At 64.0% G+C, this 113,228-nt stretch carries 105 protein-coding genes and 2 pseudogenes (2 of these 107 running past the window's edge); 59 read left to right on the forward strand and 48 right to left on the reverse strand.

Annotated features, from left to right (window positions below; translation table 11 throughout):
* Together ABQJ48_RS00980 and ABQJ48_RS00985 are read left to right on the forward strand one after the other, a co-directional pair.
* Window positions 1-98: the end of a LysR family transcriptional regulator gene (locus tag ABQJ48_RS00980; RefSeq protein ID WP_367835361.1), read on the forward strand. 805 nt of this gene lie to the left of the window's left edge; the window shows 98 of its 903 coding nt (coding positions 806-903); its start codon lies off the left edge, out of view; the stop codon is at window positions 96-98.
* 178 nt (window positions 99-276) lie between these two features.
* Window positions 277-711 carry a universal stress protein gene (locus ABQJ48_RS00985; RefSeq protein ID WP_367835362.1) on the forward strand — a complete coding sequence of 145 codons (435 nt, stop codon included), beginning with the start codon at window positions 277-279 and terminating at the stop codon, window positions 709-711.
* Window positions 712-990: 279 nt separating this feature from the next.
* Here ABQJ48_RS00985 and aceA read toward each other — a convergent pair whose 3' ends face one another.
* The 3 genes from aceA to ABQJ48_RS01000 all read right to left on the reverse strand — a co-directional run bounded on the left by aceA (window position 991) and on the right by ABQJ48_RS01000 (window position 5,149).
* Window positions 991-2,295 (reverse strand): isocitrate lyase, encoded by a 1,305-nt coding sequence (gene aceA / locus ABQJ48_RS00990; RefSeq protein WP_367835954.1) that lies wholly within the window; start codon window positions 2,293-2,295, stop codon window positions 991-993.
* 457 nt (window positions 2,296-2,752) lie between these two features.
* Window positions 2,753-4,399 (reverse strand): DEAD/DEAH box helicase, encoded by a 1,647-nt coding sequence (locus ABQJ48_RS00995; protein WP_367835363.1) that lies wholly within the window; start codon window positions 4,397-4,399, stop codon window positions 2,753-2,755.
* Between the two features lie 480 nt (window positions 4,400-4,879).
* Entirely contained in the window at window positions 4,880-5,149 is a 270-nt protein-coding gene (locus ABQJ48_RS01000; RefSeq protein ID WP_367835364.1) for an acyl-CoA-binding protein, read from the reverse strand.
* A gap of 441 nt (window positions 5,150-5,590) precedes the next feature.
* Between ABQJ48_RS01000 and tsaB the strand changes: the two genes are divergently transcribed.
* The 4 genes from tsaB to ABQJ48_RS01020 all read left to right on the forward strand — a co-directional run bounded on the left by tsaB (window position 5,591) and on the right by ABQJ48_RS01020 (window position 9,411).
* On the forward strand, window positions 5,591-6,451 hold the full coding sequence (tsaB, locus tag ABQJ48_RS01005; RefSeq protein ID WP_367835365.1) for a tRNA (adenosine(37)-N6)-threonylcarbamoyltransferase complex dimerization subunit type 1 TsaB: 861 nt from the start codon (window positions 5,591-5,593) through the stop codon (window positions 6,449-6,451).
* Window positions 6,448-6,942, forward strand: coding sequence for a ribosomal protein S18-alanine N-acetyltransferase (rimI, locus tag ABQJ48_RS01010; protein WP_367835367.1), 495 nt, complete (start codon window positions 6,448-6,450; stop codon window positions 6,940-6,942). Before tsaB ends, rimI begins: the two co-directional genes overlap by 4 nt.
* Complete coding sequence (locus tag ABQJ48_RS01015) at window positions 6,929-8,185, forward strand: uracil-DNA glycosylase family protein (protein WP_367835368.1); 1,257 nt, start codon at window positions 6,929-6,931, stop codon at window positions 8,183-8,185. The genes rimI and ABQJ48_RS01015 overlap by 14 nt, the downstream gene beginning before the upstream one ends.
* A 245-nt stretch (window positions 8,186-8,430) precedes the next feature.
* Window positions 8,431-9,411, forward strand: coding sequence for a DUF1853 family protein (locus tag ABQJ48_RS01020; RefSeq protein ID WP_367835955.1), 981 nt, complete (start codon window positions 8,431-8,433; stop codon window positions 9,409-9,411).
* A 75-nt stretch (window positions 9,412-9,486) separates the two neighbouring features.
* On the opposite strand, the gene thiD is transcribed toward ABQJ48_RS01020, so the two are convergent.
* A complete protein-coding gene (gene thiD / locus ABQJ48_RS01025; protein WP_367835369.1) occupies window positions 9,487-10,293 on the reverse strand; it encodes a bifunctional hydroxymethylpyrimidine kinase/phosphomethylpyrimidine kinase in 807 nt (268 codons plus the stop codon).
* A gap of 56 nt (window positions 10,294-10,349) precedes the next feature.
* A complete protein-coding gene (lplT, locus tag ABQJ48_RS01030; protein WP_367835370.1) occupies window positions 10,350-11,657 on the reverse strand; it encodes a lysophospholipid transporter LplT in 1,308 nt (435 codons plus the stop codon).
* 218 nt (window positions 11,658-11,875) lie between these two features.
* On the opposite strand from lplT, the gene alr reads away from it, so the two are divergent.
* The 3 genes from alr (at window position 11,876) to ABQJ48_RS01045 (ending at window position 15,014) form a co-directional block, all read left to right on the forward strand.
* On the forward strand, window positions 11,876-12,946 hold the full coding sequence (alr, locus tag ABQJ48_RS01035; RefSeq protein WP_367835371.1) for an alanine racemase: 1,071 nt from the start codon (window positions 11,876-11,878) through the stop codon (window positions 12,944-12,946).
* Window positions 12,947-13,217: 271 nt separating this feature from the next.
* The gene (gene radA, locus ABQJ48_RS01040) at window positions 13,218-14,594 is read left to right on the forward strand and encodes a DNA repair protein RadA (RefSeq protein WP_367835372.1); all 1,377 of its coding nucleotides are present in this window, start codon (window positions 13,218-13,220) and stop codon (window positions 14,592-14,594) included.
* Window positions 14,595-14,735: 141 nt separating this feature from the next.
* Window positions 14,736-15,014, forward strand: a complete 279-nt coding sequence (locus ABQJ48_RS01045) for a DUF2866 domain-containing protein (protein WP_367835373.1) — start codon at window positions 14,736-14,738, stop codon at window positions 15,012-15,014.
* Window position 15,015: 1 nt separating this feature from the next.
* Here ABQJ48_RS01045 and ABQJ48_RS01050 read toward each other — a convergent pair whose 3' ends face one another.
* Both ABQJ48_RS01050 and ABQJ48_RS01055 read right to left on the reverse strand, forming a co-directional pair.
* Window positions 15,016-16,077 (reverse strand): CaiB/BaiF CoA transferase family protein, encoded by a 1,062-nt coding sequence (locus ABQJ48_RS01050; protein WP_367835956.1) that lies wholly within the window; start codon window positions 16,075-16,077, stop codon window positions 15,016-15,018.
* Between the two features lie 136 nt (window positions 16,078-16,213).
* Complete coding sequence (locus ABQJ48_RS01055) at window positions 16,214-18,154, reverse strand: ATP-binding cassette domain-containing protein (protein WP_367835374.1); 1,941 nt, start codon at window positions 18,152-18,154, stop codon at window positions 16,214-16,216.
* Window positions 18,155-18,289: 135 nt separating this feature from the next.
* Here ABQJ48_RS01055 and ABQJ48_RS01060 point away from each other — a divergent pair, with 135 nt between their 5' ends.
* Window positions 18,290-18,769 (forward strand): glutathione peroxidase, encoded by a 480-nt coding sequence (locus ABQJ48_RS01060; protein WP_367835376.1) that lies wholly within the window; start codon window positions 18,290-18,292, stop codon window positions 18,767-18,769.
* Between the two features lie 10 nt (window positions 18,770-18,779).
* Here ABQJ48_RS01060 and cls read toward each other — a convergent pair whose 3' ends face one another.
* From cls to dapC, 6 genes are all read right to left on the reverse strand, one after another.
* Window positions 18,780-20,243 carry a cardiolipin synthase gene (cls, locus tag ABQJ48_RS01065; protein WP_367835378.1) on the reverse strand — a complete coding sequence of 488 codons (1,464 nt, stop codon included), beginning with the start codon at window positions 20,241-20,243 and terminating at the stop codon, window positions 18,780-18,782.
* Window positions 20,244-20,541: 298 nt separating this feature from the next.
* Window positions 20,542-21,426 carry a 50S ribosomal protein L3 N(5)-glutamine methyltransferase gene (prmB, locus tag ABQJ48_RS01070; protein WP_367835380.1) on the reverse strand — a complete coding sequence of 295 codons (885 nt, stop codon included), beginning with the start codon at window positions 21,424-21,426 and terminating at the stop codon, window positions 20,542-20,544.
* A 16-nt stretch (window positions 21,427-21,442) separates the two neighbouring features.
* Window positions 21,443-22,582: a succinyl-diaminopimelate desuccinylase gene (dapE, locus tag ABQJ48_RS01075; RefSeq protein ID WP_367835381.1), complete on the reverse strand. Its 1,140-nt coding sequence runs from the start codon at window positions 22,580-22,582 to the stop codon at window positions 21,443-21,445.
* Window positions 22,583-22,794: 212 nt separating this feature from the next.
* Window positions 22,795-23,160 (reverse strand): ArsC family reductase, encoded by a 366-nt coding sequence (locus tag ABQJ48_RS01080; protein WP_367835382.1) that lies wholly within the window; start codon window positions 23,158-23,160, stop codon window positions 22,795-22,797.
* Window positions 23,160-23,987 (reverse strand): 2,3,4,5-tetrahydropyridine-2,6-dicarboxylate N-succinyltransferase, encoded by an 828-nt coding sequence (gene dapD, locus ABQJ48_RS01085; RefSeq protein WP_367835383.1) that lies wholly within the window; start codon window positions 23,985-23,987, stop codon window positions 23,160-23,162. Before dapD ends, ABQJ48_RS01080 begins: the two co-directional genes overlap by 1 nt.
* Before the next feature lie 86 nt (window positions 23,988-24,073).
* A complete protein-coding gene (gene dapC / locus ABQJ48_RS01090) occupies window positions 24,074-25,291 on the reverse strand; it encodes a succinyldiaminopimelate transaminase (protein ID WP_367835385.1) in 1,218 nt (405 codons plus the stop codon).
* Between the two features lie 130 nt (window positions 25,292-25,421).
* Between dapC and ABQJ48_RS01095 the strand changes: the two genes are divergently transcribed.
* The 6 genes from ABQJ48_RS01095 to def all read left to right on the forward strand — a co-directional run bounded on the left by ABQJ48_RS01095 (window position 25,422) and on the right by def (window position 35,099).
* A complete protein-coding gene (locus ABQJ48_RS01095; RefSeq protein ID WP_367835386.1) occupies window positions 25,422-25,721 on the forward strand; it encodes a hypothetical protein in 300 nt (99 codons plus the stop codon).
* Between the two features lie 387 nt (window positions 25,722-26,108).
* Window positions 26,109-27,149, forward strand: a complete 1,041-nt coding sequence (locus tag ABQJ48_RS01100) for a DMT family transporter (RefSeq protein ID WP_367835388.1) — start codon at window positions 26,109-26,111, stop codon at window positions 27,147-27,149.
* A 158-nt stretch (window positions 27,150-27,307) separates the two neighbouring features.
* On the forward strand, window positions 27,308-30,826 hold the full coding sequence (smc, locus tag ABQJ48_RS01105) for a chromosome segregation protein SMC (RefSeq protein ID WP_367835389.1): 3,519 nt from the start codon (window positions 27,308-27,310) through the stop codon (window positions 30,824-30,826).
* A 103-nt stretch (window positions 30,827-30,929) separates the two neighbouring features.
* Window positions 30,930-32,249, forward strand: a complete 1,320-nt coding sequence (locus ABQJ48_RS01110; protein WP_367835391.1) for a cell division protein ZipA C-terminal FtsZ-binding domain-containing protein — start codon at window positions 30,930-30,932, stop codon at window positions 32,247-32,249.
* Between the two features lie 247 nt (window positions 32,250-32,496).
* Window positions 32,497-34,569 (forward strand): NAD-dependent DNA ligase LigA, encoded by a 2,073-nt coding sequence (gene ligA, locus ABQJ48_RS01115; protein WP_367835393.1) that lies wholly within the window; start codon window positions 32,497-32,499, stop codon window positions 34,567-34,569.
* Window positions 34,566-35,099: a peptide deformylase gene (gene def / locus ABQJ48_RS01120; protein WP_367835394.1), complete on the forward strand. Its 534-nt coding sequence runs from the start codon at window positions 34,566-34,568 to the stop codon at window positions 35,097-35,099. The genes ligA and def overlap by 4 nt, the downstream gene beginning before the upstream one ends.
* A gap of 151 nt (window positions 35,100-35,250) precedes the next feature.
* Here def and ABQJ48_RS01125 read toward each other — a convergent pair whose 3' ends face one another.
* From ABQJ48_RS01125 to map, 4 genes are all read right to left on the reverse strand, one after another.
* Entirely contained in the window at window positions 35,251-36,327 is a 1,077-nt protein-coding gene (locus tag ABQJ48_RS01125) for a pseudouridine synthase (RefSeq protein ID WP_367835395.1), read from the reverse strand.
* Window positions 36,324-37,106, reverse strand: coding sequence for a hypothetical protein (locus ABQJ48_RS01130; protein WP_367835396.1), 783 nt, complete (start codon window positions 37,104-37,106; stop codon window positions 36,324-36,326). The genes ABQJ48_RS01125 and ABQJ48_RS01130 overlap by 4 nt, the downstream gene beginning before the upstream one ends.
* A 388-nt stretch (window positions 37,107-37,494) precedes the next feature.
* Entirely contained in the window at window positions 37,495-40,074 is a 2,580-nt protein-coding gene (locus tag ABQJ48_RS01135) for a [protein-PII] uridylyltransferase (protein WP_367835397.1), read from the reverse strand.
* A 28-nt stretch (window positions 40,075-40,102) separates the two neighbouring features.
* Window positions 40,103-40,912 (reverse strand): type I methionyl aminopeptidase, encoded by an 810-nt coding sequence (gene map / locus ABQJ48_RS01140; protein WP_367835398.1) that lies wholly within the window; start codon window positions 40,910-40,912, stop codon window positions 40,103-40,105.
* Window positions 40,913-41,475: 563 nt separating this feature from the next.
* On the opposite strand from map, the gene rpsB reads away from it, so the two are divergent.
* The 16 genes from rpsB to ABQJ48_RS01220 all read left to right on the forward strand — a co-directional run bounded on the left by rpsB (window position 41,476) and on the right by ABQJ48_RS01220 (window position 57,669).
* Window positions 41,476-42,228 carry a 30S ribosomal protein S2 gene (gene rpsB, locus ABQJ48_RS01145; protein WP_115780234.1) on the forward strand — a complete coding sequence of 251 codons (753 nt, stop codon included), beginning with the start codon at window positions 41,476-41,478 and terminating at the stop codon, window positions 42,226-42,228.
* Between the two features lie 193 nt (window positions 42,229-42,421).
* Window positions 42,422-43,303 (forward strand): translation elongation factor Ts, encoded by an 882-nt coding sequence (gene tsf, locus ABQJ48_RS01150; protein WP_367835399.1) that lies wholly within the window; start codon window positions 42,422-42,424, stop codon window positions 43,301-43,303.
* A 215-nt stretch (window positions 43,304-43,518) separates the two neighbouring features.
* The gene (pyrH, locus tag ABQJ48_RS01155; protein ID WP_367835400.1) at window positions 43,519-44,232 is read left to right on the forward strand and encodes a UMP kinase; all 714 of its coding nucleotides are present in this window, start codon (window positions 43,519-43,521) and stop codon (window positions 44,230-44,232) included.
* Window positions 44,233-44,329: 97 nt separating this feature from the next.
* The gene (gene frr, locus ABQJ48_RS01160) at window positions 44,330-44,890 is read left to right on the forward strand and encodes a ribosome recycling factor (protein ID WP_367835401.1); all 561 of its coding nucleotides are present in this window, start codon (window positions 44,330-44,332) and stop codon (window positions 44,888-44,890) included.
* 64 nt (window positions 44,891-44,954) lie between these two features.
* Window positions 44,955-45,737: a polyprenyl diphosphate synthase gene (uppS, locus tag ABQJ48_RS01165; RefSeq protein WP_367835402.1), complete on the forward strand. Its 783-nt coding sequence runs from the start codon at window positions 44,955-44,957 to the stop codon at window positions 45,735-45,737.
* On the forward strand, window positions 45,731-46,552 hold the full coding sequence (locus tag ABQJ48_RS01170) for a phosphatidate cytidylyltransferase (RefSeq protein ID WP_367835403.1): 822 nt from the start codon (window positions 45,731-45,733) through the stop codon (window positions 46,550-46,552). Before uppS ends, ABQJ48_RS01170 begins: the two co-directional genes overlap by 7 nt.
* Before the next feature lie 10 nt (window positions 46,553-46,562).
* A complete protein-coding gene (locus ABQJ48_RS01175; protein ID WP_367835404.1) occupies window positions 46,563-47,768 on the forward strand; it encodes a 1-deoxy-D-xylulose-5-phosphate reductoisomerase in 1,206 nt (401 codons plus the stop codon).
* A 7-nt stretch (window positions 47,769-47,775) separates the two neighbouring features.
* The gene (gene rseP / locus ABQJ48_RS01180) at window positions 47,776-49,170 is read left to right on the forward strand and encodes an RIP metalloprotease RseP (RefSeq protein ID WP_367835406.1); all 1,395 of its coding nucleotides are present in this window, start codon (window positions 47,776-47,778) and stop codon (window positions 49,168-49,170) included.
* A 67-nt stretch (window positions 49,171-49,237) separates the two neighbouring features.
* Window positions 49,238-51,541, forward strand: coding sequence for an outer membrane protein assembly factor BamA (bamA, locus tag ABQJ48_RS01185; RefSeq protein WP_367835408.1), 2,304 nt, complete (start codon window positions 49,238-49,240; stop codon window positions 51,539-51,541).
* A gap of 46 nt (window positions 51,542-51,587) precedes the next feature.
* Entirely contained in the window at window positions 51,588-52,109 is a 522-nt protein-coding gene (locus tag ABQJ48_RS01190) for an OmpH/Skp family outer membrane protein (protein ID WP_367835958.1), read from the forward strand.
* Between the two features lie 85 nt (window positions 52,110-52,194).
* Entirely contained in the window at window positions 52,195-53,331 is a 1,137-nt protein-coding gene (gene lpxD, locus ABQJ48_RS01195) for a UDP-3-O-(3-hydroxymyristoyl)glucosamine N-acyltransferase (protein WP_367835410.1), read from the forward strand.
* A 183-nt stretch (window positions 53,332-53,514) separates the two neighbouring features.
* Complete coding sequence (fabZ, locus tag ABQJ48_RS01200; protein ID WP_006048683.1) at window positions 53,515-53,979, forward strand: 3-hydroxyacyl-ACP dehydratase FabZ; 465 nt, start codon at window positions 53,515-53,517, stop codon at window positions 53,977-53,979.
* A gap of 109 nt (window positions 53,980-54,088) precedes the next feature.
* Window positions 54,089-54,877, forward strand: a complete 789-nt coding sequence (gene lpxA / locus ABQJ48_RS01205) for an acyl-ACP--UDP-N-acetylglucosamine O-acyltransferase (protein ID WP_367835412.1) — start codon at window positions 54,089-54,091, stop codon at window positions 54,875-54,877.
* A 3-nt stretch (window positions 54,878-54,880) separates the two neighbouring features.
* The gene (gene lpxB / locus ABQJ48_RS01210; RefSeq protein ID WP_367835414.1) at window positions 54,881-56,050 is read left to right on the forward strand and encodes a lipid-A-disaccharide synthase; all 1,170 of its coding nucleotides are present in this window, start codon (window positions 54,881-54,883) and stop codon (window positions 56,048-56,050) included.
* A complete protein-coding gene (gene rnhB, locus ABQJ48_RS01215; protein ID WP_367835415.1) occupies window positions 56,047-56,808 on the forward strand; it encodes a ribonuclease HII in 762 nt (253 codons plus the stop codon). Before lpxB ends, rnhB begins: the two co-directional genes overlap by 4 nt.
* A 75-nt stretch (window positions 56,809-56,883) precedes the next feature.
* On the forward strand, window positions 56,884-57,669 hold the full coding sequence (locus ABQJ48_RS01220; RefSeq protein WP_367835416.1) for a TrmH family RNA methyltransferase: 786 nt from the start codon (window positions 56,884-56,886) through the stop codon (window positions 57,667-57,669).
* A 124-nt stretch (window positions 57,670-57,793) separates the two neighbouring features.
* Here the strand turns inward: ABQJ48_RS01220 and ppsR are convergent, their stop codons facing one another.
* Window positions 57,794-58,609 carry a posphoenolpyruvate synthetase regulatory kinase/phosphorylase PpsR gene (gene ppsR / locus ABQJ48_RS01225; protein WP_367835417.1) on the reverse strand — a complete coding sequence of 272 codons (816 nt, stop codon included), beginning with the start codon at window positions 58,607-58,609 and terminating at the stop codon, window positions 57,794-57,796.
* Window positions 58,610-59,173: 564 nt separating this feature from the next.
* Between ppsR and ppsA the strand changes: the two genes are divergently transcribed.
* From ppsA to ABQJ48_RS01240, 3 genes are all read left to right on the forward strand, one after another.
* Window positions 59,174-61,579: a phosphoenolpyruvate synthase gene (gene ppsA / locus ABQJ48_RS01230; RefSeq protein WP_367835418.1), complete on the forward strand. Its 2,406-nt coding sequence runs from the start codon at window positions 59,174-59,176 to the stop codon at window positions 61,577-61,579.
* 155 nt (window positions 61,580-61,734) lie between these two features.
* Complete coding sequence (locus ABQJ48_RS01235) at window positions 61,735-62,163, forward strand: NfeD family protein (protein WP_367835419.1); 429 nt, start codon at window positions 61,735-61,737, stop codon at window positions 62,161-62,163.
* Between the two features lie 158 nt (window positions 62,164-62,321).
* Complete coding sequence (locus tag ABQJ48_RS01240) at window positions 62,322-63,254, forward strand: SPFH domain-containing protein (RefSeq protein WP_367835420.1); 933 nt, start codon at window positions 62,322-62,324, stop codon at window positions 63,252-63,254.
* 160 nt (window positions 63,255-63,414) lie between these two features.
* On the opposite strand, the gene smpB is transcribed toward ABQJ48_RS01240, so the two are convergent.
* The gene (gene smpB / locus ABQJ48_RS01245; protein ID WP_367835422.1) at window positions 63,415-63,861 is read right to left on the reverse strand and encodes an SsrA-binding protein SmpB; all 447 of its coding nucleotides are present in this window, start codon (window positions 63,859-63,861) and stop codon (window positions 63,415-63,417) included.
* 101 nt (window positions 63,862-63,962) lie between these two features.
* Here smpB and ABQJ48_RS01250 point away from each other — a divergent pair, with 101 nt between their 5' ends.
* Both ABQJ48_RS01250 and ABQJ48_RS01255 read left to right on the forward strand, forming a co-directional pair.
* Window positions 63,963-64,400, forward strand: coding sequence for a type II toxin-antitoxin system RatA family toxin (locus ABQJ48_RS01250; RefSeq protein WP_367835423.1), 438 nt, complete (start codon window positions 63,963-63,965; stop codon window positions 64,398-64,400).
* A complete protein-coding gene (locus ABQJ48_RS01255) occupies window positions 64,397-64,729 on the forward strand; it encodes an RnfH family protein (RefSeq protein WP_367835424.1) in 333 nt (110 codons plus the stop codon). The genes ABQJ48_RS01250 and ABQJ48_RS01255 overlap by 4 nt, the downstream gene beginning before the upstream one ends.
* A gap of 262 nt (window positions 64,730-64,991) precedes the next feature.
* On the opposite strand, the gene ABQJ48_RS01260 is transcribed toward ABQJ48_RS01255, so the two are convergent.
* Entirely contained in the window at window positions 64,992-65,969 is a 978-nt protein-coding gene (locus tag ABQJ48_RS01260) for a DMT family transporter (RefSeq protein WP_367835425.1), read from the reverse strand.
* Between the two features lie 401 nt (window positions 65,970-66,370).
* Between ABQJ48_RS01260 and guaB the strand changes: the two genes are divergently transcribed.
* From guaB to guaA, 3 genes are all read left to right on the forward strand, one after another.
* A complete protein-coding gene (guaB, locus tag ABQJ48_RS01265) occupies window positions 66,371-67,831 on the forward strand; it encodes an IMP dehydrogenase (protein WP_367835427.1) in 1,461 nt (486 codons plus the stop codon).
* Between the two features lie 6 nt (window positions 67,832-67,837).
* Window positions 67,838-68,599, forward strand: coding sequence for a hypothetical protein (locus ABQJ48_RS01270; protein WP_367835429.1), 762 nt, complete (start codon window positions 67,838-67,840; stop codon window positions 68,597-68,599).
* 203 nt (window positions 68,600-68,802) lie between these two features.
* Entirely contained in the window at window positions 68,803-70,386 is a 1,584-nt protein-coding gene (gene guaA / locus ABQJ48_RS01275) for a glutamine-hydrolyzing GMP synthase (protein ID WP_367835430.1), read from the forward strand.
* Between the two features lie 434 nt (window positions 70,387-70,820).
* Here guaA and ABQJ48_RS01280 read toward each other — a convergent pair whose 3' ends face one another.
* Complete coding sequence (locus ABQJ48_RS01280) at window positions 70,821-71,558, reverse strand: hypothetical protein (RefSeq protein WP_367835432.1); 738 nt, start codon at window positions 71,556-71,558, stop codon at window positions 70,821-70,823.
* Window positions 71,559-71,595: 37 nt separating this feature from the next.
* The gene (locus ABQJ48_RS01285) at window positions 71,596-71,877 is read right to left on the reverse strand and encodes a DUF3303 domain-containing protein (RefSeq protein ID WP_367835434.1); all 282 of its coding nucleotides are present in this window, start codon (window positions 71,875-71,877) and stop codon (window positions 71,596-71,598) included.
* 973 nt (window positions 71,878-72,850) lie between these two features.
* Between ABQJ48_RS01285 and ABQJ48_RS01290 the strand changes: the two are divergent.
* Window positions 72,851-73,081, forward strand: a pseudogene (locus ABQJ48_RS01290) (N-acetylglucosamine-6-phosphate deacetylase); the annotation flags it as partial.
* On the opposite strand, the gene ABQJ48_RS01295 reads toward ABQJ48_RS01290, so the two are convergent.
* The 12 genes and pseudogenes from ABQJ48_RS01295 to ABQJ48_RS01350 all read right to left on the reverse strand — a co-directional run bounded on the left by ABQJ48_RS01295 (window position 73,073) and on the right by ABQJ48_RS01350 (window position 82,081).
* The gene (locus ABQJ48_RS01295; RefSeq protein ID WP_367835959.1) at window positions 73,073-73,855 is read right to left on the reverse strand and encodes an SDR family oxidoreductase; all 783 of its coding nucleotides are present in this window, start codon (window positions 73,853-73,855) and stop codon (window positions 73,073-73,075) included. The pseudogene ABQJ48_RS01290 and the gene ABQJ48_RS01295 sit on opposite strands and share 9 nt — an antisense overlap.
* A 149-nt stretch (window positions 73,856-74,004) precedes the next feature.
* A pseudogene (locus tag ABQJ48_RS01300) lies at window positions 74,005-74,461 on the reverse strand (DUF3788 domain-containing protein).
* A gap of 116 nt (window positions 74,462-74,577) precedes the next feature.
* Window positions 74,578-75,078 carry a YkgB family protein gene (locus ABQJ48_RS01305; RefSeq protein WP_367835435.1) on the reverse strand — a complete coding sequence of 167 codons (501 nt, stop codon included), beginning with the start codon at window positions 75,076-75,078 and terminating at the stop codon, window positions 74,578-74,580.
* Window positions 75,079-75,285: 207 nt separating this feature from the next.
* On the reverse strand, window positions 75,286-75,735 hold the full coding sequence (locus ABQJ48_RS01310) for a GNAT family N-acetyltransferase (protein WP_367835437.1): 450 nt from the start codon (window positions 75,733-75,735) through the stop codon (window positions 75,286-75,288).
* 20 nt (window positions 75,736-75,755) lie between these two features.
* Window positions 75,756-76,226, reverse strand: coding sequence for a pyridoxamine 5'-phosphate oxidase family protein (locus ABQJ48_RS01315; protein ID WP_367835439.1), 471 nt, complete (start codon window positions 76,224-76,226; stop codon window positions 75,756-75,758).
* Window positions 76,227-76,296: 70 nt separating this feature from the next.
* Window positions 76,297-76,992 carry a glutathione S-transferase N-terminal domain-containing protein gene (locus ABQJ48_RS01320; protein ID WP_367835441.1) on the reverse strand — a complete coding sequence of 232 codons (696 nt, stop codon included), beginning with the start codon at window positions 76,990-76,992 and terminating at the stop codon, window positions 76,297-76,299.
* Window positions 76,993-77,115: 123 nt separating this feature from the next.
* Complete coding sequence (locus tag ABQJ48_RS01325; RefSeq protein ID WP_367835443.1) at window positions 77,116-77,661, reverse strand: carboxymuconolactone decarboxylase family protein; 546 nt, start codon at window positions 77,659-77,661, stop codon at window positions 77,116-77,118.
* A gap of 189 nt (window positions 77,662-77,850) precedes the next feature.
* Window positions 77,851-78,486: a nitroreductase family protein gene (locus ABQJ48_RS01330; protein WP_367835445.1), complete on the reverse strand. Its 636-nt coding sequence runs from the start codon at window positions 78,484-78,486 to the stop codon at window positions 77,851-77,853.
* A gap of 266 nt (window positions 78,487-78,752) precedes the next feature.
* A complete protein-coding gene (locus tag ABQJ48_RS01335; protein WP_367835447.1) occupies window positions 78,753-79,709 on the reverse strand; it encodes a cupin domain-containing protein in 957 nt (318 codons plus the stop codon).
* A 214-nt stretch (window positions 79,710-79,923) separates the two neighbouring features.
* Window positions 79,924-80,667 carry an SDR family NAD(P)-dependent oxidoreductase gene (locus ABQJ48_RS01340; protein WP_367835449.1) on the reverse strand — a complete coding sequence of 248 codons (744 nt, stop codon included), beginning with the start codon at window positions 80,665-80,667 and terminating at the stop codon, window positions 79,924-79,926.
* A 49-nt stretch (window positions 80,668-80,716) separates the two neighbouring features.
* Window positions 80,717-81,349: an FMN-dependent NADH-azoreductase gene (locus ABQJ48_RS01345; protein WP_367835451.1), complete on the reverse strand. Its 633-nt coding sequence runs from the start codon at window positions 81,347-81,349 to the stop codon at window positions 80,717-80,719.
* Between the two features lie 114 nt (window positions 81,350-81,463).
* Window positions 81,464-82,081 (reverse strand): nitroreductase family protein, encoded by a 618-nt coding sequence (locus ABQJ48_RS01350; RefSeq protein ID WP_367835452.1) that lies wholly within the window; start codon window positions 82,079-82,081, stop codon window positions 81,464-81,466.
* A 243-nt stretch (window positions 82,082-82,324) separates the two neighbouring features.
* Between ABQJ48_RS01350 and pdxR the strand changes: the two genes are divergently transcribed.
* Window positions 82,325-83,749 (forward strand): MocR-like pyridoxine biosynthesis transcription factor PdxR, encoded by a 1,425-nt coding sequence (gene pdxR / locus ABQJ48_RS01355; protein WP_367835453.1) that lies wholly within the window; start codon window positions 82,325-82,327, stop codon window positions 83,747-83,749.
* A gap of 111 nt (window positions 83,750-83,860) precedes the next feature.
* Here the strand turns inward: pdxR and ABQJ48_RS01360 are convergent, their stop codons facing one another.
* Window positions 83,861-84,760 carry a helix-turn-helix domain-containing protein gene (locus ABQJ48_RS01360; RefSeq protein ID WP_367835454.1) on the reverse strand — a complete coding sequence of 300 codons (900 nt, stop codon included), beginning with the start codon at window positions 84,758-84,760 and terminating at the stop codon, window positions 83,861-83,863.
* A gap of 93 nt (window positions 84,761-84,853) precedes the next feature.
* Here ABQJ48_RS01360 and ABQJ48_RS01365 point away from each other — a divergent pair, with 93 nt between their 5' ends.
* Window positions 84,854-86,098: a DUF1479 domain-containing protein gene (locus ABQJ48_RS01365; RefSeq protein WP_367835960.1), complete on the forward strand. Its 1,245-nt coding sequence runs from the start codon at window positions 84,854-84,856 to the stop codon at window positions 86,096-86,098.
* 139 nt (window positions 86,099-86,237) lie between these two features.
* On the opposite strand, the gene ABQJ48_RS01370 is transcribed toward ABQJ48_RS01365, so the two are convergent.
* Genes ABQJ48_RS01370 through ABQJ48_RS01380 form a run of 3 tightly spaced genes read right to left on the reverse strand, consistent with a single transcriptional unit; the run spans window position 86,238 to window position 88,909 of the window.
* Window positions 86,238-86,975: an ABC transporter ATP-binding protein gene (locus ABQJ48_RS01370; protein ID WP_367835456.1), complete on the reverse strand. Its 738-nt coding sequence runs from the start codon at window positions 86,973-86,975 to the stop codon at window positions 86,238-86,240.
* 29 nt (window positions 86,976-87,004) lie between these two features.
* Complete coding sequence (locus ABQJ48_RS01375; protein WP_367835457.1) at window positions 87,005-88,024, reverse strand: taurine ABC transporter substrate-binding protein; 1,020 nt, start codon at window positions 88,022-88,024, stop codon at window positions 87,005-87,007.
* A 30-nt stretch (window positions 88,025-88,054) separates the two neighbouring features.
* Complete coding sequence (locus tag ABQJ48_RS01380) at window positions 88,055-88,909, reverse strand: ABC transporter permease (RefSeq protein ID WP_367835458.1); 855 nt, start codon at window positions 88,907-88,909, stop codon at window positions 88,055-88,057.
* 934 nt (window positions 88,910-89,843) lie between these two features.
* On the opposite strand from ABQJ48_RS01380, the gene ABQJ48_RS01385 reads away from it, so the two are divergent.
* Window positions 89,844-90,119, forward strand: coding sequence for a DUF1488 family protein (locus ABQJ48_RS01385; protein WP_367835460.1), 276 nt, complete (start codon window positions 89,844-89,846; stop codon window positions 90,117-90,119).
* Window positions 90,120-90,207: 88 nt separating this feature from the next.
* On the forward strand, window positions 90,208-91,194 hold the full coding sequence (locus tag ABQJ48_RS01390) for a zinc-dependent alcohol dehydrogenase family protein (protein ID WP_367835461.1): 987 nt from the start codon (window positions 90,208-90,210) through the stop codon (window positions 91,192-91,194).
* Window positions 91,195-91,309: 115 nt separating this feature from the next.
* Here the strand turns inward: ABQJ48_RS01390 and chrA are convergent, their stop codons facing one another.
* From chrA to ABQJ48_RS01415, 5 genes are all read right to left on the reverse strand, one after another.
* The gene (chrA, locus tag ABQJ48_RS01395; protein ID WP_367835962.1) at window positions 91,310-92,527 is read right to left on the reverse strand and encodes a chromate efflux transporter; all 1,218 of its coding nucleotides are present in this window, start codon (window positions 92,525-92,527) and stop codon (window positions 91,310-91,312) included.
* Between the two features lie 410 nt (window positions 92,528-92,937).
* Window positions 92,938-94,020: a glycosyltransferase family 4 protein gene (locus tag ABQJ48_RS01400; protein WP_367835462.1), complete on the reverse strand. Its 1,083-nt coding sequence runs from the start codon at window positions 94,018-94,020 to the stop codon at window positions 92,938-92,940.
* A gap of 200 nt (window positions 94,021-94,220) precedes the next feature.
* Entirely contained in the window at window positions 94,221-94,409 is a 189-nt protein-coding gene (locus ABQJ48_RS01405) for a hypothetical protein (RefSeq protein ID WP_367835464.1), read from the reverse strand.
* A 102-nt stretch (window positions 94,410-94,511) separates the two neighbouring features.
* Complete coding sequence (locus tag ABQJ48_RS01410; protein WP_367835465.1) at window positions 94,512-94,730, reverse strand: hypothetical protein; 219 nt, start codon at window positions 94,728-94,730, stop codon at window positions 94,512-94,514.
* Window positions 94,731-95,020: 290 nt separating this feature from the next.
* Window positions 95,021-95,275, reverse strand: coding sequence for a hypothetical protein (locus tag ABQJ48_RS01415; RefSeq protein ID WP_367835466.1), 255 nt, complete (start codon window positions 95,273-95,275; stop codon window positions 95,021-95,023).
* Between the two features lie 512 nt (window positions 95,276-95,787).
* On the opposite strand from ABQJ48_RS01415, the gene ABQJ48_RS01420 reads away from it, so the two are divergent.
* The 12 genes from ABQJ48_RS01420 (at window position 95,788) to ABQJ48_RS01475 (ending at window position 105,941) form a co-directional block, all read left to right on the forward strand.
* The gene (locus ABQJ48_RS01420) at window positions 95,788-96,390 is read left to right on the forward strand and encodes a 2'-5' RNA ligase family protein (protein ID WP_367835467.1); all 603 of its coding nucleotides are present in this window, start codon (window positions 95,788-95,790) and stop codon (window positions 96,388-96,390) included.
* Between the two features lie 171 nt (window positions 96,391-96,561).
* A complete protein-coding gene (locus ABQJ48_RS01425; RefSeq protein WP_367835469.1) occupies window positions 96,562-96,963 on the forward strand; it encodes a DnaJ family domain-containing protein in 402 nt (133 codons plus the stop codon).
* Window positions 96,964-97,091: 128 nt separating this feature from the next.
* Window positions 97,092-97,760 (forward strand): tRNA adenosine(34) deaminase TadA, encoded by a 669-nt coding sequence (gene tadA / locus ABQJ48_RS01430; protein ID WP_473094091.1) that lies wholly within the window; start codon window positions 97,092-97,094, stop codon window positions 97,758-97,760.
* Window positions 97,757-98,683 (forward strand): muramoyltetrapeptide carboxypeptidase, encoded by a 927-nt coding sequence (gene ldcA, locus ABQJ48_RS01435; RefSeq protein ID WP_367835471.1) that lies wholly within the window; start codon window positions 97,757-97,759, stop codon window positions 98,681-98,683. Before tadA ends, ldcA begins: the two co-directional genes overlap by 4 nt.
* A 325-nt stretch (window positions 98,684-99,008) precedes the next feature.
* Window positions 99,009-99,725, forward strand: coding sequence for a GntR family transcriptional regulator (locus tag ABQJ48_RS01440; protein ID WP_367835473.1), 717 nt, complete (start codon window positions 99,009-99,011; stop codon window positions 99,723-99,725).
* Window positions 99,722-99,778 (forward strand): hypothetical protein, encoded by a 57-nt coding sequence (locus ABQJ48_RS01445; RefSeq protein ID WP_367835966.1) that lies wholly within the window; start codon window positions 99,722-99,724, stop codon window positions 99,776-99,778. Before ABQJ48_RS01440 ends, ABQJ48_RS01445 begins: the two co-directional genes overlap by 4 nt.
* Before the next feature lie 408 nt (window positions 99,779-100,186).
* Complete coding sequence (locus ABQJ48_RS01450; RefSeq protein WP_367835475.1) at window positions 100,187-101,668, forward strand: NCS1 family nucleobase:cation symporter-1; 1,482 nt, start codon at window positions 100,187-100,189, stop codon at window positions 101,666-101,668.
* Between the two features lie 26 nt (window positions 101,669-101,694).
* Window positions 101,695-102,570, forward strand: a complete 876-nt coding sequence (locus ABQJ48_RS01455) for an aspartate/glutamate racemase family protein (RefSeq protein ID WP_367835476.1) — start codon at window positions 101,695-101,697, stop codon at window positions 102,568-102,570.
* A 263-nt stretch (window positions 102,571-102,833) separates the two neighbouring features.
* Window positions 102,834-103,784 (forward strand): allantoinase PuuE, encoded by a 951-nt coding sequence (gene puuE, locus ABQJ48_RS01460; protein ID WP_367835968.1) that lies wholly within the window; start codon window positions 102,834-102,836, stop codon window positions 103,782-103,784.
* A complete protein-coding gene (gene uraD / locus ABQJ48_RS01465; RefSeq protein WP_367835477.1) occupies window positions 103,781-104,302 on the forward strand; it encodes a 2-oxo-4-hydroxy-4-carboxy-5-ureidoimidazoline decarboxylase in 522 nt (173 codons plus the stop codon). Before puuE ends, uraD begins: the two co-directional genes overlap by 4 nt.
* A gap of 116 nt (window positions 104,303-104,418) precedes the next feature.
* Complete coding sequence (gene alc / locus ABQJ48_RS01470) at window positions 104,419-105,432, forward strand: allantoicase (protein ID WP_367835478.1); 1,014 nt, start codon at window positions 104,419-104,421, stop codon at window positions 105,430-105,432.
* Window positions 105,429-105,941: an ureidoglycolate lyase gene (locus tag ABQJ48_RS01475; protein WP_367835480.1), complete on the forward strand. Its 513-nt coding sequence runs from the start codon at window positions 105,429-105,431 to the stop codon at window positions 105,939-105,941. Before alc ends, ABQJ48_RS01475 begins: the two co-directional genes overlap by 4 nt.
* Before the next feature lie 154 nt (window positions 105,942-106,095).
* On the opposite strand, the gene ABQJ48_RS01480 is transcribed toward ABQJ48_RS01475, so the two are convergent.
* From ABQJ48_RS01480 to uraH, 4 genes are all read right to left on the reverse strand, one after another.
* On the reverse strand, window positions 106,096-107,445 hold the full coding sequence (locus tag ABQJ48_RS01480; RefSeq protein ID WP_367835481.1) for a type II toxin-antitoxin system HipA family toxin: 1,350 nt from the start codon (window positions 107,443-107,445) through the stop codon (window positions 106,096-106,098).
* Entirely contained in the window at window positions 107,442-107,708 is a 267-nt protein-coding gene (locus tag ABQJ48_RS01485) for a helix-turn-helix domain-containing protein (protein WP_367835482.1), read from the reverse strand. The genes ABQJ48_RS01480 and ABQJ48_RS01485 overlap by 4 nt, the downstream gene beginning before the upstream one ends.
* Before the next feature lie 278 nt (window positions 107,709-107,986).
* Window positions 107,987-109,180 (reverse strand): urate hydroxylase PuuD, encoded by a 1,194-nt coding sequence (locus ABQJ48_RS01490; protein WP_367835484.1) that lies wholly within the window; start codon window positions 109,178-109,180, stop codon window positions 107,987-107,989.
* A 284-nt stretch (window positions 109,181-109,464) separates the two neighbouring features.
* Window positions 109,465-109,818 (reverse strand): hydroxyisourate hydrolase, encoded by a 354-nt coding sequence (gene uraH, locus ABQJ48_RS01495; RefSeq protein ID WP_367835486.1) that lies wholly within the window; start codon window positions 109,816-109,818, stop codon window positions 109,465-109,467.
* A gap of 548 nt (window positions 109,819-110,366) precedes the next feature.
* On the opposite strand from uraH, the gene ABQJ48_RS01500 reads away from it, so the two are divergent.
* Window positions 110,367-111,761, forward strand: coding sequence for an 8-oxoguanine deaminase (locus ABQJ48_RS01500; RefSeq protein WP_367835488.1), 1,395 nt, complete (start codon window positions 110,367-110,369; stop codon window positions 111,759-111,761).
* A gap of 158 nt (window positions 111,762-111,919) precedes the next feature.
* On the opposite strand, the gene ABQJ48_RS01505 is transcribed toward ABQJ48_RS01500, so the two are convergent.
* Window positions 111,920-112,852: a LysR substrate-binding domain-containing protein gene (locus tag ABQJ48_RS01505; protein WP_367835489.1), complete on the reverse strand. Its 933-nt coding sequence runs from the start codon at window positions 112,850-112,852 to the stop codon at window positions 111,920-111,922.
* Between the two features lie 249 nt (window positions 112,853-113,101).
* Here ABQJ48_RS01505 and ABQJ48_RS01510 point away from each other — a divergent pair, with 249 nt between their 5' ends.
* On the forward strand, window positions 113,102-113,228 hold the 5' portion of the coding sequence (locus ABQJ48_RS01510) for an ABC transporter ATP-binding protein (protein WP_367835491.1). 1,475 nt of this gene lie beyond the right edge of the window; only the first 127 of its 1,602 coding nucleotides appear in the window; the start codon lies at window positions 113,102-113,104; its stop codon lies off the right edge, out of view.

Consider the following 113,228-nt stretch of genomic DNA (forward strand, 5'->3'; position numbering starts at 1 on the left):
ACGCGGTGTTTCCGCAGCGCCGCCATCTGCCCTTGCGGGTGCGGCTGTTTCTGGACTTTCTCAAGCATACGTACGGCCATCCGGGGTACTGGGGCTGAGGTCGACCGCTGTCGCGAGCCCGTCACAGGTGGCGCGCGTTGGCGACCACCAGCGCGTTTGCCCCTTATGCGGCCGATGCCCGCGTCGGCGCGGACTACAATCGACTCAGACGGCTTGTACGCCGAGCCGCATTGGACGCTCACGCCGCGCTGCGCGCAGCCGGCGACGGAGGGCATCATGTTCAGGCACATCCTGGTTCCGACCGATGGTTCCGACCTGTCCCACAAAGCGATCGACGGCGCAATCGACCTCGCGCAGGCGGTCGGCGCGCGCGTGACGGCGTACGCGTGCCTGCCCCAATATCCGTACTCGCCGTTTTCCGACGTGGTGGTCGAGCCGCCTGCCGAGTTCCTGCAACGCAGCGAGCGGGAAGCACGCGTCCATCTGCGCGAAGTCGAAGTGGCTGGGCGCCGCGCCGGCGTGAGCGTGGAGAGTCGCACGAGCGTCCATCCGGCGCCGTATCTGGGCATCATCGAAGCGGCCGAGCAGGGCGCCTGCGACGTAATCTTCATGGCTTCGCACGGGCGGCGCGGGCTGGGCAGTCTGCTGATCGGCAGCGAAACCCAGCGGGTGCTCACGCATACGAAGATTCCGGTGATCGTGTACCGCTGAACGGCGCACGCGCGGGCGGCAACCGATTGGCGCGCTGGGGGAGAACGCGTCGGCGGCGAAGCCGGCGCGCCGCTGCGCGCGACAGGATGCGCTGTGCGGGGCTTTGCCGCGCTTTTTGAAATTCGCGCCGCCGAGGCTGCGCGCAGACACCCGGCGGCGCGGCTCCTCCCTGTGACGGCGGCTGTCTGAGCGAGCCGCTCGATCGTCTTCTGCACTGCCGTTGCGGCGCTCAGACCTCGTGGCCGCGACATCGCACGATGCGGCCCACGAGGCTGCCGATCACGCGACCTTCTTGTCGAAGAACTGCTCGTCTTCCGTCGAACCGTGCAGCGCCGTCGTCGACGCTTCGCGCTCGACCGTTTGCGTGACCGCGTCGAAGTAGCCGGTGCCGACTTCACGCTGATGCTTGACGGCGGTGAAGCCCTTTTCCGCCGCCGCGAATTCAGCCTGCTGCATTTCGACGAACGCCGTCATCTGATTGCGGGCGTAACCGTGCGCGAGGTTGAACATGGAGTAGTTCAGCGCATGGAAGCCGGCCAGCGTGATGAACTGGAACTTGTAGCCCATCGCGCCCAGTTCGCGCTGGAACTTGGCGATGGTCGCGTCGTCGAGGTTCTTCTTCCAGTTGAACGACGGCGAGCAGTTATACGACAGCAGCTGATCCGGGAATTCCTTGTGGATCGCGTCGGCGAATTTCTTTGCGAACTCGAGGTCCGGCTTGCCGGTCTCGCACCAGATCATGTCGGCGTACCGCGCGTACGCGAGACCGCGCGAGATCGCCTGTTCGAGACCCGGCTTCGTGCGATAGAACCCTTCCACCGTACGCTCGCCGGTCAGGAACGGCTTGTCGTTGTCGTCAATGTCCGAAGTGACGAGGTCGGCGGCTTCCGCATCGGTGCGGGCGAGCAGCACGGTCGGCACACCGCAGACGTCGGCGGCCAGGCGCGCGGCGGTCAGCTTGGCGACGTTTTCGCGGGTCGGCACGAGGACCTTGCCGCCCATGTGGCCGCACTTCTTCACCGACGCGAGCTGGTCTTCGAAGTGCACGCCCGCGGCGCCCGCTTCGATCATCGCCTTCATCAGTTCGAATGCATTGAGCACGCCGCCGAAACCGGCTTCCGCGTCGGCGACGATCGGTGCGAAATAGTCGATGTAGCCTTCGTCGCCGGGATTCTTGCCTTCGGACCACTGGATCTGATCCGCGCGCGTCAGCGTGTTATTGATGCGCTTGACGACGAGCGGCACCGAGTTAGCCGGATACAGTGACTGGTCCGGGTACATTTCGCCGGCGACGTTGGCGTCGCCCGCCACCTGCCAGCCGGACAGATAGATCGCCTTGAGGCCGGCCTTGACCTGCTGCATCGCCTGGTTGCCTGTCAGCGCGCCGAGCGAGTTGACGAACGGCTCGTGATTGACCGAATGCCACAGCTTTTCGGCGCCGCGCTTGGCGAGCGTGTGCTCCACCTGGACGGAACCGCGCAGACGGATCACATCGCCGGCCGTGTAGGTGCGCTTGATGCCCTTCCAGCGCGGATCGGTATCCCATTGCTGCTGGAGTTGCTTCGCTTGTTCTTCGCGGGTCATGGTCATGGCTTTCTCCTGAATTGCCTATGGATGGGAACTCTCTTCGTCGAAGCCGCTGGCCCCTTCGGGCGTTTCGGTTCATGAAGTCTTGTATAAGAGTCTAGGCAAATCACTGACTGCGCCATAGCTGCCCGGAAGCGTTTCGTGGATATTTATTCCCGTTAAAATTCAATTGGTTGCGACGGCTTTTTCGCATTGCAATACGACCTTTCCCATCTTGCAACGCGCCCTCTTGTGCCTTGCAGCATCATTTTTTACGACGCAAAAAAATTTTTCACATCGTGAAATTTAGGAGGTGAACAAATCGGGGCGAAAAAAAACCGGTGCGTGGGCACCGGTTTTTCCGACTGACGAACGGCACGGGGCCGTCGGGTCTTTCTATGCGCTGAGTTCTGAACGCTTGCCAGAAGATTCAGCCGCGGCTTGTATGCGTCTTAGCCGCAGAATTGCTTGCAACTTAGCTGCCGCGACGTGCCGTGCGCGGGCCATCGCTGCGGCGTGCGCCGTAGCCGCCGTCGCGCGAACCGCCGTAGCCTTCACGCGAGCCGCCGAACCCGCCTTCGCGCGAGCCGCCGCCGAAGCCGCCGTCACGCGAACCGCCGCCGGCCGACTTGCCGGCCCAGCCGCCGCCGGTGCTGCCGCTGCGTGCGCCGCCGCCGTTGCCGGCCGGCTTGCCCGCAGCGCTGCCGAAACGACGGCCACCGGCGTTGCCGCCCGGACGGCCGCGGCCACCAAAGCCAGGACGGCCGGTGCCCGACGGGGCCGACTTGCGCGGCTCGAAGCCAGCGACGACGTTGACCGGCAGCGGGGTGCGCACGAAGCGCTCGATGCGCTTGAGCGCGCCCTGTTCCGCGTGATGCACGAGGCTCACCGCGATACCCGAGCGGCCAGCACGGCCGGTACGGCCGATACGGTGCACGTAGTCTTCGGCGAACTTTGGCAGGTCGTAGTTGAACACGTGCGTGATGCCCGGAATGTCGATACCGCGAGCGGCGACGTCCGTTGCCACCAGCACGCGCACACGGCGCTCGCGCAGCGCGCGGATCGTGCGGTTGCGCGCGCCCTGCGGCAGATCGCCGTGCAACGCAGCCGATTCGAAACCGGCGTCGGCCAGACGGCCGGCGAGCTGGTCGGCGTCCATCTTGGTGGCCGTGAAGACGATGGCCTGGTCGAGGCCGGCGTCACGCAGCAGATGGTCGAGCAGACGATCCTTGTGGTCGCGGTCATCGACGTAATGGACGGTTTGCGCGATGTTGGTGCGCTGTTCCAGGCGCTGGACGATCTCGATGCGCTCCGGGTCCTTCAGCAGGCGGCCGGTCAGCGAGCTGATCTTGCCGTCGAGCGTGGCCGAGAAGAGCATGGTCTGACGCGTGGCCGGCGTGGCCGCGACGATCGTTTCGATGTCTTCGATGAAGCCCATGTCGAGCATGCGGTCGGCTTCGTCGAGCACGAGGATCTGCAGTTGCGACAGATCGATACGGCCGCGTTCCAGGTGGTCGATCAGACGGCCCGGCGTGGCGACCAGGATTTCCGGGTTCTTCGCCAGCAGCATCAGCTGTTGGCCGTAAGCGACACCGCCCAGAATGCTGACAGTGCGCAGGCGCTTGAGGTGCTTGCCGTACGTGGCGGCGGCGGTCGTGACCTGCATCGCGAGTTCGCGGGTCGGCGTCAGAACCAGCATGGTCGGACGGGCCACCGGTTGCGGACGGCGCGTGCGGGCGCCGTCGGCCGGACGCGGCTCGCGCGGCTGGCCGGCTTGCGACTTTTGCAATTGCGAGAAACGTTCGATGGCGGGCAGCATGAACGCGGCGGTCTTGCCCGAACCGGTCGGGCTGGAGACCATCAGATCGCGGCCGGCGATGCCAGCGGGGATCGCACGTTGCTGAACCGGCGTCGGGTTCTGGTAACCAGCGGCGGTCAGCGCGGAGACGACGTCCGCGGACAGACCGAGCGACGCGAACGACGGGCCGCTCGGCACTGCGGCTTCAGCGGCGACGGCTTCCGGAGCGGCAGCGACGGCTGCGGCTTGTGCGGGTGCGTCGGCGAGACCGAGTGCTTGATCGGCGATGGCGTTCAACGGGCTGGAGGTGTTGCTCGAAGTCATGAGAATCCTTGGTACACGGGGAATTAAAACGTCGGCGCCAATCGGCATACCCAAGTCGTCGGATTCAGCGAGCAAAGAAGCAGCGAGCAAATCGAAAAACGGGGGCAGCTCGCGATGATGAAGGGCGAGCTTTTCGTTAGAAGCTGTATCGGATGCGACATGCCAACACGGCGTGCCGCCAGCCTGGGACATGATCGCCCGTAGGGGGCTAGGCAGGAGGGGACAGGTTCTAAACTGGATTGGAGCTAAACGCTACGAGGCGCTGCGCCGCAACGGCCGGCAGGAAAAGCCGGGCAAAGCAGTGAAGCGCAGGCCGCATTGTATAGGGTTTTGTTGCAGTGCGCCACTCTCAGGACGTTTCTGGGCGCAAAAGTTTGCCGGGCACTTCGAGATGGCGAGCTTTTCCGGCGATGCTGGGCGGTCGCGGGCGAGTCCGGGAATGTGGTGATATTCGCCGGACCGGTTCCCGGCAAGCGGACATCAGGCCGCAGCGCCGCTCTTCAGCGATTCGACCAACTCGACGTACTGCTGCTTCGCAACGTCCTGCGCGGTGCCCTTGAGCGCGGCCCACGCGTCGTACTTGTATTTGCCGACGATGTCCGTCAAGCCTGGTTTTTCGCCGTGCACATCGCCCCGGGTGGCCTGTTTGTACAGTGCATAGAGGCGCAGCAGTGTGAGGTTGCCGGGACGTTCCGGCAACTGCTGAACTTTTTCGTGAGCCTGGGCAAATCGGGTATCGAGGTCTGTCATCGTGGGGGCGCCCGTCGGGCGGGGTGGGGTGAGGATCGGACGACGATCATAGCAATTGCGTGTTGTCCTGGGGCCGAGGGCGTATTCGAAAGGCGCCAAATACGCCAGAGTGCCAACAGCGCCAACCTCAGCACACGAAATTCCTGACACCTCCCAAAATTCGTAAGCGCCCAAAGCGGCACCGCGCGAACCGCACCAACGGCACCACGACACCCACGACACCCACGACACCAACGACACAACGACACAACGACACCAACGACACCAACGACACCAACGACACCAACGACACCAACGACACCAACGACACCAACGACACCAACGACACCAACGACACCAACGACACCAACGGCGGCAGCCCCGTCACACCACTTCGAACCACACCAGCGGCGGCCACGCCAAACCACATCCGCGCGCGCACTGCCGATTACAATACGGTCCATGACTCAAACTGTGCTGCTTGCCCTCGATACCTCCACCGAATTCTGTTCGGTGGCGCTCCTGCGCGTCTCCGTCGACGCCGCTGGCCAGGCGTGCGCCGGCCCCGCCAGTTGGGTTCGCCACGAGCAGACCGGCGCAGTCTCGAGCACGCGCGTGCTTCCCGCGATTCGCGAACTTTTCGAGGAGGCCGGCTTGCGTCTCGCCGACTGCAACGCGATCGCGTTCGGCGCCGGTCCCGGCTCGTTCACCGGCCTGCGCACGGCGACCGGCGTCGCTCAGGGGCTGGCGTTCGGCCTGAACCTGCCGGTCGTGCCGGTCAGCACGCTGCTGGCCTGCGCGGAAAGTGCGCGCCTGCGCGATCCGTCCAGCACCCGCGTGCTTGCCGCGCTCGACGCCCGCATGGACGAAATCTATTGGGCCGACTACGCGTGGGACGACGCGCAATGCGAATGGCGGACCATACAGACGGCGTCGCTAGATTTGCCGGAGCGGCTGGTCCTGCCCGATGGGCCTTTCACGCTCGCGGGCAATGCCGCGGCCGTGTTCGGTGCGCGGCTGCCTGCGGTTGCGGCCGCGCGCGCGGTCGACGGCGAGGCGCTGCCGCATGCACTGCCGCTCGCGCACGTGGCGCTGCGCGCGTTTCGCGCGGGCCGCACGGTGCCCGCTGACCAGGCCGCGCCGGAATACGTGCGCGACAAGGTCGCGCAGACCACGGCGGAACGGGTTGCGCAGAAGGCGGAAAAAGCGGCCAGGACCGGGCAGCCTGAGCACACGGAAGACGCAGCGCGGCACGCGACGCCTGCGCAGAGCATGGGTGACGGTGCGTCGCACGCCGCTCCTCACGGCGAGGGCCGGCAATGAGCGGGGTGTTGCTCGCGGACCGCTACATGGCGCCGATGACCGAAGGCGATCTGGACGAGGTCGCCGCGATAGAGAAGCTCGCTTATGAGTTTCCATGGAGCCGCGGCAATTTCGGCGATTCGCTGCGCAATGGCTACTTCGGCGTGTGTCTGCGGCACGTGACAGGCACGCTGATCGGCTACTGCGTGCTGATGCCGGTGGTCGACGAAATGCATCTGCTCAATCTGTGCGTGGCGCCCAGTGCGCAAGGCGCGGGCGCCGGCCTTGCGCTGCTGCGTGAGGCGGTGCGCATCACGCGCGCGGAAAAGCTCGACGGCCTGCTGCTCGAAGTGCGGCCGTCCAATCATCGGGCGATCCGGCTTTACGAGCGTTTCGGCTTTACGTCGATCGGCCGGCGCAAAAACTATTATCCGGCGCGGCATCGCAGCCGGGAGGACGCCATCGTGATGCGTTTCTCGTTTGCTACGGAGGGCGCAGATGGCGCTGCATGACTCGGTACTGGAAGAGTTCGGACTTGCGCCGCTGTGGGTGCGACGGGGAATGGCCGCGGGGCAATGGGTCGAAGAAGCGGGGGTCGGGCAGAGCGCCGACGCGCTGCCAGCGCAGTCAGTGCGTGATGACGATGCGCGCGGCACGGTCGAGCGAACGAGCGGTGTTAGGCGGGAAATGCGGGAGCCCGCGTCTCGCGCACGTGAACGTCAGCCAGTCGATGACATCTCGACGAACAGCGAGCGTGACGTTTCGCGCGGACAAGCGGCACAGTCGGCTGGGACAGGGGAGCGGTTCGACGAATCCAAAGCGTCGCCGGGAAAGAGCGAGACGTTGCGCTCCGCGCCAGACGGCGAGCGTCGTGCGCAGCCTGCGCAGGCCGAGATAGCGCAAGAGCGGCAGGAGCGAGAAGAGCGCATCCCAAGCGCTGGCGACGCGCCTGCGCCGCAAACGCAGCGCGAGCCGGCGCGGCATCCGCCCTCCATGGAGCAGTCCTGGCCCGAGCCGGGGGAGCGACCCGCGCAACCACCGTCCCGCACTGCCGAGCCCCCCGCATTCGACACACCATCCGATGACGATCTGCCATGGTTCGACGACGCGCCATCGCCCGCTCGCCCGCCGTCGGATGCGCGCAGCGACACGCTCGTACTGCCCGCCATCCACACGCTCGACTGGGATGCATTGAGCGAGCGCGTCAGCGCTTGCCGGCTTTGCCGTCTGTGCGAGAAGCGCACGAACACCGTATTCGGCGTTGGCGATCGCAGCGCCGACTGGATGCTGATCGGCGAGGCGCCGGGCGAGCACGAGGACCGTCTGGGCGAGCCGTTCGTCGGGCAGGCTGGCAAGCTGCTCGACAATATGCTGCGCGCGCTGACGCTCACGCGCGAGACCAACGTCTACATCGCGAACGTGATCAAATGCCGCCCGCCCGGCAACCGCAATCCGGAGCCGGACGAAGTCGCGCGTTGCGAGCCGTATCTGCAACGCCAGGTGTCGCTGGTCAAGCCGAAGCTGATCGTCGCGCTCGGGCGTTTTGCAGCGCAGAGTCTGCTCAAGACCGACGCCAGCATCTCGTCGCTGCGTGGACGCGCGCACGAATACGGAGGCGTGCCGGTGGTCGTCACCTATCACCCGGCGTATCTGCTGCGCAGCCTGCCCGACAAGGCGAAGGCCTGGGCCGACCTGTGCCTCGCGCGCGACATATGGCGCGCGGCCGGCGGCGCGGCGTCGAACGCGGCGCAGTGATCGGCGATGCTTGCTGATGGACCGGCGGCGCGGTTCCTGCCGCCGCGCTCGCCATGCCTGACACGTCTGACATGCCGGATACGCCCGCCATGCCCGCCATGCCCAACACGCCCAACACGCCCAACACGCCCAACACGCCCAACACGCCCAACACGCCCAACACGCCCAACACGCCCGACACGCCCGACACGCCGAGCAGGTCGGACACACGCACCCCGCCAGTCACGCCCGACACCCACCCATCTATGCGCGCCGCGCTGCTGGATAACCTGCTCGACACGTTGCGCGATGCCGCCGTGCGCGATCTGGCGTGGCTGCTGCTGAGCCCCGATCTGCTCCATCCGCACCCGCCGCTGGGTGCACTCGCGAATCCATTCGACACGCCGGAGGCACTTCAAGCAAGCATCGACTGGCTGCGCGCGCTCGACGCCGCGCCGGCGCCATTACACAGCGAGCTCGCGGCGCCGCGCATCACGCGTCTGGGCCGCTACGCTGAACGGCTGCTCGGCTGGTTTTTGCAACACGGACCCGCGGCGCGGTTGGTCGCGGCGGGCGTCCCGTTGCGGCGGGTGGGCGTCACGCTCGGGGAATGCGATTTTCTCGTTGAGGCGCGCGATGGCGTGCGGCTGCATTGGGAGCTGGCGGTCAAGTGCTACCTGCATGCGGGCGAGGGGCGCGCGCAGTTGGCGGACTATGTCGGACCGAATCTGAAAGACCGCTTCGATCTGAAGCTCGCGCACCTGCTGACCCATCAGTTGCCGCTGAGTGCGCGTGAAGAGTTCGCGTCGCTCGGCTATGCGGGGCCGTGGACGCCGCAAATGTTCGTCAAAGGCTGGCTGTTTTACCGGCACGGCACGGCGCCGACGGAGCCGAAAGAAATCGATCCGGCGCATGGCCGCGGCTGGTGGGTCACGCGCGGCGATTGGCCGGCTTTCGCGGCCGGCCATGCGCCGCTGTGGCGATTGCTGCCGCGACTGGAATGGCTGGCGCCCAGGCGCGGGGATAAACAGGAAGTCAAGGAGGCAAGCGGGCAATTCGACGCCGCCGCCACCAAACGACTTTACGTCGACGCTCAAACACTCGCCGCGCAGCTATCCCATCAATCGGGACCGACGATGGTCGCCGCGTTTGCCGAAGACAGTGCCGCCCACTGCATCGAATGCTCGCGCGGTTTCATCGTGCCGGACGAGTGGCCCGAGCAGGCGCAGCGCTATGCGCGACAATAAGCCCACAGCAAGCGGGACGGCAATGCGCTGTTCGTGCTGCCGTCAAACGCAACGGCTCGACGCCGATCCTCAGCTTCACCACCACCGATAAAAATGATGCACCGGCCCGACGCCGCCACCGACGTCGAGTCGATCGCTCGCTTGCAGTGCGCCGGTCAGATAAAGCTTCGCGTCGGCTACCGCGCTCGCCAGATCGCCGCGTTGTGCAATCAGCGCCGCGATCGCCGACGACAGCGTGCAGCCTGTCCCATGCGTATTCTTCACCGGCACGCGCGGGCCGCCTACGCGCAGCGTGCCGCTGTCCTGCACCAGCCAGTCGGGGCTGTCGGCCGCGCTCAGATGGCCGCCCTTCATCAGCACCGCGCGTGCGCCGAGCGCGCGCAGTGCTTCGCCTTGTTCGACCATGCCGGCTTCATCCGCGGCGGGCTGAACGCCGAGCAGCGCGGCGGCTTCCGGTAGATTGGGCGTCAGCACATCGGCGAGTGGCAGCAGCTCATCGCGCACCACCGCCACCGCATCGGGCAGCAGCAACGCGTGATTGCTCTTCGAGATCATCACCGTATCGAGCACGATGTGCGTGGGCTTGTGACGACGCAGCGCAGCGGCGACCGCACGAGCGATCGGCGCGTTCGCAAGCATGCCGATCTTGACCGCGTCGATGCGGATGTCGTCGAACACCGCGTCGAGTTGCGCGGTGATGAAGCCGGGGTCCGGCGTATGAATCGCGCTCACGCCGCGCGTGTTTTGCGCGGTCAGCGCGGTGATCACGCTCGCGCCATATGCGCCGAGCGCCGAGAAAGCTTTGAGGTCGGCCTGGATGCCGGCGCCGCCGCCGGAATCGGAACCGGCGATCGTCAGCACATTGGGGATGGGTCGAGTCATGGTCAAGCGAACAGGAAAGAAGGCGCGCGTGCGCGGGGCGGACGCGGCGGCGCGGGTCAGTGCTTGGCTTCGCCGATCAGCGCGACGGAGTCGAATGCGCGCTGGTTCGCAAGGTGACGCCGCATCACGAACCACATCATCACGCACACGAAGGTGCCAAACAGCACGATGACCGTAGTGACCGGCACGTCGAGCCACACCAATACCGCATACAGGCACAGCATGACGAGCACGGAGAGATTTTCGTTGAAGTTTTGCACGGCGATCGAGTGACCCGCCGACAGCAGCACGTGGCCGCGATGTTGCAGCAACGCATTCATCGGCACCACGAAAAAGCCGGACAGGCCGCCGACCACCATCAGGAAGATGTACGCGAAGATGAGATAGGCCGACACGTGCACGCGGCCAAAGCGGATTCCCCAGTGCGCGGGGAACAGGTCGCGCGTGTAGAACGCCATCAGCATCACGGCGAAACCCATCATGATGCCGACCGGCAGCACCGACAGCGACTTCTTCAACGGCACGCGCGAGGCCGCGAAGATCGCGCCGGCCGCCACGCCGACGGCGACCACCGCCTGCAGGATGGCCGCCTCGGACAGCGACATGCCCAGCGACACCTCGGCCCACTTCAGCACGATGAACTGTAGCGTCGCGCCCGCGCCCCAGAACAGCGTGGTGACCGCGAGCGAAATCTGCCCGAGCTTGTCGCGCCACAGCACGACGAAGCAGTCGGCGAAATCGGTGATGAGCTTGATCGGGCCGCGTTCCTGTTTGGGATAACGCGCGCCGGTGTCGGGAATGCGCAGATTGAAAAGCGCGGCGACGACGTAGATGCCCATGATCACGAGCATTGCCGCTTCAGCGGGCGTGTTGACGGTGGGGATGCGCACGCGCAGGATCGGCGCGGCGATGTGCGGACTGATCAACGCGCCGCCGAGCACCGTGCCCAGAATGATGGAGCCCACCGTGGTGCCCTCGATCCAGCCATTCGCGGCCACCAGCCGGTCAGGCGGCAGCAGTTCGGTGAGGATCCCGTATTTGGCGGGCGAATACGCGGCCGCGCCGAAGCCGACGATACCGTATGCAAGGAGGGGATGCGCGCCGACCAGCATCGTGATGCAGCCGATTACCTTGATGGTGTTGGTGACGAACATCACGCGTCCTTTCGGACGGGAGTCGGCGAAGGCGCCCACGAACGCGGCAAGCACGACGTACGACAGCACAAAGAACAGCTTGAGCAGCGGCGTCATCCAGTTGGGAGCGTGTAGATCTTTTAGCAGTGCGATAGCAGCGATCAGAAGCGCATTGTCGGCCAGCGACGAAAAAAACTGCGCGGCCATGATGGTGTAAAAACCTTTTTTCATCTGATGCGATGCTGTCCTCGCTGCGGTCCGTCCGCCCGGGCCGTGTGGGATGCGTCCGGGCTTATGCCGTTCGAAATGGGTTGTGCGCACGGCTTTATATCACGAAAATAGCTGCATTCGGACTAGCAGAATCCTTGATCGCACCGCCCAGCGGGCTGCCGCGCGTTGAAAACGCACTGTAAGCCGCTGATTCGCAAGCGTCTTTACGAAAATATCCCATGCCGCGTCCTCTCCTGGCCACCATTCACACCGCCGCACTCGTCAATAATCTCGCCGTCGCGCGTCGCTACGCGCCGAAATCGAAAATCTGGGCCGTCGTCAAGGCCAATGCTTATGGGCATGGCCTCGCGCGCGCGTTCCCGGGTTTGCGCGCAACCGACGGCTTCGGTTTGCTGGACCTCGAAGAGGCCGCGAAGTTGCGTGAATTAGGCTGGGCCGGGCCGATTCTTCTGCTCGAAGGCTTCTTTCGCCCGACGGATATCGACGTAATCGACCGCTATAGCCTCACCACCGCGCTGCATTCGGACGAACAGTTGCGCATGCTCGAAATGGCGCGTCTGTCCAAACCCGTCAACATCCAGTTGAAGATGAACACCGGGATGAACCGCCTCGGCTACACCGTGGAAAAATTTCGTGCCGCGTGGGAGCGCGCGCGCGCTTGCCAGGGCGTCGGTCAGATCACGCTGATGACGCACTTTTCGGATGCCGACGGCGAGCGCGGCATCGCTTACCAGATGGAAGCATTCGAGCGTGGCGCGCAAGGCATTGCCGGCGCGCGATGCCTCGCCAATTCCGCGGCCACGCTGTGGCATCCCAACGCGCATTTCGACTGGGTGCGCCCGGGCATCATGCTGTACGGCGCGTCGCCGTCGGGCTTGACCGCGGCGATCGAGGGCACCGGGCTGCAACCGGCGATGACGCTCAGCTCCGAACTGATCGCGGTGCAAACGCTCAGCGAAGGCAGCACGGTCGGCTACGGCTCGGCGTTCAAGGCGCGCGGACCCATGCGCATCGGCGTGGTCGCGTGCGGCTATGCGGACGGCTATCCGCGCGTCGCGCCCGAAGGCACGCCGGTGATCGTCGACGGCGTGCGCACGCGGGTCGTCGGGCGCGTGTCCATGGACATGCTCACCGTCGATCTGACGCCGATTCCCAGCGCCAACATCGGCTCGCGAGTCGAGCTCTGGGGCAACACCCTGCCGATCGACGACGTCGCGCAGGCGTGCGGCACGATCGGCTACGAGTTGATGTGCGCCGTGGCGGCGCGCGTGCCGGTGCGCGCGGAATAACACTCGCGGCGCGAGCGTGCTCGCGTGCGGCTGCTGCTGAGCAGCGTCCGATGCGCGGCGTGCGTAGTCGGGTGGCAAGCCGCTGCGCTTTTCGCCGCGGCGGGTCGCCCGGCGTTTCCCCTCGTTTTCCGCCCGCTGTCCGCGCGGCTCGCCGCTTCGCTTCTCGCGAGGTGCGCTGCGTCGCTTCGCGCTGCGCTCGCCGTCGCGACAGCGTTCGGCGGTCCCAGGCAATACACCCATCATCCGCAACCAGCAACATAGGCAATGACGCGTGGCTAAAACAAAAACCCTGTACATCTGCAGTGAATGCGGCGGGCAATCGCCGAAATGGGCCGGCCAGTGCCCGTCATGCAATGCATGGAATACGCTGGTGGAATCGGTCGCGGAGACGCCGTCCACACACCGCTTCCAGTCGCTCGCGAAAAGCGCGCCGGTGCGCCGCCTTGCCGACATCGACGCGTCAGACGTGCCGCGTTTTTCCACCGGCGTCAGTGAATTCGACCGCGTGCTCGGCGGCGGTCTGGTGCCGGGCGGCGTGGTGCTGATCGGCGGCGATCCGGGTATCGGCAAATCGACGCTGCTGCTGCAATCGCTCGCGGAAATCGCTGCCGACAAACGCGCGCTCTATATCAGCGGCGAAGAGTCGGCCGCGCAGATTGCGTTGCGCGCGCAACGGCTTTCGTTGCTGGAGCCGGGTTCGAAAGCGAGCGAGCTGCAATTGCTCGCGGAAATCCAGCTCGAAAAGATCCAGGCGACGATCGCCGAGCAGCGGCCCGACGTCGCCGTGATCGATTCGATCCAGACCGTCTATTCCGACGCGCTGACTTCCGCGCCGGGCTCCGTCGCGCAGGTGCGCGAGTGCGCGGCGCAATTGACGCGTATCGCCAAACAGTCGGGCACCACCATCATCATGGTTGGCCACGTGACCAAGGAAGGCGCGCTGGCCGGGCCGCGCGTGCTCGAACACATCGTCGATACGGTGCTGTACTTCGAAGGCGACACCCACTCGTCGTTCCGTCTGGTGCGCGCGATCAAGAACCGCTTCGGCGCGGTCAACGAACTCGGCGTGTTCGCGATGACCGAGCGCGGCCTGCGCGGCGTGGCCAATCCTTCGGCGCTATTTCTGTCGCAGCACGAGCAGTCGGTGCCGGGCTCGTGCGTGCTGGTCACGCAGGAGGGCACGCGGCCGCTGCTGGTCGAAGTGCAGGCGCTGGTGGACGCGGCCAATGCGCCGAATCCTCGGCGGCTCGCGGTCGGCCTCGAGCAGAACCGGCTGGCGATGTTGCTCGCCGTGCTGCATCGGCATGCGGGGATCGCGTGTTTCGATCAGGACGTGTTTCTGAACGCGGTCGGCGGCGTGAAGATCACCGAACCCGCCGCCGATCTGGCGGTGCTGCTCGCGATCCACTCGTCGATGCGCAACAAGCCGTTGCCCAAGGGGCTGGTGGTGTTCGGCGAAGTGGGTCTCGCCGGCGAGATCCGGCCGTCGCCACGCGGCCAGGAGCGGCTCAAGGAAGCGGCCAAACTGGGTTTCTCGGTTGCGCTCATTCCGAAGGCCAACGCGCCGAAGCAACCGATCGAAGGCTTGCAGGTCGTCGCGGTCGAGCGCATCGAACAGGCGATCGATCGGGTCCGCACGCTCGAATAAAGGTGGCTGCGGCGCTCGCGGCGGCCAGCGCGCCGTAACGCCCGGTAAATATGTTCATTTCGGCTGTAACCTGAATGGCGTTCCTTTTTCCTAAGCTGCGGGGGTATGCATCCCTTCCGATGCCCGAAAAAGGATCGCGCCTTGAAAGAGTCATATGAAACCCTGGCCGAGCGGCCGCTGCAGCTGCGTGGCTGCCGTGTCTCAGCACCGATTCGCCAGCCGTGGGGCGGGGCTTGCCGGATCGTCGAGTGGATCGACGCGGCGGGGCAGATATCGCGGCGGGTAGTGGCCGAAGACGCCACCCCCGCCGAGGTGCGCGCCACGATCAGCCGTCACGTGGAAGGGCGCAAGCATTTGCTGTACGACGACGAAAAAACGCCGCGTCAGACGTTGCCGCGCCAGACGGCGGCGCGGCGCTGAATTAGCTGAGCGGATCGTCGGCTTCGCTCGCATCGCCACTGGCGCTCGCCGCCGCATACGCGTGCGGATCGAACAGCGGATGCCGCGCGGCTTCGGCCGCCGTCAGCACCGGCGACACACAGCAGTCGAGCGGCTCCAGCAGCACCACCCAGTCTTCCAGCACACGCGCGCCGATCACGTCAGCCAACTCCCGCATCAGCGCGACGGCATCCGGGCCGCCGATCGCCTGCCCAAGGCTCCAGTGGCGGGTCGCCCACTCGGGCCGGTCGAGCGCCATGCACAGCGTTTCCCAGAACTTCAGTTCGAGCGCGCCAACTGCGAGCCAGCGCCCATCCAGCGTGCGGTACAGGTTATAGCAGGGCACGCCGCCGTTCAGCAGGCCGGTGCCCGCAGCGGGGGCGGCGCCTTCATTGGCGAGCGCGACCTGGGCGACGATGTTGTGCGCGTAGGTGACATGCGCCATCGACACGTCGACGAAGCGGCCTTCGCCGCCGCGCGACACATGCCATAGCGCCGCGAGAATCTGCGTGACCGCGCTCAGCGCGCCGCCGAGCAGATCGGCGATCTGGAAGTTCGGCACGATCGGCGTGCCGTCGCGGCTTGCCAATTGATCGAGCACGCCCGCGTAACCGATGTAGTTCAGATCGTGGCCGGCGTGATCCGCGAAAGCACCGCATGCGCCGTAGCCGCTTATCGCGCAGTAGACGAGCCGCGGATTGTCCGCGCGCAGCGTCGGGTAGCCCAGACCGAGCCGCTCCATCACGCCGGGACGGAAGCTCTCGATCAGCACATCCGCTTGCGCCGCCAGCGCGCGCAGCACATGGCGTCCCGCTTCGGATTTGAGGTCCAGCCGCGTCTCGCGCTTGCCGCGATTCACGAGCCGGTAAAACGCGCCCGGCCGCCCCGCGACGCGATCGGCGGACGACTGCATCATCGTGCGGGTCGGGTCGCCCGCGCCGGGCGCTTCGATCTTCAGCACGTCGGCGCCCAGTTCGGCGAGCCGCAGCGCGGCCACCGGGCCTGGCAGCAGACGCGTCAGGTCGAGCACACGCAGTCCTTGCAGCGCGGGCGGCGCGGCAGCGCTGGAAGCGGATGAAGCTGACGAAGCCGGCGCGGTGGCCGATGACACGGTTGATGATGTCGCTGAAGACAAAGCCAAGCTCCCGCCGGTGCCGGCGCGGACCGCAAACAGCGCCCCGCTAGCCGATCTGTTCGAGTTCCTCGTGAGTCTCGAGCCATTCGGTTTCGAGCGTTTCGAGGCGCGCGTTCACGTCTGCCTGACGGCGGATTGCCTCCGTCAGCCTGCTTTTCTGCTCGGGCTCATAGCTTGCCGGATCGACGACGAACGCGTCGAGCGTCGCCTTTTCCGCGTTGAGCGTGTCCATCTCTCTTTCGATCTTCGCGATTCGGCTTTGCAGCGGCTTTTTCAGGTGCGCGAGCTTCTGCCGCGTCTGGGCGTCGAGCCGGCGCTGATCCTTGCGATTGACGCCGCTATCCGCGTTGCTGTCCACGCCATTGACGGCGCCGCCCGCTTTGAGCGCCGCGCGCTGCTCGGCCGCATGTTGCAGCAGCCAGTCGCGATAGTCGTCGAGATCGCCGTCGAACTCCGTCAGCCGGTGTTTGGCGACCAGCATGAACTGGTCGGTGGTGGCGCGCAGCAGATGCCGGTCGTGGGACACGAGAATCAGCGTGCCTTCGAATTGCGCGAGCGCCATGGTCAGTGCATGACGCGTTTCGAGATCGAGGTGGTTGGTCGGCTCGTCGAGCAGCAGCAGGTTGGGCTTCTGCCAGATGATCAGCGCAAGCGCGAGACGCGCTTTCTCGCCGCCGGAGAAGGGCGCGATCTTCGAGGTCGCCATCTCACCGGAAAAGTTGAAGCTGCCGAGGAAGTCGCGCAGCTCCTGTTCGCGTGTGTCCGGCGCGAGACGCGCGAGATGCTGCAGCGGGGTGTCGTCCGCGCGCAGCGTTTCGAGCTGATGCTGCGCGAAGTAGCCGATGCGCAGACCCTTGCCTTCGCGCACGTGACCGCCGAGCGCGGGCAGCGTGCCGGCCAGCGTCTTGATCAACGTCGATTTACCCTGGCCGTTTGCGCCGAGCAGCCCGATACGCTGACCGTTCTGGATCGACAGCATCACGTGATCGACGATCGGAATCTCGACGCCTTGTTCGCCGTGGTAGCCGCAGCGCACGTCTTCCATCACCATCATCGGATTGGGCGCGGAATCCGGGGCGCGGAACTCGAACGTGAACGGCGAGCTCGCATGCGCGGGCGCGATCAGCTCCATCTTTTCGAGCGCCTTCACGCGGCTTTGCGCCTGGCGCGCCTTGGTGGCCTGCGCCTTGAAGCGGTTGATGTAGCTCTGCAGATGCGCGACCGTGCGCTGCTGCTTTTCGTACGCGCTCTGCTGCAGCGCGATCTGCTGCGCGCGCAGCACTTCGAACTGCGAGTAATTGCCGCCGTAACGCTTGATCTGCTGCTGCTCCAGATGCAGCGTGACGTTGCAGACCGAATCGAGAAATTCGCGGTCGTGCGAGATCACGACCAGCGTGCCGGCATAGCGATGCAGCCAGTCTTCGAGCCAGACGATTGCGTCGAGATCCAGGTGGTTGGTCGGTTCGTCGAGCAGCAGCAGGTCGGAGCGGCACATCAACGCCTGCGCGAGATTGAGTCGCATGCGCCAGCCGCCCGAAAAGCTGCTGACCGGCTCGCGGGTTTGTTCGAGCGTGAAACCGAGGCCGAGCAGCAATGCCTCGGCACGCGCAGGCGCGGTGTAGCCGTCGGCGTCCGCAAATGCGGCGTGCGCCTCGCCTTCGGCCGCGCCATCGTGCGCGGCGGACGCCGCGGCGATGCGCGCTTCGATCGCGCGCAACGCGGCGTCGCCGTCGAGCGCGTAGTCGAGCGCGCTCTTGTGGGCGGCGGGCGTTTCCTGCGCGACGTGGGCGATGCGCCAGGTGGGCGGAATCGAAAAGTCGCCGCCGTCCGCATGGAGTTCGCCGAGCAGCACGGCAAAGAGCGTCGACTTGCCTGCGCCGTTCGCCCCTACGAGGCCGGCCTTTTCGCCGGGGTTCAGGGTGAAGGTGGTGTTGTCGAAAAGCGGCTTGGTGCCGCGCGCGAGGCTGAACTGATTAAAGCGGATCACGAAGAGGCCGGCGAAAGAAAACCGCTATTTTAGACTGCCCGCAGCGGTACAGGGCGCCCGCTCGGGATCGGCCATTCGGCCGACTGTTGCCGCGCGGCTTTTGGCATAGACTGTCGGCTTTACACGGGGGACCCCATGACATCGATTTATTCCTTTTCGGCACGCACGCTCGGCGGCGAACAGGTGAGCCTCGAGCCGTATCGGGGCAAGGTCCTGCTGATCGTCAATACGGCGAGCGAATGCGGCTTCACACCGCAGTACGCGGGCCTGCAGAAGCTGTACGAGACGTACGCGGCGCGTGGGCTCGCGGTACTCGGTTTCCCTTGCAACCAGTTCGGCAAGCAGGAGCCGGGCGACGCCGCGCAGATCGGCAGCTTCTGCGAAAAGAACTATGGTGTGACTTTCCCGATGTTCGACAAGATCGACGTGAACGGCGCCAACGCGCATCCGCTGTTTCGCTATCTGACGGGCGAGGCGCCGGGCTTGCTGGGCCTCGAGGCGATCAAGTGGAATTTCACCAAGTTTCTGATCGGGCGTGACGGCGACGTCGTGAAGCGCTATGCGCCGCTGACCAAGCCCGAGGCGATCACCGAGGATATCGAAAAGCTGCTGTGAGAAGCGGCCGCTAAAGGATCGGCGAGAAAAGCCGCGCCACGTGCATCAGCACGCGCCGCAGCGCGCTTGCCTGACGGTACTCGTTGCGGTCGATTTCGCGTGATTCGGCGAAGTCGTTCAGCAGCATCGTTTCGACCTCCTGCGCAAAGCCGCGGTCCACGGTCAGCACCATGATCTCGAAGTTCAGACGGAACGAGCGGTTGTCGAGATTGGCGCTGCCGATCGCGGCTGCCACGCTGTCGATCAGCAAGACTTTCTGATGCAGGAAGCCCGGCTGGTAGCGGAAGATCCGGATACCCGCGCGCAGCGAGTCGTACGCGTAAAGCTTGGAGGCGGCGAACACCACACGGTGATCGCGCCGGCTCGGAATCAGAATGCGCACGTCGACGCCGCGCAGCACCGCGAGGCGCAGCGCCGAGAATACCGCTTCGTCGGGCACGAGGTAGGGTGTGGTGATCCAGATTCGTTCGCGTGCCGCGTTGATCGCCGCGACGAAAAAGAGCGAACAGGTCTCCTGCTTGTCGGCGGGGCCGCTCGGCACCACGAGGCAGTGCATGCCCTCATCATCGGAGCGATGGTTCGGCTGATGACTCTGCGCGGCGCACGGCACGTCGAACTCGGGCAACTGCTGGGTGGCCCAGTACCAGTCTTCGGTGAACACGAACTGGATGCTGGCGACTGCCGGGCCGCGCACCTCGATGTGCGTATCGCGCCACGGCGACAGCGGCGGCCTGCCGCCGAGATATTCGACGCCGACGTTATGGCCGCCCACGAACGCGCGCTCGCCATCCACCGAGACGATCTTGCGGTGATTGCGAAAGTTCAGCTGCAGGCGGTTGACGAAACGCCGATTGGTGGCGAACGGATGCGTTACCACGCCGCCCGCGCGCAGCGCCGCGACGTAGCGGTGCGGCAGATCGAAGCTGCCGATGCTGTCGTACAGGAAATAGACGCGCACGCCTTGCTGCGCCTTGGCGATGAGCGCGTCTTTGAACATCTGGCCGAGCGCATCGTCGCGCACGATGAAAAACTGCACGATCACGTAGCGGCGGGCGCTGTCGATCGCCTGGAAGATGGCCTCGAAGGTGGCCGTGCCATTCACGAGGATGCGTACGGCGTTGCCGGGCAGGAACGGCATGCCGCCCAGGCGGGTGAGCGAGTGCACGAGTCTCTGGCCGAGTTGCTGCGTGGGCAACCCAGCCGACGACGCCAGCGTGTCCCATTCGGGCGGATGCGCGCGCGTGCGCAGCAGCTCGTTTTCGACGCGGCGCGCGTCGGCATAGCCGGCGAATTTGCTGCGGCCGAGGAACAGGTAGGGCACCAGCGTCAGGTACGGCATCGCAACCAGCGACACGGCCCACGCGATGGCGCCTTGCGAGGTGCGGGTATTGAGAATCGCGTGACACGCCGCGACCACGCCGAGGATATGGGCGAGGGCGACCAGCGGGCCGACGTGAAGCAGGTCGAGTTGCATAGGCTCGCGAAGAGTTGGCGAAGCGCCACACGTTGTTAGCGGATGCGGTGGCTGGAGCGCGGGGCTCCGGGGCCGCGCTATAAAAGGCGCAGACCCAGGCGCAGCCCCGGGCGGTGCCAGGTGATGCGACGCAGCGCGCCGGACACACCTTAAGCGGTGCAGACCTCAGCGATTGTCCACCCTGAAACCCAGCGCCTTCAAACTGCCGCGCGCAGTCGAGCGCCTGCAAAGCGCGCCCGAAAGCTACGCGAGACGCCCGCACCCACCTGCCGCGTGCATCGCGCCGTTCATCAAAAGATCAAACCGGCAGATCCGCCGCCTGAATCAGAAACACGTTGTCGTCCCCTGCGCTGGTCGACAGCCACACCAGATTCAGGCCGCCAAACGCGGCTTCGACATGCGCGCGCTCATTGCCGATCTCGATGACCAGCACGCCGTTGTCCGTCAGCCAGTTACGCGCGTCGGCAATGATCCGGCGCACGATGTCCATGCCGTCGGCACCGCCCGCGAGCGCCATCTCCGGCTCGTGTTTGTATTCGGCGGGCAGTTCCTGCATGGACGCCGCGTTCACATAAGGCGGGTTGCTGAGGATCACGTCGTAGCGACGTTCGGCGAGCGGCGCATACAGGTCGCCCTCGAACAGCGCGATGCGGTCCTCGAGCTTGTAGTCCGTCACGTTGCGCGTGGCGACTTCCAGCGCGTGCGCCGACAGGTCGACTGCGTCGATATCCGCGTTCGGGAACGCGTGCGCCGCCAGAATCGCGAGGCAGCCCGAGCCGGTGCACAGCTCCAGCACGGCGCTGACCTGCTCGGGGTCTTCCACGTAGGGCTGCAAACCATCCTGCAGCAGTTCGCCGATGAACGAACGCGGCACGATCACGCGCTCGTCCACATAAAAGCGGAAGCCGTGCATCCACGCTTCCTGCGTGATGTACGCGGCCGGCACACGTTCGGCGGCGCGCCGCTCGATGACGTTCAGCACGGCGTCGATCTCGGCTGCGCTCAGGCGCGCGTCGAGGAAGGGGTCCAGCAGGTCGAGCGGCAGATGCAGCGTGTGCAGGATCAGATACGCGGCTTCGTCGTAGGCGTTGGCCGAGCCGTGGCCGAACGACAGTTCGGCCTGGTTGAAGCGCGACACCGCAAAACGCAGCAGGTCGCGAACAGTGGAAAACGGGAGCGTCATCGCAAATAGTCCTGGGTCAGGCGATCAGTTGTTCGAGCACGCGTCGATACACGTTCTTCAGCGGCTCGATGTGTGCGACTTCGATATGTTCGTCGATCTTGTGGATGCTGGCGTTTAGCGGGCCGAATTCGATCACCTGCTTGCAGATGCGCGCGATGAAGCGGCCATCGGACGTGCCGCCGGTGGTCGACAGTTCGGTGGTGACGCCGGTTTCGTCCTTGATTGCCTGTGCAAGCGCGTTCGACAGATCGCCGCGCGGCGTGAGGAACGGCAGCCCGCTCACGCTCCAGTGCAGATCGTACTCGAGCCCGTGCTTGTCGAGGATCGCATGCACGCGCGCCTGCAAGCCTTCCACGGTGCTGGCCGTCGAGAAGCGGAAGTTGAACATTGCTTCGGCGTGGCCCGGGATCACGTTGCTCGCGCCCGTGCCGCTGTGCAGGTTCGACACTTGCCACGTGGTGGGCGGGAAGTATTCGTTGCCGTCGTCCCAGCGAACGGACACCAGTTCGGCCAGCGCGGGCGCGAGCAGGTGCACCGGATTTTTCGCCAGATGCGGATAGGCGATGTGGCCTTGCACGCCCTTGACGATCAGCTTGCCCGACATCGAGCCGCGCCGGCCGTTCTTCACCATGTCGCCGAACCGCGTGCTCGAGGTCGGTTCGCCAACGATGCAGTAATCCATGCGCTCGCCGCGCGCCTGCAACGCTTCGACCACCTTGACCGTGCCGTCGGTGGCCGGGCCTTCTTCGTCGCTCGTGATCAGGAAAGCGATCGAGCCGCGATGCGCGGGATGCGCCGCGACGAATTCCTCGCTCGCCACCACGAAGCCGGCGATCGACGCCTTCATGTCCGCCGCGCCGCGGCCGTACAGCTTGCCCTCGCGGTGCGTCGGCTCGAACGGCGCTGAATGCCATTGTTCGAGCGGACCGGTCGGCACCACGTCGGTATGGCCGGCGAATGCGAGCAGCTTGCCGCGCGTACCGTCGACGCCGCGCTTGACGGCCCACAGGTTCGTCACGCCGTTCGATTCGATCGTCTCGTGCTCGAAGCCGAGCGCGGACAGGCGTTCGATCAGGAGGCGCTGGCAATGCTGGTCGTCGGGCGTGACGGACGCGCGCGCGATCAGTGCTTCGGTAAGGGCGAGGGTGCCGGACATGGATTCAGTGCAAGCCACTTGGAAATGAAAAAATGCCGGCTGGCGGTTGAACACCGCAGCCGGCAACAGCGTTTGATGCACGCGGCGAGGCCGCGCTTACTTTGCTACCGCTTGGCTACTTTCACCGCTCTTTGCGTCGGGTCCCGGCTCTGGCGCCGGCGCTCGCGCGGCTCGCGACAGCTGCGTTGCGTTGAGCGCTCTGCGCAACGGGTTCACGCAAAAAGCGCCGCATATTCGTCCGCCGAAAAACCGAGCGATTTGACCCGCCCGTTGACCACCAGCACCGGCCGCTTGATCACCGACGGCTTGTGGATCATCAACGCGATCGCGCCGGGCTGCGTTTCGGCAGCCGCCTTCATGCTGTCGGACAGCGCGCGCCATGTCGTGCCGCGGCGGTTGAGCAACGCGTCGAGCTTCACGTCCTTCAGCCAGTCCTGCACGAGCGGCTCGGTCACGCCGGCCTTCTTGAAGTCGTGAAACTCGAACTCGACGCCGTGCTCTTGCAGCCAGACGCGGGCTTTCTTCACGGTGTCGCAGTTCGGGATGCCGTAGACGACGGTTTTGGTGCCGCGCGCCATCAATCGCCTCGCAACAGCTCGTTCAGGCCGACCTTCGCGCGCGTCTTCGCGTCGACCTTCTTGACGATCACCGCGCAGTACAGGCTGTGCGAGCCATCTTTCGACGGCAGGTTGCCCGCCACCACCACCGAGCCTGCCGGAATACGGCCGTAGCTGACTTCGCCGGTTTCGCGATCGTAAATCTTGGTGCTCTGGCCGAGGTACACGCCCATCGAAATGACCGAGTTCTCTTCGACGATCACGCCTTCGACCACTTCCGAGCGCGCGCCGATGAAGCAGTTGTCTTCGATGATGACCGGGTTGGCCTGCAACGGCTCCAGCACGCCGCCAATGCCCACGCCGCCCGACAGGTGCACATTCTTGCCGATCTGCGCGCAGGAACCGACGGTGGCCCAGGTGTCGACCATCGTGCCTTCGTCGACATAGGCGCCGATGTTGGTGTACGACGGCATCAGCACGACGTTCTTCGCGATGAACGAGCCACGGCGCGCGATGGCGGGCGGCACCACGCGGAAGCCGCCGGCGGCGAAGTCTTCAGCGGTGTAGCTGGCGAACTTGGAGGGCACCTTGTCGTAGAACTGGCTGTAGCCGCCGGCCGGCATCGGCGCGTTGTCTTCGAGACGGAACGACAGCAGCACGGCTTTTTTCAGCCATTGATTGACGACCCAGTCGCCGCCCTTTTTTTCGGCGACGCGCAGCGCGCCCTTGTCCAGTTGCTCGATCGCGTGCGCGACGGCTTCGCGCACTTCGGCCTGAGCGGCCTTCGGTGACAGTTCGGCGCGGTTTTCCCAGGCGGTGTCAATGATCTGCTGAAGTTGTTGCGACATATGCGTGCTTTTCTGAAGAGTAGAAGTCTGAAGAAGGGGATGCCGCGCGCGGCCTTGCGTGAAATTCGCGAGCTGCCTCGCCGATCTCAGCCAGCGACCGCCCGGCAAAAATCGACGATCCGTTGCGCGCCCTCGGTGCATTCGTCGACGTCGGCGACCAGCGCGAGGCGCACGAAATTGCGGCCGGGGTTCACGCCGTGCGCAGTGCGCGCGAGGAACGACCCCGGCAGAACCGTCACATTATAGTCGGCGCGCAGGCGCCGGGCGAACTCGGTATCCGTGAGGCCGGTGCGCGAGACGTTCGCCCACAGGTAGAACGCCGCATCCGGCAGACGCACGTCGAGCACCTCGGCGAGCATCGGCGTGACCGTGGAAAACTTTTGCAGGTACTTCGCGCGGTTCTCGCGCACATGCGTTTCGTCGTTCCAGGCCGCAATGCTCGCGCTCTGGAAAACAGTCGACAACGCCGCGCCGTGGTAGGTGCGGTAGAGCAGGAAGGCCTTGAGGATCGCCGGGTCGCCGGCGACGAAGCCCGAGCGCATGCCCGGCACGTTCGAGCGCTTGGACAGGCTCGACAGCATGACCAGACGCTCGAAGCCGCGGCCGAGCTTGTGCGCGGCTTCCAGGCCGCCGAGCGGGGGATGCGCTTCGTCGAAATAGATCTCGGAGTAGCACTCGTCCGATGCGATTACGAAGCCGTAGCGCTCCGACAGCGCGAACAGTTCGCGCCAGTCGTCGAGCGTGAGCACCGCGCCGGTCGGGTTGCCCGGCGAGCAGACGTACAGCAGTTGCGTGCGCGCCCAGATGTCGGCCGGCACCGCCGCGTAGTCGCACGCGAAGTTGCGCGCGGGGTCGCTATTGACAAAGTACGGCTGCGCGCCGCCAAGAAGCGCCGCGCCTTCGTAGATTTGGTAGAACGGGTTCGGACAGAGTACGATCGCAGGCTCGCTGCCTGGGTCGCGCTGCGGGTTGAGTACGGTCTGCGCGAGCGCGAACAGCGCCTCCCGCGAGCCCGCTACCGGCAGCACCTCGGTGGCCGGATCGATGGACGGCAGGCGGTAGCGCTGCTTGATCCACTGCGCAATCGATTCGCGCAGCGCCGGTGTGCCGAGCGTGGCAGGATACGCGGCGAGGCCGCCGAGCGATGCGATCACGGCGTCGCGGATTAACGGCGGCGTCGGATGTTTCGGCTCGCCGATGCCAAAGCTGATAGCCGCAAGGCCGGCTGGCGGCGTGACGTCTTCAAAAAGCACGCGCAGCTTTTCGAACGGATAGGGCTGAAGCGAATCGAGTAGCGGGTTCACGGGGCGGATCGAGCCTGATCGAAGATGGGCACACGCGCGCTGGAAAGAGCGGGACACGCGCGGGGCGGCAACGAGTGTCGACTGCGCGGGACCGACCGGCCGGCAACGGCGGCGAGCGGATGATTATAGCGTGGTGAACATTGGCGCGGCGCGCACTGGGGTGACGACAGTTGGCGCGATGCCCTGGGGCGGACGGCCAAGATGGCGCGAGCGGCTCGGCGGTGCAGCCTGGCTGCACCTGGCCTGTAGCGACAGCTACTGGCAAGCGGGAGCCTGGGCCGCGGCAACAGCATCGGTGGGCAACCGCAACAGCGGCAACAGCGCCAACAGCGGCAACAGCGGCAACAGCGGCAACAGCGGCAACAGCGGCAACAGCGGCAACAGCGGCAACAGCGGGAGTGCCGGCAAAACAGGGCGAGTGCCGCAATAGTGGCAGGGCGGCATGCAGCGGACACAGTGGCAAGAGCGGCAGGCAGCCGCAACATCCTCAGACGACCGCGACCAGGCAACCAGGGACCGCCCGAAAACGAGCGCCGACTGGAAAGACACAGCGCGCCATGATGCAATGGCGCAACCGGTCAGACGGCGCACAAAGCGTTGCAGCAGGAACGACGCGCCCCCGGACGGTTCGCGATAAAAATGCAGGAGCAGCAATGTACCCAGCAGTCCCGAAGACGATCTGGCCGAACGGTCGGAACCGGGCCACAGTCCGCGACGGCGACGATATCACAGCCCCCGTCGCTAGCCGCACCGCCAACCCGTGCGCGAAAAGCACCACCGGCAAGCCCACACGCCCCACCCCCCGGAGCGCCGCGCGATGAACAACTGGCTTCGCAACGGCTGGCCGACGCTCGCGATCATGCTGGGCGCCTCGGTATGGGGAATGATCTGGTATCCGCTGCGCATGCTGGCGGCCCTCGGCGTCACCGGCACGGCGGCCAGCGCGCTGACGAGCGGCGCTGGCTGCCTGTTCGTGCTGCTGGTGCGCCGCCGCGCGCTCAAGACCGTGAGCTGGCACTGGCTGCTACCGGCGCTGGCTCTTGCAGCGGGTATCACCAACCTCGGCTTCGTGTGGGGCTCGATTCACGGGCAGGTCATGCGCGTGCTGCTGCTGTTCTATCTCACCCCCGCATGGACCGCGCTGTTTGCACACTTCATCCTGCATGAACGGCTGAGCTGGTCGGGCGCGGCGCTGGCGGCGCTGTCGCTGGCGGGCGCAATGACCATGCTGTGGTCGCCTCGGCTCGGCTTGCCGATGCCCGGCAATCTCGCCGAATGGGCGGGCCTCGCGGGCGGCATGGGCTTCGCGATGAGCAACGTGCTGATCCTCAAGACGAGCCGCGTGCTGCCGGACATGAAGCCGGAAATGCGCACCGCGGTGATCTTCGGTGGCGCGGCGATCTTCAGCGCGTGCGCGTCGCTGTTCGAAGCGATGCCCGCGCCGCCCACCGGCGCGCATCTGGGCACCGCCGCGCTGCTGGTGCTCGGCCTCGGTCTGCTGCTCGCATCGAACAATATGCTGGTGCAGTACGGCCTCGCCCGCGTGCCGGCCAATCGGGCGTCGATCATCATGCTGTTCGAACTCGTGGTCACGGCGTTGTCCGCGTGGCTGTTCGCCGGCGAGACCCCGGGCCCGCGCGAATGGGCCGGCGGCGTGTGCATCGTGCTGGCTTCGGCGCTATCGAGCTGGGTGCACCGGAGCAAGGCGTTGCCGCCCGACCCCTCCACCGAGGACGCGAGCGAGCCCGCGCACGGCGGCAACGGCAGCGCGGGCGGCACGGGTGGAACAGATAGCATGGGCGCGAACGGTCCGGGCGACCGTAAGGGCGGTAAGAATCGTCCACGTGCGATGGTATGATTGCCCCTCATTAGCCGACGCATGCGCGAGCGTGTGCAGCCGGCGCCCGTGTTCCGAGGGTTTGCGGGGTTCGCGGGCCGTTTCGCTGCATCGGCGAACGGCGCTCGCGGCCTTCACGAGCCACCCATTTTTTTCCCTTTTCAAACAGCGAAATCGCCGTGCGTCTGACCTCGATCAAACTCGCTGGCTTCAAGTCATTCGTCGATCCCACGCATTTCCAGGTTCCGGGCCAGCTCGTCGGCGTGGTGGGACCGAACGGGTGCGGCAAGTCCAACATCATCGACGCCGTGCGCTGGGTGCTCGGCGAATCGCGTGCCTCGGAGCTGCGCGGCGAGTCGATGCAGGACGTGATCTTCAATGGCTCGACGGCGCGCAAGCCCGGCAGCCGCGCCAGCGTCGAACTGGTGTTCGACAATGCCGACGGCCGCGCCGCCGGCCAGTGGGGCCAGTATGCCGAAATCGCCGTCAAGCGCGTGCTCACGCGCGACGGCACCTCGAGCTACTACATCAACAATCTGCCGGCGCGCCGCCGCGACATTCAGGACATCTTCCTCGGCACCGGCCTCGGGCCGCGCGCGTACGCGATCATCGGGCAGGGCATGATCGCGCGGCTGATCGAGGCGAAGCCCGAAGAGCTGCGGGTGTTCCTGGAAGAGGCCGCCGGCGTGTCGAAGTACAAGGAACGCCGCCGCGAGACCGAGAACCGTCTGCACGACACGCGCGAGAATCTGACGCGGGTCGAGGACATCGTGCGCGAACTGGGCGCCAATCTCGAGAAGCTCGAAGGGCAGGCCGTGGTCGCCACGCGCTACAAGGAACTGCAGACCGACGGCGAAGAGAAGCAGCGTCTGCTGTGGCTGTTGCGCAAGAATGAAGCCGGCAGCGAGCAGCAACGCCAGCAGCGCGCGATCGAACAGGCGCAGATCGACCTCGAAGCGCAAACCGCGAAGCTGCGCGAAGTCGAAGCGCAACTGGAAACGCTGCGCGTTGCGCACTACTCGGCGAGCGACGCCATGCAGGGCGCGCAAGGCGCGCTGTACGAAGCGAACTCGGAAGTCAGCCGGCTCGAAGCCGAGATCAGGTTCATCGTCGAATCGCGCAACCGTGTACAGGCGCAGATCGCCGCATTGAGCGCGCAACGCGAGCAGTGGCAGTCGCAAGCCGAAAAGGCGCAAGGCGATCTCGAGGACGCTGAAGCACACCTGAGCGTCGCCGAAGAAAAAGCCACGCTGGCCGAAGACGAAGCCGCCGCCAAGCACGACGCGATGCCCGCGCTCGAAGCGCGCTGGCGCGATGCGCAGACCGAGCTGAACGCCGAGCGCGGCGGCATCGCGCAGACCGAACAGGCACTCAAGCTCGAAGCCGCGCATCAGCGCAATGCCGATCAGCAATTGCAGCAGTTGCAGCAGCGACACGAGCGGCTCAAGCTGGAAGCGGGCGGTCTCGACGCCCCGGACGAAGCGCAGCTCGAAGAACTGCGCATGCAGCTCGCCGAGCACGAAGAGATTTTGCATGATGCGCAAGCGCGTCTCGGGCAAGCGCAGGAAACGCTGCCTCGCCTCGACGGCGAACGCCGCACCGCACAGGAACGCGTGCAGGCCGAAAACGCGCAGATTCATCAGCTCGATGCGCGTCTGGCCGCACTCAGGCAGTTGCAGGAAAACGTCCAGACCGAAGGGAAGATCCAGCCGTGGCTCGAAAAGCACGAGCTGGGCGGCTTGCCGCGTCTATGGAAGAAGCTGCACGTCGAAGCCGGCTGGGAAACCGCGCTCGAAGCGGTGCTGCGCGAGCGCGTTGCCGCGCTGCAGGTGTCGAACCTCGACTGGGTCAAGGCATTCGCTACCGACGCGCCGCCCGCCAAGCTCGCGTTCTACGCGCCGCCCGCGGCCGGCCAGCCGGTCGCCACGCCGCCCGCGCTGCGGCCGCTGCTGTCGCTCGTGCGCATCGACGACGCCGGCATTCGCGCGGTGCTGAACGACTGGCTCGGCCTCGCGTTCGCCGCCGACGATCTGCAGCAGGCGCTCGCCATGCGCTCGCAATTGCCCGAAGGCGGCTCGTTCGTCGTGAAGGCGGGTCACGTGGTGACGCGCGTGGGCGTGCAACTGTATGCGGCCGATTCCGAGCAGGCCGGCATGCTGGCCCGTGAGCAGGAAATCGAAAATCTCGCGCGCCAGGTGCGCGCGCAGGCCTTGCTCGCCGATGAAGCGAAGGCCGCCGCGATCCGCGCCGAAGCCGCCCATACGCAAGCCGCGCAAGCGCTGACCGAGCTGCGTCAGCAGGCCGAGCGCGCGACGCAGCGCGTGCACGCGCTGCAGATGGATGTGCTCAAGCTCACCCAGGCGCATGAGCGCTATACGCAGCGCAGCACACAGATTCGCGAGGAACTCGAAGAGATCACCGCGCAAATCGAAGAGCAGCGCGCGATGCGTGCGGAGTCGGAAGCCAATTTCGAGCGGCACGACGCCGAACTCGCGCAATTGCAGGCGCGTTTCGAAGATCACCAGCTCGCCTTCGAAGCGCTCGACGAAGCGCTGAGCACCGCGCGCGGCCAGGCGCGCGAGCTCGACCGCGCCGCCACCGACGCGCGCTTCGCCGCACGCAACATGGCCAACCGCATCGACGAATTGAAGCGCAGCATTCAGGTCGCGCATGAGCAGAGCGAGCGCGTCGCGGTGTCGCTGGAAGACGCGCGCGCCGAACTCGAAACCATCAACGAGCAGACCGCGCACACCGGCTTGCAGGACGCGCTCGACGTCCGTTCGGTCAAGGAAGCAGCGCTGCACGCCGCACGCCTCGAACTCGACGACCTGACCGCCAAACTCCGCTCCGCCGACGAAGCGCGCCTCACCGCCGAGCGCGCGCTGCAACCGCTGCGCGAGCGCATCAACGAATTGCAGTTGAAGGAGCAGGCCGCGCGCCTGAACGGCGAGCAGTTCATCGAGCAACTCGAGGCGGCGGGCGTCGACCTGGCCGAACTGCAGGGCAAGCTCACGCCGGACATGAAGCCGTCGTATCTGCAGGGCGAAGTCACGCGCATCAACAACGCAATCGCCGCGCTCGGCCCGGTCAACATGGCCGCGCTCGACGAGTTGAAGGCCGCCACCGAGCGCAAGTCTTTCCTCGACGCGCAATCGGCCGACCTGACGAGCGCGATCGAGACGCTCGAAGACGCCATCCGCAAGATCGACGCCGAAACGCGCACGCTGTTGCAAGGCACCTTCGACGAAGTCAACCGTCACTTCGGCGAACTGTTCCCGCGCCTGTTCGGCGGCGGCCAGGCGAAGCTGATCATGACCGGCGACGAAATCCTCGACGCCGGTGTGCAGGTGATGGCGCAGCCGCCGGGCAAGAAGAATTCGACGATCCATCTGCTGTCGGGCGGCGAGAAAGCGCTGACCGCGACCGCGCTGGTGTTCGCGATGTTCCAGCTGAATCCGGCGCCGTTCTGTCTGCTGGACGAAGTGGACGCGCCGCTCGACGACGCCAATACCGAACGGTTCGCCAACCTCGTGCGGGCGATGTCGGACAAGACCCAGTTCCTGTTCATCTCGCACAACAAGATCGCGATGGAAATGGCACAGCAGCTGATCGGGGTGACCATGCAGGAGCAAGGCGTGTCGCGCATCGTGGCGGTCGACATGGAAACGGCGGCGGGTTTCGCCCAGAATATCGTTTGATTCAAGCCTTCGCGGGCGCTCGCGGTTCAGCAGCGGCCAACGCCGCGCGACGTGGAGCGAGCGCACAAACCGCGCGGATAGAAGAATTGCTGATGGAGCATGCATGGACGAGTTGACACTCGGTTTGATTGGCGCGGGTGCCGTGGTGGTGGGGGGCGTGGTCGTGTACAACGCGTGGCAGGGCGCGAAGGTGCGTCGCAAGATGCCGCGGTCAATGCCCGCCGAGACCGTCGAGAGCTTCGCGCGGGACGATCAGCAGGAGCAGAGTCCGTTCATCGAACCGGCCCGGCCGACCTCGCGCCGCGAACCGGTGGTGGGTTCCGACGCGGCTGCCGAAACGACGGCGGCGCGCGTCGAGCCGACTTTTGGCGGCAACCCGGGCGTATCGGTCGCGCCGCTCGACACGCCGGCCGATATCCAGGCCGAGACGATCACGCCGAACGGTTTGCCGGAAGCCGAGGGCGTCGCCGAGGCGGAAGGGGAAGGCGCGCATCCCGTCCCGGCTGGCGAGTCCCCTCGAGCCGCGCCAGCCGCGCGCGAGGCTAGCCAGGCAGCCGAACTGGCCGAGCCGATCTTGCCTGCCGCCACGACGTTCTCGGCGGCGCCGCCGGCTGTCGTCGATCGACGCATCGACTGCATCGTGCCGATTCGCCTGAACGGGCCGGTCGCGGGCGATAAGGTGCTGCCGCTCGCGCAGCGCCTGCGTCGCGCGGGCAGCAAGCCAGTGCATATCGAAGGCAAGCCCGAGGGCGGCGCATGGGAGCTGCTGCAAAACGGCGTGCGCTATGAAGAGCTTCGCGCGGCCGCGCAACTGGCCAACCGTAGCGGTGCGCTGAACGAGCTCGAATTCTCGGAGTTCGTCACCGGCGTGCAGCATTTCGCCGACGCGCTCGACGCGGCGCCGGAATTCCCCGATATGCTCGAAACGGTCGCGATGGCGCGCGAACTCGACGGCTTCGCCGCGCAATGCGACGCGCAACTGTCGATCAACGTGCTGTCGGACGGCGCGCCCTGGTCGGCCAACTACGTGCAGGCGGTCGCGTCGCAGGACGGCTTGCTGCTCTCGCGCGACGGCACGCGTTTCGTCAAGCTCGACGCACGCCAGAGTCCGGTGTTCATGCTGCAATTCGGCGACACCAATTTCCTGCGCGACGACCTCACGTACAAGGGCGGCCAGATGATCACGCTCGTGCTCGACGTGCCGGTCGCCGACGAAGACATCCTGCCGTTCCGGCTCATGTGCGACTACGCGAAATCGCTGGCCGAGCGCATTGGCGGACGGGTAGTCGACGATGGCCGCCGTCCGTTGCCGGAAACCGCGTTGCTCGCCATCGAGAAGCAGTTGATGACGCTCTACGCGAAACTCGAACAAGCGGGCATTCCGGCCGGGTCGCCCGCCACGCGGCGCTTGTTCAGCCAGTAAGCCGCATAGCTATTGCGAAGCGCCGGACGGCCGCACGATGTGCGGCCGTCGCCGTTTGCGGCGACGCTTGCCGGGCTCGATCTGTCGTGGCTGCTGTGCCTGGCTCATGTGCCTGGCTCATGTGCGTCTTCCTACCGCTGACCACCCACTGAGATCGACCCGACACCTGGCCATTCGGACGATGTAAAGGGGCACGCTTCCTGCGATAATCCAAGGTCTGAATTGACCCACCCAACCGTCCGCAAGCATGGCCCGAACTTCCGCCTCTTCCCCTGCAACCAGCGCTCCCGCCGAACGCGCCGCATGGCTGCGCGCGGAACTCGAACGCGCGAACTATGCGTACTACGTGCTCGACCAGCCGGACTTGCCGGACGCGGAATACGACAAGCTGTTCAAGGAGCTGGAGAGCATCGAGTCGGAGCATCCCGATCTGATCGTGCCGGACTCGCCCACCCAGCGCGTAGGCGGCGAGGCGGCAAGCGGCTTCGAGCCGGTCGTGCACGACCAGCCCATGCTGTCGCTGAATAACGGTTTCGCCGACGAAGACATCGTCGCATTCGACAAGCGCGTCAGCGACGCGCTCGGCAAGAACGGGAACGCGTCGCCGGTGCCGGTCGCGGTCGAATACGCCACCGAGCTGAAGTTCGACGGTCTTGCGATCTCGCTGCGCTACGTCGACGGCGCGTTCGTCCAGGCGTCCACGCGCGGCGACGGCGCCACCGGCGAGAACGTCACTGAAAACGTCCGCACGATCCGCTCCATTCCACTGAGGCTCAAAGGCAAGCGGGTGCCGCACCTGCTCGACGTGCGCGGCGAAGTGCTGATGTTCAAGCGCGACTTCGAACGTCTGAACGAACGCCAGCGCGCCGCCGGGCAAAAGGAATTTGCCAATCCGCGCAATGCGGCGGCGGGCAGCTTGCGGCAACTCGATTCGAAGATCACCGCTGCGCGGCCGCTGTCGTTTTTTGCTTATGGCATCGGCGTGCTGGAAGGCATCGAAATGCCGGCCACGCATAGCGGACTGCTCGACTGGTATCAGGAGCTCGGCCTGCCGGTGAACGGCGAACGCGCGGTGGTGCACGGCGCCGAAGGTTTGCTGGACTTCTTCCACGCGGTCGGCGAGAAGCGCGACTCGCTGCCGTACGACATCGACGGCGTGGTTTATAAGGTGAACCGGCGCGACGAGCAGGATGCGCTCGGCTTCGTGTCGCGCGCACCGCGTTTTGCGCTGGCGCACAAGTTTCCGGCGCAGGAAGCGCTGACCCGACTCGTCGCGATCGACGTGCAGGTCGGCCGCACCGGCGCCATCACGCCGGTCGCGCGGCTCGAACCCGTGTTCGTCGGCGGGGCGACGGTGACCAACGCCACGTTGCACAATGAAGACGAAGTGCGCCGCAAAGACATCCGCATCGGCGACACGGTGATCGTGCGGCGCGCCGGCGACGTGATTCCCGAAGTGGTGAGCGCGCTGCTCGAACGCCGTCCGGCCGATGCTCGCCAGTTCGTGATGCCGACGCAGTGTCCGGTGTGCGGCTCGAACATCGAGCGGTTGCCCGACGAGGCGATCGCGCGCTGCACCGGCGGGCTGTTCTGTCCGGCGCAGCGCAAGCAGGCGCTGTGGCACTTCGCGCAGCGGCGCGCGCTCGATATCGACGGCTTGGGCGAAAAAATCATCGATCAACTGGTCGAACAGAATCTGGTGCGTACGCCGGCCGATCTGTTCAACCTCGGCTTCGCGACGCTCGCGGAACTCGACCGCTTCGCCGAAAAATCTGCGCAGAACCTGCTCGGCTCGCTGGAAAAAGCCAAGCACACCACGCTGGCGCGCTTTATCTACGCGCTCGGCATTCGCCACGTGGGCGAATCGACGGCGAAAGATCTGGCGAAGCACTTCGGCTCGCTGGACCCGATCATGGAGGCATCGGTCGAAGCATTGCTGGAAGTCAACGACGTTGGGCCGGTAGTCGCCGAGTCGATCCATCAGTTCTTCGCCGAAGAGCACAACCGCACGGTGATCGAGCAGTTGCGCGCGCCGGGCAAGGTCAGCTGGCCCGAAGGGCCCCCCGCGCCGAAGAAGCCGCAAGGCGTGCTGGCCGGCAAGACGGTCGTGTTGACCGGCACCTTGCCGAGGCTCGCCCGCGAGGAGGCGAAGGAAATGCTCGAGGCAGCCGGCGCGAAAGTGGCGGGGTCCGTGTCGAAAAAGACGGACTATGTGGTGGCCGGGGCGGAAGCCGGCAGCAAGTTGGCGAAGGCCGAGGAACTCGGTATCCCCGTGCTCGACGAAGATGGTATGCGTAAGCTCCTGGAGGGGCAGTCATGATCCGCGAAATTCTCAAGATGGGCGATCCGCGCCTGTTGCGCATTGCCGATCCAGTCGATCACTTCGACACGCCAGAACTGCATGAACTGGTCAAAGACATGTTCGAGACCATGCACGACGCGAACGGCGCAGGCCTTGCGGCGCCGCAGATCGGCGTCAATCTGCAGGTGGTGATCTTCGGCTTCGGCACGAACGCGCGCTATCCGGACGCGCCGTCGGTGCCGGAGACGGTGCTGGTCAATCCGACCGTGAGCCCGGTCTCGCTCGACATGGAAGAGGGCTGGGAAGGTTGTCTGTCGGTGCCCGGTTTGCGTGGGGCGGTGAGCCGGTTTTCGATGATCAAGTATCACGGCTTCGATCAGTACGGCAAACCGATCGACCGGGTCGCCGAGGGGTTTCACGCGCGTGTCGTGCAGCACGAGTGCGATCATCTGATCGGCAAGCTATATCCGATGAGAATCAACGATTTCGCAAAGTTCGGCTTCACTGAAGTGCTGTTTCCGGATATGGATCCGAATAGCGACGACTGAGGTTGCTGCGCAGTTACTGTGTGCGGCAGCTTGAGCGCGCCCCGCCGGTCGAGCCGGCAATAAAAAACCCACGCAAACACGTGGGTTTTTCATTGGAGTGACCGCCTCGCGCTCGAGCGCCTGCGCTCGCGGCTTGCTCAAAAAGACGTTCTCAGAACGATTCGTCCGCCGCCAAGTAGCGCCATTGGCCCGGCGGCAGGGCGCCCAGCATCACGCGACCCATGCGCACACGCTTTAAGCCGATCACTTCGAGGCCGACCAGTTCGCACATCCGCCGGATCTGGCGTTTCTTGCCTTCGCGCAGCACGAAACGCAACTGCTCGCCGTTCTGCCAGCTGACCTGTGCGGGCTTGAGCGGCACGTCGTCGAGCGACAGTCCGTGACGCAGCAGTTCGAGACTTTCCTGCGGGAAGTGGCTTTCGACGTCTGTGGCGTGTTCGCCATAGGCCACCCGCACCAGGTATTCCTTGTCGATCTCCGAATGGCCGCCGATCAGTTGCTTGGCGACGCGGCCGTCCTGCGTCAGCACCAGGAGGCCCGTCGAATCGATGTCGAGACGGCCGGCCGGCGCAAGTTGGCGCAGGTGCGCGACGGAGAAGCGGATTTCGGAGTGGTCGCCTTCCCAGCGATTCTCCGGCGTGACCAGTGTGATCGCCGGCTGATAGCCATCTTCCGCCTGGCCCGACACGAGGCCGATCGGCTTGTGGATCAGCACCGTCATCTGGCTAGCTTGCGCGGCTTCGGCGGCGGGGTCGATCTCGATGCGCTGGTCCGGACGAACCTTGGTGCCCAAGGTGTCGATGCGCTCTCCGTCTACGAGCACCCAGCCCTTTTCGATCCACTCGTCCGCTTCACGGCGCGAGCACAGGCCGAGCTCGGACATCAGCTTCGACAGACGCAAGGTGCCAGGCGCGTCCTCGTAATCGCGACGGGGCGTGCGCGGGGCGGGATTGGCGTCGGCGCCGCTACGGTCATCGCGGCGCTGCGTGCGTGTCGCTGACGTGGCGGCGCGCGGCTTGTCGGCGCGGGCCGCGCGGTCGTCGCCGAAGCGGCGCGGCGCCGACGGCTGCGCGGTGTTGAAGCTGCGCGACGGGCGCTCGCTGCGTTCACTGCTGCGCGCGGGGCGATCGTTGGACTCGCGTTTGGCCGGGGCACGGTCGCCGCGCTCGTAGCCGTCGCGCGGAGCGCGTGCCGCAGTGTCAGCGCGGTCGCCGTAGCCGCTTTTCACGGGTTTTGAAAAGCTGCGCTCGCCGCGTTCGGTCGAGCCGCGCTCGCTGTCGAAACGACGCGGGACGCTGTCGCTGCGCGGGCTGCGATCGCCGCTGCGACGCTCTTGCGGAGCACCACGGTCGCTGCCGAAACGGGGGCGAGAGGACGCGTCGCGTTCGCGGGCCATGGGGCGTGCGCCTCGCAGTGCATTTTCCGACGGACGGCCGGCCCCTGGGCGCGCTCCGGTGGACGGGCGACGGTCGCCGTCGTCGCGGCGAGGGCCGCGTTCGTTGCGATCGCCGGTATTCTCGAAACGGCGCGGTGCGCGTTCGCCTGCGCCTTCGAAGCGACTTGGCGCGCGTTCGCCTGCGCCTTCGAAGCGGCGCGGCACGCTCTCGCTTCGCGGTCCGCGGTCGCTGCTGCGACGATCTTGTGGAGCGCCACGGTCGCTGCCAAAACCGGGGCGAGCGGATGCGTCGCGTCCACGGCCCGTCGGGCGTTCACCGCGGGGTGCATTTTCCGACGGACGGCCAGCGCCTGGCCTCGCTCCGGTGGACGGGCGTCGTTCGCCGTCGTCGCGCCGAGGGCCGCGTTCGTTTCGATCGCCCGTGTTCCCGAAGCGGCGCGGTGCTCGGTCGTCACCGCCTTCAAACCGCCGGGGTGCGCGTTCACCGCGCTCAGCACCGCCTTCAAACCGCCGAGGCGCGCGTTCGCCGCGCTCAGCACCGCCTTCAAAGCGCCGGGGCGCGCGTTCACCGCGCTCAGCACCGCCTTCAAAGCGCCGGGGGGCGCGTTCACCACGCTCGCCACCACCTTCGAAACGGCGCGGCGCGCGTTCCCCGTCCTCACGGCGCGGCCCGCGCTCCGCGGCAGCCCCTTCCCGGCGCGGCGGCCGATCCGACGCGGCCCGACGCGCTGCACCCGCGGCACCCGCGTCCCGCTCGCGCGGAAACGACCGCTCGGCACGCGGCGCACCCGCACTGCCACCCGCCGGCTTGCCGCCCGCCGGCCGCTTGCCCGCGCCACCCGTGCCTTCACCCCGCGCCCCGCTGAAACCCGCCGTCGACGGCTTGGGTCCCGCCGGGCGCGTCGGCTTACGCGCCGACGTGCTGCCGGTACGGACAGGGGCGCGTTCGGACGAAGCCGGCCGCGGGTGCTTGGCTGTTAATTTGACTCGCATGAAATCTCACACTGCGATCGCGCGCAGCAGTTCGGTCTCGACCTGAATTTGCAGGCGGTTGTCCGACAGACCGTGTCCATCCAGCAGGAACACGTCTTCGACGCGTTCGCCGAGCGTATTGATCCGCGCCGAAGCGACGCCGACCCGATGCTCGGCCAGCACACGCGCGATCGAATAAAGAAGGCCTGGCCGGTCGTTCGCCGACACGGACAGGATGTAGTATTGGCCGCGCTCGTCGGCCCGAAGATCGACGCGCGGCGTGACAGGGAAGGTTCGCGACAGCCTCGACAAACGTCCCTTGGACGGTCCCGGCAGCAGGGTCCCGTGGCCGGTGAGGCGGGCGGTCAGTTCCTGCTCGACCAGATTGGCGATATCGCGATAATGCACGTCTTCTTCGGTATGCGCGACGAGGAAATTATCGAGCGCGTACCCGTGACGGGTCGTACTGACCCGTGCATCGAGCACCGACAGGCCGTTGCGGTCGAAATACGCGCATATGCCGGCGAACAGATCGGGCTGGTCCTTGACGTACACCAGCACCTGCAGCGCCTCGCCGATCGGCGACGGACGAGCGCGCACGATCGGCGTGGGGGTTTCGACATGGCGAAACAGCACGCGCGTTTGCCACGCGATGTCCGCCGCGTCGTGACGCAGGAAGTAGCCGACGTCGAGCTGACCCCACAACGCCCGTTGTGCGCCTTCCGGCACGGTTTCGAGACGCAGCAGCGCGAGCGCCTCTTCCTTGCGGGATTTCAGTTCCGAATGGGCGTCCGGCCGCGCGCCGCCGAGCACGGCCAGCGTCGCGCGGTAGAGGTCTTCGAGCAGCTTGCCTTTCCAGGTGTTCCAGACTTTGGGGCTGGTGCCGCGGATATCGGCCACGGTCAGCAGATAAAGCGCGGTGAGGCGGCGCTCGGTGCCGACCAGCTCGGCGAAGCGCTTGATCACTTCCGGGTCGCTCGTGTCCTGCTTCTGCGCGACCTGGCTCATCGTCAGATGCTGCTGGACCAGCCACACGACCAGTTCGCCGTCCTCGCCCTCGATGCCGTGGTTGCGGCAAAAGCGCCGCGCGTCGACCATGCCGAGCGTGGAATGGTCGCCGCCGCGTCCCTTGGCGATGTCATGGAACAGCGCCGCTACGTACAGCACCCACGGCCGGTCGAAGTTGGCGATCAACTGGCTGCAGAACGGATATTCGTGCGCATGCTCGGCCACTGCGAAGCGGCGCAGATTGCGCAGCACCATCAGGATGTGCTGGTCGACCGTGTAGACGTGATACAGATCGTGCTGCATCTGGCCGACGATGCGCCTGAAGTTCAGCAGATAGCGCCCGAGCACGCTGGTCTGGTTCATCAGGCGAAGCGCGTGGGTGATGCCGGCCGGCTGTTTGAGGATCTCGAGGAACTGGCGGCGGTTTTCCGGATCGCGCCGCCAGTGCTGATCCATCACGTCGCGTGCGTTGTAGATCGCGCGCAGCGTGCGCGCCGACAGGCCTTTGACGCCGGGCGTCTGCTCGTACAGCAGAAACGCTTCGAGGATCGCGTTCGGCTCGCGCTCGAATAAGTCGTCGCTCGCAATCTCCAGCATGCCCTGCTTTTCGACGAAGCGCTGCGACAGCACCCGTGTAATGCCGCTCGTGCTGGGAAAGAGCTGCGCCTCGATGTTCTGGATCAGGATCGTCGCAAGCTGCGTGACGGCCTTGGCGGCCCAGTAGTAGCGACGCATCAGCTGTTCGCTGGCGCGCTTGGTGACGGTCGGCTTGAAGTCGAAGCTTTCGGCCACCGGCGTTTGCAGGTCGAACACCATGATGTCCTGACGACGCCCGGCGATCACGTGCAGCCGCGCGCGCAGCGCTTTCAGGAAGCCTTCGTTGTGGCGCAGTTCGCGCGCTTCGCGCTCGGTGATGAGGCCGCGCGCTTCGAGTTCGCGCCAACTGCTGCCAAACCCGGCCGCCTGGGTGATCCATAGAATCAGCTGAAGGTCGCGCAGGCCGCCCGGGCTTTCCTTGACGTTGGGTTCGAGCGCGTATGGCGTGTCCTGGAACTTCGCGTGGCGCTGGCGCATTTCCAGCACTTTCGCCTGGAAGAACGCTTTGGGATCGAGCGCGGCGCGGTAACGTTCGACGAAGTCGTCGAATAGCGCTGCGCTGCCCGTGATGCGCCGTGCTTCCAGCAGCGAGGTGCGCACGGTCACGTCATTGGCGGCCTCTTCGAGACATTGCGTCACGCTGCGCACGCTGCTGCCGAGTTCCAGCCCCAGATCCCACGCGAGGCTGATGAAGCGTTCGATGCGCGCTTCGCGGTGTTCGAGCGGCGCGTCGGGCAGCAGAACCAGGATGTCGATGTCCGAGTGCGGCGCCAGTTCGCCCCGCCCATAGCCACCGACGGCCAGCAGCGCCAGTTCGCCCGGCATCTCGCACGTCTGCCAGGCCGCACGCAGGGAGTCGTCCGTTGCGTGCGCGAGGGCGGCCATCAGTGCGTCGACGTGGGTGGCCGTTTTGAAGCGTTCCAGGATTTCGGCTTTGGCCACCTTGTAGTCCGCCTTGAGCGACGTGGCATGGGATTGGGCGACGGCGGGAACGCTACTCATTGGCAGGGGCGGTGGGCGCGCAGGCCGCTCAGGCGGTGGCCGCGACGAGCGGCGGGCGCGCGGGCGTGCCGGCGGAAACGGTCAGCACGTCGTAGCCGGTTTGCGTGACGAGCACAGTGTGCTCCCATTGCGCCGACAGGCTGCGGTCCTTGGTCTTCACGGTCCACTGGTCGGGCATGGTACGGATGTCGCGGCGGCCCGCATTGATCATCGGCTCGATGGTGAAAATCATGCCGGCCTGCAATTCGAAACCGGTGCCGGGACGGCCGTAGTGCAGAATCTGCGGGTCCTCGTGGAATACCGTGCCGATGCCGTGGCCGCAATACTCGCGCACCACGCTGTAACCCTGGCTCTCCGCGTGCTTCTGAATGGCATAGCCGATGTCGCCCAGATGCGCGCCGGGCCGGACCTGGTCGATCCCGAGCCACATGCATTCGAAGGTGGTCTGCACGAGCCGTCTGGCGAGAATCGAGCCCTCACCCACGATGAACATGCGGCTCGTGTCGCCGAAATAGCCTTCCTTGATGACGGTGATGTCGATGTTCAGCGCGTCGCCGTTTTTCAGCGTCTTGTCGCCGGGGATGCCGTGGCAGATGACGTCGTTGACGGAAATGCAGGTGGCTTTCGGATACGGCGGATAGCCGGGCGGCTGATAATTGAGCGGCGCCGGAACCGTTCCCTGTTCCTTCAGCATGTATTCGTGGCACAGGCGGTCGAGTTCGCCCGTAGTGACGCCGACCTTGACGAACGGCGTGATGTAGTCGAGCACTTCGCTAGCGAGTTTGCAGGCGACGCGCATCTGCGCGATATCGTGTTCGTTTTTAAGCGTAATAGCCATGAGTCGGGCCTGAAATGCGATTATTGCGAGATTATCTCACCATATTGCGGCTGCCGCAGGCTTTTGCGATGGGGCACCCGCTTGTAGTGGCCCGTGCACGAGCAGGTGCGGCGCTCTTTCGTTCGATGGTCGAGGGGGCCAGTGCCGGTTCGATCGACCGTGAAGCCATTGTTTGTGCGCCGGATACGTTCGGCCCATCGCGCCGGCGCACCCTCCGGTGCAACTCGACTCCCCGGCAAATGCCATTCCTCCTGCAGGTTGAGTCGGTCAATGGTCGCGTGCTATAATCTTTGGCTAAGTCGGCCTATGTCTCATTTTTATTGCCCCGTATTGTTAAATGATGGTCCAAAAAGGGCGATAGAAAACAGGTAAGGCCAGCTTCTCGCGGTGGCGGTTGCCTGCGCCGCGAGTCCAAGAAGGAAGCAAGAAGGAAGTAACGCAGTACCAGGCAGCCAACTCGCAAGCCGGCGCACCCAGGGTGTCCGTCGCGTTCCAGCCAAAGAAGAAGGCGGGCGCGGCCGATACGGCGGCCGGCTTAAGACCCAACCCTCGCGGAGATTTTCATGGCAGTTACCATGCGTCAAATGCTGGAAGCCGGTGTCCACTTCGGTCACCAAACGCGCTTCTGGAACCCGAAGATGGCCCCGTTCATTTTCGGTCATCGCAACAAGATTCACATCATCAACCTCGAAAAGACGCTGCCGATGTACAACGACGCGCTGAAGTACGCGCGTCAACTGGCGGCTAACCGCGGCACGATTTTGTTCGTCGGCACCAAGCGTCAATCGCGCGACACGATCGCCGAAGAGGCGCAACGCGCTGGAATGCCTTTCGTCAACGCGCGCTGGCTCGGCGGCATGCTGACCAACTTCAAGACGCTGAAAGTTTCGATCAAGCGCCTGAAGGACATGGAAGCGGCGCTGGAAGCGGGCGAAACCGAGCGCATGAGCAAGAAGGAAGCGCTGCTGTTCGAACGCGAAATGGCCAAGCTGCAAAAGTCGATTGGCGGCGTAAAGGACATGGGCGGCATTCCTGACGCGATCTTCGTGGTCGATGTCGGCTACCACAAGATTGCCGTGACGGAAGCCAACAAGCTCGGCATTCCGGTCATCGCCGTGGTCGACACGAACCACTCGCCGGAAGGCATCGACTACGTCATTCCGGGTAACGACGACGCCAGCAAGGCCGTCGCGCTGTACACGGCCGGCGTGGCTGATGCGATCCTGGAAGGCCGTGCGAACGCGGTCAACGAGGTGGTGCAGGCTGCCCGTGGCGGCGACGGCGACGAGTTCGTCGAGGTCAACTCGGAAGCGTAAAGCTGCCCCGTGTCCGGCAAAAAAGGGGGCTTTCTACAGGCCCCCTTTTTTTAAGCCGCGACGTTGTGGTGGGGTGCCGCAGGCGGCGCCCGATGCGTTGTCCGTAAAAATGCGCGACAACGCTGAAACGAATTCTTGCCGCCGGTATCGAAGTGCGGGCGGCGTGTGACAGACGGAACTCAAGGAGCAAATGATGGCGGCAATTACCGCAAGCATGGTTGCAGAACTGCGCGCAAAGACCGACGCGCCGATGATGGAATGCAAGAAGGCGCTGACGGAAGCCGACGGCGACATGGCGCGCGCTGAAGAGCTGCTGCGCGTGAAGCTCGGCAACAAGGCCACCAAGGCAGCGTCGCGCGTGACGGCCGAAGGCGTGGTCGCATCGTTCATCGGCGGCAACGCGGGTTCGCTCGTCGAGCTGAACTGCGAAACCGACTTCGTTTCGAAAAACGACGACTTCCTGGCCTTCTCCAAGCAGGTTGCCGAGCTGGTCGCGACGCAAAACCCGGCCGACGTCGCTGCGCTGTCGGCACTGCCGCTGAACGGCTCGACCGTCGACGCGGTGCGCCTCGCGCTGGTCGGCAAGATCGGTGAAAACCTGTCGATCCGCCGTTTCGTGCGCTTCGACACGGCTAACAAGCTGGCAGCGTACCTGCACGGCACGCGCATCGGCGTGCTGGTCGAGTACACCGGCGCCGACGAGCAGGTAGGCAAGGACGTGGCCATGCACATCGCCGCAATGAAGCCGGTTTCGCTGTCGTCGAACGACGTGCCGGCCGACCTGATCGCGAAGGAACGCAGCATCGCTGAACAAAAGGCCGCCGAATCGGGCAAGCCGGCTGAAATCGTCGCGAAGATGGTCGACGGCAGTGTGCAGAAGTATCTGAAGGAAGTGTCGCTGCTGAACCAGACCTTCGTTAAGAACGACAAGCAGACAATCGAGCAGATGCTGAAGGCGGCGAACTCGAGCGTGCAGAAGTTCGCACTGTTCGTGGTCGGTGAAGGCATCGAGAAGAAGCAGGACGACTTCGCAGCCGAAGTGGCCGCTCAAGTCGCCGCTGCAAAGCAACAGTAAGCATCGGCCAAGCTTCACGTAGTACTGTTTGACCCGCGGCGGAGCAAGACTTCGGCGCGGTCGGCAGCGCCGTTAGGCTGCGCGCGGGTCACCCTCGCGGCGCAGCCGCCGGCGGACCGCGCGGTCCGTCAATTTGGCGGCGCTTGCCCGAATCAGCATTTCACCCCTACATTAGTCCCTTGTTGTTGCCCTGTTCTGCGCGATCTGGATACCCTATGCCCACTGCCTACAAACGCGTCCTGCTCAAACTCTCCGGTGAAGCTCTGATGGGCGACGATGCCTTCGGCATCAATCGCGCAACCATCGAACGAATGGTGGCGGACGTGGCCGAAGTGGTCCGTCTGGGAACGCAGATGGCCGTCGTGATCGGCGGCGGCAATATTTTCCGCGGCGTCGCGGGCGGTGCGGCGGGCATGGACCGCGCCACGGCGGACTACATGGGCATGCTCGCCACCATGATGAACGCGCTGGCGTTGCAGGATGCGATGCGCCACGCCGGTATCGAGGCGCGCGTGCAATCGGCGCTGCGCATGGACCAGGTGGTCGAGCCGTATATCCGGCCCCGCGCGATCCGTCAGCTCGAAGAAGGCAAGGTCGTGATTTTCGCGGCCGGCACCGGCAACCCGTTCTTCACGACCGACACGGCCGCCGCACTGCGCGGCTCGGAAATCGGCGCGGAAGTCGTGCTGAAGGCAACCAAGGTGGACGGCGTCTATTCGGCCGATCCCAAGAAAGACGCGAACGCAACCCGCTACACGACGATCAGCTTCGACGAAGCGATCGGCCGCAATCTGCAGGTGATGGACGCCACCGCGTTCGCGCTGTGCCGCGACCAGAAGCTGCCGATCCGCGTTTTTTCGATCGTCAAGCCGGGCGCGCTCAAGCGCATCGTTCAAGGCGACGACGAAGGCACCCTCGTCCACGTGTAAACTCTCGTTTACATAACGTGGGCTTTGACGCGAGCCCAGGCCGGCGCCTACCGCGCGCAGGCCGGCTCGCTCCGTTTCAAAGGTTCGGAGGTTTAAAATGTCTGTGGCTGATATCAGGAAGGGCGCTGAACAGAAAATGCAGCGTTCCATCGACGCGTTCAGGAACGACCTGTCGAAAATCCGCACGGGCCGTGCACACACGGGCCTGCTCGATCACATTCAGTGCGATTACTACGGCTCGCCCGTGCCGATCTCGCAGGTCGCGAACCTGACGCTGATCGACGCGCGCACGATCGGCGTGCAGCCGTGGGAAAAGAAGATGGTCCAGGTCGTCGAAAAGGCGATCCGCGAGTCGGACCTCGGTCTGAATCCGGCCACGCAAGGCGACGTGATCCGCGTGCCAATGCCCGCGCTGACCGAAGAGCGCCGCCGCGAACTGACCAAAGTGGTCAAGAGCGAAGCGGAAACGGCCAAGGTTGCGGTGCGCAATCTGCGTCGCGACGCCAACGAGCAACTGAAGAAGCTCGTGAAAGACAAGGAAATTTCAGAAGACGACGAGCGCCGTGCAGTCGACGACGTTCAGAAGCTGACGGACAAGTTCGTCACTGAAATCGACAAGCTCGTCGTGACGAAAGAAGCCGAGATCATGACGGTGTGAGGCCGGCTGGCTGCGCACTTTCAGGATTTCCACTTCTTTATTTGCAGTCACTGTCCCGACGGCCATGACCTATACCAGCTCAACCGTGCGCGTGCCTGATGTCGCCGCGGTGCCGCGACATATCGCGATCATCATGGATGGCAACGGCCGTTGGGCCACGCAGCGACGCTTGCCGCGCGTGGCCGGCCATACGCGCGGCGTCGACGCGGTGCGGGCTACCGTCGAGGCGTGCGCGCGGCAGGGCGTCGAATATCTGACGCTGTTCGCCTTCAGCTCGGAAAACTGGCGCCGCCCGAACGAGGAAGTGTCGTTCCTGATGCGCCTGTTCGTCACCGCGCTCGAACGCGAGATCGGCAAGCTGCACGCGAACGGCATCCGTTTGCGGGTGGTCGGCGATCTGGAGCGGTTCGACGCGCGCATCCGGGACCTCATCAAGCGCGCGGAAACCAAAACCGCACGCAATACCCGTCTCACGCTGACCATTGCCGCAAACTACGGCGGGCGCTGGGACATCATGCAGGCCGCCCGCAAGCTCGCCGAGCAGTCGGCGCTGGCGGGCACGGCGGTCGAGGTCAACGAGGATTCGTTCGCCGAGCACCTGTCCATGGCTTATGCGCCGGAGCCGGATCTGTTCATCCGCACCGGCGGCGAGCGGCGCGTCAGCAACTTCCTGCTGTGGCAACTCGCCTACACCGAGCTCTACTTCACCGACACGTTCTGGCCGGATTTCGATGCCGACGCGCTCGGCCACGCCATCGCTTCGTACGCGGAGCGCGAACGCCGCTTCGGCCGCACCAGTGCTCAACTCGAGCCGCAATCGCAGAACGTCGATTCGCTTCCATGCTAAAAACCCGTGTCATCACGGCGATCATCCTGCTGGCAGTGTTCCTGCCGGTCACGCTGTTCGCGCCGGTGGGCGCATTCGGCGCGCTGATCGCTTTCGTCGTCGTGTTCGCGGCCTGGGAGTGGGCGCGCCTGCTCAAGCTGGGCGGCGCAGCCCCGGTGATCTACGCGCTGGTGGCCGCGCTGAGCCTGGTCGCAAGCACGCGGCTCGGCATTGGCGCCGTGCCGGCACATTCGCTCTTCAAGGCGGCGGCCATCTTCTGGGTCGTTGCCGGTCCGTTCGTGCTGCTGCGCAAGCCCACGCTCGCGCAGGGCGCCTCGCGCATCTTTCTGTGCGTAGCCGGGATTGTGGTATTCGTCGCCTGCTGGCATGCTCTCGTCGCCGCGCGCATAGAGGGCGTGTCGTTCGTGCTGTCGCTGCTGCTGTTGGTATGGCTCGCCGATATCGGCGCATACTTCTCGGGAAAAGCGTTCGGAAAGCACAAGCTGGCGCCCGCCATCAGTCCGGGCAAGACTTGGGAGGGTGCGATCGGCGGCTGGCTGGTCGTGATGATCGTCGCGGCGGCAGCGGTCTTTTTGCATGCGTTCGAGCCGACCCTGTATTCTGCGCTACTGGCGCAATGGGGCGCCGCACGCACGCTGCTCGCGCTGACCTTGCTGGTCGTATTCAGCGTGGTGGGCGACCTGTTCGAATCCATGCTGAAACGCCAGGCCGGTGTGAAAGATTCAAGCGGCCTGTTGCCGGGGCACGGCGGCGTGCTCGACCGCATCGACGCGTTATTGCCGGTGCTGCCGCTTGCCATGCTGCTGCTCGGCTAGAGAAAGAGATATGCAAAAACGTCTGACACTGCTCGGTTCCACGGGCTCGATTGGAGACAGCACGCTTGACGTCGTCGCGCGTCATCCCGAGCGTTTTTCGGTCTACGCGCTGAGCGCGCATCGCAACGGCGATAAGCTCGTCGCGCAATGCCTGCGCTTTCAACCGGAAGTCGCGGTGGTCGGCGACGCCGATACGGCCGCGCAGGTGGCCGCGCAACTGCGCAAAGCCGGTTGTTCGACCGAAGTCACCTATGGCCCGCAAGCACTCGTCGACGTGTCGCAGAGCGACGGTTGCGATACGGTGGTGGCGGCAATCGTCGGCGCGGCGGGGCTCGCGCCAAGTCTCGCGGCCGCGCGCGCCGGCAAGCGCATCCTGCTCGCCAACAAGGAAGCGCTGGTAATGTCCGGCGCGATCTTCATGAACGCGGTGCGCGACAACGGCGCCGTGCTGCTGCCGGTGGACAGCGAACACAATGCGATTTTCCAGTGCCTGCCGCGCGAAGCCGCGCTGCACGGCGGCGTCGCCAAGATCATCCTCACCGCTTCGGGCGGCCCGTTTCGCACCCGTGAACCGGCTACGCTCGTCGACGTCACGCCGGACGAAGCCTGCAAGCATCCGAACTGGGTAATGGGCCGCAAGATTTCGGTCGACTCCGCGACGATGATGAACAAGGGCCTCGAAGTCATCGAGGCGCACTGGCTGTTCGGCTTGGCGGGCGAGCGCATCGACGTGCTGATCCACCCGCAAAGCGTGATCCATTCTCTGGTGTCGTACGCGGATGGCTCCGTGCTCGCGCAGCTCGGCAACCCCGACATGCGCACGCCGATCGCTCACGCGCTGGCGTATCCGGAGCGGGTGGAATCGGGCGTCGCGCAACTCGATCTCGCGCAGATCGCGTCACTGTCGTTCGAAAAACCCGACTATGCGCGCTTCCCATGCCTCGCACTCGCCATGAAGGCGCTGGCCGAAGGCGGCGTCGCGAGCGCGGCGCTGAACGCCGCGAACGAAGTCGCGGTTGAAGCGTTCCTGTCGCGCCGGATTGGGTTCATGACCATCGCCCAGGTGGTCGACTCGGTGCTCAACGCTTTGCCGAACCGCAGCGCGCACGCGCTCGAAGACGTGCTCGAGGCGGACGGCGCCGCGCGTCGCGCGGCGGCCGAATTCATTGCGCGTCTGCCGGACGGCGCCTGTCGCACGGAACGCGCCGTCCAGTGAGGCGCATATGAATCTGCTGATCGAACTGCTTGCCTTCGCGGTCGCGATTGGCGTGCTCGTGGTCGTTCACGAGTACGGACATTACAGCGTCGCGCGTTTGTGCGGCGTCAAGGTGCTGCGCTTTTCGATTGGCTTTGGCAAGCCGCTATTCCAGTGGGTAAGCCCGAGGACCGGCACCGAGTGGATCATTGCAGCGCTGCCGCTCGGCGGCTACGTGAAGATGCTCGACGAACGCGAGACCGGCGCCGCGCCGATTCCCGCCGACGCGCTGCCGTATGCGTTCAACCGGCAATCGGTATGGCGGCGTTTCGCGATCGTCGCGGCCGGCCCGGTCGCGAACTTCCTGCTGGCCATCGTGCTGTTCGCGCTGGTGTTCGCCACGGGCGTGACCGAGCCGGCAGCCGTGATCGCGGCGCCCACGCCGAACACACCGGCAGCCGTGGCCGGCTTCGAAGGCGGTGAAACCATCGTCGCGGTGCGCAGCGCTCGCGCCGACGAATCGGAACCCGTGCGCTCGTGGTCGGACCTGCGCTGGAAGCTGCTCGCCGCCGCATTTGATCACAAGAACGCGGTGCTGAGCGCGAAAGATGCGCACGGCATCTCCGATTTCCCGATCGATCTGCGCGGCGTCAGCGAGAAGGACATCGACGACGACTTCATGTCGCGGCTCGGTTTCGAGCCGGGCGGCGGCAAGCTGACGGTGGCCGGCGTGCAGCAGGGCAGCGCTGCTCAGAAGGCGGGGCTCGTCGCGGGCGATCGTCTGCGCGCCATCAACGGAACGCCGGCTGATAACGCTACAGCGTTCATTGCATATGTAAAATCGCACTCCGGCGTGCCGGTCACGCTGCAGGTGCAGCGTGGCGGGGGCGGTGGGCACCCGCCCGGCGCGCTCGAAGACATCCGCATGGTTCCGCAGGCTCAGCGCGACAGTGCAACCGGTCAGCAGGTCGGGCGCATCGGCGCGGAACTCACGACCCAGGTGCCGTCGATCGAAGTCCGTTACGGGCCGCTCGAAAGCTTGCGTCTCGGCGCGCATCGCACGTGGGATCTCGCGGTGTACTCGGTACGCATGTTCGGCAGGATGGTCGTCGGCGAGGCTTCGCTGAAAAATCTGTCCGGTCCCGTGACGATCGCCGACTACGCAGGAAAGAGCGCACGTCTGGGTCCTTCTGCATTCCTGTCGTTCCTGGCCCTTGTCAGTATTAGCCTTGGCGTACTGAACCTGCTACCAATTCCGGTATTGGATGGGGGTCATCTGTTATATTATTTGGTTGAAGCTGCGACCGGTAAAGTTGTCTCCGATCGCTGGCAACTCGTTTTTCAGCGGGCGGGTCTCGCCTGCATCGTCGCATTGTCGGCGATTGCGCTGTTCAACGATCTGGCTCGTTTGATCCATTTTTAAAGTGTCTGGCGGCGTTCACGATGGCGACCGTCCGACCCGATGCAGCTATACATTCTGGGGAAGCACGTTGTTTAAACCTCATCGCTTTGTTCCAAAGACGGTTATAGCCGCGGCCTTCGCCGCGCATGGGCTGGTTGCTCACGCAACCACGCCCTTCGTGGTGCAAGACATCCGCATTGAGGGATTGCAACGCGTCGAGCCGGGTACCGTGTTCGCGTACCTGCCCATCAAGCAAGGCGACACGTTCACAGACGAGAAGGCGTCCGAAGCGATTCGCGCGCTGTACGCCACGGGCTTCTTCAACGACGTCAAGATCGCGACCGAAGGCAATGTCGTCATCGTGCAGGTGCTGGAGCGTCCTGCCATCGGCACGATCGACTTCTCCGGCATCCATGAGTTCGAAAAGGACAACCTGATCAAGGCGCTGCGCGCGGTCGGCTTGTCGCAAGGCCGTTACTACGACAAGGCGCTGGTCGACAAGGCCGAGCAGGAACTCAAGCGCCAGTACCTGACGCGCGGCTACTATGCGGCCGAGGTCACCACCACGATCACGCCGATCGACCGCAACCGCGTGTCGGTGCTGTTCTCGGTGGCCGAAGGTCCGAGCGCTAAGATCCGCCAGATCAACTTCATCGGCAACAAGGCGTTCAGCACCGGTACGCTGCGCGATGAAATGCAGTTGTCCACGCCCAACTGGTTCTCGTGGTACACGAAGAACGACCTGTACTCGAAAGACAAGCTCACCGGCGACCTCGAAAACGTCCGCTCGTATTATCTGAACCGCGGCTACCTCGAGTTCAGCATCGAGTCGACCCAGGTGTCGATCACGCCGGACAAGAAGGACATGTATCTGACGGTCACGCTGCACGAAGGCGAGCCGTACACGATTTCCTCCATCAAGCTGGCCGGCAATCTGCTCGATCGCGAAGCGGAGTTGTCCAGGCTGATCAAGATCAAACCGGGCGAGCGCTTTTCCGCTGAAAAACTGCAGGCCACCACCAAGGCGATCGTCGACAAGCTCGGCGAATACGGCTACGCGTTCGCGACCGTCAATGCACAGCCGAAGATCGATCAGGCGAACCACACGGTCGACCTGACGTTGCAGGTCGATCCGAGCCGGCGCGTCTACGTGCGCCGTATCAACGTGGTGGGCAACACCCGCACGCGCGACGAAGTGGTGCGCCGGGAAATGCGCCAGCTCGAAAGCTCGTGGTTCGACTCTAACCGTCTTGCGCTGTCGAAAGACCGGATCAACCGCCTCGGTTACTTCACCGACGTCGACGTCACCACGGTGCCGGTCGAAGGCACGCCGGATCAGGTCGACGTCGACGTGAAGGTGGCGGAAAAGCCGACCGGCGCGATCACGCTGGGCGCAGGCTTCTCGTCCACCGACAAGGTGGTGCTGTCCGCCGGCGTGTCGCAAGATAACGTGTTCGGTTCGGGCACGAGCCTGGCGGTGAACATCAACACCGCGAAGACATACCGTACGCTGACCGTCACGCAGGTCGATCCGTACTTCACGGTCGACGGCATCAAGCGCATTACCGACGTCTACTACCGCACGTATCAGCCGCTGTACTATTCGACGGATTCGAGCTTCAAGATCGTCACGATCGGCGGCGACCTGAAGTTCGGCATTCCGTTCTCGGAAGTCGACACGGTGTACTTCGGCGCGGGCCTCGAGCAGAATCAGCTCGACATCGACGCGAACACGCCGCAAAGCTATGTCGACTACGTGAACCAGTTCGGCCGCGTGTCGAACAACGTGCCGCTCACGGTGGGCTGGTCACGCGACGCGCGCGACAGCGCACTCGTGCCGAGCCGCGGTTACTTCGCGCAGGCCAACGCCGAATACGGCACGCCGATCGGCGGCACGCAGTACTACAAGGCCGACATCAACGCGCAGTACTATTACTCGTTCGCGCGCGGGTTCGTGCTGGGCTTCAACTTCCAGGGCGGCTACGGTAACGGTCTGGGTGGCAAGCCTTATCCGATTTTCAAGAACTACTACGCGGGCGGTATCGGTTCGGTGCGGGGCTACGAGCCGAGCTCGCTGGGTCCGCGCGACGCGAAGACCAACGACCCGATCGGCGGCTCGAAGCTGCTGGTGGGCAACATCGAGCTGACGTTCCCGCTGCCGGGCACGGGCTACGACCGCACGCTGCGTGTGTTCACCTTCCTCGACGCCGGTAACGTGTGGGGCACGGAAGGCAACAGCATCGGCGCGAACGGCTTGCGTTACGGCTACGGTGTGGGTCTCGCGTGGATCTCGCCGATCGGCCCGCTCAAGCTGAGCCTGGGCTTCCCGCTCACGAAGCACACCGGCGACCAGTATCAGAAGTTCCAGTTCCAGATCGGCACGGCGTTCTGATCACCGCACTGGCGGCTCGCCAAACTACAGTATCGAGAGGATGACTTTGCTAACCGGTATGTTTTCGAAACGTGTAGCGTGCGCAATGGCGCTGGCCATGACCTTGGGCGTCGGGGTCGCGCACGCGCAGGAGGCGAGAATCGCCGCGGTGAATTCCGACCGCATCCTGCGCGAATCGGCGGCGGCCAAAGCCGCCCAGGTCAAGCTCGAGGCCGAGTTCGCCAAACGTGACAAAGATCTTGCCGACATGGCGCAGAAGCTGAAGTCGATGTCCGATTCGCTCGACAGGAACGGCGCGTCGATGTCGCCCGCGGATCGCGCGCAGAAGCAGCGCGATCTGTCGCAGATGGACACGGACTTCCAGCGCAAGCAGCGCGAGTTCCGCGAAGATCTGAATCAGCGCCGCAACGAAGAACTGGCGGCGGTGCTAGACCGCGCCAACAAGGTCATCAAGCAGATCGCCGAGGCGCAGCACTACGATCTGATCGTGCAGGAAGCGGTGTATGTGAGCCCGCGTATCGATATCACCGACCAGGTGCTCAAGGCGCTGGCGGCCTCGGGTAACTGAGCCACACGGACCGGGGCTCATACCGGCACCGGGCGTGCGTGCCCGCAATGACAGGTTGAACTGAAACGCAGGAGACAGGACAGGCATGGCATTTACGCTCGAGGACATCGTCCAGCGGTTCGGCGGTACGGTGGTCGGCGACGGTTCGCAGCGCGTCGGCGGTCTGGCGCCGCTCGACCAGGCAGGCCCGGACCAACTGGCGTTCCTCGCCAATCCGAAGTACCTGTCGCAGGTGGAAACGACCCGCGCGGGCGCGGTGCTGATCAACGCCGACGACCTCGCGAAAGTGGCTTCGCGCGAAGCCCGTAACTTCATCGTCACGCCAAACCCGTACGCATACTTCGCGCGGGTCGCGCAGACCTTCATCGACCTCGCGGCTCCGAAGGCGATCCCCGGCGTGCATCCGAGCGCCACCACCGACGCGTCTGCGCAGATCGCGGCGAGCGCGGTGATCGGCCCGCACGTCACGGTGGAAGCGGGCGCCGTCATCGGCGAAAACGTGCGGCTCGACGCCAATGTGGTGATCGGCCGCGGCACGCGCATCGGCGCGAACTCGCATCTGTATCCGAATGTCGCCGTGTACCACGGTTGCGCGCTCGGCGAGCGCGTGGTCGTGCACGCGGGCGCGGTGATCGGCTCGGACGGTTTTGGCTTCGCGCCGGATTTCATCGGCGAGGGCGAGGGGCGCACCGGCAGTTGGGTGAAGATTCCGCAGGTGGGCGGCGTATCGATCGCGGCGGACGTCGAAATCGGCGCGAACACGACGATCGATCGCGGCGCAATGGCCGACACGATCATCGAAGAATGCGTGAAGATCGACAACCTCGTGCAGATCGGCCACAACTGCAAGATCGGCGCATACACGGTGATCGCCGGTTGCGCTGGCATCGCGGGCAGTACGACCATCGGCCGTCATTGCATGATTGGCGGCGCGGTCGGGATTGCGGGGCACGTCACGCTGGCCGACCACGTGATCGTCACCGCGAAGTCGGGCGTTTCGAAATCACTGTTGAAGCCGGGCATGTACACGAGCGCGTTTCCGGCCGTGAACCATGCCGACTGGAATAAAAGCGCGGCACTGCTGCGCAACATCGACAAGCTGCGCGACCGTATCAGGGCGCTCGAAAACGCCGCGGCGGACGCTTCCGGCAATGCCGCGAGCCATGCAGCGGGCAGTTCGGCAGCCGACACAACGAGCCATTGCGCAGGCAACGAGGCCTGATATCCGGGGCGAGCTGCCGGCACCGCGTAAAATGGCGCACAGGCATCGGGAAGCAAAGACGGTTGCCGTGACCGGTCGGCACGGCCGCCGGATCGTGGCGGGCGCCGGCAGCACGCGTTTTCTATCCACCTGCACCAGCATCCGCAGTCATCACCGCGCAATCAATGCGTGAGCAGAAACACCATGAGCACCGAAAAAATCAATCTCGACATTCATAAGATTCTCACGCTGCTGCCGCATCGTTACCCGATCCTGCTGGTCGACCGGGTGCTCGAACTCGAGCCGCACAAGAGCATCAAAGCGTTGAAGAACGTGTCGATCAACGAGCCGTATTTCCAGGGGCACTTTCCGACCCGTCCGGTGATGCCCGGGGTGCTGATTCTCGAAGCCCTCGCGCAAACCGCAGCCCTGCTGACGTTTTCGGAAGAGCCGAGCGATCCGTCGAACACGCTGTACCTGTTCGTCGGTATCGACAATGCGCGCTTCAAGCGCGTCGTCGAGCCGGGCGACCAACTGATCCTGAACTGCACGTTCGAGCGCCATATGCGCGGCATCTGGAAGTTCAAGGCGCGCGCCGAAGTGGATGGCGTCGTCGCGGCGGAAGCGGACCTGATGTGCGCGGTCCGGCACACGGACAAAGACGCTTGAGTCAGCGTCAAGGCAGCCGGCGTGCAAGCGCTCAGCGGCTCTGCACGAGCGCGGCCGGCCCGGCCGGAAGCCCATCCAGACAACGCAACAGAATCAGAAGCGAGGACGCATGAGCAGGATCCATCCCACTGCGATCGTCGAAGCGGGCGCACAGCTCGACGAATCCGTCGAAATTGGACCGTACGCGGTAATCGGCGCGCACGTGACGATCGGCGCGCGCAGCACCGTCGGGTCGCACAGCGTGATCGAAGGCCACACCACGCTCGGCGAAGACAACCGGATCGGCCACTATGCATCGGTCGGCGGCCGTCCGCAGGACATGAAGTACCAGGACGAGCCGACCCGGCTCGTCATCGGCAATCGCAACACCATCCGCGAGTTCACCACGATTCACACCGGCACGGTGCAGGACGCGGGCGTCACCACGCTCGGCGACGACAACTGGATCATGGCCTACGTGCACGTCGGGCATGACTGCCACGTCGGCAGCAACGTGATTCTGTCGAGCAATGCGCAAATGGCCGGGCACGTGACGATCGGCGACTACGCGATCATCGGCGGCATGTCGGGGGTGCATCAGTTCGTGCGGATCGGCGCGCATGCGATGCTCGGCGGCGCGTCGGCGCTGGTGCAGGACGTCCCGCCGTTCGTGATCGCGGCCGGCAACAAGGCAGAGCCGCACGGCATCAACGTCGAAGGCTTGCGCCGCCGCGGCTTTTCGCCCGATGCCATTTCGGCGCTGCGCTCGGCGTATCGCCTGTTGTACAAAAACGGCTTGTCGCTGGAAGAAGCGAAGGCGCAGCTGCGTGAGCTCGCGTCTTCCGGCGGCGATGGGGATGCGCCGGTGCGCACGCTGCTCGCGTTCGTCGAAGCGTCGCAACGCGGCATCATCCGCTAACCGATGGCATTGCAACCCAGTCCGCTGCGCGTCGCAATGGTGGCCGGCGAGCCGTCCGGGGACCTGCTGGCGGCCTCGCTGCTCGGCGGTCTCGCAAGCCGTTTGCCGCACGCCACGCAGTACTACGGGATCGGCGGCCCGCGCATGATTGCCACGGGTTTCGACGCCCACTGGCCGATGGAAAAGCTGACCGTGCGCGGCTATGTCGAAGCGCTGCGGCATATTCCCGCGATTCTCGGGATTCGCAACGAGCTCAAGCGCCAGTTGCTGGCCGAGCCGCCGTCCGTGTTCGTCGGCGTGGACGCGCCCGATTTCAACTTCGGGCTCGAGCACGCGCTGCGCGACGCCGGCATCCCGACCGTTCACTTTGTCTGTCCGTCCATCTGGGCGTGGCGCGGCGGACGCATCAAGAAAATCGCCAAAGCGGTCGACCACATGCTGTGCGTGTTCCCGTTCGAAACGGCGCTGCTGGAAAAGGCGGGCGTGGCGGCATCGTACGTGGGGCACCCGCTCGCCGATGAAATTCCGCTGGTACCCGACACGCTCGGCGCGCGCCGCACGCTCGGCCTCGCAGAAGCGGGGCCGATCATTGCGGTGCTGCCGGGCAGCCGGCGCTCGGAAATCGATCTGATCGGTCCGACGTTTTTCGCTGCAATGGAAATGATGCAGCACCAGGAGCCCGCTCTGCGTTTCGTGATGCCGGCGGCCACGCCCGCTTTGCGCGAGATGCTGCGGCCGCTGGTCGACGCGCACCCCGGGCTCGCGCTGACTATCACGGACGGCCAGTCGCAGCTTGCGATGACCGCCGCCGATGCGATCCTCGTCAAGAGCGGCACCGTCACGCTCGAAGCCGCGCTGCTGAAAAAGCCGATGGTCATCTCATACAAGGTGCCCTGGCTGACCGGTCAGATCATGCGCCGCCAGGGCTATCTGCCGTATGTCGGCTTGCCGAACATCCTGGCGGGGCGGTTCGTCGTACCGGAGATCCTGCAGCACTTCGCCACGCCGCAGGCGCTTGCAGAAGCCACGCTGAAACAGTTGCGCGACGACGCCAACCGGCGCACGCTGACGGAAATCTTCACGGAGATGCATCACGTGTTGAAGCAGAATACGGCGCAGCGTGCGGCGCAAGTCGTGGCGAGCGTCATCGAAAAGCGGACGGCGCGGCCGTGACCACCGTACGCGCGCCCCGCCGGAAAACCGCAGCCGTCGCCGGAGCGGCGCTGCGGCAGGCCGGCCTGAACTTCGAAACGGCGGACGATATCGTCTGCGGCGTCGACGAGGCCGGGCGCGGGCCGCTGGCGGGTCCGGTTGTCGCGGCAGCGGTGATTTTCGACCCGGCCAGGCCGATGATTCGCGGGCTCGACGATTCGAAAGTGCTGAGCGCAAAAAAGCGCGACGAGCTGTACGACAAGATCGTGGACCGGGCGCTCGCCTACTGCATCGCGTCGGCCACCGTCGAGGAAATCGATTCGCTGAACATTCTGCACGCCACGATGCTGGCCATGAAGCGAGCGGTCGAAGGTCTGTCGGTTATGCCCACTCTGGTCAAGATCGACGGCAATCGCTGTCCGACGCTCAGCATCCGAAGCGAAGCGGTGATTGGCGGAGACGCGCTCGTGAAGTGCATTTCGGCGGCGTCGATTCTGGCCAAGGTCACGCGTGACCGGATGCTGCTCGAGTTGCATCAGACCTATCCGGTGTACGGCTTCAACGCGCATGCGGGCTACGGCACACCGCAGCATCTGGCGGCGCTGCGCGAGCATGGACCATGCGAGCATCATCGGCGCTCGTTCGCGCCGGTGCGCGAAGCGCATGTGCGCTTTGGCACAGGCGTGCCGCTGCCTGCCGCCGAGATGATCGTCATGCCCGACACGCTGGCGGACCCGATGTGCGACGACGACGCGTTCGGCGCATACAGCGGCACCTGAACATCATCCGGGCTGCGCGAGCGGTCTCACGCGTCGCTCATTCTTCTTTTCCTATTCTCACCGCCTTCGCTGCCTGTGAAAGCCATCACCTCGCGGGACAATCCGCTCTACAAGCGCCTGAAGGCATTGGCCGGCTCGACGCATCAACAGCGTCGCAGCGCTCACGCGCTGCTCGAAGGGTTTCACCTCGCGAGCGCGTATCTCGACGTAGCGGGTCAGCCGGAAATGTGCATCGTCACGGACGGCGCATTGCGGCATAACGAAGCGCAGGCAATCGTGTCGCGCATCGACGATCATCGCATCGTGACGTTGCCGGACGCGCTGTTCGGGCAGTTGTCCAACGTCGTGCACGGGGTCGGCATTGTGCTGCTGGTCGAAAAACTGGACACGCCACTGCCCGCGACAGTCGCGCAGACCTGTGTCGTGCTCGACAGTGTGCAGGATGCGGGCAATGTCGGGTCGATCCTGCGCAGCGCGGCTGCCGCCGGCATCCCCCAGGTGTTCTGCGCGCCGGGCACCGCGTACGCGTGGTCGTCCAAAGTGTTGCGCTCGGGCATGGGGGCGCACTTTCTGTTGCAGATTCATGAGGACGTCGAAGCGCAGACGCTCATCGAGCGCCTCGCGGTGCCGATCGTCATCACGGATTCGCACGGCGCCGAGCCGATCTACGACTGCGATCTGGGCGGGCCGCTCGCGTGGGTGTTCGGCAATGAAGGGGCAGGTGTCTCGCAGATCTGGCGCGACGCGGTCACGCTGCGGGTGACGATTCCCCAGCCAGGCGGGATGGAGTCGCTCAATGTGGCGGCCGCGGCGGCCGTCTGCGTGTTCGAACAATGCCGTCAACAACGCGGGCGCGCGTGACGTTTGCGTGGGCCGCGCGCACTGAGCGCCGCCGATCGCGACTCTGGGCCGGTCGCTCGTTCAACAAGCCGCGATGGCCTCGCAGCTTGCCCGCCGCCTCGCGGTAGCCCCATTCAGGCCGCGCTCAATACGTTGGCCGCTCCAGCTTGATTTCCTGCAGGATGGTCGTCGCGATCTCTTCGATCGACTTGTGCGTCGACGACAACCACTTGATTCCTTCACGCCGCATCATCGACTCGGCTTCATTGATTTCGTAGCGGCAGTTTTCCGGCGCCGCATACTTGCTGCCCGGACGCCGCTCGTTACGGATTTCCGACAAACGCTGCGGATCGATCGACAAGCCGAACATCTTCTGCCGATGCGCAAGCAGCGGTGTGGGCAGCTTGCCGCGCTCGAAGTCTTCCGGAATCAGCGGATAGTTGGCCGCTTTCACGCCATACTGCATCGCCAGATACAGGCTCGTCGGCGTCTTGCCGCTGCGCGATACGCCGACCAGAATCACGTCGGCGTCGGCCAGATTGCGGTTCGATTGACCGTCGTCGTGAGCCAGCGAGAAATTGATCGCCTCGATCCGGTTCTTGTACTCCTGGGTGTCCGCGTTCTGGTGCCCGCGGCCCATCGCGTGACTCGACTTCAGCTCCAGCTCTTGTTCGAGCGGCTCGACGAAGGTCTGAAACATATCCAGCACCAGTGCGTTCGAGCCTTTCACGATCTGATTGGACGCGCTGTCCACCAGCGTGGTGAACACGATCGGACGGCGGCCGTCCTGCCGGATCGCTTCGTTGATCTTTTCGAGCGTGGCGTAGGCCTTTTCGGTCGAATCGACGAAGGGCACGCGAACCAGGCGGAACTTCTGGTCGAACTGGGAAAGGATCGAATGCGCGAAAGTTTCGGCAGTGATCCCGGTACCGTCGGAGACGATGAATACGGTGGGCGGCATCGATGGGGCTGGAAACGTGAGCGGCAACAAGCGCTCGAATCAAACATCGCTGCGGTGAGCTTGCTGCCCGGTGGCTAACCGATGGCGGCAGCGGCGTCGATGCAGCGCGCGGTGGGCGCCCCAACCGCGCCCGGATGGCGGCAGGGCCTCGCAAAAAGCCCGTCGGCCGGTGCCGGGCGCGATTCGAGGCGCAATTCTCGTCCGACTTCCACATTTCAGGAGTCGGCACGGTAGAATAGCGGCAACCTGTTGGATAAGCAATTGCAGGCGATCGGCGTCTAACTTGCCGCGAACGGTCGTTCATCGCAGCGCTTTCAGCGGCTTTCAGCCGCTTTTAGCCGCTTATAGCCAGTAACGAGCGGTGAATGCAGCAGATCGGATGACCAATCCCGCCATTCGCGTTCTTCTGGCACTTCGGCGCCTCCGCCGCAGCGCTCGAGCCGGCTCTCGACGCGATTGCTTCTCCAACAGGTTGTGCAAGACACGGGGTCACGCTTCCAATGGGCGTCCCGTGTTCGAGCCCACTTGCACAGCCGTGAATTTCTTTCACACTTAGGGGCTTGTATGACTAACGCAGTTACCGTCGCAAAGGACAAGGCGTATGTAGTTCCGTTCGAGCAGTTGCGAATGACCGATGTGGAGATTGTCGGCGGCAAGAACGCGTCGCTTGGCGAGATGATCAGTCAGCTCGCCGAAGCCGGCGTGCGGGTGCCGACCGGGTTCGCCACCACGGCGTTGGCTTTTCGCGACTTTCTGCATCACAACCATCTGACTGAACGCATCGCCAAACGTCTGGAAACGCTCGACGTCGACGACGTCAAGGCGCTTGCCGAAGCGGGCAAGGAAATCCGTCAATGGATCGTCGACGCGCCGCTGCAGCCGCAGCTCGAAGCCGACATTCGCGCGGGCTTCGACACGCTGCAAAACAGCTCGCCTGAAGAGCTCTCGTTCGCCGTGCGCTCGTCGGCAACGGCGGAAGACCTGCCCGACGCGTCGTTCGCGGGGCAACAGGAAAGCTACCTGAATGTGGTCGGCATCGACGAAGTGCTCGATCGCATGAAGCACGTGTTCGCGTCGCTGTACAACGACCGTGCTATCTCGTATCGCGTCCACAAGGGCTTCACGCACGCGGAAGTCGCGTTGTCGGCGGGCGTGCAGCGCATGGTGCGCTCGGACGTCGGCGCCGCCGGCGTGATGTTCACGCTCGACACCGAGTCGGGCTTCAAGGACGCGGTCTTCATCACGTCGAGCTATGGCCTGGGCGAAACCGTCGTGCAGGGCGCGGTGAATCCGGACGAGTTCTACGTTTTCAAGACCACGCTCGCCCAGGGCAAGTACCCGATCATCCGCCGCTCGATCGGCTCCAAGCTCATCAAGATGGAATTCACCAAGGCCGGCGAGCAAGGCCGCGTGAAGACCGTCGACGTACCGCACGAGCAGCGCAACCGCTTTTCGATCACCGACGAAGACGTGATCGAACTGGCGAAGTACGCGGTCATCATCGAAAAGCACTACCAGCGTCCGATGGACATCGAGTGGGGCAAGGACGGCCGCGACGGCAAGATCTTCATTCTCCAGGCGCGGCCGGAGACGGTGAAGAGCCAGGCCTCGGGCAAGGCCGAGCAGCGCTTCAAGCTCAAGGGTCAGTCCAACGTGCTGACCACGGGCCGTGCAATCGGTCAGAAAATCGGCGCGGGTCCGGTGCGCGTGATCCACGATCCGTCGGAAATGGACCGTGTGCAGCCGGGCGACGTGCTGGTCGCCGACATGACCGACCCGAACTGGGAGCCGGTGATGAAGCGCGCGTCGGCGATCGTCACCAACCGTGGCGGGCGCACCTGCCACGCGGCCATCATCGCGCGTGAGCTGGGTGTGCCGGCGGTAGTCGGCTGCGGCGACGCAACCGACGTGCTCAAGGACGGCGCGCTCGTGACCGTGTCCTGCGCGGAAGGCGACGAAGGCCGGATCTACGACGGGCTGCTCGAAACTGAGATCACGGAAGTGCAGCGCGGCGAACTGCCGCCGATTCCGGTGAAGATCATGATGAACGTCGGCAACCCGCAACTGGCCTTCGACTTCTCGCAACTGCCCAATGCAGGCGTGGGCCTCGCGCGGCTCGAATTCATCATCAACAACAACATCGGCGTTCACCCGAAGGCGATTCTCGAATACCCGAACGTCGATCAGGACCTGAAGAAGGCGGTGGAAAGCGTCGCTCGCGGTCACGCGTCGCCGCGCGCCTTCTATGTCGACAAGCTGACCGAAGGCATTGCGACCATCGCCGCGGCGTTCTATCCGAAGCCCGTGATCGTGCGTTTGTCGGATTTCAAGTCGAACGAGTACAAGAAGCTGATCGGCGGTTCGCGCTACGAGCCGGACGAGGAAAACCCGATGCTGGGTTTCCGTGGCGCATCGCGCTACATCGCCGACGACTTCGCCGAAGCGTTTCAGATGGAATGCGTTGCGCTGAAGAAGGTGCGCGAAGAGATGGGCCTCGACAACGTCGAGATCATGGTGCCTTTCGTGCGCACGCTCAAGCAGGCCGAGCGCGTGGTCGGGCTGCTGGAGAAATTTGGCCTCAAGCGCGGCGAAAAGGGCCTGCGCCTGATCATGATGTGCGAAGTGCCGTCGAACGCGATTCTTGCCGAAGAGTTCCTGCAATTCTTCGACGGTTTCTCGATCGGTTCCAACGACCTGACGCAGCTCACGTTGGGCCTCGACCGCGATTCCGGCATGGAGCTGCTGGCTATCGATTTCGACGAACGCGATCCGGCAGTCAAGTTCCTGCTCAGCCGCGCGATCGAAACCTGCCTGCGCCTGAACAAGTACGTCGGTATCTGCGGCCAGGGCCCGTCTGATCATCCTGACTTCGCGCAATGGCTGACGGACGAAGGCATTGCGTCGATCTCGCTGAACCCCGACACGATCATCGACACGTGGCAGCAACTGGCGAAGTCGGCAATCAAGTAAAGCGTGCCGCGTGCCGCTTTCAGGCGGCACGCATCAGGTGACGTGCGGTGCGTCGAACGCGTGTTCCGGCCGGCCGCATCGCTCGCTTAAAACGCGCCGCTTCGTGCTATAAACACCCCGGTACATCCGGGGTGTTTTGCATTGTGGAGGTCGACGTGGCGCCAGGTGGATTGTTCTGGTGGATTGGGGCGGGCGTGCTGGTCGTGCTGGAATTGATCAGCGGCACCTTCTATCTGTTGATGATCGCGTTGGGTTGTGTGGCGGCCGCGCTGGCGCATGTTGCGGGCGCCGCCGCCGACGTGCAGTTCGCGCTCGCCGCGGTGGTGGCGCTCGGGTCGGTGATGCTGCTCAGGCGCTCGCGCTTTGGGCGCCGCAAGCGCGAGCGGGCCTCGCGCAATCCGGATGTCAATCTGGACATCGGGCAAACGCTGAGTGTGCCAGCGTGGCACCAGCGCCGGGCGCGCGTCAGTTACCGTGGCGCGGCATGGGATGTCGAACTGGCTGCGGGCGAGCCCGAAGACGCGCAGCTCTACGAAATCGCGGAGCTGCGGGGCAGTTGTCTCGTCGTCGTGGCGAGCCGGTAGCACAACGCCAACGCGAGAGCGGCGTGAGCGCGGGTGGGCTGGTGCGTGCGCTTGTCCGTGCGCTTCGGCCTACGTTCGCGTCCGCGTTTTCGCCCGATCTGTAGTCCCGGTTTTTTGTCAAACGCAAAGCTATTCGAATCACAAAAGGGAGGACAACTATGGATTCAACCATCGTCGGGGCAGTGCTGCTGATCGTTGTGATCGTGCTGGCGTCGCAGACCATCAAGATCGTGCCGCAGCAACATGCGTGGGTGCTCGAGCGCCTCGGCCGCTATCACAGTACGCTGACGCCGGGCTTGAGCTTCGCGTTTCCGTTCGTCGACCGGATCGCGTACAAGCACATCCTCAAGGAGATTCCGCTCGAAGTGCCGAGCCAGGTCTGCATCACGCGCGACAACACGCAGTTGCAGGTGGACGGCGTGCTGTACTTCCAGGTCACCGATCCAATGAAGGCCTCGTACGGCTCGAGCAACTTCGTGTTCGCGATCACGCAGTTGTCGCAGACCACGCTGCGCTCGGTGATCGGCAAGCTCGAACTCGACAAGACCTTCGAGGAACGCGACTTCATCAACCACAGCATCGTGTCCTCGCTCGATGAAGCGGCGGCGAACTGGGGCGTGAAGGTGCTGCGCTACGAGATCAAGGACCTGACGCCGCCCAAGGAGATCCTGCACGCAATGCAGGCACAGATCACCGCCGAGCGCGAGAAGCGCGCGCTGATCGCCGCGTCCGAGGGCCGCAAGCAGGAGCAGATCAATATCGCGTCGGGCGGCCGCGAAGCGGCGATCCAGAAGTCCGAGGGCGAGCGGCAGGCGGCAATCAATCAGGCACAAGGTCAGGCGTCGGCGATTCTCGCGGTGGCCGAGGCCAACTCCCAGGCAATCCAGAAGATCGCGGCGGCCATCCAGTCGAACGGCGGCATGCAGGCGGTGAACCTCAAGGTGGCCGAACAATACGTGAACGCGTTCAGCAATCTGGCAAAGCAGGGCACCACGCTGATCGTGCCGGGCAACCTGGCGGACATGAGTTCGATGATCGCGTCGGCGCTGACGATCGTGAGCCAGGGCAAAGGCGCGGCCGAGGTGCGGTAGGCGCTGCGGCACGCACCTTCACGGTTCTAAAAACAGATGGCCCGCAGCGTGTGCGGGCCATTTTCATTGCCGCTGGCGGCGCGTGGCCACACGTAGCGACAGGCGATGAACGAGGGGCGATGACGCCCGCCGTCTTGCGCGGACGATGCCGCTTCGTCGCTCAGGTCGGCGAGCGCATCAGGCGGGCTTTCTCGCGTTCCCAGTCGCGCTTCTTCTCGGTCTCCCGTTTGTCGTGCAGCTTCTTTCCCTTGGCGAGGCCGATTTCGCATTTGACGCGGCCGCCCTTATAGTGAAAGTTCAGCGGCACGAGCGTGTAGCCGCGCTGCTCGACCTTGCCGATCAGTTTGCTGATTTCTTCGGCATGCAGCAGCAGCTTGCGCGTGCGCACGGGGTCCGGGTGGATATGGGTGGAAGCTTCGGGTAGCGGGCTGATGTGCGTGCCGATCAGGAATAGTTCGTTATTGCGGATCACCACATAACCTTCCTTGATCTGGCCGCGCCCGGCGCGCAGCGCCTTGACCTCCCATCCTTCGAGCACGAGCCCTGCTTCGTAGCGTTCTTCGACCGAGTAGTCGTAGAAGGCTTTTCTGTTGTCGATGATGCTCATGAATGGAAAGTGCCCAACTCGTTTAAAATTACGATTTTAGCAAAGCGGGGCAAGGAAAGCCCGCGGCGCTTGCCCACCCCTTGCCACGCGCTGTTCAATTTATGGCAGATGTCCAGAAAACCGTGTTGATCCGCCATTCGGCGGAACAGATGTTCGACCTCGTCACCGATGTCGCCGATTATCCCAACTTCCTGCCCTGGTGCGGGGGAGTCGAAGTTCGTCACCGGGACGACACCAGCATGGAGGCGAAGATCGACATCAACTTCAAGGGGATCAAGCAGCATTTTGCGACGCGTAACAGCATGGAGCGTCCCGCCCGCATCGACATGGAATTCGCGGACGGCCCGTTTCGCAAGTTCACCGGCTTCTGGCGGTTCACGCCGCTGCGTGTGGATGCCTGCAAGATCGAATTTGCGCTGCACTACGAATTCACCAACATCATCCTCGAAAAGCTCATTGGGCCGGTGTTCAATCACATCGCCAATACGTTCGTCGAATCCTTCGTGAAGCGCGCCGATCAGCGCTACGGTAAGGCATGAGCGCGCGGCTGTCGATCGAAGTCTGCTATGCGGCGCCGCAAGGGCAGACGCTGATCGCCGTGGCGTTGCCCGAAGGCGCCACGCTGCAACAGGCGATCGAGGCGAGCGGCATTCTGCGGCGTTATCCGGATATCGACCTCGGCACGCAGAAAGTCGGCGTGTTCGGCAAGCTCAAGACGCTCGACACCGTGCTGGCCGACCACGACCGCGTCGAGATTTACCGGCCGCTGCTGGTGGACCCGAAGCTCTCGCGTCAACGCCGCGTCGACAAGGCCCGCAAGGCGGGGTCGATCGAAGGGCGCCGGTGGCAGACTCGGGATTCGCGGTAGGGGCGAGCGCGAGGAAAACGGCTAAAGGCAGAAAGGGCGCTCTTCTCGCGCAAACCGGTGGAACCGTCGTGAATTGTCCTTCATTGGCGTGCACGGTCTTTGGCCGACTCGATTCCGTGACGGTTGAACGCCACGTCCTAACGCGTTTGGCATGCGGAGCAGGCCGCACTGCCTGTCACCCGGCAATGTGCCTGGAGCCGTGTGTTGCCGGTGACGGGGCTCCAAAAATACCGAGAACATCGCGGCTTGCCCGCCTTTCATTTCAGGGCGCAGAAACCTGCGTCTTGTTCTCGACCCGCCCGGCTTCACTGGAATCGTCGTCCGCATGCTGGCGCACCGACCAGCACACGCCGGCCACGAGCAGCAGGATCGCCGCTAGTTCCAGCGGACGAGGCAGGCGCTCGTCGTAGACGAACGCGTAGAGCAGTGCGAAAAGCGTTTCGAACACGATCATCTGTCCGGACAGCGTCAGCGGCAGACGTTTCGAGGCGGCGTTCCACAGTCCGTTGCCGAGCCACGACGCACCGATCGCGAGACCGAGGTTCAGCATCCAGAACATGTGCCAGCGCGTGCCGGCAAGCTCGCCCTGCGGGCCACCCGCGGGCAGCAGCGCGATGACGAGCCACAGCGCCGCGCCGAGCACACCCGTCACCACGCCCCACAGCACGGACCACTCGTTGCCGCTGAAGTGCGTGTGACGCTGCAGGTAGCGCGTGTTTTCAACCGCGAACCATGTCCAGCAAGCGAGCGCGCCCACCGCGCACCCCAGCCCGAGCAGCTTCGTGGCGACGCTCGCCGGGATGCCGCTGGCCCCGGTAAACACGTCGATGTTGATACAGACGATGCCGGCCATCACCACCGCGAGTGGCCACGCGAGACGCGCAAGCGGCACCGCGCCACGATCGCGGCGACCGAGCAGCGTCACCGTGACCGGGAGTATGCCGACGATCAGCGACGCGGGCGCAATGCCGATCAGATGGACGGCCGCGGTCAGCAGCAGGTAGTAGAGGAGATTGCCCGCCAGCGCCAGCTTGACGAGCGCGCCGAGGTCCTCGCGGGTCAGCCGTTTGACGAGCGGGCGCGCCATCGGCAGCGCGGCGGCCAGCGAAACGATGCCGTACATCGTATAGCGGCCGGCGCTCAACAGCAGCGGCGAAAAGTCGGGCAGCACGCGCGGCACCAGAAACACCATGCCCCATAAGGCCCCGGCCATCACTCCATATGCCACGCCGCGCTGCATCGACCGCCCCTGCATAAGACCCGAATGGCCGCACAGTAGCGGGCGGCGCGCAGCACGTCTTGTTCGATTCTGCATTCGGGCTGGCTTTCCGCGGACCTGGTGTGGCTGCGTCCTTGTTGCAGCGCGTTTGCCGTCGCGCCGCACGAGCATGGCGACGCCCGCGCCCCACAGCGCGCCGCTTCATGCGCCAGCCCGAAAAGGGCAGCGCTTCTACGCTCGCTGCGTGCGAGTGCCCCCGAACGCGCAAACGAAATCCGATCGAACCCGACGCGAACAGCCAAGCGAAATCGGCAGGCGCGAAGGCGCGAAAAAATCGCCCGAAATTCGCTAAGCTGCTGTTCGCGCAGTGAAAAGCGGGGAGGTATCGCGTATAATTCGCTTTTGCGCCTATAGGATTTGCCATGCGTCTGATCCAAACAGCACTCACGTTCGATGACGTGCTCCTCGTCCCGGCCTTTTCCGATGTTCTGCCGCGCGACACCAGCCTCAAGACCCGGCTGACCCGCAATATCTCCCTGAATATGCCGCTCGTGTCCGCCGCGATGGACACCGTCACCGAAGCACGTCTCGCGATCGCGATGGCGCAAATGGGTGGTGTGGGCATCATCCACAAGAACCTCACGCCGGCCGAGCAGGCGCGTGAAGTCGCCAAGGTCAAGCGTTTCGAGTCGGGCGTCGTGCGCGATCCGATCACGGTGCCGCCGCAAATGAAAGTGCGCGACGTGATCGCACTGTCGCACCAGCATGGCATTTCCGGCTTTCCGGTCGTCGAGGGCGCGCAGCTTATCGGTATCGTCACGAACCGCGACCTGCGTTTCGAAGAGCGGCTCGATGAGCCGGTACGCACCATCATGACGCCGCGCGAGCGGCTCGTCACCGTCAAGGAAGGCACGCCGCTCGCCGAAGCCAAAGCGCTGATGCACAGCCATCGCCTCGAGCGCGTGCTCGTCATCAACGACGCATTTGAGCTGCGCGGCCTGATGACCGTCAAGGACATCACCAAGCAAACCGAACACCCGGACGCCTGTAAAGACGAACACGGCAAGCTGCGCGCGGGCGCGGCGGTCGGCGTGGGCGCGGACAATGAAGAGCGCGTGGAACTGCTGGTGCAGGCGGGCGTCGACGTGATCGTCGTCGATACCGCGCACGGTCACAGCAAGGGCGTGCTCGAGCGCGTCAAGTGGGTCAAGCAGAACTTCCCGCACGTCGAAGTGATCGGCGGCAACATCGCCACCGCGGCGGCGGCCAAGGCGCTCGTCGAATACGGCGCGGACGGCGTGAAGGTCGGCATCGGCCCGGGCTCGATCTGCACGACGCGCATCGTCGCCGGCGTGGGCGTGCCGCAAGTCACCGCGATCTCCAACGTGTCGGAAGCGCTCAAGGGCACCGGCGTGCCCGTGATCGCCGACGGCGGCGTGCGCTTCTCTGGCGACGTCAGCAAGGCGCTCGCAGCGGGTGCCAACGCCGTGATGATGGGCAGCATGTTCGCCGGCACCGAAGAATCGCCCGGCGACGTGTTCCTGTATCAGGGCCGCCAGTACAAGTCGTACCGTGGCATGGGTTCGGTCGGCGCGATGAAGGACGGCGCGGCGGACCGTTACTTCCAGGACAATTCCGCGAACATCGACAAGCTGGTGCCGGAAGGCATCGAAGGCCGCGTCGCCTACAAGGGCTCGGTCAACGCGATCCTGTTCCAGCTGATCGGCGGCGTGCGCGCCAGCATGGGTTACTGCGGCTGCCGCACCATCGCCGAGATGAACGACAAGGCCGAGTTTGTCCAGATCACCGGCGCGGGCCTGCGCGAGTCGCATGTGCATGATGTGCAGATCACCAAGGAAGCGCCCAACTACCACGTGGACTAAACGACAATGAAGCCATTGCTGCGCGTTGTACTTATCCTCGATGCCTTGTTGCTGCTCGCGTTCGGCCTGTTGTTCCTGTTGACGCCCTGGACTTCGTTGTACGACGCGCTGCAGTTGGTGCAAACGCAGCCGGCTCTGGTCGGGCAGGCGTTTGGCGTGGCGCTGATCGGGCTCGCGTGGCTTGCGCTGCACGCATCGTTCGACGGGGCGCTGACGTCGACGGTCGCCAAGGTCGCCGGTCATGTGAACTGGCTGACCGGCGTGCTGATGCTGGTCTGGCTGCTCGGTCTGCATACGCCGTCGCTGACCGGTTTCGGGCAGATCGTCGCGGTGCTGAGCGGGGTCGCGCTGGTGCTGATCGGGCTGGGCGGGGTGCGTCTGTCTGGCGCGGTGCGGCGGCGCGAGAAGGGAACCGTCGTCAAGTCCTCCTCCAGCCGGGCTGAAAAGCGGGCCGCCAAAGATACCGCCACGCGGCCCGAGCTGGAGCGCGAAGCCGCGCAAGCGCCGCGCGCCACGGCGGGCTTTCCGGTCTATCGCGCCGAGCCGGTGATCGAACCCGCCGCACCGGCCCCCCGGCCTGTCAATCCTGCTGGTTCAGCCAGCCCCGTCAGTCCCGTATCGGCGGCCCCGGGTCGTCCGGTGGTCGACGAAGCCAAGCTGACGGAGTCCGAACGCGCTGCCCGGGCAGCGTCCGCAGCGGCGCGAGACGAGGCCCGCAACGCCGCCGCCGACGCGCCTGGTGCGCCTCGGCCTCCGGCGCATGGCTGAGGCGCTGCGCGCCACGCCGCCCGCGCAAGCTACCGGAGTTCGTTCGCGCGCACCGCAGGCAGAGGGTTGCGGTGCGCGACGCGCCGGTACGCTTCATCGTGATGTTTCATGCCCGGTCTGTCCCACGTGCACTGCTTTGAATTCAACGCCGCGCTTCGTGCGCGGCATTCCGTATCCGCTCACTTTCGACTCCGTCCGCTGCCATGCATGACAAGATCCTGATCCTCGACTTCGGTTCGCAAGTCACCCAACTGATTGCACGTCGCGTTCGCGAAGCCAACGTGTATTCGGAAATCCATCCGTACGACGTCGATGCGTCGTTTATTCGCGACTTCGCGCCGAAGGGCGTGATCCTCTCCGGCGGGCCGAGCTCGGTCACCGACACGGACACCCCGCGCGTGCCGCAAGCGGTGTTCGAACTCGGCGTACCGGTGCTCGGCATCTGCTACGGCATGCAGGCCATGGCCGCGCAATTGGGCGGCCAGGTCGACATTGGCCATCTGCGCGAATTCGGCTATGCCGAAGTGCGCGCGCGCAATCATACGAGCCTGCTTGAAGGCATTAGCGACTTCACCACGCCCGAAGGTCACGGCATGTTGAAAGTATGGATGAGCCACGGCGACAAAGTGCTGGAAATGCCGCCGGGTTTCGCGCTGATGGCCTCGACGCCATCGTGCCCGATCGCGGCGATGGCCGACGAGAAGCGTCACTTCTACGGTCTGCAGTGGCATCCCGAAGTCACCCACACCGTGCAGGGCCGCGCGATGCTGGAGCGCTTCGTGCTGAAGATTTGCGGCGCGCAGCCCGACTGGGAAATGGGTAACTATATCGACGAAGCCGTCGCGAAGATTCGCGAACAGGTGGGTAACGAGCACGTGATTCTCGGGCTGTCGGGCGGCGTGGATTCGTCGGTGGCGGCGGCGCTGCTGCATCGCGCGATCGGCGATCAGCTGACCTGCGTATTCGTCGATCACGGCCTGCTGCGCCTGAACGAAGCCGAGCAGGTGATGGCAACCTTCGCCGACCATCTCGGCGTGAAAGTCATTCACGTCGACGCGAGCGACGTGTTCCTGCGCAAGCTGGCCGGCGTGACCGATCCGGAAGCGAAGCGCAAGATCATCGGCGCCGAATTCGTCGAGGTGTTCCAGACCGAAGCCGGCAAGCTGACCGACGCGAAATGGCTGGCGCAGGGCACGATCTATCCGGACGTGATCGAATCGGCCGGCAAGGGCAAGAAGGCCGCGCAGACCATCAAGAGCCACCACAACGTGGGCGGTTTGCCGGAGACGCTGAATCTGAAGCTGCTCGAACCGCTGCGCGAACTCTTCAAGGACGAGGTGCGCGAACTCGGCGTGAAGCTCGGCTTGCCGCCGGCGATGGTGTATCGCCACCCGTTCCCCGGCCCCGGTCTGGGCGTGCGGATTCTCGGCGAAGTGAAGCGCGATTTCGCAGACCTCTTGCGCCGCGCGGACGCGATTTTCATCGAGACGCTGCGCACGTTCATCGACAAGGAAACCGGCAGGTCGTGGTACGACCTGACGAGCCAGGCGTTCGCGGTGTTCCTGCCGGTGAAGAGCGTCGGCGTGATGGGCGACGGCCGGACCTATGAATACGTCGTCGCGCTGCGGGCGGTGCAGACGCTCGACTTCATGACGGCGCATTGGGCGCATCTGCCGCATGATTTGCTGGGGCATGTGTCGAACCGGATCATCAACGAAGTGCGCGGGATCAACCGGGTCGTGTACGACATTTCGGGGAAGCCGCCGGCGACGATCGAGTGGGAGTAGGGGTTCTCAAAGTTCTCTTTTTTAAATCATCGGCTTGGGTGACCGATAAAATCGCGCGCGCAATCCGAAATTGCCGATGCGGTCAGTAGGTGGTTGATTAGCTTGATACCGTCAGCGACGCTGACGGTATTTGTGACGGTATCGGCTACAACCTGACGCGTATGCGCACCCTTGCTCAGGGGCAGGAAGCAATGGATAACACCGCTATGGTGAGCCTTTAGGCAACGTCGAATTCACGCAAATGTGTTTCGTGTTTCAAAGTGCGAACCCAGCATCCGTCGTCATGCATCTGAGTGCATCAACGACGGATATTTCAACGGTCTGCTAAATGCGCACAAACGCGTTGCTCTTCCAAAGCGATGCTGATCGTTTCGTCGCGACTGCCACATGAAGCGTCGCATCACTGTGGCCTCTCGAGCGGGCTGGCGCGTCGCTCATCGCGCGCCAGAGCCGGCGTTTGTCGACGAAACGGCGTGGCCGAGCGACAGGTAGCTCCGGTGCAGTAGCGATTCGATGGTTGCCCAATCGGCGTCGGTGACGCTGCCCGCTTCTTCACGGGCGTCGCGAAGCAGCATCGCTTGCGCGCGCAACTGGCCGTGTTCGAGTGTCGAGCCCGCGGGCACCCTATACAGCGATGCGGCAGCTTCAGCACACGCGCTGCCCAATGCGCCGGGCGGATAACGTTCACGCTGCCGGTGCACGATCCACCATTCCAGTTCGAGCGCCGTGGTGCGCGAGACATCGAAGTCGCGGTTCCCCGTGTTGCGGATCAGGCTGAAATAGGTTTGCAGCGCCGGCAACGCTTTTTCGTAATCGCTGCGTTCCTTGCCCTCCTTGAAGGTGAATGCGGCGGATGCACCGTAGTAAGCGCCGACATACGACCTTAGCCACGGAAAGTGGTATTGCGTGCGCAGGGTTTGCGCCAGTTCAAGAAAGAGCGCCACGTGCTGGCGGTCATAATAGGAGCGCCACATTGTCGTTTCGAGTGTCCCCGTCGCGATGGGATCGAAGCGGCTCAGGTCACGGTGCAACGGCCAGAAGAGATCGGCGGCGGCATAGCCGATCAGAACGACGAGCAGGGCCAGGATCGTCCGTCGCCAGCGTCCTGGTCCGGCTGCAAGGATCACGCGGTGCCGCAGGCCGTGGCTGCGGGCGCGCCCGGTGGTATTCATGTCGAATAGCGTCGATGTCGAACGTGCGTTGAACCCTCTATTTCACGACGCGCCCCAGCACCTCGCTCAGCTCGGCGTCGTCAAGCACTGGAACAATGTCCAGCTCCATCAGATCGCTCCACTGATAGGCGAACTCGGTGAGTTTCTTCATATCATCTGTTTCAAGCAGATCGAAGCCTGCGCCCAGATCGGCTCGCGTCCACCGGCCCACCAGCCGGACGCCGTCAGGCGGGAGCCCGCCGGTTTGCTGAAAGCGCGCGATGGCTTCGGCACGCTGTTGGGTATCCGGTGCCCAGTGAAAGGTCATCATGAATTTCATGGCTGTGTCTCCTGACGGTGGGTCGTCCCACCTGCCTTAATTTATACGCTCGATTGCGGCATATGGATGCAATTGGGCATGTGCACTGCAACGCAAGTCGACATAGCTCCACAGCCGTCGCCTGCAAGATGGCTCGCCGGGAAGAATGAGGAGGACGTCATGATCCAATTACCCATCAAAGTCGGAGTCATCGCCGCGCAGACTGGCCCGCTTTCGTTCATGGGGATCACCGATCCTAAGGTGGTAGCTCGAGCCGCTCATTCCCTGGCTGATGCATACAACAGGGGCGAAGACGTTCTATCTGCCGTCGGCCGACTTACATCTGGCCACGCGTGATGAACAGGAAGGTGCGCGACCTGGTCACCGCGAACGGCGGCCAGATCGTCGGGGGAGGAATGTTGTCGGGGCCCATTACATCCACGGTAACCTTCCAGACTGCATCTACAGGCACGCCGATGACGGGAGCAGTCTCTATCCGACTGAGGCGTCCGTTTATTCCGCGGCTCCTGCCTCCGCGGAGACGATCTACGGGCCTCTGCGGGACCTGGTCCTCGAATGGTTGGATAAAATCAACCCAAAGTTCGTACTTTCTCCGTTAGGCATCGGCCGGCACGTCGATCACTTCATTACGTCTAAAGTGCTCAGGGAAATCTCACATGACGCAGAATCTGACATCGCGCTGTACGAGGAAATTCCGTATGCGACAGGTCAGTATCCGGTGATCAACCCCGACAATGTCGAGGTAGCCAAATAAAGGACCGAATGGAACATTCAATCTTCTGAGCTCATGGCAATTGACCTGGAGCGCAAAAGCGGGCCATCGAATGCTATCGCTCGTAGCTTATAGAGATCTTCCCTGATGGGTTCAGCGCTCTCGAGGACTATATGGCGACATTGAACGAGGATCACGCACACGAGCGCCTTTGGCGGGTTGACACTCAGCGCCGCTAAGCCTGGCAGTTTCGGGACATGGTTGCGCGCGGCGGGCCGGTCGGCGGCCCGACGTCTCCATGCTGTGACGGTCGGTACGTCAGCCACTGGCATGTCTGACGGTGAGTACTGGCGTGGCAGCCAGTATGTCGAAAAATGCGTGGGCGGCGTGCGTGTCGCTGAATTCATGCTCGCCGGCAGCACTGTGGCAATGGGTCAGACGCTGCGTAATCTGCGGTCGATCGGACTGCTAATTACCGATGTTTCAAACCGAGCTCGTTGACGGCATGACAAGAGCTTCGTTGCGCGAGCGACGTAACCACTCATTCAGGTTGATGGGGCCGAGTCGCGCGTCGCCCATCGGTACGAGCGACTTTTCCTCGAGTCGCCCGCCGAAATATCGGGCGTCGAGGTCTTGCACGACGTCGCGTGGGTCGCCGATAGACGCTAAATAGCGAGCCACGATTTCGTTGAACGGCGCGCGTTCGGGGCCTGCGATCTCGACGATTCCGTTGCGCGGATCGGCGCACGCCACTTCGGCGACGATGGCGGCCACATCGTCAGCCGCGACAGGCTGAAACAGGTTCGGTGTGAGGCTAACGACGCTTCCATCCGTACTGGCATCGGCGATGCCACCGAGGAATTCCAGGAACTGGGTCGAGCGAACGATCGTGTAAGGGATACCCGAAGCCTCGATCAGTTTCTCCTGGGCGACCTTGGCGCGGAAATAGCCTTGATCCGGGACCCGGTCGGCCCCGACGATGGATAGCGCGACATGATGCCGGACGTTCGCCGCAGACTCCGCTGCGAGAAGATTCCGGCCAGAGGTAACGAAGAATTCGAGGGCTGTCTTGGGCTCATTGGACGGCGCATTGGACAGGTCGATGACTGCTTGTGCGCCGGTCATCGCCTCTTTGAGTCCTTCTCCGGTAATTGTATTGACGCCACGCGAGGGTGACGCCGCGACGACCTCGTGGCCGCCCAGGCGAAGAATGGCAACGGTCTTCGAGCCCGTGAGCCCCGTGCCGCCGATTACTACGATTTTCATTGTTTGCTTTCCTGGGGTAGTCCATGTCACCAACATCCCGCGCTGGATCGCGAGAGCTAAACTGTCGCTTGACAATCACAACCCGTGCTGGACCTTCGAAGGGTTCCCGGTTTTCAAGTGCCTCGCGGGTTCTAGAACTCCCGCGCCATTCAACCGCCTGAAAGTGGCGGACGCTTCATACTCAAAAGCTCCATCAGCTCAATGCCGATTATCTGCCGATGAGATCGGGACAGTCAGCCATTTGCCGTCAGGGTAGGCTCGGGCTTCATCGTAGAGCTTGACCAGGTGTGGGCTCCAGGAATACCGCCGCTCCTCAAACTTCTCTCGCTCCGCCCGCCCCAGGACCACCAGAACCGAGAGCGACCGGTACGCGGGCAGCAGGGTGCAGAAGGCCTTGGTCTTCTTGTAGCGCAGTGACCAACCGCGTTTCTGGCCACCATATAGCCAATTTGGCGCGAAAACACCGGGGTAGGATGCCGCGATCCAGCGCCGCAGTTCAACCCAATGCTCAACCGTCTCCGGCCCCATCCAGTCGCGGACGGTACGCTCATCGGGCTGTGAAGCTTTGTCAGCGATTCTGTCGCCGATACCGTTGCTCTGTTTCATGTTGCTTTCCTCTTCGTCTTCATGCGTGGATATCCTGCGCAAGTGAAATAGCAGAATCTGAAGCTTTCCCTATCCACGCTTCGATAGACCATGTTTGCCTTATATATACGTCAGGACTACTGCTCGATAGGCCGCGTGGGCTGGACGGATGCCAGAAAGAGGCAAAACGATGCAGCCAGCAGAACGACATCCTTAAGAAGAAACTGGCCCGGCAAGGCTGAGATTGCTGGAAACCCACCCGCTGTCGCTTCGGCCACCCCGGGGGTGCTGAAGAAGAAGGTGAGTGTGATCAGATAGGTTGCAGCCGACATTGCTGCGCCTAATGCGGAGAAAATGGGCTCGAAGGCTCCGATAGTCAGAGCTGCCGCAGTCGACAGTTCGAGCGCTCCGATGACGTAGCTTGCGCCTCGAATTCCGAATAGGGAGTGCAACCAGCTCATGATGGGGCTATTGATGATGAACGGAGCGATGCCGTTGGCTTCGTAAGCAGTGAATTTCATTGCGCCGAACCAGATAAAAATGATGACCAGTGCCCATCTGAGCACGGCCAGAATCGAGAGCGATCCAACGCTCTTTTCGGCGATTTGAAGACGGAACTGATTTGCGCGAATGCTCATTCTGGATTTCCTCATTCAGGTTGTTTTCCGGGGCGCCAGGAGCCTCGACTGGAGGCCTGCCCCGTACCGGTTTCGAGACTGCATTTGCTCGATAAAGTGCGAAAAGAGATCAAGTAAAGAAGGGCTGCGCGGACGCGGGCATCTGTCGCTAACTTGCCGGGACAACGATGTGTCGGACGAGTCATGAAGACAGCCGCAACCTGCATTTCAGGCGAATTGTTTCCGATACTGGACGAAACCCGAGCGATTACCGACGCTGTCGTAAAGTCGCATGCCGGTATGGTTGGTTTCGTGCGTCAGCCAGTGCACACGGGACACCCCGCGACGTTTCGCATCCGCATAGACATGCTCGATCAGCGCGCGGCCAATGCCGCGGCTGCGTGCATCGGGAGCAACAAACAGGTCCTGAAGATAGCAGTAGTCGGCGCTGGTCCATGTAGATCGATGGTAGATAGCATGTACCAACCCGGCGGCATGTTCGCCCACCATGGCAAGCGCCGCGTGCATCGGCTCAATCGGGTCCAGGAAGCGCGCCCATGTCTTAAGCGTCACGGACTCGGGAATATCCACTTCGTAGAATCGCTGATAGCCTTTCCACAGAGGAAGCCAAATATCAAAATCGTCGTTTTCAATGACTTTGATCTCGACCGATAGCATAGATTTCTCCTGAAATTAATCTATTTGCCGATGGGTCTCACACCATACTTTTGATAGTAAGTCATCCTGATTTCATCCTGGCTTCGAGCAGGCTCGGCGAACACATGCGCTGGGGACAGGATCGGAGTGATCGAGAGAGTTTCGATCCTGACGACGTGATTGACCGGGTACTCGAGGCCGTTCGTCGCGCGGACCCAGTCCGCGATCAACGCATACTCGTCATTGCCTGGCGGCAGTATCGACGCATGGCCCTTGAATCGATAACCGCACCTCTGGAAGATGTCGATCACGTTGATCTCGACGGCGGGATTGCGTCTCAGGTTTCGTATGGTCCCGGGCGAGGCGATATCGGCAAAATAGAGAACACCGTTTCTGACCGTCAAGGAGGCCTTCGGGGAAAGATTGGGTGTCCCGTCCTCGTTGACTGTCGCGACGAATGACAAGATCGCCTGCTTGATGATCGCCTCTACGTCGGCGTTGATTTCAATCACGGATATCCTCGCTTGAAAAAATTTGAGCGGCGCTATGCATTGCTTTCCAGAAACTTCTGACGGCCTTGCTTCAGGCCGCGGTCACTGCCAACCCGCGCTGCACCGCCGCACGCGCGAGACCACGCTCGAACCAGCGCTGGACATGCGAGAAGCGGTCGTAATCGACCAGTTCGCGCGCTTCGTAAAAGCCGATCAGGTTGCGCACCCAGCCGAGCAGTGATATGTCGGCGATGCTGTAGTCAGCGCCCATCACCCAGTCGCGGCCCGCGAGCCGTTGGTCGAGGACACCGAGCAGCCGCGCGGATTCGGCGACGTAGCGCTCGCGCGGGCGCTTGTCCTCATAGTCTTTGCCGGCGAATTTGTTGAAGAAGCCAACCTGGCCGAACATTGGCCCGACACCGCCCATCTGCCACATCAGCCACTGGATCGTTTCGTAGCGGGTAATGGGATCGGTGGAAAGGAGTTGCCCGGTCTTCTCGGCGAGATAGATCAGGATCGCGCCGGATTCGAACAACGCAAGCGGCCGTCCACCCGGACCGTTCGGATCGAAGATCGCCGGAATCTTGCCATTCGGGTTCAGGGCGAGAAAGGCTGGATCGTGATGCTCGTTCGCGATGATGTCGATGCGGTGCGCCTCATACGCAAGGCCCGTTTCCTCGAGCATGATGCCGATCTTCACGCCGTTTGGCGTCGGCAAGGAAAAGAGCTGGAGCCGGTCAGGGTATCGTGCCGGCCAGCGCGTGAAAACCGGATGATGGAGCGTCATACGTTTTCTCCTGTGTGAGCAAGCGGAGCCGGCCCGGGCATGGCCGGCTCGCCTTCACCGTCCACCTCGTGATGAGTGGTCAAGCATCGTTTCGGAAATCCCTCGCAGACGAGGGAACAGAGTTCAGATCGAGCCGGCCGGGGGAACGGCGGGAAAGTCCTTCTCGGGATCGAACACGTTATTGAAGAAGTTGGTCAGCGAGTACATGGCCACCAGCGCGACGATCTCGATCACGTTGGCATTGGTGTAGCCGGCATCGCGGACCGCTTTCAGATCAGCGTCGCTGACTTGCCCGCGGGCCTCGATGACCTTGCGCGCAAACTGCACGGCGGCGTCGCGCTTCGGGTCGGTAGCATGGCCTTTGCGGGCGAGAATGATTTCATCGGCTGACAGCCTGGCCATGTGCTCGGCCGTAAAGCTATGCACCGTGAGGCAGTAGTTGCAGCCGTTGACTTCGGGGACAGCCAGACCGATGCTGTCACGCGTCTTCACGTCGAGCGCCTTGCTGAGCGAACCGAGCAGGGTGGCCCATGCATTGAACGCAATCGGGCTTTGCGCGAAGCTCGCCATCATATTCGGGGTGAACCCGATGTTCCTGGTGAACGCATCGAGCGTCGGCTTCGAATCGGACGGCACTTGTTCCTGCGTCAGAGCAATAGTTCTTGGCATCGTAGTCTTCCTTGAGTTACTGGTTTTACGGATTGAGAAGGGTCCCTGCGGGGACCATAAGTTGGTTCACGTCGCGTCCAGGTTCTGGGTCCAAGCGTGTTTGTCCTTGAAGCAGGAGACGCCCTGTTGCTTTTCTTTCACCTGGAGTGGCTCGGACTATTCGGTGTTGCCGCTGCGACGGCGACGCGCCTATACCAGATCCAGCACGTCGGCCACGGGACGGCGCGGCTTCTGCGCCCAGTTTCCGGCTCGCTCCGGCCCGACCGACAACAGCATCACCGGTACTTCGTCTTCGGCCAGTCCGAACTCGCGGTGTACTGCTTCGTCATCGAAACCGATCATCGGCGTTGAACCGAGACCCATCGATCGGGCCGCATAGATCATCGCCGCCGCGCCGAAAGTGGCCGTGCGTACGGCCTCGTCGCGCCGGCGCTGCGGATAAGCCATATACAGATTGCGCGCCGGGATCTCCCATTCCGGGACCATGGTTGCCGGCATCACGCCCGCTTCCACCAGCGGTGCGAGACGCTCCGGTATCACACTGGTTTCGACCAGCTGGCCGCAGACGATGAAAGTGACCGCTGCATCTTTGATCGCGGGCTGGTTCCAGGCAATCGGACTCAATCGCGACTTCGCTTCAGGCGTGCGTACGGCGATGAAGCGCCAGTTCTGCAAGTGGAACGATGTCGGCGCGCTCGTGCCGATTCGCACCAGCTCGCGGATCTGGTCGTCGCTCAAGGTCGCGGTAGGGTCGTAGTACTTTGTCGCGCTGCGGCTCAGGATGCATTCGATGACGGCGTTGGTCATCCTGGTTTCGTTTTTCATGGTGTCGGATTCAATAGCGGTAATCGCGATACTGCTCATGGTGTGAACCCTTCGTCAGGTGGTTAGGAGCCTCCACTTTAGGCCGCGTCGATCGCTCTTTCGAGTCTGGATATGCTCAATAAAATATCCAAAAGGATCAACTCGACCCTTGCTGCGGGTATTGACGAACGTGTCGAGGGTTGGCCGCCCGAATGAGCGGTAGCGCGCCGACCGCTCTAGCGCCTCATTGGGGCCGCACACCGAAAGCGAAGCGCGGAATGACGGCGTTATTGACCGTTGCGCGCCAAACGGCGCCATTGCCCCGGCGTCATGCCCATCCGCTCGGTGAACGCGCGGCGGAATGACGACACGGATTGATACCCGACCGACTCGGCCACGGCCTCGGTGGTAATCATCGGCTTCTTCAGTTCGTTGGCAGCCAGGCTCATCCGGATATCGGTCAGAAGGTCGATGGCCGAGCGCCCGAGCGTGTCCTGAAAGTGCCGCATGAAGGTGGCGCGTGACATGCTGCATAAGTCGGCTAGCTCAGGCAGGGTCCAGGGCCGCGCAGGATCGACGAACATCGCTGAAATGGCCGGCGCCAGTCGTGGATGGCCGGCTAGCGCCAGGAGACCTGCCGGGGCCTGGTTGGATTCGCTCGCCTCGCGCAATACCAGCGTGAAGAGCGCCGAGGAAAGGGCGTTGAGGATCGCGTATCCGCCGACCTTGTCGCCCGTGGACTCCTCGCGCATCAGCGCCACGAAACTGGCCAGGTGGTTCAACGCAGACCCCTCACCCGTTTCACCATGACCTTGCATGGTCCGCACAACGACATTCGTGGGCAGGTAATTGCGAATCAGCTGATCATGAGGCGGCCCGATGAGAAATCGTCCGCACAGCATGTCCAGATGCTCGCCCTGGCCGTCATTCTCGCTGAACATCAATCCGGCGGAATCGCGGCGTTCGCATGTGGGCCCGGGCGGGTGTCCGCTGCCATCGTGCAGCACGTGCGCCGACCCCTGAGGCAGCAGCACGATATCGCCGGCGACCAGTTCCCGGGTCGCGTCTGTCTCGGGATCCTCGATGATGGCCCGGCCCTTGAGCACGACGTGGTAGGGAACCTCATGCGCAGCGGACTGGGCCCAGGCCACACGCCATGGCGCACCATAGGTGCAACGGACCTCCACCCGGCCAGTGACGGTGATCATTTGCAGTAGGTGGCTCAGCCAGTCGACTTGGGACATAGGACTCAGTTAGGCCTCGGCACGAAAAAAACTGGAAGTCGGTGTATTCATGGAGGCTATTACGCCTCCAACCAGAATTGGCACAATGCGGGTTTTCCAATATTGCCTTCGGCTTGTCCGAAGAAAGTCGAGCGGGCTACCGAACCGGCCCGCGCGTGGCAACGCATGGATAAGTGGCGCTTTCCTCGTCTTTCACGGACAGCGTCGGCGCATGTCAGTGGCCAGCGCTTTGCCCGCCGTCGACGTGCAGGATTTCTCCGGTAATGAACGGCGCCGAATCGAGAAAGAGGATGGCGTCGGCGATATCGCGTGTTTCACCCAGGCGTCCGATGGGGTTGAAAGCTGCCAGCGCTTCGTGCATTGCCGGCGAGTGCATCGGTGTCTCTATGTTTCCGGGCGCGACGGCATTTACGCGGATTCCCTTTTTCGCGTATTCGATCGCCAGTGACTTCGTGGCAGCGTTGATGCCGCCCTTCGTCAGCGCCGCCAGGACCGAGTACACCCCGCTGATTGCAACGTGATCGATGCTGGCCGTAACACTCACCACATGGCCACTTGCATGCCTTTCCATCTCGGCGATCGCGAGTTGCGTGATGTAATAGAACCCCGCCATGTTCACGTTCATCACGGCGGCATAGTCTTCTGCGGTGTGTTCGGTAAAAGGCTTGCCGATGTAGATACCGGCGTTGTTCACCAGCGTATCGATCCGGCCAAATCGGGCGAGGCCCTCGGATATCACGCGTCGGGCGGTCGCGGGGTCGCCGATGTCACCGGCGACCGTGAGGACGTTCGCGTCGCGCGACGGCTCGATCGAACGGGAGGTGGCAACGACGGCATAGTCGAGCTTGCGAAATGCCCGAACGATCGCGGCACCCATCCCGCGCGAGGCGCCGGTAACGACAACAACCTTTCGTGATGTGCTCGTACGTTCCTGCGTCAGAGCAATAGTTGCTGGCATCGTAGGCTTCCTTATCGAGTGGCCGGCTATACGAACACTTAAAGAACACTTAAACGAGGCTCTGCACGAGGCTTGCCATCGCCGGTTCGATCGTCGCGATGAGCGAGCGGCGAACCTCGCTTGCGCGAGTCTCGTCGAGGAACGCAGTGGCTTGCAAACGCAGGTAATGGACTGTGTTAAGACCGATGCAGCCGAGTGCCGCGGATACATATGGGGTGAGAAAATCGGGCTGGTTGGCTCCATCACCGGCGAATACGCCACCCGAAGCGATTCCAACGAATACCGGGCGGTCCTGAAGCATTCCGACCTTGCCGGCTGGTGTCGACTTCATCGTGCGCCCGACACGGAGAATCTGGTCGATCCACGCCTTCAGGACGGACGGGACCGTGAAGTTATTCATCGGCGTGCCGATGACAACGACATCGGAATTCTCGACCTCCCGGATGAGTTGCTCGGCCAGTCGTAGCGCGTCGTGGTCTCTTCCTGCCGCCGCGAGCGACTTTGGCGTCGCCAGAACGGCGGCGTAATCGGCGCCAGCATGAGGTATCGGTTCATATCCGAGATCCCGGCGGCTGATCGTCACGTCGGGGAGAAGCGTCAAAAGCTTTTCGACGACCGCTGCAGACAGCCGTCGACTGTGCGACTCGCGTCGCGGACTGCAATCGATGTGGAGGATGTTCATCAGATTTTCCCCAGCGGCTTAACAAGGCCAATGATGGTATAGCCATCGTGGTCAGGCATTAGATTAGGAATGCTTGACATCGTAGCCTCCATAAAATAGCGGCTTTTCGGGTGACTAAACGAGTTCCAGCACATCCGATACCGGCACGCGGGGCTTCTGCGCCCAGTTTCCGGCTCGCTCCGGCCCGACCGACAACAGCATCACCGGTACTTCGTCTTCGGCCAGTCCGAACTCGCGGTGTACTGCTTCGTCGTCGAAACCGATCATCGGCGTTGAACCGAGACCCATCGAGCGGGCCGCATAGATCATCGCCGCCGCACCGAAAGTGGCCGTGCGTACGGCCTCGTCGCGGCGGCGCTGCGGATAAGCCATATACAGATTGCGCGCCGGGATCTCCCATTCCGGGACCATGGTTGCCGGCATCACGCCCGCTTCCACCAGCGGTGCGAGACGCTCCGGTATCACACTGGTTTCGACTAGCTGCCCGCAGACGATGAAAGTAACGGCCGCTTCACTGGTCGCAGGCTGATCCCATGCGATCGGCCGCAGTCTGGCCTTCGCTTCAGGGGAGCGCACAGCGATGAAGCGCCAGTTCTGCAAGTGGAACGATGTCGGCGCGCTCGTGCCGATTCGCACCAGCTCGCGGATCTGGTCGTCGCTCAATGTCGCGGTAGGGTCATAGTACTTGGCTGCGGTGCGGCTCAGGATGCATTCGATGACGGCGTTGGTCACGGCTATTCCTTGGCGAAGGGGTGAATTGAGAAACAGGAGGTTATGTAGCTGACCGGCATGGTCAGTTCTCTGTCGTTGGTCTAACGACGAATAAGCGCAACAGCTTCGCAGGTCGGGTTTTTATCGAGTCGAATGATCCTGGCGAAGCATCCCCCTGTTGACCTTGAAGTTGTACGAGCAATGGTGTCAATATTCTGTACCATCGATGGTACGAATTGAAGAACCAAGACCGACCAATTTCGTGTGTACCAAGAAATGAATTCCAACCTGAAGATTCGGCTCGACCGCAGGGCGAAGCTGCCCCTGTCAGAACAGATTTGGCTGAGCATTACGAAGGCAATAGAGTCCGGGCTCCTCGCGCCGGGCACTCGACTGCCCTCATGGCAGGACCTGGCCGCGCAGCTCGGCGTGGCGCGCGGTACGGTCCAGAGGGCTTATGAACGGTTATCCGACGCTCAGATGATCGAAACGTTCGGGGCGGGTGGTACACGCGTGGCGCCACGGTCCCGCACTGCGGCGACTCACGCCGAAGCGCCGCAGCCCGGCGCTTTTATGACGGCCTATCACGAGATGAACGCCGGGCCAGCGATCTTTCAGCTCGGCATTCCTGCATTTGAAGGTCTACCGGACAAGCTTTTTGCACGCGCGCGCTCGGCAAATCTATTGAAGACCGATTGCTTATCGTCACTGCTTTATCCGGATCCAGGAGGGGAGCGCGAACTGCGAACAGAAATTGCGGGCTATCTTTCCATTGCCAGAAACCTCCACTGCTACCCGGAGCAGGTGTTTATCACTTCCGGGTACATCGCCGGACTCGGCCTTGCACTGCGGGTGCTAGGTTTGGACGGTAAGAAGGTCTGGATGGAAGAGCCCGGTTTCATGGTCACCCGCAAGGGGCTCGAGCTCGCCCGTTTGAATATTGTGCCGGTACCGGTGGATGCAGACGGCGTCAACGTCGACTATGGAATCGAGAAAGCCGCCGACGCGGCGTTAGCCGTCGTGACTCCCGGCCAGCAAGCTCCGTTGGGCTCGACCCTGTCCTTGCGGCGGCGACTTCAGCTGCTCGAATGGGCGGCATCGAGCGGCGCGTGGATCATTGAAGACGACTACCTCGGCGAGCTGCAACTGGAAGGCAGGCCAGCACCCGCGCTGGCGTCCCAGGACGAGAGCGAACGGGTTATCCATATAGGCTCTTTCAGCAAGACAATCAGCCCGGCGCTGCGGCTTGGCTTTGTCGTGGCGCCAATCGCGCTGGCCAATGCATTCGCCGAAGTAGCTGCAACGCTTGCGCCCGCACCGTCACCGGTCGTGCAACTCGCCACGGCTCGATTCATGAGTGATGGTCACTACGTCCGGCGCGTCCGTCGGCTCAAGCGTCTGTACTCCTCGCAGCGTGACGCGCTCTGCGAGCAGTTAAGGATGCGCGAGGCGCAGTGGGTTAACGCCGGCCTGGCTGTACTGCTCAGACTCCCCGACGATGCACCCGACGCGCAGATCGTTAGGGATGCGATGAAGGTTGGCATGGCGCCATCGCCATTGACCGCATGGTTCGGGACCCCGTCGTGGGCGTTACCCGGCCTTTTGCTCGGCGTTGCGACGGCGCCTGCAGAGCACCTGGCGACATCGTGTCAGCGACTGTTCGAGATCATTGACCGATATCGTTCATGAAACCCGGCGGCCGTCGGATAACGCGTTGCTAACGGCGCCCGATGCGAATGCACAAATCTATGATTCGGCTCGTGACATTCACCGGCTCCGTTGCGCTCGGAAAGGCGGCGGTCAGCGGGCCGCTGTGCCCCGATCCGGCGAACTCGCAGCGGCGAACATCCGCCGATATTCGGCCGGCGTCGTTTGCCTTGCTGCCTTGAATTGCCGGTTGAAATTGGCAACGTTAGCGAAGCCCGAACGGGCAGCGATGACGGCAACGGGTAAGGAAGTGTCGACCAGCATTCGGCACGCGTGCCCGACTCGAACGCGCGCGATGTACCGACCCACGCTCTCGCCAATATGACGAACAAAATAGCGCGTGAGTGTGCGTTCCGAAAGATTGGCGACCTCACACAGTTCTGACAGCCGGAGTGGTTCGGCAAAGCGCGCATCAATCAACGAAAGCACCCGGTTGATCCGTTCAGGCTCGTAACCGGATGGACCCGCGATACCCTCATTGAAAGCACTGGGAGAGGCGAGCGGGTGGCCTGGCGCGTCGGCGAGCGTGCACAAGATATCGAGCACGGCGCTCAACCGGTCGCGCGCCACGCTGGACAGCAATCCATCCAGGTGGCCGCGCATCGATTTACCCGCAGGCGGCTCGAAGGCCAGTCCACATGCGGCCCTGCGTAAAAGCTTGCGCAGCGGTTGATATTCGGCGCAACAATCCGCGATGCGTCGCGCCCAATCGCCGTCGAACCACACGACGATGGCGACCTGCGGCGCGGATGGATCGATGGAACGGTTCGATGCCCAGGTATGCGGGAGGTTCGGCGGCACGAGGACGAGGTCGTCGGATTCGTATTCGTTGACAGCATCGCCGATATAGCGCTTGCCATGACTGTTCATCGTCAGCGTCAACTCGTACTCCGGGTGGTGATGCCACTCGAACGGAATGCGCGGGAGCCGCCGATGGTAAACCCGGACCGAACAGTCCTCGCCGAACTGGACGCGCTCGTAAGCTGGTTTCATGGCCGAAAACGCAAATGAATTGACTGAATGGTATCACCACGATTCGCACGCGCGTCATATGCTCGGGCATACGAAATTCATACGGAGACGATGATGGCGCTACAAATCGAGGATTTGCCGACCGCGATTCGGCAGGCAAAAAAGGCGTTGCGCGCGGGGTTGCCGAATTACCGGGAGGTCTTCGCCGAAGTCGAAGAAGCGATCCGCGCGGAGGCGAAGCGAATCGCCGCGCAGCGCAACCGTGGCGAGAACGTGATACCTGAGATCGAGTTTTCCGACATCACAGAAAAACGTGTCACCGCGCAGCAGATCGCAGGGATCAAGGCGTGCGGCGCATGTGTGATTCGCAACGTCTTTGCGCGCACGCTGGTGCAAGGCTGGGACGAGGATATCGCCAACTACGTCGAGCGCAATCATCTCGACAAGCGCCTCGAAAACCGCGCCGAGGACAAATACTTTGGCCAGTTGGCGTCCAGCAAGCCGCAGATCTATGGCGTGTACTGGTCGAAGCCACAAGTGCTGGCCCGCCAGTCAGAGTCGCTGACTGCGGCGCGTGTGTTCCTGAACAGTCTGTGGCGCAATGAAACCGACGGTCGCGTTCACTTCGATCCGCAGCGCGTGCCTGTTTATGCCGACCGTCTGCGTCGCCGGCCGCCTGGCTCGGCGTCGCTCGGCTTGTCGGCACATTGCGACGGCGGCTCGGTCGAGCGCTGGATCGAAAGCAATTTCCGCAAGGTGTACCGTCACGTGTTCGCTGGGAACTGGCGCGATTACGATGCGTTCGACGCGGCTTTCCGGCCGGACGTCGAAGAAATCGCGTCGCCGGCCGTCTGTTCCATGTTCCGCACCTTTCAGGGGTGGACAGCGTTGACGCCGCAAGGCCCCGGCGACGGCACGTTGCAACTCGTCCCTATTGCGAATTCGATGGTGTACATCCTGCTGCGCGCGCTTCAGGACGATGTCGCCGACGACGACCTGTGCGGGGCGATGCCCGGACGGGCGCTCTCGATCAAACCGGAGTTTCATGCGCCGCTGTTCGAGGCATTGTCGTCGATTCCGAAGATGCAAGCCGGCGACACGGTGTTCTGGCACAGCGACGTCATCCATGCGGTCGAAGACGCGCATCAGGGCGCGGGTTACAGCAATGTGATGTACATTGCCTCCGCGCCGGCATGCGCGAAAAACGACGCTTACCTGAAGCGTCAGTTGCCGAGCTTCCTCAAAGGTGAGAGCCCGCCCGATTTCCCGGCCGACCATTTCGAAGTCGATTTCATCGGTCGCGCGTCGGCCGACGACCTGACACCGCTCGGCAAGGCACAACTCGGCTTTGATCTGTAACAGAGACGGTTACGCAGGCGCGCTCGCTCCGATTGCGAAAGCGTCGCTGGTGGGTAACGGATCTTGATCCTTCACCCACGGCGAGCGTCGGCCGAGATATTCGTTTCGACGGCGCGCTGGATCGCGCCGCCACCCGCGCTCAATGCGCGAGAATCCCCATTGCGCGTTTCTTCAGATCGAGGAAATGTGGGTCGAACGTGACTTCCGGAGTCCGAGGCCGCTCGAGTTCGATCGGCACGTCCAGTTCGACACGCCCCGGCCGTGCCGACAACACCACGAGACGCGTGCCGAGAAAGATCGCTTCGTCGATGTCATGCGTGATGAAGACGATGGTGCACTGCAGTTGCTCCCAGAGAGCCGTCAAAAACGCCTGCATCGAACTGCGGGTTTGCGCGTCGAGTGCTCCGAACGGCTCGTCCATCAGCAACACCTTGGGCTTCATGACGAGCGCACGGGCGATTGCCACGCGCTGCTGCATGCCGCCCGACAACTCGTACGGCTTGTGCTTCGCGAAACCGTCCAGGCCCACGGTGTGCAGGATCTCGGCCGACGCCTGACGGCGTTGCTCCTTCGGCACCGCATGCAGCGACAGGCCGAACTCGATGTTGTCCTCGACGCTCAGCCACGGAAACAAGCCGGCCTGCTGAAACACGACGACGCGATCCGCGCCGGGCTTGTCCTTGACCTTGCCGTCGATATAAACATTGCCGCGCGACGGCACATCCAGACCCGCCAGCAGGTGTAGCAAGGTCGTTTTACCGCAGCCCGATGAGCCGAGCACGGTGACGAACTCGCCGCCCTCGAACTGCAGGTTGATGTTTTCCAGCGCCGTGGTCGCGCCGAACGTCTTATACAAAGAATCGATAACGATATTCACGCTTTTCTCCGACTTGGCGGTTCCTCGCCTCAATGGGCGAGATGCTGCGAGTACTGCGGGGCGACATTGTTATCGAAGCTCGCCGGAACCGATTCGATCCGACCGATATCCTTGAGCACCTTCGCCGTATTGACCAGGGTCAGGTAGGTCGCCGACGTCTTGACGCCGGCCCCATTTCCCATCACTTTCGGCGTGGTCTGATCGGCTCCGGAGAACAGTTCGTAGCCGGCCAGTTCGCTGGTGGCCACCGGTACAGTGACGCCCGTCTGGCGCGCCATATCGGCCAACGCGCGATCTTTCTGGTTTTGCGTCATCTGGTAGCCCTCGTCGAGCGCAGCGACGAAACCGCTCACCATGTCCGGATGGGCTTTCGCCCAGTCGGCGTTGGCAATGCAGACGTTGTAGCTCGACGCTTCGCGCGGTAGATCGCCGTCCGTCTTGATCACCTTGCCGCCCTCCGCGCGCAATGCGCTGAACACGGGATCCCAGACGATGGCCGCGTCGATCGCGCCGGTTACCCACGAGGTCCGCATTTGCGGCGGCGCCATGTTGATCTGCGTCACCGAGGCGTACGGCACATTCGCCTGCGCGAGGAACGTCGCGAGCTCGAAAGAGGCTTGCGAGCCGGCAACGATGGCGATTTTCTTGCCTTTGAGTGCCGCGACGCTGCCGATTCCGCTGTCGGGCTTGACCACGATGCCCGCGGCATTGGTATAGCGCTCCTGGTTGTACACGATGGTCATCGGCAAGCCCTGCGAGATCGCCGTGACGAGCGGCGGTACGCCGAGCCCGCACATGAAGGTCAGACTGTTCGACGCGAGTGCGCTCATCGCTGCGGGGCCCGAGCTGAACATCTTGTACTGCACGTCCGCTTTGATATGCCGCTCGAACATATGCTCGGCCATCGAGACCATGTAGGGATCGGCGCCATTGTCCTCGTAGCCGATGATGACCTGCTCCTTGTCGGCGGCCAGAACCGTCCCCGAGGTCGTCGCGCCGAGCGCCAGCAGCGCCGCTGTCGCGGCCCGTATCCACTGTTTCCTGTTCATTTTTCATCTCCTCCAGTAGCAGTCGTTGTATCAGTTATGTCCACTCCACGGCACGATCAGTTTTTCGATCTTGCGAATCACCAGCTCCATTGCGTATCCGATTAGCCCGATGATCACGATGCCCACGATCACGATGCTGACCTGTAGCGCTTGCCCCGCGAATTGCACGAGCCAGCCCAGTCCGCTGCTCGCCGCAATCAGTTCAGCGGCCACGAGGCAAGTCCAGGCGACGCCGATACCGACGCGCATCGCGGTGAATATTTCGGGCAACGCCGAAGGCAAGATGACTTTGCGGAAGATCTGCGTGTCGGTGGCGCCGAGCGTACGGGCAACCGAAATGCGCAGAGCCGGCGTACTCCGGACCCCGGACATGGTGCCGATAATGATCACCGGGATGGTGCCGACCAGAATCAGGATCGCCTTGGGCAATTCGCCGATGCCGAACCACACCACCAGAAGGGGGATGTACGCGAGCGGTGGAACAGGGCGGATGAATTGAAGCAACGGGTCGATGATGTCGAACACGACCTTGCTGCGCGACATCAGCAGTCCGACCGGAACGCCGATCACAATCGCCCCGACAAAGCCGATGACGATTCGAAAACAGCTGATGTAAATATCGCTGGCGAGCGACTGGCCGCCATATCCGTTGCCGAGGATGCTGACGAAGGATTGCCAGACGGCCACCGGCGACGGGAGGGCGAACGCCGGAAAGATATGGGCCATCGACACGCCTTGCCACAGCACGATCGACGTCAGGATCACCGCAAAGGTTAACCCGTACGACCCCAGGCCCGCGCGAGTGCGGCGAGCTTTGAGTTTCAGTTCGTTCTCTGACGCAGCGCGTCGCAAGACCGGCTTACCGTGTTCGGATAGGGATCTCACTGCCTTCTCCTCGAGTTCAAGCTATGTGCTATCGACGCGTGGCCGAGTAGTCTTCGCCCTTCGGTGCGCGGGCGGCGCACCGAAGGGCGAGTGGCTGCCAGATTGGCAGATCAGTCGGGACATCCGTCAGCCGATAGCGGCTTCAGGCCATCCATCTTATCTGGACGGCCCCGTTAGCGGTTCCTCTCCAGGCCAGAATGTCGTCGTCGCGGGCAACTTAGGTTGAACCTCGCGCGCCCTGCGTATTCGCACGCTCGACCGGCAAGTCAAGGATTGTCAATCAATAAAGAAGCCGGTAGTACCAGCCGTATAAATCCGATGGGTCCAGCGTGCCATGGCAGTTTGCCTGCTATTCGCCGGCGAGACGGAGCGTTCGATTCGTTGGGGTAAGGCCTCGCAGGCTCGGCGCAGCGGGTCGAGGAAAACGCGGACCTCGATCGATATCGGTTGCGGGCGATCGGGCATCGTCTCCTCCTGATCCACCACGGTCGTTTTGGCCGGTCACATCGGTCCAACCCTACGTAAGTTTTATACTAACCGGAAGCGATCCGCGCGGCGATGGGCGGCCCTGCGCAATATCGGATGCACCGTACGCGTCTCACGCAACGCTTGCGTTCGGTCGAGCAGGACTTGCGCGAGTCGCGCCCGCGAAGACCGTTTCATTCGCTCCATACCCATTACGCCGGCGTTTGCGCGAACCAGCGTGGGGAGAAGTCCATCCCGGGACGCACGCCAGTGCACGTGGACAGGTTCAGTGCAGGGGAGGCGAGTCCGGTGCGAGTGACCTCGGTCAAGCGGGGTCCGCGGCCAGCATTTGACGTGCCGCGCAGAACTCGTATGCTGGTGAGAGGCGGGCGTCGCGCAGGCGGACCGCCTCGAAGCGCGGCGCGCCCGTTGCAGCTTCGCTTGCTGCGCAGCGAACCAGGCGATGGTCATGAAGATTCATTTCCCTCAAGAGTGTCCGGAGTATTGCGCGCGCGATCTCGTGATCGCGTTCCCGGCCGAAGTGGACGGTATTCGCGTGCAATGCGCGATTACGGCCGAGGCGCTCGAAGATCATTTCGGTGCTGCTTCCCTGCGCGAAGACGACCTGATTGCCGCGTTCGACTCGAACAGACATCCCATCGAACAGGCGGCGAGGCAGATGCTCGAGGAGATCGGCGGCAAACCGATGCTTCTGCACAGCGGCTATTTCCGCTTTTGCGAGTGAATTGCGGGTGAATTGCGCGTGAGGCGGCTGAGCCTCGGTTCCATCCTGTCGCGCTGCGGGCCTGCTTCCGAATGTCGAGGAGAACGCTATGCGTGCGATGGTGTTCGACGGTAGCTCAGCGTTGCTGCGCGAGCAGGAGATGCCCGATCCTATCCCGGCTGCCGGCCAGATCCTGATCGATATTCATGCCTGCGGCGTGTGTCGCACCGATCTTCATCTGGTCGATCGCGAACTCGATCATCCGAAACAGCCTGTCATTCCGGGCCACGAAATCGTCGGCACCGTAGCGGGGCTCGGTGCGGGCGTGACGGGGTTCGCCGTTGGCGAGCGGGTGGGCGTGCCGTGGGTCGGCCACACCTGCGGGCATTGCCGCTACTGCCTGTCGGCGCGGGAAAATCTCTGCGACGAACCAGGCTTCACCGGCTACACGATCGACGGCGGTTACGCCGGGCGCACCGTCGCCGACAGTCGCTACTGTTTTCTTCTGCCGGAGCAATACTCCGACGTCGAGGCGGCGCCGCTGCTATGCGCCGGTCTCATCGGCTATCGCACCTTGAGCATGGCGGGCGACGCCGAGCGGATCGGCATCTATGGTTTTGGCGCCGCGGCGCATATCGTCGCGCAGGTCGCGCGTCATCAGCGGCGCACGGTGTTTGCGTTCACCCGCTCCGGCGATCGCGCAGCCCAGCAACTCGCGCTGCGTCTGGGCGCGGCGTGGGCGGGCGGCAGCGACGAGAGGCCGCCCGACGAACTCGATGCCGCGTTGCTCTTCGCACCGGTCGGCGCACTCGTTCCGCGCGCCTTGCAAGCGGTCGCGAAGGGCGGTGTGGTGGTCTGCGGCGGGATTCACATGAGCGATATTCCGGCGTTTCCGTACGCATTTCTGTGGGGCGAGCGGCGCGTGGTGTCGGTCGCGAATCTGACGCGCGATGACGGGCTCGCCTTCATGCGGATCGCAGCCGAGACGCGGCTCGCGATCGAAACGACGACTTATCCGCTCGCGCAGGCCAACCGGGCGCTGAGCGATCTGCGCGATGGCAGGCTGACAGGCGCAGCCGTGCTCGTCGTCCGATAGGGCAATCCCGACAGGTGCCCCTTTCACGATGGCGGCGTTGACCGCGGCGAGCCGGATGCGACTGCGAGCGCCCGCGCAACTGACGCGCGCGCGTCCGCAAAAGCGGGAACCACCTCTACACGACCCACCACGCGAGCGCGGCCGTGATCGCCACGACCGCCCACGACGGTACGCGCCACCACGCGAGCAGCACGAGCGCGACGACGACAAGCGCGAAATCGCGTCCCGTATGCACTGAGCTGCTCCACACGGGGTCGTACAGTGCGGCGAGCAGAATGCCGACCACGGCGGCGTTGATGCCCGCCATGGCGCGGCGCATCGGCGCAAACGCGCGCAAGTCGCCCCACAGTGGCAGCGCCGCGCCCACCAGCAGGAAAGACGGCAGGAAGATTGCCAGGATGGCGATCAGTGCGCCGATGATGCCCGCAGGATGTCCGCTGCTGACGGCGCCGAGAAACGCGGCAAACGTAAAGAGTGGACCTGGAACCGCCTGCGCCGCGCCGTAGCCGGCCATGAACGCGTTCGCGGACACCCATCCGCGCGGCACGACGACCGCTTCGAGCAGCGGCAGTACCACGTGTCCGCCGCCGAACACGAGTGAGCCGACCCGGTAGAACGCCGCGAACAGATCGACCGGATAGCTGTGCAGATAGGCGGCGAGCGCGGGCAGTCCGACGAGCAGCAGCGCAAAGGCCGCCAGACAAACGAGCGCACCGGTTCTCGAGCCCGGCATGCCGAGCGGCGCGCGCGGCACCTCGGTCGACGACTTCAGAAACGCGGCGCCCGCAAACCCCGCGGCGATGATCGACGCAAGCTGCCCATAGCCCGCGCCGAGCCCGATCACCGTGATGGCCGAGGCCGCCGCGATCGTCGCGCGTGCGCGGTCAGGGCAAAGCATCCGTCCCATCGACCACACCGCCTGCAGGACTACCGCGACCGCCGCGATCTTCAGTCCCCGCAGCAAATGAAGCGAAGCCGTATCGGACAGATGCGTGAAGCCGGACGCGAACGCGACCAGCAAGAGCACTGACGGCAGCGTGAAACCGAGCCAGGCCGCTACCGCCCCTGCAATGCCGCCGCGCAGACGTCCGATCGCCATGCCGACCTGGCTGCTGCCGGGCCCCGGCAGAAACTGGCACAGTGCCACCAGATCGCTAAACGTATGTTCATCGAGCCAGCGGTGGCGCGTGACGAATTCGTCACGAAAGTAGCCGAGGTGCGCCGCCGGGCCGCCGAACGAAGTGAGGCCGAGCCGCAAAAAAATATGAAAGAGGGTCCATGGCGAACTATGGGCCGATACGGCGAGGGGTGTGTCGATATCCGCGTTGCGCATGGAAAAGCTGGTGCCGGTGTTGCCTGGATGGGCTGAGAAAGATAGCACACGCCCGCTGTCCCGCTGCGGCGTCCCCGCGAATGTGCCTGCCTTGCAACGGCCGGCCATACCGGCGGCGCGGCATTGCCACGCCGTTGATACAGGTCAATCGGCGGGCGCGAATAACCTGGATGATAAGTGCTGCATCGGCTCGTTGCCGTGCGCAGTGTCGGCTGCTGCGACAGGCGGCGCACGCGGAGCATCGCGCATAGGTACGCCGCTTCTCTTTAACGCCGCCCGCTACGGCTACCGCCTGCTGGACGTCCATTCGAAACGCACGTACGGCTTTGCGCTTCGCAGTGCGGTTCAGCCGATTCTGCAAAAGCGCGTGCAGTAATTACAGACACACGCACGCCGAACGGCGCGACCGGTCAACGGCCGAACTCCGAATAGCAGGTCGCGGGAGCGACTGCCTCGCGAGGCGACGCAGCCAGCATGGCTTCGTAAGTCTGCACATAGTCGTCGGCCATCCGCGTGGCGTTGAATCGTTGTTCGAACGAGCGCCGGCATGCTGCGCGGTCGATTTCGTCGATGTGCGCGACCGCCTGCACCGCTTCGCTCACGTTATCGACGATGAAGCCGTTGACCCCGTGCTCGACGATTTCCGGGATCGCACCCCGCCGGAAGGCGATCACCGGTGTGCCGCAGGCCATCGCCTCGATCAGGGTGAGCCCGAACGGCTCGTCCCAATCGATCGGAAAGAGCAGCGCGCGCGCCTGCGCAAGCACCTGCTTTCGTGTGGGTCCGCCGACTTCGCCGAGATAGTCCACGAAGCTGCGCGAGCGCCGGAGCAGCGGCTCGAACTGATGTCGGAAATACTCATGTTCGCCGGGATGCACTTTGGCGGCCACTTTGAGCGGCATATTCGCGCGCCGCGCAATCTCGATCGCAAGATCGGGCCGCTTCTCGGGCATCATTCGACCGAGAAAGAGCAGATACGAGCCACGGGTCGGCTCGAAGGCGAACTCGCCGCCCGGTAGTCCGTGATACACGGTGCGCTGCCAGTTTGCCCAGGGAAGCGGTTTGCGCTGACTGTTCGAAATCGACACGAGCGCCGCGCACGGAAACTGCCGGAACAGCGGGCCATGATCCACCGGCAGCAATCGGCCATGCAGCGTAGTCAGCGTGCGGCAGGGCAGCGTATCGGCCAGCGCGAAATGCAATGGGTCACCGTGAAAATGCACGATGTCGAAGTCGTCGGCGTCGCGCGCGACGAGCGCCAGCTGCCTGACGTGATGCGTGAGCGTGTCCCACACCGCGGAGTCGCGCCAGAGTCCGCGTTCGCAGACCGGCACGAGCCGCGCGCGAGTGACGGAGTCGGCGCTCGCGTACAACGTCACATCGTGCTTGTGTCGCACGAGTTCCTCGGTTAGATACGAGACGATGCGCTCAGTGGCGCCATAGGCGAACGGCGGAACGCTTTCGTACAACGGTGCGACTTGAGCGATTCGCATGATGACCCGGTCCTTTGATAGCGATGGCGGGATGCAGGGGCGCAATGGCGTGGCAAGCAGTTGCAAAGTGCAACTGCTTGTCTTATGCCTGCTGGTATTAGCGGGTTGGCCTCGCGTCGCGGGAACAGTGCGACCCCTCTTCCAGCCGCGCCGGTTCTGCGCCGCGCTGTAGTATGCGAGCCTTTTGCGCGACCGCTTGCCTACTGCTTCTCGTCGGACTCCGGCGGTTGCGTTTCCGACAGGTCGTCTTTGCGTACTTCTGCTTCGCGCACGGTAGTGCCTTCGTCGTCCGTTTCGGATATGTCGGTCTTGAAGGTGTCTTCATCGTCATTGTCGGATTGCGAGGATGGGTCGCCGTTTCCACCGGGCGTTTGCGATTGCGTGGCCATGACAGTCTCCGTATCAAAGTAATTGGGTAAGGGTGGTCCAGCAAAGGCCGCGCCCGAGGCATTGAAGTGCGGCAGCGCCACGCTGAACGAATTCGCTGCGTGTCAGCTGCTGTTGGCGTCGCACCAATCGATGGCCCACGATTTCGCGTAGTCGATCGCGGCCTGCTCGGAAGGAAACTGGCCCAGGTCGCCGGACCACTTTTGTTCCGTGAAATGCTCTGCACCCGGAGATCTGCGCAATAGCTTCGCACGTGCAAAACATTGGCCGCCTTCTACGAGCGGTGTGACGTCGATATGAAAGTCCTTATAGTCGAATTCCATTTTTCACCTCCCGCAGCACTGGATTTTGAATACGAAGCAAACCGCCGGGCGCGCCGCTTTGGGTCCGGCGCGAGCGCGGCACAGCGAAACGGAGGATGAACAGCGCGGCTACCGCTCGGCGCATCGATTCCAGCCGACCGTGCCCGATGTCAGTCAGTCGCGGCAAACTGCATACGCAGGTCAGGGCGGGTCGCTGCTTTCCTCCGGTTACCGCGCCTTTGGCAAAGCGGGCCCGCAAAGCTGCATGGCTTTTGCTGTTCGCGTTTCATTGCGGCTTTGCGTTTCGCCGGCTAGGCCGACAGATCCTTGCTAGCAGGCGGCTGGCTGCCCGTCTGCGGTTCCAGGTTCGGATCGACATGGTCATGCTCAGGCACATAGGGCCCCTGTTCCGGATGGTCCTTTCCCTTCGGGAGGAGAGAGGCGTCCATGTTGCCGTGCTCGCGTTGGTGGACAGTGCCGTCGGGGTCGATGTCCACGTCGTGATCGCGGATCGATTGCCGCCGCTCGTCGGCGCGTTCGACGGGATCTGAAGGTTCCGGCTTCATCTCGTTCTCCTCTCGATGCAGATCTGGGATGCTGGTGGCCGAGCAAAGCAAATGCCCGCGCGGACGCGACAACGGACGGTTCGTTTTTCCTCGACGCGAACGGTGCATCGAATCCGTTACACGGCTGCGGCCGTTCGTTGAGAAGGTCTGGCGCGTCGGCCCATACTCGCCAGCTTTTTGAAGAGTTCGCGTTGCCGTTAATACTGTATGAATGTACAGTATCGGGCAGTGGGCCGCGCGCCGGCGCAAGTGGCTTGCTAACGAGGGTTTCCTAACAGCGCGGAATTGGGGCGTGGGGCGAGCACTAACGTGTTGCGCAAGCCGGCGGGGGCCGTTGCAAACTGCGGTAAAGCGCGAAGTGGGCGGCGTCCCCGTGAAATCCCGGTGATTGACTCAGGAACCGCGTGGCACGGGTTCGCGATCGAATCGTACTCCGCGGTAGTCCGCGCGGCTCGGCCCGCAACGCGAACGGAGCTTCATTCATATGCCGGTTATACCCGGTCAGGAACGACATGCCTGAACAACTGTGGTTGCCCGGGCTGGAGGCGCCGCCGACGCCGACAGACGGTCTGTTTTTCGCCGTATCTCCGGATGCGAATACGGCGGCCGCTATCTCCAAGCTCGCGCAGCAGCTGTGCGCCGGTCCACGCGTGCGGAGCAAGCCGCTCGCGGCGGCGCGCCTGCACGTCACCTTGCTTCACCTTGGGAACTTCGCAGGCGGCCTGCCGCATGACAAAGTCGACGCCGCCATGCGAGCGGCGGCGTCGATCCGCATGGCGCCCTTTACGGTCGAATTCGACACGGTCTCCAGCTTTGCGTCAAAGCCCCGGCCAGGGCCGCTCGTGTTGACCGGGGGCCAGGGCGTCGCTGGTCTGAATGCGCTTCATGGCGCGCTGGAACACGCGTTGCAACACGCCGGTTTCGGCGAGCGAACGGTTTCGACCGCCGTGCCTTATACGCCGCATGTCACATTGGCGTACGGCATGCCCTGGGCCGCCGCGCGTCCGGTCGAGCCGGCTTGCTGGAACGTGCGCGAATTTGCGTTGATACACAGTCTGCTCGGGCGCACGAGGCATGTGGTGCTGGCGCGCTGGCCGCTGGGCACGGGCGAATGATGGGGGGTGGCGCTTGGCATGGGGCATCGATTGGGGCGACGCTCAGCCGGCTTTCACGGCAGGCCACCGGTACGCGCCCTGGAGTACGCAGATCCGTTGCGACGGCCGGACAGACTGAACGGTCGTGCGCTGCCTGATAGAATGCTTGGGCCGCAACGTAGTGGACAGCAGATGAAATTGCTTGATGCGCTTGTCGAACAGCGTATTGCCGCCGCAGCCGCGCGTGGCGAATTCGACGACTTACCCGGCGCTGGCGCGCCGCTGCCCCCAGGCGACGATGCACTGGTTCCGGAAGAAGTGCGCGTCGCCAACCGTATCTTGAAGCTTGCGGGCTTCGTGCCGCCCGCCGTCGAGCAGTTGCGTGCGTTGCGCGACCTGCAATCGGAGCTGAATGCCGTGAGCGACGAGCCCACCCGTTGCCGTCTGCGAGCGCGCATGCTCGCGCTCGACATGGCGCTAGAGTCGCTGCGCGGCGGCCCGACCGTTTTGCCCCGCGAATATTGCCGCCGGATCGCCGAGCGCCTGTCCGAGCGCGTCGGCAATCTGGATACGGCAGAAGCGGGTTGCCCGTGAGCGAGCCGTTCGTGCCTGCGGTCCCTGCCTCGCCGGACGTGGCGGACGTTGCGCCCGTGCGCTGTGCGGCACCCGAAGCGCCGGCAAGTCACTTGGGTGCGGCCCCGCGCGTACCGGACGCGGCGGGCGTGCCTGAATCCCCGAGCGGCGAGGCTGTCGGATCGTCGGGCGAGACTTGCGGCGCCGCTGTTGCCGCCGCGCTCAACGCTGCCATACCAGGCGACCCGCCCGAGCTCCCCGTTTTCTCCGAACGCGATCGCCACTTCATGGCGCTGGCCCTGTCCGCCGCCGAAGAAGCGCGCGCGGCCGGCGAAGTACCGGTAGGCGCAGTGCTCGTGCGAGGCGATGAGGTCATTGCCACGGGTTTCAATCATCCTATCGGCGGGCACGACCCGTCGGCGCACGCGGAAATGGCCGCCCTGCGCGCCGCCGCGCAAGCGCTCGCGAACTACCGCCTGCCGGGCTGCGAACTCTACGTGACACTCGAGCCGTGTCTGATGTGCGCCGGTGCGATCATGCACGCGCGCATTGCGCGCGTCGTATTCGGCGCGCGCGATCCGAAAACCGGCGCGTGCGGCAGCGTCGTCGATGCATTCGCGAATCCGCAGTTAAACCATCACACCAAGGTGAGCGGCGGCCTGCTCGACGCCGAATGCGGCGCCGCGCTGAAATCGTTTTTCGCCGAGCGGCGGCGCGCGAGCCGTGAAGCACGCGCAGCCTCATGCGCCACGGCAAACGGCGAATCGACGGCCGCCGAGCCGCTCCAGGACAACGCGTACAACAGGACTCGCCCATGACCGTTCACCGCACCATCGAACTGATCGCGCCGTCCGGGTATCCGCAGGACCCCGAGGTGCTGCATCGCGCGTTGCATCGTCTGCGTGCGCAAGGGCATCGGGTCAACGGCGAGGCGGCGGCCAGGCGCCGCTATCAACGCTTTGCCGGCACGGACGGCGAGCGCGCGGCCGATCTGAACCGGCTCGCGGACCCGTCGCGCGAATTGCCCGACGTGGTGCTGGCCGTGCGCGGCGGTTACGGCGCGGTGCGGATCCTGCACGGACTCGACTACGAAGGGCTGCAACGGCGGCTGACCGATCAGCCGGTCGCGCTGGTCGGACATAGCGACTTCACTGCGATCCAGCTTGCGTTACTGGCACGCTCGGGCCTGAAGACGTTCGGCGGCCCGATGCTAATGAGCGATTTCGGCGCCGAGGAGCTCAGCGAATTCACCATGCGGCATTTCTGGTCCGCGCTGACGAAGCCGACCATGGCGATCACCAGCAATACACCGCAAGCGCAGCCGGTCGACGTGTCGGGCACGTTGTGGGGCGGTAACCTGGCGGTGGTGGCGTCGCTGATCGGCACGCCGTATATGCCGCCGGTGCGCGATGGCATCCTCTTCGTGGAAGACGTCAACGAGCAGCCGTTCCGGATCGAGCGGATGATTTATCAGTTGCACCTGGCCGGCATCCTCGCGCAACAGCAGGCGCTCGTGCTGGGCGACTTTTCAGGCGGCAAAAACTACGACTACGACAACGGCTACGATCTGCTCGCGATGACCGAGCACGTGAGGTCGCTCGTCGGCATCCCGGTCGTCACCGGCTTGCAGTTCGGGCACGTGCCCAGCATGCTGACGTTGCCCGTGGGTGCGGACGCGCATCTCGTCGCGGATACGCATGGGTTCACACTGAGTCTGTCGGGCTATCCGTGTCTGGGCTGAACCGGCTGGTGCGCGGCTGAATGGGCAGGGGAAGCGGGCGGTTGCCCGCTTTCTTTTCTTTTAGCGACGCAACTAACGGTCCGCTAATTAAACCGCCCGCACGCTCAGTGATCCCGGATCGTCGGTGGATTTGTTGACAAAAAAGCGACCAATCATCGACTCGCGGGTCACGTAGTTAAACTCCTATTGAAGCGCGACAAGGCCCGGTGCCGAGCCGGCCGAGCCGTCAACCCAGCCCAACATAGCGATTGTCGAAATTCAAGATAAAAATTGTTGACAATCTTTGTGTCCGTCCTATGATGACCAACATACCGAGACGCCAATCATGTCCGACACCGAATCAGCTGCAATCAACAGTTCGAAGCCCGAAGCGATAGCCGAGCGCATCCGCGCCGCGATCCTCGAGCATCGGCTGGCACCCGGCGCCAAGCTGACCGAAGCTCAGTTGTGCGAAGTATTTGGCGTGAAGCGCGGCTCGATCCGTCAGGCGCTCGCGCAACTGGCGACCGACCACCTCGTCGACCTCGAACCGAATCGCGGTGCGTTCGTTGCGAGTCCGTCGCTGCAGGAAGTGCACGAGGTGTTCGAAATGCGCCGCATCATCGAACTCGCTGTGGTGGAAAAGATTTGCAGCGGCCACGGCATGCGGCGGTTGAAGAGCATCGGCAGCACCATCGGGCGTGAACGCAAGGCATTCGAAACGCGTGATTTTCCGTCCTGGATTCGCCTGTCCGGCGAGTTTCATACCGAACTGGCCCGCCTCGCTGGCAACACGGTGTTGTGCGATTGTCTGAGCGGACTGGTCGCGCGCTCCACCCTGATCTCCGCGTTATACGAGTCGCTCGGACGAAGCCCTTGCTCGTTCGAAGACCATGAAGCCATTCTCGCCGCGCTCGACGCCGGCGATGCGAAACAGGCGGCGGCACTGATGTCGCGCCATCTGCAAAGCGTCGAGTTGAAAATGCTGGACCGCCCCGCACGTGGCGCGGCGGATCTTCATGAAGTGTTCGGCACCCTGAGCGGGGCGTCCAGAGAAGCTTGAAAGCCGGGTCCAAAGCGGCTGAGCACGGAGCAGGCGCGAATACGCGCACATGAGCGCTTGCGAACATGGCGAGCGCTGGCAACGCAATAACAAGCGCCCAATAAGAAGCGCCCAATCAGCGAGCGCCCAATCAGCGCAAACCAGCGCCCACTGCAGGTGCGCGCTGCACTGAATTGAACTGAATCGAATCAAGCGTCGCAAGGCGGCTCGGCATGAGCGCGGCCGGCTTGCGCACGCACGTCCGTCGCCATGCGATCGACTTCAAGCAGTAACGCATTGCCGGGAAGCCGCGGCGGCCAGCGATGCGATAACCACAAGTACTTCAGTACGGAGACATCCGCGGCCCGGTCCACGTGGCTCGCGCCAGCGTCCTTCCCGCATGGGCGAGGAAGGCGCGGCTGGCATGACCGGTGCAATGCCCTTCGATGCCTTATCGACGGTCCCTATCCCAAGGAGGAATCATGGCTCAGTTCAGTGCAGCGCCCGACAGTCCCTCGATGTCCACATACGCCGACGGTAACGCGCAAGCCGACCCGTCCATTCCGGCAGGCTATAGCGAGCGGCTTTATAACGCGGACCTCGCGCCGCTGCGCGATCAAAGCTGGGGCGCCTACAACATCTTCGCGTTCTGGATGTCGGACGTGCACAGCGTGGGCGGCTATGTGTTCGCAGGCAGTCTGTTCGCACTCGGCCTGACGAGCTGGCAGGTGCTGGTCGCACTGCTCGTCGGTATTACGCTCGTCAATCTGCTGTGCAACCTGATCGCCAAGCCAAGCCAGGCCAACGGCGTGCCTTATCCGGTCGCGTGCCGCGCGACCTTCGGCGTGCTCGGCGCGAATATTCCCGCGGTGATTCGCGGCCTGATCGCAGTCGCGTGGTACGGCATTCAGACTTATCTGGCCTCGAGCGCGCTGGTGATCGTGGTGCTCAAGTTCGTGCCGTCGCTGCTACCCTATGCCGACGTTCATCACCACGGCATGATGGGTCTGTCGACGCTCGGCTGGGCGGGTTTCATGCTGCTGTGGGTGCTGCAGGCGCTGGTGTTCTGGCACGGCATGGAAACCATCAAGAAGTTCATCGACTTCGCGGGTCCGGCGGTCTACGTCGTGATGTTCATTCTCGCGGGCTACATGGTGTATCGCGCGGGCTGGCGCAATATCGGCATCAATCTGGGGGGCGTCAAATATCACGGCATGCAGGTGGTGCCGGTGATGATCACGGCGATTTCGCTGGTGGTGTCGTACTTCTCGGGCCCGATGCTGAATTTCGGCGATTTCTCCCGCTACGGCAAAAGCTTTCGCAGCGTGCAGCGCGGCAATTTCTGGGGGCTGCCGGTCAACTTCCTCGCTTTCTCGCTGGTGACAGTGATCACGACCGCGGCCACGCTGCCGGTGTTCGGCCAGTTGATCACGGACCCGGTCGAGACGGTCGGCCACATCGACTATCCGAGCGCCGTGATTCTCGGCGCGTTGACCTTCACGATCGCGACGATCGGCATCAACATCGTTGCCAACTTCGTGTCGCCGGCCTTCGACTTCTCGAACGTCGCGCCGCGCCTGATCAGCTGGCGAGCGGGCGGGATGCTCGCGGCGGTGGCGTCGATCTTCATCACGCCGTGGAATCTGTTCAACAACCCCGCCGTGATCCACTACACGCTCGACGTGCTCGGCAGCTTCATCGGGCCTTTGTATGGAGTACTGATCGTCGACTTCTATCTGGTGAAACGCCAGAAGATCGTGCTGGACGATCTGTACACAGTCGAGCCGAGCGGCTCATACTGGTATCGCAATGGCGTCAACTACCGGGCCGTGGCCGCACTGCTGCCGGCCGCGCTGATCGCGGTGGTCTGCGTGATGACCCCGGCGCTCGACGGGATGGCGAATTTCTCGTGGTTCATCGGCGCGGGTCTCGGCGCGCTGTTCTATCGCGCTCTCGCACGTTGAGTGCGTTGCCGCAACAAGGAGTCCTTATGCGCATCAAACTGATCAACCCCAATACGACCTGGCGCATGACCGAGGCGATGGGCCGCTGCGCCCGCGAAGTCGCCGCGCCCGGCACCGAAGTGATCGCGGTGAATCCGACCATGGGGCCGCCGTCGATCGAGGGCTACTACGACGAGGCACTCGCCACGCCCGGCTTGCTGGCCGAAGTGGCCGCGGGCGAGCGGGACGGCTGCGACGGCTATGTGATCGCCTGCTTTGGCGATCCCGGTTTGTACGCGGCGCGCGAACTGGCGCGCGGCCCGGTGATCGGCATCGCGGAAGCGGCGATGCATGCGGCGAGCGTGCTGGCGCCGGGCTTTTCGGTCGTGACGACGCTCGCGCGCACGTGCGGGATGGCCTGGCATCTTGCCGAGCGCTACGGTATGAAGCGGTTCTGCCGTAACGTGCGCGCGACGGACGTCGCCGTGCTCGACCTCGACAAGCCGGGGTCGGCGGCACGCCGGATCATTCTCGACGAATGCCGGCGTGCGCTTGCCGAGGACGGAGCGGATGCGATCGTGCTCGGCTGCGCGGGCATGGCCGAGTTGTGCGCTGAGCTCGAGGACGCGCTGGGTGCGCCCGTGATCGAAGGCGTGACGGCCGCCGTGAAGTGGACGGAGGCGCTGGTGGCGCTGCGTCTATCGACGGCCAAACGAGGCGATTACGCGCGGCCGCTCGCCAAGCGCTACGACGGCGCGCTGGCGCCGTTCAGCCCGGGCGGGGCGGAGCCGAATCCGCAGCCGCCGCGCGAAAGCGCGCATGCGTCTGCCGCGAGCGCGCGCGAGTGCGCCGACGGCGCCCAGGCCGCCGACCGGCTGCGGGTAAACGCTGGCGAACCGGGGCACTTCATACATTCGGTCTGACCCGCACTATCTGCCCGGATGTATGGGCGCACCCGGGCCTTTTCGCTACACTGGTTCAACTCGCGGCGGTGCCCCGGGTGGTACCCGAAATCGCGGTGTGCGGCGGGTCCTGACGGGTCCGCGGCCGATGCGGCTCACGCCCATGCGGCACGCGGGCTCGAGCAGCGCTCACGCGTTCGACACCGGTGCGCCGGATGAGCAGCACACGCGTGGCAATCAGCGCCCGCGATTTTTACGTATCGTCATCACGTATTCGTCAAACCATGCCACTCGATTCGAACTACCCACGCGATCTGATCGGCTACGGCCGCCATCCGGTGCACGCCAACTGGCCAGGCCGAGCGCGGATCGCGGTGCAATTCGTCCTGAACTATGAAGAGGGCGGTGAAAATTCCGTGCTGCACGGCGATCCCGGCTCGGAGCAGTTTCTCTCGGAGATCGTCGGCGCGGCATCCTACCCGGCTCGCCACATGAGCATGGAGTCGATCTACGAATACGGCTCGCGTGCGGGCGTATGGCGCATCCTGCGCGAATTCGAAAAGCGCAAGCTGCCGCTCACGGTGTTCGGCGTCGGCATGGCGATCGAACGGCATCCGGAAGTGGCGCGCGCATTCGTCGAACTCGGCCATGAGATCGCGTGCCACGGCTATCGCTGGATTCATTATCAGGACGTGTCGCCGGAGCAGGAAGCGCAGCACATGCGCCTCGGCATGCAAGCAATCGAACGGGTGACCGGCGAGCGGCCGCTCGGCTGGTACACCGGCCGCGACAGTCCCAACACGCATCGTCTGGTCGCCGAATACGGCGGCTTCCTGTACGACTCCGATTACTACGGCGACGACCTGCCGTTCTGGATGGATGTCGAAGTGACGGGTGGCGCCAAGGTGCCGCAACTGATCGTGCCGTACACGCTCGACACCAACGACATGCGTTTCGCGAGCCCGCAGGGCTTTAACACCGCCGACCACTTCTTCACCTATTTGCGCGATGCTTTCGACGTGCTCTACCAGGAGGGCGAGCAGGCGCCGAAGATGCTGTCGGTCGGCATGCATTGCCGACTGCTCGGGCGTCCGGGGCGTTTTCGCGGGCTGCAACGTTTTCTCGACCATATCGAGCAGCACGATCGCGTGTGGGTCACGCGGCGCGTCGATATCGCGCGGCACTGGCGCGAACATCATCCTTACGAGCAAGGGAACCGCGAGGCGGCGGCATGAAAGCGATGCAATACACTCTGGAGCAGCTCAACAGCATTTCGGCCGACGCGTTCGTCGCGGCGCTGTCGGGTATTTTCGAGCATTCGCCCTGGGTCGCGGAAATCGCCGCGCAGCAACGGCCCTTTGCGAGCGTCGACGAGTTGCATCACACAATGTCGGGCATCGTCGAAACGGCGGGCGAGCAGAAACAACTGGCGCTGATCAACGCGCACCCGGAGCTTGCCGGCAAGGCTGCGGTGCGCGGCGAGCTGACCGCCGAATCGACCCGCGAGCAGAGCGGCGCGGGCCTCGCAGCGTGTACCCAGGAAGAGTTCGACAAGCTGCTCGCGCTGAACAGCGCGTATCGCACGAAATTCGGCTTCCCGTTCGTTCTCGCGGTGCGCGGCTATGACCGCGACGGGATCATCGCCAACTTCGAGGCGCGGGTGAACAACAGCCGCGCCGACGAACTGCGCGCCAGTCTCGATCAGATCTACCGCATCGCGCGTTTCCGGCTGCACGACCTGATCGGCGCGTAGCTCACGGGCGCGCACGGATCAAGGCTCGGCACGCGTCGCAAACGCATCGGGCGCGGGCCGTGGAGCTTGCACGGAAACGCTTTTGCAGCACCCACTTATATCAAGGATGACTAAAGATGGCACTCCCGACTCTCGACCCCAACGCTCCGGAATTTACCCGCCGCTTCGTGAACCTGGCGGACCCGCGTCTGGGCGCGCAGGCGCTCGAGGCCAGCGACGATTTCTTCGCCCCGAAGGAACGCATGCTGAATCCGGAGCCGGCCGTCTTCATTCCCGGCAAGTACGACGAAAACGGTAAGTGGATGGACGGCTGGGAAACCCGCCGCAAGCGCGCCGCGGGTTATGACTGGTGCGTGGTGAAGCTGGCGCGGGCGGGCGTCATCAAGGGGCTCGACCTCGATACCAGCCACTTTACGGGCAATTTTCCGCCGGCGGCGTCGGTGGAGGCCGCGCGCGTGGTGGACGGCACGCCGGGCCAGTCGACGCAATGGACCGCGATCGTGCCGTCCACCACCTTGCAGGGCAATAGCCACCACTACCTCGAAGTCGACGACGCCAACGCGTACACGCACCTGCGCGTGAACATCTATCCCGACGGCGGCATCGCGCGTCTGCGGGTGTATGGTCAGCCGCAGGTCGACTGGGCCGGCGCGAGCCGCACCGCGCAGTTCGATCTGGCCGCCATGGAAAACGGCGCCTATCTGGTCGCTGCGAACAATCAGCACTTCGGTGCGGCGTCGACGATCCTGATGCCCGGCCGCGGCGTGAACATGGGCGACGGTTGGGAAACGCGCCGCCGTCGCGAGCCGGGCAACGACTGGGCGATCGTCGCGCTGGCTCAACCGGGCGTGATCAGGAAGATCGAAGTGGATACGGCTCACTTCAAAGGCAACTATCCGGACCGTTGCTCGATCCAGGCCGCGTATGTGACGGGGGGCACCGACAGCTCGCTGGTCACGCAGGCGATGTTCTGGCCCGTGCTGCTCGATGAGCAGAAGCTGCAGATGGACAAGCAGCATGAGTTCGAAAGCGAGATCGCGGCGCTCGGTCCAGTCACGCACGTGCGCTTTAACATCATTCCAGACGGCGGTGTCTCGCGTCTGCGTCTGTGGGGCACGCTCGCATCATGAAAACGCTCGCTATCGAACCGCTGACGAAGCAAGCGTTCGCCGCGTTCGGCGACGTGATCGAGCTTGAGGGCGCGAAGCAGATTCCGATCAATCTCGGCACGACGATCCGCTATCACGATCTGGCGAAAGTGGATGTGACCGACGAGAACGGACGCACGCTCGTGAACCTGTTTCGCGGCCAGCCGCGCACACTGCCGTTCGAGGTGAAGATGCTCGAACGTCATCCGCTCGGCAGCCAGGCGTTCGTGCCGCTGAACGACAAGCCGTATCTTGTCGTGGTGGCGCCGGCGGGCGAACTGGACGCATCGCTCATCCGCGCGTTCGTGACGAGCGGCTGGCAGGGCGTCAACTATGCGAAGGGCGTGTGGCACCATCCGCTCATCGCATTGGGCGACGTAAGCGACTTTATCGTTATCGATCGCGGCGGTGAGGGACTGAACCTGAACGAGCAGGACCTGGCCGAGCCGCTATGGATTACCGAGGATGCGTTGAACGCGGTCGCGGTTTGAGCGTAGCGGCGCCGTCGCAGCAAACTTGCGTGGATGAAAAAGCTCACCGCGGGTGCGGTGAGCGCTTGCATTGGCGCGAGAGGGCCTTGAAAGGGCGACGCCATTGCGTGCGTCAGCCATTACCCGCGTTACTGCATTACCCGCATTGTCCACGTTACCCGCGCTTGCCGAGCAATGGCGAACGGCCGATCACTTCACGTGTCCGTTCGGGTGGCTCCGCATCGGAAAAACCCGCGGCTTCGATCGCGGGTCTCAGCCCTTTGAATTGCACGCTCTTCTTCGGCGCGCGCAACGACGCGATGCCGTCGTCCCACGCGTGCAGCATCTGCTTCGCAACCGTGCGCCATTGCGTGTGGTTGCGCGCCGCTTCGATCATTTCATGGCCGACCGCGACGGCTGAATCGCACAGCGCTTCGACCATCTGCGCATACTGGCGCGGCGCGATACCCATGCGCGTGTTGAAGAAACGCTCCAGCGCTTTGCCCGCCGCCCAGGTCTTGCGGCCGTCGATCGGCAGACCGGGCGGGTTGGCCGCGAAACGCGGATAGGCCTGCGTCGTGACGATGTCGTAGACGGGCGTGAACGCCACGTCGTCAACCGACGTGTAAAACAGCGCAACGTTCTTCGTGTGACAGTCTGCATTGCGCACGACGTAGTTCGTCAGCAGGTGCCAGCCGAGCTGCAGGAGCTGCTCGCGCACCCGGTCGCGATCGAGCAGGTACGCTCGTGCGGCGTTGAGCATCTTCTCGCTGGTCGAATTGTATTTTTCGTGCGGCGGCAAACCCAGCAGCCCGCACATGTCTTCGACGCCATACGCCGGCAGGCCCTGCGCATCCACGTCGAAGCGCTCGACGATGAGCGCGCGGCCATCGTCCGACATTTGGGTGCGCGCCACCGCTGCGACGCCCAGCCTTTCGAGCACGCGCATCGAATAGAACTCGTTAAAGCCCAGGAACGGCGTGTTGTCGTCCGAGCCTTTGACGATGTGGTGGCTCGTGCGGATGGTCGGTTTGCCGAGCGGCGTCGCGGCGGCGGTGCCCGATGCCGCTTGCTGCGGCACGATGAATTTCGGCACGACGCCCGAGATGGCCGCGCGCGCATATTCGCGTACCAGCTGCGCAAAATGTTCGGCGGTGTTCTCGCCGTGCAGAATTTCCTTGACGTCGAGCGCCTGCAGTTCGGTGCCCGGCGCGACGCCTTCGGGTGTGACGGTCACGCGGCCGATCCCCATTGCGCCGACCACGGCGAGCAGCGACAGGTCGGTGCCGTCGAGCAAGGGACCGAACTGCTCGCGAATCAGGTTCAGCAGGTAGCCCTCGGGCAAGTTCTGCCGGAAGAACGGGTGCAGGTCGCGCGGCCAGCGCCAGGCTTCGTCGCGCACCGGCATCGTGAGGCTGACGAAGTCGGTCGGGCGCGCGTCCGCGTTGTATTTGAGGACGTAATCGTCGCGCTCGCGAAACAGCGTCGCGACGTGCTTGCCCCGCACCTGGACGTCGAGCCTCATGAGTTCGCCGCCGGGCTGCGTTGTTCAGCGAGAATGTCTTCGAGCGTGCGCGCATGTCCATGCGCGACGAACTTCAGGTCGTAGCCCGCAGCGTCGAGCAGACGCACCAGCACGGACACGCTCATGTCGTTTCTTGCGAGCGTTTCCATGCGCGCGACCGTGGTGCGCGCGACGCCGGCGCGGCGCGCGAGTTCCTCCTGCGAGAGGTGGTGTTCGCGCCGTAGCGCTTTGAGCATGTCCGATACGTCGGCGAGGTTGGTCATGTGTGGCCCCAAGGCGTCAATTTCGACGAATTGCATCGTTATTGTAGCCCAACGGCGGCAACAGCCTGTGGCGAATTTGTGTCCTACAGGCCACATTTTTCTAGATTATCCCTTTTTTGTCGCCGTGGGGCTACAAAATGCCCCGGTTGCCGGTCCAACCGCAGGGTCCGCTCGACGCGCGAAAAAAACGGGCATGCCGCTTACGCGAACAGCCCGCTTGCCCTGCCGATCGTCGCCCGCGCGCAGACCTGGAGTCGGTCCGACCGGCCGGCTTCAGGTTACCTGGCCGCGCCGCCCTGGAACCATGCGGCGATTTTCACCCGTTCGTCGTCGGTCATGTGCGTGACGTTGCCGAGCGGCATCGCCTTCAACGTCACCGCCTGCTGATAGATCCGCTGCGCGTTCTGCGAGATTTCGTCCGGCGTATCGAGCAGCACGCCGGCCGGCGCGCTGCCCATGAGCGTCGGATGGGACGAGTGACACGCCGCGCAGCGCTGTTGCAGCACGGGTGCGATGTCGGCCAGCTTCACCGACGGCGCGTTCGCGGCCTGCGCTTGCGTCACGATCGGCTTGGGCATGGTCCAGAAGAGCGCGCCGAACATCAGCACGATGCCGGCGAGCGGCAGATACCACAACACCTGGCCTCGATGGCGCATCACGAAGAACTGGCGGATCAGCGCGCCGGCCAGCATGATGACGAGCAGCACGGCCCAGTTGTACGGATGTGTGTAGGTCATCGCGTAGTGATTGGACAGCATCGCGAACACCACCGGCAACGTGAAATACGTGTTGTGCACCGAGCGTTGCTTGCCGCGCTTGCCGTAGATCGGATTGGGCGTGTCTCCCTTGAGCATGGCGTCGACCATCTTGCGCTGGCCGGGAATGATCACGAAGAACACGTTGGCGGACATGATGGTCGCCAGCATCGCGCCCATGATCAGGTACGCCGCGCGGCCCGCGAAGATGTGGCAGGCGAGCCACGCCGCGATCAGCACGTACACGCCCACGCAGATGCCGAGCAGCCTATCCTTGCTGCCAAGCATGCGGCACAGCGAGTCGTACACGATCCAGCCGGCCGCAAGAAAGCCGAGCGCCGACGCGACCGCGACCACCGGGCCCATGTCGAGAACGTTCTTGTCGATCAGATAAGTGGTCGGCGAGAACAGATAGAGCACGGTGAAGAGAGCAAAACCCGAAAGCCACGTCGTGTACGAAGGCCACTTGGACCAGTGCAGGTCATCGGGCATTTCCGGCGGCGCGACGGTGTACTTCTGCATGTTATAGAAGCCGCCGCCGTGCACATGCCACAGTTCGCCGAACACGCCGCGCCGGCGCTGGTTGGGGTCATGCGGCGGTTTCAGGCTGTTGTCGAGCGCGACGAAGTAGAACGACTCGCCGATCCATGCGATCGCGGCGACGACATGAAACCAGCGAATCGCCAGGTTCAGCCAGTCGGTAATAAAGCCTTCCATGAAACTCCTCCACTTCTGATTGGTTGTGCGCGTGGTGACGTTGCGCGCCTGGCTGGACCCGGTTGATGCGTCTCGGACCAGCAAGCATCACCGCGCCGACTGCGGGTCAAGGACGCGGCGGCCTCGCTTGGCACGCGTCGTTTCCAATGGATCTCAACTGCGCGTCGCGCCCCGGTTCCGCTCGCCCGGCCCATCGCGTTTCGTGCGACGCTCGAGGCGGTTTGAGGCCATGAGCCAGCGAGCCTCTGCGCGATGCAATCGAGCGTGTCGTGCGCGGAGCTTGCCTAGCTGCCTCGATAGGTGCTGTACGACCACGGCGACACGAGCAGCGGCACGTGATAATGCGCGGCGGCATCGGCCACGCCAAAACGCAGCACCACCCGGTCGACGAAACGCGGCTCGGGCACCCGCGTGCCGATCGACGCAAAGTAGTCGCCCGCGCCGAACACCAGTTCGTATTCGCCCGCGACGAGTGCGTCGCCTTCCAGCAGCGGCTCGTCGCAGCGGCCGTCGTCATTGGTCACGGTGGTTTTCAGCGCGCGGCGCGTGTCGCCCGCGAGCGCGAAGAGTTCGACCTTGATGCCCGCGCCGGGACGGCCGTTGGCGGTGTCGAGCACATGGGTAGTGAGCTTTCCCATTCGCAATTTTCCTTATGTGAATGCGAGGTTTCGGCGGCAGCCCGATCCGGATACGTTTGCGGCGGATCGAGGCTCCACGTCAGTGGCTACATACCCGTCGGCGAATTGAAGCGAGCGCCGTGGCAGTCATTGTAAAAAGCTTGTTCCATTCGGCGCGCGCGAGATAGGAAAGATAATAGCTGGCACATGACGGACAGCGTGTTGAAAGCCGCAGCGGATCGATTCGTTCGCTTTATCGATCCGGTTCGATGCTGGCGGCGCCAAAAAACGACCACTATATCGGCGGCGTGAAGTTGGGTATCGCATCGGCGTGAGTTGCCATGCTTATTTTGACCATTGAAGGTTACACCTGTGCGCGGCGCCCACCATCAGCCAGAGCAACTGGAAGCCCGCACACCCTTGAGGAAGTCCCTCGAGGAACCCCGAAGACGGCGCAATGCGCTGGGTAACCGGGCCAACGGCGTTCGACGGGACGCGGCGGCACGGTTGACGTGCCGTCACATCGCGTTCGAACGACTTTGCATGCAAGCGTGACAGCGGAGAAACGGATGACGATGGAACAGCCGGCGCGCCAGCCGGGTAAAAAGCAAACCATGCTGGTGAAGCACGCGGACATGCTGGTCACGATGGACGGCGCCCGGCGCGAGTTGCGCGACGGCGGTCTGTATATCGAAGACAACTGCATCGTCGCGGTGGGACCGACCGCGCAATTGCCGCAATCGGCCGATGAAGTGCTCGACATGCGTGGGCACCTGGTGATCCCCGGTCTGGTGAATACGCACCACCACATGTATCAGAGCCTGACGCGCGCGCTTCCCGCCGCGCAAAACGCCGAGTTGTTCGGCTGGCTCACGAGCCTGTACAAGGTGTGGGCGAACCTCACGCCGCAGATGATCGAGGTTTCGACGCTCACGGCGATGGCCGAACTGCTTCTCTCCGGTTGCACGACCTCGAGCGACCATCTGTATATGTATCCGAACGGCAGCCGGCTCGACGACAGCATCGCCGCGGCCCGCCGGATCGGCATGCGCTTTCATGCGGCGCGCGGCAGCATGAGCGTGGGGCGCAAGGACGGGGGCCTGCCGCCGGATTCGGTGGTCGAGCGCGAAGCGGACATTCTGGAGGACACGCAGCGGCTGATCGAGACGTACCACGACGAAGGGCGCTATGCGATGCTGCGCGTGGTGGTCGCGCCATGCTCGCCATTTTCGGTGAGCCGCGACCTGATGCGCGAGTCGGCGGTGATGGCGCGCCACTACGGGGTGTCGCTGCATACGCACCTCGCCGAGAACGTCAACGACATCGCGTACACGCGCGAGAAGTTTCGGATGACGCCCGCCGAGTATGCGGAAGATCTCGGCTGGCTCGGCCACGATGTGTGGCACGCGCACTGTGTGCAACTCGACGACGCGGGTATCGAGCTATTCGCGCGCACGGGCACCGGCGTCGCGCACTGTCCGTGCTCGAACATGCGGCTTGCGTCGGGCATCGCGCCGGTGCGGCGCATGCGGCTCGCGGGCGTGCCGGTGGGGCTGGGCGTCGACGGTTCGGCTTCGAACGACGGCGCGCAGATGCTCGGCGAAGTGCGCCAGGCGCTGCTGTTGCAGCGCGTCGGCTTCGGCCCGCAGGCGATGACCGCGCGCGAGGCGCTGGAAATGGCGACCCTGGGCGGCGCGAAAGTGCTCAACCGCGACGACATCGGTGCACTCGCGCCTGGCATGGCGGCGGACTTCGTGTCGTTCGATCTGCGCCAGGCGCTGTTTGCGGGCGCGCTGCAGGACCCGGTGGCGGCGCTGGTGTTCTGTGCACCGTCGCAAGTGAGCTATAGCGTGATCGGCGGGAAGGTGATCGCGAAGGACGGAAAGTTGACCACGCTCGATCTTGGACCGGTCATCGAGCAGCACAACCGGCTCGCGCAGACGCTTTACGAAGCGGCGCTATAGCGGGACGAGCGCGGAAAAGCGCGGAAAAGCGCGGAAAAGCGGCACAGAAAAGCCGCAGAGCGGGCGGGTTGCGGGCGGCCAGCGCACTCCATAAGCGGGCGCGGCACGGCAGGGCCGCCCGCAACCGGCCGTCAACAGCGTCAATAGCGTCAATAGCGTCAAGGCTTGTCGATCAAGGTTCGGGTCGCTTCGGCGACGAGGCTGCGCAGCCAGCGCACCTCATCGGAGTAATGCACGCGCTCGTGCCACAGTTGGTAGTACTGCATCGGGGGGAAATCGAGCGGAGCGGGCACCACGGTGAGCGGCAGAAATTTTGCGTAGTAGTCGGCAAAGAGGCGCGTGGTCGTGAAGATCAGATCGGATTTGATCAATACGTACGGCGCGAGATTGAAGTACGGCAACGTGACGACCACGTGACGCTTGAGCCGCTCGCGCGCGAGATGCACGTCGATCGCGCCGCGCTGGCCCACCGAGTAAGGAGTCGGCGCGAGATGCGGCGCATTCAGGTACTGGTCGAGCGTGAGGCCGCCGCGTTTGGCGAACGGATGCGCGTTGCTCATCAGGCAGACGATCTGATCGACGAACAGGTTGGACAGATGCAACTGCTCCGGCGGCTCCGGCCAGTTGCCGACCACGGTGTCGAGCTTGCCGTCCTCGAGCGCGAGTTCGTAGTCGAACGCCGGGCCCAGCGAGTGAAATTCGAGCGTCGCATTGGGCGCGGCCTGGCGAAAGCGTTCGACCACCGTCGGCACGAACAGCACGTTCAGATAGTCAGGGCAACCGATCCGGTAACAGCGGATCGACGTAGCGGGATCGAAGTTGTGCTGCTGGAACCTGATGCGCTCGATTTCGCGCAGCGCGTTCTGCACCGGTTCCAGCAGGCGCAGGCCGTACTCGGTCGGCACCATGCCGGACTTGCCGCGCACCAGCAGCGGGTCGCCGGTGATGTCGCGCAAACGGCGCAGCGCCGCGCTGATCGCGGGTTGCGACTGATTCAGTTTGACGGCCGCGCGCGTGACGCTGCGCTCCATCAACAAGGTGTGCAAGACGCGCAGCAGGTACGTATCGATCGCCTCGCGTTGCTGGCTCATGACTTCTCCGGGATATATGTTCTGGCTGATCGAACGGGCGTTGGGGTATAAGCGTTTTAATATGAACGAAAAACCGCGTCAAGCGTGAGATACCCGCAGAGCACGCTGCGGCGCGGGTTTGCGGGAATTTTGGCGGCTCGACTGAGCGGGTCGAATTGGGTATTGTCATCCGGTTGTGGTGACGGATCGTCTGCCGCCAAGGTGGATGGACGCGTCTAACCGGCAGTCAGGGACGTACTACGGAATCACATGAGCGACTCTTACCATAGCGACGGCGCCGCCGCGCAGCCGGCGTCGAGGCCGGAACAGGCGGCGCCCCGGCTGGTGCTCGAGGGCATCACCAAACAGTATCCGGCGGTGCGAGCCAACGACGACG

Origin of the sequence: Paraburkholderia suaedae (assembly GCF_040812055.1) — a bacterium.
Taxonomy (GTDB): Bacteria; Pseudomonadota; Gammaproteobacteria; order Burkholderiales; family Burkholderiaceae; genus Paraburkholderia.

Excerpts from the sequence above, each read along its gene's own strand:
- ABQJ48_RS01335 (WP_367835447.1), bottom strand. The coding sequence starts at position 79,709 with ATGTCCCAAGTCGACTGGCTGAGCCACCTACTGCAAATGATCACCGTC.
- ABQJ48_RS01295 (WP_367835959.1), bottom strand. The coding sequence starts at position 73,855 with ATGAAAATCGTAGTAATCGGCGGCACGGGGCTCACGGGCTCGAAGACC.
- ABQJ48_RS01260 (WP_367835425.1), bottom strand. The coding sequence starts at position 65,969 with ATGCAGCGCGGCGTGGCATATGGAGTGATGGCCGGGGCCTTATGGGGC.
- prmB (WP_367835380.1), bottom strand. The coding sequence starts at position 21,426 with ATGACGCTCCCGTTTTCCACTGTTCGCGACCTGCTGCGTTTTGCGGTG.
- uppS (WP_367835402.1), top strand. The coding sequence starts at position 44,955 with ATGACCTATACCAGCTCAACCGTGCGCGTGCCTGATGTCGCCGCGGTG.
- ligA (WP_367835393.1), top strand. The coding sequence starts at position 32,497 with ATGGCCCGAACTTCCGCCTCTTCCCCTGCAACCAGCGCTCCCGCCGAA.
- lpxD (WP_367835410.1), top strand. The coding sequence starts at position 52,195 with ATGGCATTTACGCTCGAGGACATCGTCCAGCGGTTCGGCGGTACGGTG.
- puuE (WP_367835968.1), top strand. The coding sequence starts at position 102,834 with ATGCCACTCGATTCGAACTACCCACGCGATCTGATCGGCTACGGCCGC.
- ABQJ48_RS01440 (WP_367835473.1), top strand. The coding sequence starts at position 99,009 with ATGTCCGACACCGAATCAGCTGCAATCAACAGTTCGAAGCCCGAAGCG.
- map (WP_367835398.1), bottom strand. The coding sequence starts at position 40,912 with ATGGCTATTACGCTTAAAAACGAACACGATATCGCGCAGATGCGCGTC.
- ABQJ48_RS01310 (WP_367835437.1), bottom strand. The coding sequence starts at position 75,735 with ATGCTATCGGTCGAGATCAAAGTCATTGAAAACGACGATTTTGATATT.
- ABQJ48_RS01135 (WP_367835397.1), bottom strand. The coding sequence starts at position 40,074 with ATGAGTAGCGTTCCCGCCGTCGCCCAATCCCATGCCACGTCGCTCAAG.
- frr (WP_367835401.1), top strand. The coding sequence starts at position 44,330 with ATGTCTGTGGCTGATATCAGGAAGGGCGCTGAACAGAAAATGCAGCGT.
- ABQJ48_RS01455 (WP_367835476.1), top strand. The coding sequence starts at position 101,695 with ATGCGCATCAAACTGATCAACCCCAATACGACCTGGCGCATGACCGAG.
- ABQJ48_RS01410 (WP_367835465.1), bottom strand. The coding sequence starts at position 94,730 with ATGGAATTCGACTATAAGGACTTTCATATCGACGTCACACCGCTCGTA.
- chrA (WP_367835962.1), bottom strand. The coding sequence starts at position 92,527 with ATGCGCAACGCGGATATCGACACACCCCTCGCCGTATCGGCCCATAGT.
- ABQJ48_RS01255 (WP_367835424.1), top strand. The coding sequence starts at position 64,397 with ATGAGCGCGCGGCTGTCGATCGAAGTCTGCTATGCGGCGCCGCAAGGG.
- fabZ (WP_006048683.1), top strand. The coding sequence starts at position 53,515 with ATGAGCACCGAAAAAATCAATCTCGACATTCATAAGATTCTCACGCTG.
- aceA (WP_367835954.1), bottom strand. The coding sequence starts at position 2,295 with ATGACCCGCGAAGAACAAGCGAAGCAACTCCAGCAGCAATGGGATACC.
- ABQJ48_RS00985 (WP_367835362.1), top strand. The coding sequence starts at position 277 with ATGTTCAGGCACATCCTGGTTCCGACCGATGGTTCCGACCTGTCCCAC.
- ABQJ48_RS01325 (WP_367835443.1), bottom strand. The coding sequence starts at position 77,661 with ATGCCAAGAACTATTGCTCTGACGCAGGAACAAGTGCCGTCCGATTCG.
- ABQJ48_RS00995 (WP_367835363.1), bottom strand. The coding sequence starts at position 4,399 with ATGACTTCGAGCAACACCTCCAGCCCGTTGAACGCCATCGCCGATCAA.
- ABQJ48_RS01320 (WP_367835441.1), bottom strand. The coding sequence starts at position 76,992 with ATGACGCTCCATCATCCGGTTTTCACGCGCTGGCCGGCACGATACCCT.
- ppsA (WP_367835418.1), top strand. The coding sequence starts at position 59,174 with ATGACTAACGCAGTTACCGTCGCAAAGGACAAGGCGTATGTAGTTCCG.
- uraD (WP_367835477.1), top strand. The coding sequence starts at position 103,781 with ATGAAAGCGATGCAATACACTCTGGAGCAGCTCAACAGCATTTCGGCC.
- ABQJ48_RS01480 (WP_367835481.1), bottom strand. The coding sequence starts at position 107,445 with ATGAGGCTCGACGTCCAGGTGCGGGGCAAGCACGTCGCGACGCTGTTT.
- ABQJ48_RS01500 (WP_367835488.1), top strand. The coding sequence starts at position 110,367 with ATGACGATGGAACAGCCGGCGCGCCAGCCGGGTAAAAAGCAAACCATG.
- ABQJ48_RS01175 (WP_367835404.1), top strand. The coding sequence starts at position 46,563 with ATGCAAAAACGTCTGACACTGCTCGGTTCCACGGGCTCGATTGGAGAC.
- ABQJ48_RS01475 (WP_367835480.1), top strand. The coding sequence starts at position 105,429 with ATGAAAACGCTCGCTATCGAACCGCTGACGAAGCAAGCGTTCGCCGCG.
- pyrH (WP_367835400.1), top strand. The coding sequence starts at position 43,519 with ATGCCCACTGCCTACAAACGCGTCCTGCTCAAACTCTCCGGTGAAGCT.
- lpxA (WP_367835412.1), top strand. The coding sequence starts at position 54,089 with ATGAGCAGGATCCATCCCACTGCGATCGTCGAAGCGGGCGCACAGCTC.
- alc (WP_367835478.1), top strand. The coding sequence starts at position 104,419 with ATGGCACTCCCGACTCTCGACCCCAACGCTCCGGAATTTACCCGCCGC.
- ABQJ48_RS01330 (WP_367835445.1), bottom strand. The coding sequence starts at position 78,486 with ATGAAAAACGAAACCAGGATGACCAACGCCGTCATCGAATGCATCCTG.
- ABQJ48_RS01490 (WP_367835484.1), bottom strand. The coding sequence starts at position 109,180 with ATGGAAGGCTTTATTACCGACTGGCTGAACCTGGCGATTCGCTGGTTT.
- rseP (WP_367835406.1), top strand. The coding sequence starts at position 47,776 with ATGAATCTGCTGATCGAACTGCTTGCCTTCGCGGTCGCGATTGGCGTG.
- ABQJ48_RS01420 (WP_367835467.1), top strand. The coding sequence starts at position 95,788 with ATGCCTGAACAACTGTGGTTGCCCGGGCTGGAGGCGCCGCCGACGCCG.
- ABQJ48_RS01285 (WP_367835434.1), bottom strand. The coding sequence starts at position 71,877 with ATGAAATTCATGATGACCTTTCACTGGGCACCGGATACCCAACAGCGT.
- ABQJ48_RS01000 (WP_367835364.1), bottom strand. The coding sequence starts at position 5,149 with ATGACAGACCTCGATACCCGATTTGCCCAGGCTCACGAAAAAGTTCAG.
- ABQJ48_RS01060 (WP_367835376.1), top strand. The coding sequence starts at position 18,290 with ATGACATCGATTTATTCCTTTTCGGCACGCACGCTCGGCGGCGAACAG.
- lplT (WP_367835370.1), bottom strand. The coding sequence starts at position 11,657 with ATGAAAAAAGGTTTTTACACCATCATGGCCGCGCAGTTTTTTTCGTCG.
- ABQJ48_RS01365 (WP_367835960.1), top strand. The coding sequence starts at position 84,854 with ATGGCGCTACAAATCGAGGATTTGCCGACCGCGATTCGGCAGGCAAAA.
- alr (WP_367835371.1), top strand. The coding sequence starts at position 11,876 with ATGCCGCGTCCTCTCCTGGCCACCATTCACACCGCCGCACTCGTCAAT.
- ABQJ48_RS01305 (WP_367835435.1), bottom strand. The coding sequence starts at position 75,078 with ATGAGCATTCGCGCAAATCAGTTCCGTCTTCAAATCGCCGAAAAGAGC.
- ABQJ48_RS01450 (WP_367835475.1), top strand. The coding sequence starts at position 100,187 with ATGGCTCAGTTCAGTGCAGCGCCCGACAGTCCCTCGATGTCCACATAC.
- ABQJ48_RS01345 (WP_367835451.1), bottom strand. The coding sequence starts at position 81,349 with ATGAACATCCTCCACATCGATTGCAGTCCGCGACGCGAGTCGCACAGT.
- ppsR (WP_367835417.1), bottom strand. The coding sequence starts at position 58,609 with ATGCCGCCCACCGTATTCATCGTCTCCGACGGTACCGGGATCACTGCC.
- tsf (WP_367835399.1), top strand. The coding sequence starts at position 42,422 with ATGGCGGCAATTACCGCAAGCATGGTTGCAGAACTGCGCGCAAAGACC.
- ABQJ48_RS01340 (WP_367835449.1), bottom strand. The coding sequence starts at position 80,667 with ATGCCAGCAACTATTGCTCTGACGCAGGAACGTACGAGCACATCACGA.
- ABQJ48_RS01405 (WP_367835464.1), bottom strand. The coding sequence starts at position 94,409 with ATGGCCACGCAATCGCAAACGCCCGGTGGAAACGGCGACCCATCCTCG.
- def (WP_367835394.1), top strand. The coding sequence starts at position 34,566 with ATGATCCGCGAAATTCTCAAGATGGGCGATCCGCGCCTGTTGCGCATT.
- ABQJ48_RS01390 (WP_367835461.1), top strand. The coding sequence starts at position 90,208 with ATGCGTGCGATGGTGTTCGACGGTAGCTCAGCGTTGCTGCGCGAGCAG.
- ABQJ48_RS01505 (WP_367835489.1), bottom strand. The coding sequence starts at position 112,852 with ATGAGCCAGCAACGCGAGGCGATCGATACGTACCTGCTGCGCGTCTTG.
- smpB (WP_367835422.1), bottom strand. The coding sequence starts at position 63,861 with ATGAGCATCATCGACAACAGAAAAGCCTTCTACGACTACTCGGTCGAA.
- ABQJ48_RS01270 (WP_367835429.1), top strand. The coding sequence starts at position 67,838 with ATGAAGCCATTGCTGCGCGTTGTACTTATCCTCGATGCCTTGTTGCTG.
- thiD (WP_367835369.1), bottom strand. The coding sequence starts at position 10,293 with ATGACTCGACCCATCCCCAATGTGCTGACGATCGCCGGTTCCGATTCC.
- ABQJ48_RS01280 (WP_367835432.1), bottom strand. The coding sequence starts at position 71,558 with ATGAATACCACCGGGCGCGCCCGCAGCCACGGCCTGCGGCACCGCGTG.
- ABQJ48_RS01375 (WP_367835457.1), bottom strand. The coding sequence starts at position 88,024 with ATGAACAGGAAACAGTGGATACGGGCCGCGACAGCGGCGCTGCTGGCG.
- tsaB (WP_367835365.1), top strand. The coding sequence starts at position 5,591 with ATGACTCAAACTGTGCTGCTTGCCCTCGATACCTCCACCGAATTCTGT.
- lpxB (WP_367835414.1), top strand. The coding sequence starts at position 54,881 with ATGGCATTGCAACCCAGTCCGCTGCGCGTCGCAATGGTGGCCGGCGAG.
- dapE (WP_367835381.1), bottom strand. The coding sequence starts at position 22,582 with ATGTCCGGCACCCTCGCCCTTACCGAAGCACTGATCGCGCGCGCGTCC.
- rimI (WP_367835367.1), top strand. The coding sequence starts at position 6,448 with ATGAGCGGGGTGTTGCTCGCGGACCGCTACATGGCGCCGATGACCGAA.
- ABQJ48_RS01240 (WP_367835420.1), top strand. The coding sequence starts at position 62,322 with ATGGATTCAACCATCGTCGGGGCAGTGCTGCTGATCGTTGTGATCGTG.
- cls (WP_367835378.1), bottom strand. The coding sequence starts at position 20,243 with ATGCAACTCGACCTGCTTCACGTCGGCCCGCTGGTCGCCCTCGCCCAT.
- ABQJ48_RS01400 (WP_367835462.1), bottom strand. The coding sequence starts at position 94,020 with ATGCGAATCGCTCAAGTCGCACCGTTGTACGAAAGCGTTCCGCCGTTC.
- dapD (WP_367835383.1), bottom strand. The coding sequence starts at position 23,987 with ATGTCGCAACAACTTCAGCAGATCATTGACACCGCCTGGGAAAACCGC.
- ABQJ48_RS01015 (WP_367835368.1), top strand. The coding sequence starts at position 6,929 with ATGGCGCTGCATGACTCGGTACTGGAAGAGTTCGGACTTGCGCCGCTG.
- ABQJ48_RS01385 (WP_367835460.1), top strand. The coding sequence starts at position 89,844 with ATGAAGATTCATTTCCCTCAAGAGTGTCCGGAGTATTGCGCGCGCGAT.
- uraH (WP_367835486.1), bottom strand. The coding sequence starts at position 109,818 with ATGGGAAAGCTCACTACCCATGTGCTCGACACCGCCAACGGCCGTCCC.
- ABQJ48_RS01170 (WP_367835403.1), top strand. The coding sequence starts at position 45,731 with ATGCTAAAAACCCGTGTCATCACGGCGATCATCCTGCTGGCAGTGTTC.
- ABQJ48_RS01360 (WP_367835454.1), bottom strand. The coding sequence starts at position 84,760 with ATGAAACCAGCTTACGAGCGCGTCCAGTTCGGCGAGGACTGTTCGGTC.
- ABQJ48_RS01110 (WP_367835391.1), top strand. The coding sequence starts at position 30,930 with ATGGACGAGTTGACACTCGGTTTGATTGGCGCGGGTGCCGTGGTGGTG.
- ABQJ48_RS01415 (WP_367835466.1), bottom strand. The coding sequence starts at position 95,275 with ATGAAGCCGGAACCTTCAGATCCCGTCGAACGCGCCGACGAGCGGCGG.
- ldcA (WP_367835471.1), top strand. The coding sequence starts at position 97,757 with ATGACCGTTCACCGCACCATCGAACTGATCGCGCCGTCCGGGTATCCG.
- ABQJ48_RS01250 (WP_367835423.1), top strand. The coding sequence starts at position 63,963 with ATGGCAGATGTCCAGAAAACCGTGTTGATCCGCCATTCGGCGGAACAG.
- rpsB (WP_115780234.1), top strand. The coding sequence starts at position 41,476 with ATGGCAGTTACCATGCGTCAAATGCTGGAAGCCGGTGTCCACTTCGGT.
- guaA (WP_367835430.1), top strand. The coding sequence starts at position 68,803 with ATGCATGACAAGATCCTGATCCTCGACTTCGGTTCGCAAGTCACCCAA.
- ABQJ48_RS01425 (WP_367835469.1), top strand. The coding sequence starts at position 96,562 with ATGAAATTGCTTGATGCGCTTGTCGAACAGCGTATTGCCGCCGCAGCC.
- ABQJ48_RS01080 (WP_367835382.1), bottom strand. The coding sequence starts at position 23,160 with ATGGCGCGCGGCACCAAAACCGTCGTCTACGGCATCCCGAACTGCGAC.
- ABQJ48_RS01020 (WP_367835955.1), top strand. The coding sequence starts at position 8,431 with ATGCGCGCCGCGCTGCTGGATAACCTGCTCGACACGTTGCGCGATGCC.
- ABQJ48_RS01100 (WP_367835388.1), top strand. The coding sequence starts at position 26,109 with ATGAACAACTGGCTTCGCAACGGCTGGCCGACGCTCGCGATCATGCTG.
- guaB (WP_367835427.1), top strand. The coding sequence starts at position 66,371 with ATGCGTCTGATCCAAACAGCACTCACGTTCGATGACGTGCTCCTCGTC.
- ABQJ48_RS01485 (WP_367835482.1), bottom strand. The coding sequence starts at position 107,708 with ATGACCAACCTCGCCGACGTATCGGACATGCTCAAAGCGCTACGGCGC.